This is a genomic window from Sporosarcina sp. FSL K6-2383, assembly GCF_038618305.1.
In the GTDB taxonomy this organism is placed as follows: Bacteria; Bacillota; Bacilli; order Bacillales_A; family Planococcaceae; genus Sporosarcina.
Genome location: NZ_CP152017.1, coordinates 115,344 through 227,658, shown reverse-complemented (window position 1 = coordinate 227,658; position 112,315 = coordinate 115,344). Strand labels below are relative to the sequence as shown.

The following is a 112,315-nucleotide window of genomic DNA, read 5'->3' as shown; positions in this document are numbered from 1 at the left end:
GCATGGCAGGAGCTGCGTAAGCTGAAGGAAAAACGGTTGGCGGATGCTCGTGATCGCCTCATCGAGAGAATGGCAGAATACAAGGCACATACAGGATGGCGTGTCATTATCGTTTTTGACGCGCATCTTGTCCCTGGTGTGGAAAAAAAGAAGCGGCATCACGATGTAGAGGTTGTGTTCACGAGGAAAAAGGAGACTGCTGACGAGAGGATCGAAAAGCTGGTTTCTGAATTAGGTGGGCGGCGTATACAAATTCATGTAGCGACATCCGATTTAACGGAGCAGTGGGTTATTTTTGCGCAAGGAGCACTTCGTAAATCATCCAGAGAATTAGAAATTGAAATGGATGAAATCGATAAAATAATTACGGGGAAAGTGAAGGAATTCCAAGAGCAAAGGCCTATTTCGAAGATCCCTTTAACAGATGAAGTTGCAGAAATATTTGAAAAGTGGCGACGAGGAAAACAGTGAACGGTTGACGCAAAAAAAAACTATACGGTATACTTGTAGAATAATAGTGATAGCGAACCGGGGTGATCCAGTTGGTGGAGAGAACATACGTTGAAGGTGGCATATCGGATTTCACAGGGTTATCAGACGGAGAAATCATTGCAATCATCCACGAGGGGAACACGGATGCACTCGATTTTCTTATTACAAAGTACCAATCATTTGTTAGATTGAAAGCGCGCTCATATTTTCTGATTGGTGGAGACCGGGAAGATATCATTCAGGAAGGTATGATTGGTCTATACAAAGCGATTCGGGATTTTAAAGAGGATCGATTAAGTTCATTCAAGGCGTTTGCGGAACTGTGCATCACGCGGCAAATCATTACAGCTATTAAAACAGCGACGAGGCAAAAGCATATTCCGCTCAATACATCGGTATCATTAGACAAGCCGGTATTTGACGAGGAATCAGACCGTACCTTGTTAGATGTGATTGCAGGACCGATTTTGGATGACCCTGAAGGGCTTATGATTCACAAGGAAGACTTTATTCAAATGGAAGAAGAGATGAATAAAGTATTGAGTGGCCTTGAGAAGCAGGTGCTAGCCCTTTATTTGGATGGGCAATCTTATCAGGAGATTTCGGAAGAGCTAAACAGGCAAGTGAAGTCTGTTGATAATGCGCTTCAGCGGATTAAACGTAAGCTTGAGCGCTATATGCAAGTCGATGCAGTGCGTTAGGACGGATTCACATCGTATTGACACCATTAAAATTAGATGGTACTCTTTAGCAAGACTATGAGTCGTATAGGGTGAGGAAATGTCTAAAAAAGTTATTTTAAGTTGCGATATATGCGGATCTCGAAATTATTCCGTGCCGACACAGAGCAATAAGTCTACAGAACGACTGTCGCTCAAGAAGTTTTGCAGTCATTGCAATGAACATACAATGCATAAGCAAACGGCATGAAGTAAGCAGGTTTGCCAGCAGCATCATATTTGTATTCGGGGGTTTACGGTAAAATGAGCAAGTTAATCGGTTTTTTAAAAGACGTCGTCTCGGAAATGAGAAAAGTCAGCTGGCCGAAACGTAAAGAATTGACACGCTATACAATCGTTGTACTTTCAACAGTTGTTTTTATGGCAGTGTACTTTGGACTCATCGACCTTGGCATTTCGCGAGTAATGGAATGGTATCTTGCGTTATAAGAGGCGTAATTGATTAAAGCAGCATGAATAACATTTTGAAAAATATCCCGTCTGACAGTATGAACGGGTTTTTTCAATTGTCTAAACATAAGGGTCTAAACAGATGATTTACGCTTGAGGGAAAAAGGTTGTGGGTCATACATTTGTTGTCGTGGGACATAGCGAATGTAGACTACAAACCTTAATTATGTGCGAAAAGGAGGGACGGACGAACAGTCCTAGTTATTATGGATATGGAGAAAAATTGGTATGTAGTTCATACGTATTCCGGTTATGAAAATAAGGTGAAAGCCAATCTGGAAAAACGTGTAGAAACGATGGGTATGCAAGATAAAATTTTCCGCGTCGTCATTCCTGAAGAGGAAGAAACAGATTTCAAAGACGGCAAGAAAAGGGTAATGATGAAAAAAACATTCCCGGGTTACGTTTTGGTAGAGATTATCATGACGGATGATTCGTGGTATGTTGTGCGCAACACGCCTGGTGTTACGGGCTTTATCGGTTCGTCAGGTGGTGGGGCTAAGCCGACGCCGTTACTTCCAGAAGAGGTCACGTTCATCCTTAAACAGATGGGTGTGAAAGAAGGTAAGATAGAAGTCGATTATGTCATTGGTGAAATGGTGCAAGTGCTTGAAGGGCCATTCGCGCACTTCCAAGGTAAAGTGGAAGAGATTGACGGAGATAAAGGGAAAGTTAAGGTGACTGTCGATATGTTCGGCAGAGAAACTAAAATGGAATTGGACTTTGAACAAGTTGAAAAACTATAATCAAAAGTCGCTTGCGTATACCGTGTAATTATGGTATCATTTCAAAGGTCAGACTATGACTAAGTAATCTGAACGGATTAACCAAAATCTACCGACGTAAGTTGGCAGGCACATATTGAGTGGGAGGGGCAACCCTATTACCACATTACGGACTTAAGGAGGTATGTCTCGTGGCTAAAAAAGTTATTAAAGTTGTTAAATTACAAATTCCTGCTGGAAAAGCGAACCCGGCTCCCCCAGTTGGACCGGCGTTAGGTCAAGCAGGTGTGAACATCATGGGATTCTGTAAAGAATTCAACGCGCGTACAGCTGATCAAGCAGGTCTAATTATTCCTGTTGTGATTTCTGTATTCGAAGACCGTTCATTCACTTTCATTACAAAAACTCCACCGGCAGCAGTATTGCTGAAGGTTGCAGCTAATCTTCAAAAAGGTTCAGGCGAGCCGAACAAAAAGAAAGTTGCTACTGTAAAACGTGATAAAGTTCGCGAAATTGCAGAAACAAAGATGCAGGATTTAAACGCAGCATCAGTTGAAGCAGCGATGGCAATGGTTGAAGGTACTGCACGCAGCATGGGTATCACGATCGAAGACTGATCTTGATCACATGATGTGATGTTTTTTGTAGTGGGGTTGCTTGTTCTCAAGAACACGCAACCCTTATTCGTGGGAGGTTTAATCCGTTAAAACCACAATCGAGGAGGAAATTTTAAATGGCTAAAAGAGGTAAGAAATTCACAGAAGCTGCAAAGCTCGTAGAACAATTAAAAGCTTATGACGTGAACGAGGCGATTGAACTTGCGAAAAAAACAAGTACAGTTAACTTTGACGCGACAATAGAGGTTGCATTCCGTCTTGGAATTGACACTCGTAAGAACGACCAGCAAATCCGTGGGGCAGTAGTGCTTCCGAATGGTACTGGTAAAACTCAACGTGTTCTTGTTTTCGCAAAAGGCGAAAAACTTAAAGAGGCTGAAGCTGCTGGTGCAGACTACGCTGGAGACGCAGAGTATATTGCTAAAATCCAACAAGGTTGGTTTGATTTTGACGTAATCGTTGCAACTCCTGACATGATGGGTGAAGTAGGTAAAATTGGTCGTGTTCTTGGACCAAAAGGACTTATGCCGAACCCGAAAACAGGTACAGTAACATTTGATGTTACAAAAGCTATCGAAGAAATCAAGGCGGGTAAAGTTGAATACCGTGCAGACAAAGCTGGAATTATCCACGCGCCAATCGGTAAAGTTTCATTTGACAATGAGAAGCTTGTTGAAAACTTCGTAACTGTCTTTGAAACAGTTCAAAAAGCAAAACCTGCATCAGCAAAAGGCACATACATGAAGTCTGTTAACGTGACTTCTACAATGGGACCTGCTGTTAAAATTGATCCTTCAAGTGTAGTTATTAAAAACTAATATTGACAAACAGATAGTCCTCTGGTAAGATGACTTTTGTTGTGAATATAACCATTTGTACCGTAGACAGTAGGTGCGGCTTGCCGCTTAAAAATCCTGCCGAGGACAAGGCGCTCTTTTATTTAAAAGATGACGACTTTTCTGCCCTCGTGTCTACATCATGTAGGCACGAGGGCTTTTTCATATCGGTATAAGTGACCCCAAATTTTTAGGAGGTGTCCAGATGAGCAAGATACTAGAAGCTAAACAAGCAGTGGTTAGTGAGATTTCTGATAAGTTGAAAGCGGCAGCGTCAGTTGTTGTAGTTGACTATCGTGGTCTTGATGTTAGCCAAGTTACAGAACTTCGTAAACAACTTCGTGAAGCAGGTATTGACTTTAAAGTTTACAAAAACTCAATGTCACGCCGTGCAGCTGAAGCTGTTGGACTTGAAGGGTTGAACGAAAGCCTTACAGGACCGAACGCAATTGCATTCTCAAACGAAGACGTTGTTGCTCCTGCAAAAATCCTTAACGATTTTGCAAAGAAAAACGACAAGCTAGAAATCAAAGCTGGTGTCATTGAAGGTGTGGTTGCATCAGAAGCAGACGTTAAAGCGTTGGCGGAACTTCCATCACGCGAAGGTCTACTTTCTATGCTTCTCAGCGTACTCCAAGCTCCAATGCGCAACTTTGCGCTTGCAACGAAAGCAGTTGCAGACCAAAAAGAAGAACAAGGCGCTTAATCAAGCAGCCTGAAAAACAACTTGCGAGCTAAAGCTTGACAAGAAAAAACTTGCGGGTCCGACCCGACAAAAAACAACTATTAGGAGGAACATATAATGACTAACGCACAAATCCTTGAAGCAATCAAAGAAATGACAGTTCTTGAACTAAACGACCTTGTAAAAGCAATCGAAGAAGAGTTCGGCGTAACAGCTGCAGCTCCAGTTGCAATGGCTGGTGGAGCTGGCGGTGGAGACTCTGCTGCTGAACAAACTGAATTCGACGTAATTCTTACATCTGCTGGAGACCAAAAAATCAAAGTTATCAAAGCTGTTCGCGAAATCACTGGCCTAGGCTTGAAAGAAGCGAAAGAAGTAGTTGATAATGCACCAAAAGCAATCAAAGAAGGCGCTTCTAAAGAAGAAGCAGAAGAAATGAAAGCTAAACTTGAAGAAGTTGGCGCAGCAATCGAACTTAAATAATCTTCTGAATAAATGAAGGGAAGCTCGTCGAATACGGACGGGCTTTTCTTCGTTTTTTTATCTGTGGCTAAGGTGAGATTGACTATCCGAGGGGAGGACTAACATGTCTGAACATTATTACTCGAGAGATCCAAAGGTGAAAAGTGATCCGAAAGAGTGGTCTGCGGTATTACGTGGAAAAACACTGAGATTCAAGACGGACGCTGGAGTATTTAGTAAAGGTGAAGTGGATTTTGGTTCGCGGCTCCTTGCTGAGGCTTTTGTTTTGCCGGAATCGGAAGGGGCTATTTTAGACGTTGGTTGTGGCTATGGCCCAATCGGTTTGTCGGTTGCCGCATCTTTTCCGGAACGGAGCATTCATATGGTTGATGTGAATGAACGAGCGCTCTCTCTTGCTGCGCATAATGCAGGGCAAAATGCCGTTGAGAATGTGGAAATTTATCCAAGCGATGCGTTGTCTGGAGTTACAACAAATGGATTTGCTGCAATTTTGACGAATCCGCCAATCCGTGCAGGAAAAGAGACGGTATTCAATTTTTATGAGGGTGCATTTTTGAAGCTTGTGGCTGGTGGAGAGCTATGGGTAGTTATCCAGAAGAAGCAAGGGGCGCCTTCGACGATTAGCCGTTTGGAAGAGCTTTTTGGTAACGACGTCGAGACGGTTGTGAAAAAACGGGGTTATTATATATTAAGAGTTGTAAAGTCTTGACTTGAGAGTATTGATATGATAATGTTGTAAAATGCATAAATTATTATAATGCGTTCGTATGCCCATTTTGTATGAGTGATGGAAAAGATAGGCATACTAGCGATGTATAAAAGATTGTCAAACCGAAAATGAGCTCTTACCGGAACTCGTTTTCTTTTTGTTTTTTTCGATATCATACACTATTTTTGTGGTTTCGCAAAGGACTAATATTGTTTTATGAGGGGTGAAAGAGTTGACAGGTCATTTAGTTCAGTATGGTCAACACCGTCAGCGTAGAAGTTTCGCACGGATCAGCGAAGTGCTGGATCTGCCGAATCTGATTGAAATCCAGACGGCATCTTATGAGTGGTTCATGGAAGAGGGACTACGAGAAATGTTCCGCGATATTTCCCCGATTCAAGATTTTACGGGAAATCTTTCGTTGGAATTTATTGATTATCAGTTGGGTGATCCTAAATATCCCGTTGATGAATCAAAAGAGCGTGACGTTACATTTGCAGCGCCGTTGCGTGTGAAAGTCCGCTTGCATAACAAAGAAACAGAAGAAGTAAAAGAGCAAGACGTCTTTATGGGCGATTTTCCGCTTATGACGGAAAATGGAACCTTTGTTATTAACGGTGCGGAGAGGGTAATTGTATCTCAGCTTGTCCGCTCACCAAGCGTTTATTACAGTGATAAAACAGATAAGAATGGTAAACGTGGCTTTGGTGCAACTGTTATTCCAAATCGTGGTGCTTGGTTGGAATATGAAACAGATGCAAAAGATGTCGTCCATGTCCGCATTGACCGTACCCGCAAGTTGCCAATTACAGTACTTCTTCGTGCACTTGGATTCTCATCCGATCAGGAAATCATTGAGCTAATCGGTGATAACGAGTACTTGCGCAACACGCTTGAAAAGGACAATACGGAAACATCTGAAAAAGCATTACTTGAAATTTATGAACGTCTCCGTCCAGGAGAACCACCAACACTTGATAGTGCAAAAAACCTTTTGTTCTCTCGTTTCTTCGATGCAAAAAGGTATGACCTGGCAAATGTTGGACGTTATAAAATGAATAAGAAATTGCATGCGCAAAACCGTTTGTTCAATCAAACTGTTGCGGAAACGCTAGTTGATCCTGAAACAGGTGAAATTTTACTGGAAAAGGACCAGCTTATAGATCGTCGTGCGTTAGATCGCCTTCTTCCGCATTTAGAAAAAGGGATCGGTTTTGAAGAAATTACGCACGCGAGTGGAGTGCTGGATGAAAAGATTACTATCCAGTCAATTAAAATATATTCTCCGAAAAGTGAAGAGAAACAAGTTATTAACGTTATTTCCAATGCTTATGTAGATGAGTCTATCAAGCATGTGACACCTGCGGACATCGTTGCATCTATCAGTTATTTCTTTAACCTTCTTCACGGTGTCGGCAATACGGATGATATCGATCACCTTGGTAATCGCCGTCTTCGCTCGGTTGGAGAGCTTCTACAAAATCAGTTCCGTATCGGGTTATCTCGAATGGAGCGTGTCGTAAAAGAGCGTATGTCCATTAATGACACACAATCAATCGTCCCGCAACAACTGATTAATATTCGTCCGGTTATTGCCTCAATAAAAGAGTTTTTCGGTAGTTCTCAGCTTTCTCAGTTCATGGATCAGACGAATCCGCTTGCGGAACTGACTCATAAACGTAGGCTATCTGCGCTTGGGCCCGGTGGATTAACACGTGAACGTGCCGGAATGGAAGTACGTGACGTTCACTACTCTCATTATGGTCGTATGTGTCCGATTGAAACACCAGAGGGACCGAACATCGGACTGATTAACTCGTTGTCAACATTTGCGAAAGTGAATAAGTTTGGCTTCATTGAAACACCGTACCGAAAAGTAGATCCTACAACGGGGCGTGTAACCGCTCAAATTGATTATCTGACTGCTGATGTGGAAGATAACTACGTTGTAGCACAAGCAAATGCAATTCTTGCAGAGGACGGTTCTTTCGTCAATGAAGGAGTCGTAGGTCGTTTCCAAGGGGACAACACGGTATTCAAGCGTGAACAGATTGACTATATGGACGTTTCTCCTAAGCAGGTTGTTTCTGCAGCAACGGCGTGTATCCCATTCTTAGAGAATGATGACTCTAACCGTGCGCTTATGGGGGCGAACATGCAACGTCAAGCAGTTCCTTTGCTCAATCCTGAAGCTCCTTTTGTTGGAACGGGTATGGAGCACGTGTCTGCACGTGACTCAGGCGCTGCGGTTCTTGCGAAATACGACGGAATTGTAGAACATGTTGAAGCGAAAGAAATTCGTGTTCGCCGCATTGAAACAGTGGATGGCAAAGAAGTGAAGGGTGATCTTACGATTTATCGTTTGGAGAACTTCATCCGCTCAAACCAAGGAACATGTTATAACCAGCGTCCAATTACAAGTGTAGGAGATCGTGTTAAGCCGCTTGATATTTTGGCAGACGGTCCTTCTATGGAGCAAGGGGAACTGGCTCTTGGCCGTAACGTTCTCACTGCGTTCATGACTTGGGACGGTTTCAACTATGAAGATGCTATCATTATGAGTGAGCGTCTTGTGAAGGATGACGTATTCACTTCGGTTCATATTGAAGAATACGAATCTGAAGCACGAGATACAAAACTTGGACCTGAAGAAATTACGCGTGATATTCCAAACGTTGGTGAAGATGCACTTCGCAATCTTGATGACCGTGGAATCATTCGTGTAGGTGCTGAAGTTCGTGATGGCGACATTCTTGTTGGTAAAGTGACTCCGAAGGGTGTTACAGAGCTGACGGCTGAAGAAAGACTGCTACATGCAATCTTTGGTGAAAAAGCGCGTGAAGTTCGCGATACATCTCTGCGCGTACCACATGGTGCTGGTGGGATTGTTCTTGACGTGAAAGTGTTTAATCGTGAAGACGGTGACGAATTGCCGCCGGGTGTTAACCAACTAGTTCGTGCTTATATCGTCCAGAAACGTAAAATTTCTGTTGGGGATAAAATGGCCGGACGTCACGGAAACAAAGGGGTAATTTCTCGTATCTTGCCTGAATCGGATATGCCTTACTTACCGGATGGCACACCGATTGATGTCATGCTTAACCCGCTGGGTGTACCATCACGTATGAACATCGGACAAGTTTTGGAAATGCACCTTGGTATGGCTTCCCGCAGCCTTGGTATTCACATGGCTTCTCCTGTATTTGATGGAGCCAATGAAGAAGATGTGTGGGAAACGATGGAAGAGGCTGGAATGGACCGTGACGGAAAAACAATCCTGTATGATGGTCGTTCTGGTGAAGCCTTCGACAACCGTGTATCTGTTGGTGTCATGTACTTGATTAAACTGGCGCATATGGTTGACGATAAGCTTCATGCCCGTTCAACAGGACCATACTCACTTGTTACGCAACAACCGCTGGGTGGTAAAGCTCAGTTTGGTGGCCAGCGTTTCGGGGAGATGGAAGTGTGGGCACTCGAGGCATATGGTGCAGCTTATACGCTTCAAGAAATTCTAACTGTGAAATCCGATGACGTCGTAGGACGCGTGAAAACGTATGAAGCGATTGTCAAAGGTGAAAGCGTTCCTCAACCAGGTGTTCCAGAATCGTTCAAGGTTCTTATTAAGGAACTTCAAAGCCTTGGGTTGGACGTGAAGATGTTGTCACTCGATTTAGAAGAAATTGAGTTACGCGATCTTGATGACGATGATGATATGCAACCAACAGACGCTTTGAATCTAATAAAAGAGGATCAGCCTGTCTGATTTGCCTAGTGATGATATAACTGATTGTTAAGGGGGATAATGTTTCCCCCTTAAGTATGTTTGATTAAAAGTGTGCGCTTGCTCGGAAAAGCCAAAAGCAGCGATAAGACTAAAGGGAGGTAGGCTCCTTGATAGATGTAAACAATTTTGAGTATATGAAAATCGGCCTAGCTTCACCAGATAAGATTCGTTCATGGTCCTATGGAGAAGTAAAAAAGCCAGAAACAATCAACTACCGTACGTTAAAACCTGAAAAAGATGGTCTATTTTGTGAACGTATTTTCGGACCTACAAAAGATTGGGAATGTCATTGCGGGAAGTATAAACGTGTACGCTACAAAGGCGTCGTTTGTGACCGTTGTGGAGTAGAAGTAACTCGTCAAAAAGTACGCCGTGAACGTATGGGGCATATTGAACTTGCAGCTCCTGTTACACATATTTGGTATTTCAAAGGGATTCCAAGCCGTATGGGACTTATCCTTGATATGACACCACGTGCTTTGGAAGAAATCATCTACTTCGCATCTTATGTTGTTGTAGACCCGGCAGATACACCACTTGAAAGAAAGCAATTGCTTTCTGAACGGGAATATCGTATTTACCGTGAAAAGTATGGCACTAAATTCCAAGCACTTATGGGTGCAGAAGCGATTGAGCGTCTGTTAATGGCGATTGATCTCGATAAAGAAATGGAATTCTTGAAAGAAGAATTGAAAACTGTTCAAGGGCAACGCCGTACGCGTGCGATCAGACGACTTGAAGTTGTTGAATCGTTCCGTAACTCAGGTAACAAACCTGAATGGATGGTCCTTGAAGTACTGCCGGTTATTCCGCCAGAACTACGCCCGATGGTACAACTTGATGGCGGACGTTTTGCTACTTCTGACTTGAATGATCTATACCGTAGGGTTATTAACCGGAACAACAGATTGAAACGTTTACTTGACCTTGGAGCTCCAGGGATTATCGTTCAAAACGAGAAGCGGATGCTGCAAGAAGCAGTCGATGCGCTCGTGGATAATGGTCGTCGTGGTCGTCCAGTTACAGGACCAGGTAACCGTCCGTTAAAATCACTATCTCATATGTTGAAAGGTAAGCAAGGGCGATTCCGTCAAAACTTACTTGGAAAACGTGTTGACTATTCTGGTCGTTCCGTTATCGTTGTTGGACCTAACTTGAAAATGTATCAGTGTGGTCTGCCGAAAGAAATGGCGATTGAATTATTTAAACCGTTTGTGATGAAAGAACTTGTTGAACGAGGACTTGCACACAACATTAAGAGTGCTAAACGTAAAATCGAACGCCTTCATTCGGAAGTATGGGACGTTCTTGAAGATGTCATTAAAGAGCATCCGGTCCTTCTGAACCGGGCACCAACACTTCACCGTCTTGGTATTCAAGCGTTTGAGCCGATTCTTGTAGAAGGGCGTGCAATCACACTGCATCCACTCGTCTGTACAGCTTATAACGCTGACTTCGATGGTGACCAGATGGCTGTTCACGTTCCTTTATCAGCAGAAGCACAAGCAGAAGCACGTTTACTCATGCTAGCTGCACAAAACATTTTGAACCCGAAAGACGGTAAACCAGTCGTTACGCCATCCCAGGATATGGTTTTAGGAAACTACTACCTGACATTGGAGCGTAAAGGTGCAACCGGTGAAGGAACTGTATTCCATAATGCGGACGAAGCACTTATCGCTTATCATAATGGTCACGTGCATCTTCACTCACGGATCGCTATTCAAGCAGGTTCGTTGAATAACCCGACATTTACGGAAGAACAAAATAGCCAATTGTTATTAACGACGGTTGGGAAAGTAATTTTTAACGAAATTTTACCGGAATCGTTCCCGTATATTAACGAACCAACTGATTCCAACTTGGAAGTTGAAACGCCTGCTCATTATTTCGTTCCAGGAACTGTAGATGTGAAAAAACATTTCGCGGAAATGGAACTTGTGGAGCCGTTCAAGAAGAAAATCCTTGGGAATATCATCGCGGAAATTTTCAAACGTTTCCACATTACAGAAACGTCAAGAATGCTTGACCGCATGAAAAACCTAGGATTCAAATATTCAACGCGTGCAGGAATCACAATCGGTATCTCGGATATCGTTGTTTTACCTAACAAAGGCGATATTTTGCAAGAGGCGCAAGATAAAGTTGATAAAGTGATGCAACAGTTCCGCCGTGGTTTGATTACAGAAGAAGAGCGATATGATCGCGTTATTTCTTACTGGAGTCATGCGAAGGATGTCATCCAAGCGAAACTGATGGATTCTCTTGATCACTCGAACCCGATTTACATGATGAGTGACTCAGGGGCACGGGGTAACGCATCTAACTTCACGCAGCTTGCGGGTATGCGTGGTCTGATGGCCAACCCGGCTGGTCGTATCATTGAACTTCCAATCAAATCTTCATTCCGTGAAGGACTGACAGTACTTGAGTACTTCATCTCTACACACGGTGCGCGTAAAGGACTTGCGGATACAGCCCTTAAAACAGCTGACTCAGGTTACTTAACACGCCGACTCGTCGACGTTGCGCAGGATGTTATCGTTCGTGAAGATGACTGTGGAACAGACCGTGGTCTGGAAATCAGTGCATTGATGGAAGGTACGGAATTGATTGAAGGTCTGGATGAGCGTATTGAAGGTCGTCACACGAAGAAGACAATTTATCATCCTGAAACTGGCAAGTTAATTCTTGAAAGAGACGGACTTATTACGGCGGATGCTGCGCGCAACATTCTTGATGCGGGTATTGAAACTGTGACAATTCGTTCAGCATTTACATGTAATACGAAGCATGGTGTTTGTAAGAAATGTTACGGCATTAACTTGGCTACTGGCGAAACGGTTGAGGTTGGTGAAGCGGTTGGTATTATCGCTGCACAATCTATCGGTGAGCCAGGTACACAGCTTACAATGCGTACATTCCATACAGGTGGAGTTGCAGGGGATGACATTACACAAGGTCTTCCTCGTATCCAAGAGATCTTCGAATCGCGGAATCCGAAAGGGCAAGCGGTTATCTCAGAAATCAAAGGTAGCATCATTGAAATTGATGAAATCCGCGAAGGTCAGAAGGAAATTACTATTCAAGGTGAAGTGGAAACGCGTAAGTATCTTGCGCCGTACAATGCTCGCCTGAAAGTTCAAGTTGGCGATACGATTGACCGAGGCGATGTTATTACAGAAGGTTCTATCGATCCGAAGGAACTGATTGTTGTAAAAGATGTAGCCACTGTTCAAAATTACCTCTTGAAAGAAGTTCAAAAAGTATACCGTATGCAAGGTGTTGAAATCGGTGATAAACACGTAGAAGTAATGGTTCGCCAAATGCTTCGTAAAGTGCGCATCATCGAAGCAGGAGACACGGATCTATTGCCGGGCTCATTGTTAGACATCCATCAATTTGCAGATGCGAATGCAGTCGTGCTGAAAGCTGGAAAAGTTCCAGCGACATGTCGTCCTGTCATTCTCGGTATTACAAAAGCGTCACTTGAAACAGAATCCTTCTTGTCTGCAGCGTCATTCCAAGAAACAACTCGTGTCTTGACAGATGCAGCAATCAAAGGGAAAACTGACGAACTACTTGGTTTGAAGGAAAACGTTATTATCGGGAAACTTGTACCAGCTGGAACGGGAATGCAACGTTACCGTCACATCGTTATGGAGCAAGGTGGAGAGAAAACTTCAGCTAAGAAGGTTACAGCTGAATAATTCGATACTAAAACGGGGGATTTAAATCCCCCCGTTTTATCCTTTATGTGTTGACAATTTTCTTTGCAGGTGATAATATACAAAAGGTTGATAGTTGAATGTCTGTACTTTGGAGGATATGGAAATGTCTTATGAAAAAGTCGAGCGGGCAAAGAAGACAATCATCGGTACAAAGCAGACAGTGAAAGCGATCCGTGCAGGGGTAGTGACTGCCGTCATTATCGCGCAAGATGCTGAAGAACGGGTTGTTGCTCCTGTAAAGGAGGAAGCCGCGCTTCATGGCGTCCAAGTGACATATGTTGATTCGAAAGAAAGACTCGGAAATGCATGTGGAATTCAAGTCGGTGCAGCCGTGGTTGCGATTACTGGATAATGGTTTTTGTGTGAAGAAGCACAAAGACTTTGTTTTTACCCCAAAAATGAACCACCTGGATGTGTGGTCTTACAAAACAAGTACGAAGGGAGGAAAATCCGATGCCTACAATTAACCAATTGGTCCGCAAACCACGTAAACCAAACGTGACAGGATCTAAAGCACCAGCACTCGGGAAAAGCTATAACAGCTTCAAAAAGTCAATGACGAACGTGAACTCACCACAAAAACGAGGTGTTTGTACACGTGTTGGTACAATGACACCGAAGAAGCCGAACTCGGCTCTTCGTAAATATGCACGTGTTCGTTTGACGAACCAAATGGAAGTCAATGCGTACATTCCTGGTGAAGGTCATAACCTACAAGAGCACAGTGTCGTACTTATTCGCGGCGGACGCGTAAAAGACTTACCGGGTGTTCGTTACCATGTTGTTCGTGGAGCGCTTGATACTGCTGGAGTTACTGGCCGTATGCAAAGCCGTTCTATGTACGGTGCTAAAAAACCTAAAGTTAAAAAAAGCTAATTTAAACAAAAATTATGATTGATAGTTATTTAAGCGGAAAAAGCTTAAAAACTTTGAAAGGAGGAAAACAACATGCCTCGTAAAGGTCCTGTTGCAAAACGTGACGTACTTCCGGATCCGATTTATAATTCGAAACTCGTCTCACGTCTTATCAATAAAATGATGGTTGACGGTAAAAAAGGTACATCTCAAAAAATCCTCTATGGTGCGTTCGAGCTTGTGAAAGAACGTTCTGGCAAGGATCCACTTGAAGTATTTGAAGCGGCACTTACTAACGTAATGCCAGTTCTTGAAGTAAAAGCACGCCGTGTAGGTGGAGCCAACTATCAAGTTCCAGTTGAAGTACGTCCTGATCGCCGTACTACACTTGGACTTCGTTACCTTGTTAACTACTCACGCACACGCGGAGAAAAAACAATGGAAGAACGTCTTGCGAATGAAATCCTTGACGCTTCTAACAATACAGGTGCATCCGTGAAACGTCGCGAAGAAATGCACAAAATGGCAGAAGCGAATAAAGCATTCGCTCACTATCGCTGGTAAGACTCGGCAATTCAATCAAATACGCTTTGGCGTATTTGTTTTTGCCGGAGGCATGAACTTTATTCCACGAATAAAGTTCATACTCTAATCCGAGACGGAAGGAGATCAACAACATGGCTAGAAAATTCTCCTTAGAGAATACACGTAATATTGGTATCATGGCTCACATCGATGCTGGTAAAACAACGACGACTGAGCGTATCCTTTATTACACTGGTAAAATCCACAAAATTGGAGAAACGCACGAAGGTGCATCTCAAATGGACTGGATGGAACAGGAGCAAGAACGTGGTATCACAATCACTTCTGCTGCAACAACAGCAGAATGGAAAGATCACCGCGTAAACATCATTGACACACCAGGTCACGTAGACTTCACGGTTGAAGTTGAACGTTCACTTCGTGTTCTTGATGGAGCAGTAACGGTACTTGACGCTCAATCAGGCGTTGAACCACAAACAGAAACTGTTTGGCGTCAAGCAACAAACTATGGCGTGCCGCGTCTAGTTTTCGTTAACAAAATGGACAAAATGGGTGCAGATTTCCTTTACTCAGTAGGTACACTAGTTGAACGTCTTGGTGCAAATGCGCATCCAATTCAATTACCAATTGGCGCAGAAGATTCGTTCTCTGCAATTATTGACCTAGTTGAAATGAATGCTGTTTACTACGGCGATGACACTGGTCTAAATGCTGAAGTAAAAGAAATTCCAGAAGAACATCGTGCGCAAGCAGAAGAATACCGTGAAAAGCTAATTGAAGCGGTTGCTGAATTCGATGAAGATCTTATGAACAAATTCTTGGATGAAGAAGAAATTACAAAGGAAGAAATCAAAGCTGCAATTCGTAAAGCAACGCTTGCAGTTGAATTCTACCCTGTCGTATGTGGAACTGCATTCAAAAACAAAGGTGTCCAACTCGTCCTTGACGCAGTAATCGACTACCTCCCATCACCACTTGATATCGCTGCTATGAAAGGGACGAATCCTGAGACTGATGAAGAAGTAGAACGTCACTCAAGCGACGAAGAGCCGTTCTCGGCACTTGCTTTTAAAGTAATGACAGACCCTTATGTTGGTAAACTTACATTCTTCCGTGTGTATTCTGGTGTTCTTCAATCAGGATCATACGTGCAAAACTCTTCAAAAGGTAAGCGTGAGCGCGTAGGACGTATTCTACAAATGCATGCTAACTCCCGTGAAGAAATTGCTGAAGTACACGCAGGGGAAATTGCTGCTGCAGTCGGACTGAAAGATACAGGAACTGGCGACACACTATGTGACGACAAAGCACTTGTAATCTTAGAGTCAATGGACTTTCCAGAACCAGTAATTTCACTTTCTGTTGAGCCGAAAACAAAAGCCGACCAAGATAAAATGGGTATGGCACTTGCTAAGCTTCAAGAGGAAGACCCGACATTCCGCGCACACACAGACCAAGAAACTGGAGAAGTAATCATCGCTGGTATGGGTGAATTGCATCTTGACGTACTTGTAGACCGTATGCGTCGTGAATTTAATGTTGAAGCGAACGTTGGAGCACCGCAAGTATCTTACCGTGAAACATTCCGTGCAGCTGCGGAAGTTGAAGGTAAATTCGTGCGTCAATCCGGTGGACGCGGACAGTTTGGTCACGTTTGGATCGAATTCTCTCCTAACGAAGAAGGAAAAGGATTCGAATTCATCAATAACGTTGTCGGAGGATCTGTTCCACGTGAATATATTCCGGCGGTTGAAGCAGGTATCCGTGATTCACTTGATAATGGTGTAATTGCTGGTTATCCTTTAATCGACATTAAAGCTCGTCTATTCGACGGTTCTTACCATGACGTTGACTCCAACGAAATGGCGTTCAAAATTGCTGCATCTATGGCATTGAAAAACGCTGTATCGAAAGTTAACCCAGTTCTACTTGAACCAATGATGAAAGTAGAAGTTCAAATTCCTGAAGAATACATGGGCGATATCATGGGTGACGTAACATCACGCCGTGGTCGTGTAGAAGGAATGGAAGCTCGTGGTAACTCACAAGTAGTTCGCGCGATGGTTCCACTTGCTAACATGTTTGGTTATGCAACATCTCTTCGTTCTAACACACAAGGACGCGGAAACTTCTCAATGGTATTCGATCACTACGAAGAAGTGCCGAAATCAATTGCTGAAGAAATCATCAAGAAAAACAAGGGCGAATAATTATAATTTGAACTTGTTTCTATAGTGAATAACTTGTAAGATATGGGTAGGTGGAGGGCCCTCCAACACCTGTAGCTTCAAACCAAAAAACCAAAAACTTTGATATCTTAAGGAGGAATTCCCAAATGGGTAAAGAAAAATTCGATCGTTCCAAAACACATGCTAACGTTGGAACAATTGGTCACGTTGACCATGGTAAAACAACTCTAACTGCAGCAATTGCAACAGTTCTTTCAAAAAAATTAGGTGGAACAGCACGTTCATACGCTGATGTTGATAACGCACCTGAAGAAAAAGAGCGTGGTATTACTATTAACACGTCTCACATCGAATATGAAACTGCAACTCGTCACTATGCACACGTTGACTGCCCAGGTCACGCCGACTATGTTAAAAACATGATCACTGGTGCTGCTCAAATGGACGGCGGAATCCTAGTTGTTTCTGCAGCTGATGGCCCAATGCCACAAACACGTGAGCACATCCTTCTTTCACGTCAAGTTGGTGTTCCTTACCTAGTAGTATTTATGAACAAATGTGATATGGTTGATGACGAAGAGCTTCTTGAGCTTGTTGAAATGGAAATTCGTGATCTTCTTTCTGAATATGACTTCCCTGGCGATGACATTCCTGTCATTAAAGGTTCTGCTCTTAAAGCACTTGAAGGCGACGAAGCATATGAAGATAAAATCATGGAACTTATGACTGCTGTTGACGAGTATATCCCAACACCACCACGTGATACTGAAAAACCATTCATGATGCCTGTTGAGGATGTATTCTCAATCACAGGACGTGGAACTGTTGCTACTGGACGCGTTGAGCGTGGAGTAGTTAAAGTTGGAGACGTTATTGACATCATCGGTATCGTTGAAGAAGCAAAATCTACAACTGTTACAGGTGTAGAGATGTTCCGTAAACTTCTTGACTATGCAGAAGCTGGTGACAACATCGGTGCACTACTTCGTGGTGTAGCTCGTGATGATATCCAACGCGGACAAGTACTTGCTAAACCAGGTACAATCGTGCCACACACAAAATTTACATCTGAAGTTTATGTTCTTTCAAAAGAAGAGGGTGGACGTCATACTCCATTCTTCTCAAACTACCGTCCACAGTTCTACTTCCGTACAACTGACGTGACTGGCGTTATCGCTCTTCCAGAAGGCGTAGAAATGGTTATGCCTGGAGATAACATTGAAATGACAATCGAACTAATTGCTCCAATCGCTCTTGAAGAAGGTACGAAGTTCTCTATCCGCGAGGGTGGACGTACTGTAGGCGCTGGCGTTGTAGCTTCAATCCTTAAATAATTTTGTGCTATAAAATCCCGCCCTCTGTGGTGGGATTTTTTTTTGCTACTACTCGGTATGGATTTTGGATTCGCGGGCGTGGGGTTGTTCTGCTTATTCTTAATAGCTAACTAATAACTATGATGCTTGGTTAAATGTTACGACTATTAACATACAAGTTGCATTTTAAGTGAAATAGAATTATAATAGTAAAGTTGAGAAAAGAACTTCCACAAAAGACTTGCGGAATTCTTTTTTTACGTGTATAATCTTTAATGTTGGTCTTTGACTGCGATGAAGCGAGAGGTTGCCGACACACCCGGCCGCTTTGCCATGGCATGTGTGTGGGAAATTTTCGTGGAGAATGTCTATAACAAAATAGGCGAAAAGGAGGGAAAATAATGGCAAAACAAAAGATTCGTATTCGTTTGAAAGCGTATGATCACAGGATTTTGGATCAATCGGCTGAGAAAATTGTAGAAACAGCAAAACGTTCGGGTGCAAGTGTATCGGGTCCGATTCCACTTCCAACTGAAAGATCTGTTTACACGATTCTTCGTGCGGTGCATAAATACAAAGATTCGCGCGAGCAGTTCGAAATGCGTACACACAAACGTCTTATCGATATCGTTAACCCAACACCACAAACTGTTGATGCGTTAATGAAACTCGACTTACCGTCGGGCGTAGACATTGAAATCAAACTTTAATTGCTACTAAATAAAAATTAAACTAATTCAGGAGGTGTGACAAATGACCAAAGGAATCTTAGGAAGAAAAGTCGGTATGACGCAAGTATTTGCTGAAAACGGCGATCTCATCCCGGTAACAGTGATTGAAGCTGGACAAAACGTTGTTCTTCAAAAGAAGACAAAAGAAACGGACGGCTACGAATCAATCCAAATCGGTTTTGAAGATAAACGAGAAAAGCTAGCTAACAAGCCTGAAAAAGGCCATGTTGCTAAAGCTACTACGGCACCTAAGCGCTTCATTCGCGAATTCCGCGAATTAGACGTGAACGGGTACGAAGTTGGTCAGGAAGTCAAAGTTGATACTTTCGCTGAAGGCGATATTGTCGATATTACAGGAACAACAAAAGGTAAAGGGTTCCAAGGTGTTGTAAAACGCCACGGTTATTCACAAGGACCAATGAGCCACGGATCACGTTTTCACCGCGCACCAGGTTCTATCGGATCTGTTGACGCTCAACGTGTATTCAAAGGGAAAAAACTGCCAGGACGTATGGGTGGTAAAACAGTAACGATTCAAAATCTTGAAATTATACGAGTAGATCTAGAACGTAACTTGCTACTTGTAAAAGGTAACGTTCCAGGATCACGCAAATCACTTCTACAAGTGCGTAGCGCAATCAAAGGGAACTGACCACTAAAGGAAGGAGGAAATAGGAATGCCTAAAGTATCCGTACTAAACCAGACAGGATCTTCTGTCGGCGATATCGAACTAAACGATGCGATTTTTGGAATCGAGCCGAACGAAGCTGTCTTATTTGAAGCATTGGTCCAACAGCGTGCGTCATTGCGCCAAGGTAACCATAAAGTAAAAACACGCGCGGAAGTCGCTGGTGGTGGACGTAAACCATGGCGCCAAAAAGGAACAGGTCGTGCTCGTCAAGGGTCAATCCGTTCACCGCAATGGCGTGGAGGCGGTATCGTCTTTGGTCCAAATCCAAGAAGCTATAGCTACAAACTACCGAAAAAAGTTCGTAGACTAGCTCTTCTTTCAGCACTTTCAACGAAAGTACGTGAAGAAGATATGATCGTTCTTGATGGACTTACATTCGATGCACCAAAAACAAAAGAATTCGTCCAAGTATTAGCAGCTCTTTCAATCGACAAAAAAGCGTTGATCGTGACTGCAGATTTAGATGAAACAGTAGCATTATCTGCACGTAACATCCCTGGAATCAGTGTTGTTACTGCATCTGGTATCAACGTTCTTGACCTTATCGGCCATAACAAACTTGTTATGACGAAAGCAGCAGTTCAAAAAGTAGAGGAGGTGCTTGGTTAATGGAAGCACGTGATATTCTAAAACGTCCGGTCATTACCGAGCGTTCTTCTGAACAAATGGAATTCAAAAAATATACTTTCGAAGTTGACACGCGCGCTAACAAAACACATGTGAAGCAAGCTGTTGAAGAAATCTTCGGAGTAAAAGTCGAAAAAGTTAACGTGCAGAACTACAAAGGTAAGTTCAAGCGTATGGGTAAACATGCTGGATATACAAACAAACGCCGTAAAGCGATTGTTACACTATCTGCTGACTCTAAAGACATCGAACTTTTTGAAATCTAATTCAAACCTAGATAGCTAATTATACAAAGGAGGGAACACCAATGGCGATTAAGAAATACAAACCTACCTCCAACGGACGTCGTAACATGACTTCTTCTGACTTTGCTGAAATTACTACAGACAAACCAGAAAAATCATTGCTTGCACCGCTTAAACGGAAAGGCGGCCGTAACAATACAGGTAGGACTACTGTTCGTCACCAAGGTGGAGGCCATAAGCGCCAATACCGTGTCATCGATTTCCAACGCCGGAAAGATGGCATACCAGGACGCGTTGCTACGATCGAATACGATCCAAACCGTTCTGCGAACATCGCTTTAATCAATTATGTAGACGGGGAGAAACGTTATATCCTCGCACCAAAAGGATTGGAAGTTGGCATGACAATCATGTCAGGTCCAGATGCGGATATTAAAGTAGGTAACACACTTCCACTTGAAAATATCCCAATGGGTTCAACTATCCATAACATCGAATTGAAACCAGGTAAAGGTGGTCAACTTGTACGTTCAGCAGGTACATCTGCTCAACTACTAGGCCGCGAAGATAAATACGTTATCGTACGTCTTCAATCTGGCGAAGTTCGCATGATCCTTGCAACATGCCGCGCGACAATTGGTCACGTTGGTAATGAGCAACACGAACTTATTAATATCGGTAAAGCAGGTCGTTCACGTTGGTTAGGCAAACGCCCAGCAGTTCGTGGATCTGTAATGAACCCTAACGATCACCCACACGGTGGTGGTGAAGGACGTACTGGTATTGGTATGAAATCACCAGTTACTCCTTGGGGTAAACCAACACTCGGTTATAAAACTCGTAAGAAAAACAACAAAACCGACAAATTTATTGTTCGTCGCCGTAAAAAATAATGTGAGCGCACTGCGGTTCAATGATTGGACCGTAGTACAAACACAGAGGGAGGTTCCGACATGGGCCGCAGCTTGAAAAAAGGACCTTTTGTAGATGATCACCTTATTAAAAAGGTAGATGCACAAAAGGATTCCCAGAAAAAACAGGTTATTAAAACTTGGTCACGCCGTTCAACTATCTTCCCGTCATTCATTGGATTGACGATTGCTGTATACGACGGACGTAAACACGTACCTGTCTATGTGACTGAAGATATGGTAGGTCATAAACTAGGTGAATTCGCACCTACGCGCACGTACAAAGGTCATGGCGCTGACGATAAGAAAACAAGACGTTAATTGAGAGGAGGTTAATCTGATGCAACAAGCAAAAGCTATTGCCCGCACAGTCCGTATTGCTCCTCGTAAAGTCCGTTTAGTCGTTGATCTTATCCGGGGCAAAAAAATCGGTGAAGCTGTCGCGATTCTACGCCTGACGCCGAAAGCGGCATCTCCGGTTGTAGAAAAAGTATTAAATTCAGCGATTGCAAATGCTGAACATAACTACGAAATGGATGTCGAAAACCTAATCATCAGCGAAGTATTCGTAGATGAAGGTCCGACAATGAAACGTTTCCGTCCACGTGCACAGGGACGTGCGAGTGCAATCAATAAACGCACAAGCCACATCACTGTAGTGGTATCAGAAAAAAAGGAGGGATAATTCGTGGGTCAAAAAGTACATCCTAACGGTTTACGGGTTGGTATCATCCGTGATTGGGAGTCAAAATGGTATGCTGAAAAAGACTATGCGACTCTACTACACGAAGATTTAAAAATCCGTGCTTACATTGAAAAACGTCTTGTAGAAGCTTCTGTTTCTAAAGTAGAAATCGAACGTGCTGCAAAACGAGTTAACGTTACTATTCACACTGCGAAGCCAGGTATGGTAATCGGTAAAGGTGGTTCCGAGGTAGAAGTACTTCGTAAACAACTTAACGATATCTCAGGCAAGCGTGTTCACATTAACATTATCGAAATCAAGCGTGCAGACCTTGATGCGAAACTAGTCGCAGAATCAATTGCACGTCAACTAGAAAGCCGCGTATCATTCCGTCGTGCACAGAAACAAGCGATCCAACGTACAATTCGCTCTGGCGCTAAAGGAATTAAAACACAAGTATCTGGACGTCTTGGCGGTGCAGACATCGCTCGTGCGGAACATTACAGTGAAGGTACTGTCCCTCTCCATACACTACGTGCAGACATTGATTATGCACACGCAGAAGCAGACACAACTTATGGTAAGCTTGGCGTTAAAGTATGGATTTACCGTGGAGAAGTCCTTCCAGTGAAGAAGAAGAACTCTGAGGAAGGAGGCAACTAATATGTTAATGCCTAAACGCACTAAATACCGTCGTGTATTCCGTGGTAAAATGCGCGGAAAAACAAAAGGCGGAGCATCAGTACAGTTCGGTGAATTCGGTATCCAAGCTATGGAATCTGCATGGATTACAAACCGTCAAATTGAAGCTGCACGTATCTCAATGACACGTTATATGAAACGTGGCGGTAAAGTATGGATCAACATCTTCCCGCATAAATCATATACGAAAAAGCCTCTTGAAGTCCGGATGGGTTCCGGTAAAGGTGCTGTAGAAGGCTGGGTAGCAGTTGTTAAACCTGGCAGAGTTATGTTTGAAATCGCAGGTGTGTCAGAAGAAGTTGCACGTGAAGCACTTCGCCTCGCATCTCACAAGCTTCCTATTAAATGTAAGTTTGTAAAACGTGAAGAAATTGGTGGTGAATCTAATGAAAGCTAATGAAATCCGTGACTTAACAACTGCAGAGATTGAGCAAAAAGTGAAATCACTGAAAGAAGAGCTTTTCAACCTTCGCTTCCAGTTAGCGACAGGTCAATTAGAAAACACTGCACGCATCCGGGAAGTACGTAAATCGATTGCGCGCATGAAAACTGTAATACGTCAAAGAGAAATCAGTGCAAATAACTGATGAAGGAGGTTGCAGCCATGACTGAGCGTAACCAGCGCAAAGTGTATACAGGCCGTGTAGTATCCGACAAAATGGATAAAACAGTTACTGTAATGATCGAAACACAAAAGAAGCACGCTTTATACGGTAAACGTGTAAAGTATTCTAAGAAATTCAAGGCCCATGATGAATTGAATGAAGCGAAAATCGGTGATGTTGTTCGTATTATGGAGACTCGTCCATTATCAGCAACAAAACGTTTCCGTGTTCTTGAAATCGTCGAAAAAGCGGTCATCATCTAATAACGTTCGGAGATATAAATCCGGGAGGAGGTAGCCTCAATGATTCAACAGGAAAGTCGCATGAAAGTCGCTGATAACTCAGGCGCTCGTGAAGTACTTACAATTAAAGTTTTAGGCGGTTCAGGCCGTAAAGTAGCAAACATCGGTGATGTAGTCGTGGTTACGGTTAAAAAAGCAACACCAGGTGGCGTTGTTAAAAAAGGTGAAGTTGTAAAAGCTGTTATCGTTCGTACGAAAAGCGGGGTACGTCGTAAAGATGGTTCATACATTACGTTTGATGAAAACGCATGTGTTATCATCCGCGATGATAAGAGCCCACGTGGAACACGTATTTTCGGACCAGTTGCTCGCGAACTACGCGACAGTAACTTCATGAAAATCATTTCACTAGCTCCAGAAGTTCTTTAATTCACATGACAGTGCCAATCAAGGAGGTGCGACAGAATGCATGTTAAAAAAGGCGATAAAGTTATGGTGATCACAGGTAAAGACAAAGGTAAAACAGGTGTGATCCTAGTTGCTTATCCTAAAAAGGATCGCGTACTTGTGGAAGGTATCAATATTGTTAAGAAACATACGAAACCTAACCAAGAAAATCCTCAAGGTGGAATCATTAGCCTAGAGGCAGCGATTCACGTATCAAACGTCATGGTGATCGATCCTAAGACAGGCGAACCAACTCGCGTAGGATACAAGATTGAAAATGGCAAAAAAGTTCGTGTTGCTAAAAAATCCGGTGAAAACCTGGATAAATAAGTAACGGATGAAAGGAGGTCCAACAGATGAGCCGTCTAAAAGACAAGTTTAAAAGCGAAGTCACACCTGCTCTTATGAGCAAGTTTGAATATACGTCAGTTATGCAAGTACCAAAAGTCGACAAAATCGTCATCAACATGGGTGTTGGTGATGCTGTTCAAAACACGAAAGCACTTGATGCAGCAGTTGAAGATCTAACGATCATTGCTGGTCAAAAACCGGTCATCACAAAAGCGAAGAAATCAATCGCGGGATTCCGTCTCCGTGAAGGAATGCCTATCGGAACTAAAGTTACACTACGCGGTGAGCGTATGTATGAGTTCCTTGATAAGCTAATCTCGGTTTCGTTACCTCGTGTACGTGACTTCCGTGGTGTTTCCAAGAAAGCATTCGATGGTCGCGGAAACTATACGCTTGGTGTTAAAGAGCAACTTATTTTCCCTGAGATCGACTACGATAAAGTTTCTAAAATACGCGGTATGGATATCGTCATCGTTACAACTGCAAACTCCGATGAAGAAGCACGTGAGTTATTAACGCAGTTCGGCATGCCGTTCCAAAAGTAAATAAGAGGGAGGCGTAAACGTGGCTAAAAAATCAATGATCGCTAAACAACAACGTACACCTAAGCACCCAGTGCAGGCATACACACGCTGTGAGCGTTGTGGTCGTCCGCATTCTGTATATCGTAAATTCAAGCTTTGCCGTATTTGTTTCCGCGAACTAGCGTACAAAGGACAAATTCCAGGCGTTAAAAAAGCCAGCTGGTAAACCCGGCAATTTGGGAAGGAGGTAAATGGAATGACAATGAGTGATCCGATCGCAGATATGCTTACACGCATCCGTAACGCGAACATGGTTCGTCACGAGAAGCTTGAAGTACCTGCTTCAAATATGAAAAAAGAAATTGCAGAAATCTTGAAACGCGAAGGTTTCGTCCGCGAAGTTGAATTCGTAGAGGATAGCAAACAAGGTATCATCCGCATTTTCCTTAAATATGGTCAAAACAACGAGCGTGTTATCACAGGTCTTAAACGTATTTCAAAACCTGGTCTTCGTGTTTACGCAAAAACAAATGAAGTACCTAAAGTTTTGAATGGTCTTGGCATCGCCCTCGTTTCAACATCACACGGTGTCCTTACTGATAAGGAAGCACGTGCTAAACAAGTAGGCGGAGAAGTAGTCGCTTACGTATGGTAATTTGTAACAAATGAATGGAGGTGCAATTGAATGTCCCGTATTGGCAAAAAGCCGATTGAGGTACCTGCAGACGTAACTGTAACCATCGCTGATGGTAACTTCGTTACTGTTAAAGGACCTAAAGGCGAACTTACAAACACATTTAACTCTGATATTAAAATCGAGCAAGAAGCTAACGTGATCACTTTGGTCCGTCCTTCTGAATCTAAGGAACACCGTTCTATTCATGGAACGACACGTTCATTACTCGATAATATGGTGACAGGTGTTTCAAAAGGTTTTGAAAAAACTCTTGAACTTGTAGGGGTAGGTTACCGTGCATCACTTCAAGGTACAAAACTTGTATTGAACGTAGGTTACTCACATCCGGTTGAGTTCACACCGGAAGCAGGAATCGAAGTTGAAGTTCCTGCAAACACGAAAATTATTGTACGCGGTATTAACAAAGAACGCGTTGGTGCTCTTGCATCGAACATCCGACAAGTACGCCCACCAGAGCCGTATAAAGGCAAAGGGATTCGTTATGAAGGCGAAATCGTACGTCGTAAAGAAGGTAAAACAGGTAAATAATGCCGCTTAAGGCATCCCGGAAGGAGTGACCACGATGATCACGAAACAAGATAAAAACGTTACTCGTAAAAAGCGTCATGTACGTGTACGTACGAAAATTAGCGGAACTGCAGCTCGTCCACGTCTAAACGTCTTCCGTTCAAACAAGCATATCTATGCTCAATTGATTGATGATGTAAATGCCGTAACGATTGCAAGTGCTTCTACAATGGACAAAGACTTCGGTTCTGACTCCAAAGCAGACACTGCAGCAGCAGCTAAAGTCGGCGAGTTGATCGCGAAAAAAGCTGTTGAAAAGGACGTCAAGGCGGTAGTTTTCGACCGTGGCGGTTACCTATTTCACGGCCGTGTGAAAGCTCTTGCGGACGCAGCACGTGAAAACGGTCTGGAATTTTAATTAAGAAGGAGGGACACATTTCATGCGTCGTAATGATCAGAAACAAAGTGAATTCGAAGAACGCGTAGTTACGATTAACCGCGTAGCGAAAGTTGTAAAAGGTGGACGTCGTTTCCGTTTTACTGCTCTCGTCGTTGTCGGAGATAAAAATGGCCGTGTAGGTTTCGGTACTGGTAAAGCACAAGAAGTTCCGGATGCAATCCGTAAAGCTATCGAAGATGCGAAGAAGAATTTGATCGTTGTACCAATGGTCAAAGGAACGACTCCACACCAAGTACTTGGACATTTTGGTGCAGGGAAAATTCTTATCAAACCTGCAGCACCTGGTACTGGAGTAATCGCTGGTGGACCTGTCCGTGCGGTACTTGAACTTGCAGGTATCACGGATATTCTTTCCAAATCCCTAGGTTCAAGCACGCCAATCAATATGGTTCGTGCAACAATCGAAGGATTGACGAATTTGAAACGCGCTGAAGATGTAGCTAAATTGCGCGGCAAATCCGTAGAAGAACTGTTAGGTTAAGGGGGGAAACACAATGGCGAACAAACTTGAAATCACCCTTACAAAAAGCGTAATTGGTTCAAAGCCAGCACAACGTAAAACTGTTGAAGCGCTTGGACTACGTAAATTGAACCAAATGGTAGAACACCAAGATAATGTTGCAATTCGCGGCATGATCAACAGAGTGGACCACCTAGTTACTGTCAAGGAACAATAATTCCGATTTTTTGAATAAGGAGGTGCCAATGAAATGAAATTACACGATATGAAACCAGCTGATGGTGCTCGTAAAAAACGTAAACGTGTTGGACGTGGTACAGGTTCTGGTCATGGTAAGACTTCTGGTAGAGGTCATGATGGTCAAAACTCACGTTCAGGTGGTGGCGTGCGTTTAGGATTCGAGGGTGGACAGATTCCACTTTTCCAACGTCTTCCTAAACGAGGATTTACGAACATTAACCGTAAGGAATATGCAATCGTAAACCTTGATACACTTAATCGTTTCGATGCTGGAACAGAAGTAACTCCTGAGTTACTGCTCGAATCAGGCATCGTGAGCAAAGCCAAATCAGGAATTAAGATTCTTGGAAACGGAACTCTTGATAAAAAGATCACTGTCAAAGCTCACAAATTCTCTGCTTCTGCTGTAGAAGCGATCGAGAAAGCGGGCGGGCAAACCGAGGTGGTTTAATGTTTCAGACAATCTCCAACTTTATGCGCGTTAGAGATATACGGTCTAAAATCTTTTACACATTGCTTGTGCTTATCGTTTATCGACTAGGGACATTCATCCCAGTTCCAAACGTTGACGCAACTGCATTACAACAATCTGATAATAATTTGATTGGGTTAATGAATGTATTTGGCGGGGGAGCTCTTGCTAACTTCTCTATCTTAACGATGGGGATTATGCCATACATTACAGCATCCATTATTGTACAATTATTGCAGATGGATGTTGTGCCGAAATTTTCTGAATGGGCGAAACAAGGGGACGTTGGAAGACGTAAACTTGCTCAGTTCACAAGATATTTCACAATAGTCCTAGCATTTATTCAAGCGATTGCTATGTCATTTGGTTTCAACCGGATGTACGACGGTACGCTGATAACTAGCGAAGGCGTTTCGACATATGTGGTCATTGCGATCGTATTGACGGCAGGAACTGCATTTCTTCTATGGCTCGGTGAACAAATTACGGCAAAAGGTGTTGGGAATGGTATTTCCATCATTATCTTTGCTGGTATTGTCGCAGCGATTCCGAATGCAGTCAACCAACTTTACGCAACTCAGATCCAAGATGCAGGCGACGCGCTATTCATTAGAATCGCGATGATGGCTCTGTTACTCCTAGTGGTCATTGCAATAACTGTTGGGATTATCTATGTGCAAGAAGCACTGCGGAAAATTCCAATCCAATATGCGAAACGTGTCACTGGCCGCGGTCCATCGACTGCAAGTCAACAGACACATTTACCATTGAAACTTAATGCTGCGGGAGTTATCCCGGTAATCTTTGCGGCAGCATTTTTCATGACGCCACAATCATTAGCTGCTTTCTTTGGAACAAATAGTGTGACGACAACAATTACGACTGTATTCGATTATACGAAACCGGTTGGTATGATCTTCTACATCGCATTGATCGTTGCGTTCACGTACTTCTATGCGTTTATCCAAGTGAATCCAGAAAATATTGCGGATAATCTAAAAAAACAGGGTGCATATATCCCGGGCATTCGTCCAGGGCAAAACACTCAAAGTTACTTAACGAAAACTTTGTATCGACTGACATTCGTTGGAGCAATTTTCCTTTCGGTCGTGTCTGTCATGCCGATTTTCTTTATCAATTTCGCAAACCTTCCACAGGCTGCGCAAATTGGAGGAACAAGTCTAATCATCGTCGTCGGGGTTGCCCTTGAAACGATGAAGCAGCTTGAATCACAACTTGTGAAAAGGCATTACAAAGGTTTCATGAAATAAGGGTTACAAGTTTATTTGTAGCTCGGATGTGAAAATGGGAGGAAGACGTATGAATATCGTATTAATGGGTCTGCCAGGTGCTGGTAAAGGCACACAGGCAGACGGAATTGTCGAAAAGTACGAAACCCCTCATATTTCTACAGGCGATATGTTCCGTGCTGCCATTCAAGAAGGTACGGAACTTGGAGTCAAGGCAAAATCGTTCATGGATCAAGGCGCTCTTGTTCCTGATGAAGTAACAATAGGCATTGTGCGTGAACGATTAAGCAAATCCGATTGTGATAATGGTTTTCTTCTCGATGGATTCCCACGTACAGTTCCACAAGCAGAAGCGCTTGATGATTTACTGGCTGACATGGGACGAAAAATTGATCATGTACTCAATATCCAAGTCGAGAAGGAAGAACTTATCGCACGGCTAACTGGCCGTCGTATTTGTAAAGTTTGTGGCTCATCTTATCATATCCAATTCAACCCACCGAAGGTTGAAGGGAAATGTAATAAAGATGGAGGCGAGCTTTATCAGCGTGCGGATGACAATCCCGAAACTGTAACAAACCGTCTGGAAGTAAATATGAACCAAACGGCACCACTATTGGCGTATTATGATGCCAAAGGTGTGTTGGCAAACATTGATGGTCAACAGGACATCGGTGACGTTTTTAAAGATCTGGACGCTCTTCTTCAAAAAAGTGCCCAGTAAGCTTTTTCAACCGTAGATATTATTGGTCATTTTTGGGTATAGTAGTAATACGGTGTGGAAGAAGTAATTCAACGAGCTGCAAAAGCATTTGATGCCCGGTATAGGAACTAGTCGGAGTTCTGCGGGCGTAAGTTCTCAATCCTCATAAATGCATTTAGCTACGAAAGTAGGTATAATCATTTAGGGTAAGAACTGTATAACGCAACTGGGAACTCATCCACGGCAATCTGGACAGTCGTGTCCATTCCGGCGCGATTTTCCACAACAAGAGGTCGGGGACTGACTTAAGGGAAACGAAATGTGACAGAAGTCTTTCGAACATCACTCATGCAATCCAGACATATGTTGAAGGAAGCTTTAAAGGCGACTGATGCCGCTTGATGGTGAGAACCTTTATTGGATATAGAAGGGAGACAGGATTGATGGCGAAAGACGATGTAATTGAAGTTGAAGGAACCGTAGTCGAAACGTTGCCAAACGCGATGTTCAAAGTAGAGCTGGAAAACGGCCATACGATTCTTGCGCATGTATCAGGCAAAATCCGTATGCACTTTATCCGCATCCTGCCTGGCGACAAAGTGACAATGGAACTTTCGCCTTATGATTTAACACGTGGTCGTATCACATACCGTTTTAAATAAACTTTTGCACTCCGGAATATTGAAGGAGGTTGGGTAAGATGAAAGTAAGACCATCTGTAAAACCGATCTGTGAAAAATGTAAAATTATTCGCAGACGTGGCCGAGTAATGGTAATCTGTGAAAATCCGAAACATAAACAAAGACAAGGTTAATTCAGAAGGAGGTGCACAATCTATATGGCACGTATTGCTGGTGTAGACGTTCCGCGCGATAAGCGCGTTGTAATTTCATTGACTTACATTTTCGGAATCGGAAAAACAACTGCTCAAAAAGTATTGGCGGCAGCTGGAGTATCTGAAGAAGCACGCGTTCGCGATCTTACTGATGCTGAGCTTGACAAAATCCGTGAGGAAATTGACGGCTTAAAAGTTGAAGGGGACCTTCGTCGTGAAACTTCTCTTAACATCAAACGTTTGATGGAAATTGGTAGCTTCCGTGGTATCCGTCACCGTCGTGGATTACCTGTTCGTGGACAAAACACGAAAAATAACGCACGTACTCGTAAAGGTCCAAAGCGGACAGTTGCGAACAAGAAAAAATAATAGGTAAAGGAGGTATCTTCTTAACATGGCACGTAAACAACAAACTCGTAAACGTCGCGTGAAAAAGAATATTGAATCAGGTATTGCACATATCCGTTCGACGTTTAACAATACAATCGTTACAATTACTGACATGCAAGGGAACGCATTATCTTGGTCAAGTGCTGGTGCACTAGGTTTTAGAGGTTCTCGTAAATCAACTCCGTTTGCTGCGCAGATGGCTGCTGAAACAGCTGCAAAAACATCTATGGAGCACGGCTTGAAAACATTGGAAGTTACTGTTAAAGGTCCAGGTGCTGGGCGTGAAGCAGCAATTCGTTCACTACAAGCAGCAGGTCTTGAAGTTACTGCAATCAGAGACGTTACACCGGTTCCGCACAACGGATGCCGTCCGCCAAAACGCCGTCGTGTATAATGGCTTGTACTCCATTTGATTGAGAAACACAATTATTGTCAAAAATGAATTGTGCGATTGCAAATTGCCGTCTGTGAAACTCGATTTCAATATGGAACGGCCTATACATTCGACGTTTAAAGGAGGGTAAATAAATGATCGAGATTGAGAAACCGAAGATTGAAACAGTTATGATCAGTGATAATTCCAAGTTTGGTAAGTTTATCATCGAACCACTTGAGCGTGGATATGGAAATACGTTAGGGAATTCCCTGCGCCGGATCCTATTAAGCTCATTGCCTGGAGCCGCTGTTACATCTATCCAAATCGATGGTGTACTTCATGAATTCGCTACAATTGAAGGTGTCGTCGAAGACGTCGCAACAATTATTTTGAATGTGAAGAAACTAGCTCTTAAAGTCTATTCAGACGAAGAGAAAGTGATTGAAATAGATGTGAAAGGTGAAGGTACGATAACGGCTGCTGACATTACACATGATAGTGACGTAGAAGTATTGAATCCTGAACTACCTATCGCAACACTTGGTAAAAACGGACACTTGCGCATGCGTATGTATGCTGTACGTGGTCGAGGTTATGCACCTTCTGATCAAAACAAACGTGAGGATCTTGCGATTGGTGTTATTCCGATTGACTCTATTTACACTCCAGTTTCACGTGTGAACTTCCAAGTAGAAAACACTCGTGTTGGTCAAATGACGAACTTCGATAAGTTGACATTGGATGTTTGGACAGATGGAAGCATCGGTCCGAAAGAAGCTGTTGCGCTTGGAGCAAAAATTCTTACTGAGCACTTAAATATATTTGTCGGCATGACTGACGAAGCACAAACTGCTGAAATCATGGTGGAAAAAGAGGAAGATCAAAAAGAGAAAGTACTTGAGATGACGATTGAGGAACTCGACCTTTCTGTTAGATCTTACAACTGCCTGAAACGCGCAGGCATCAATACAGTTCTTGAACTTGCTAGCAAGTCTGAAGACGAAATGATGAAAGTGCGAAATCTTGGCCGTAAATCACTTGAAGAAGTGAAAGCGAAATTGGATGAGCTTAACCTAGAGTTACGCTTAGAAGATTGAGTCAATTTATAGATTGAGGAGGGAAACTTCTAATGGGATACAGAAAACTTGGACGTACAAGTTCACAACGTAAAGCGATGCTTCGCGACCTAGCGACAGACCTTATCGTACATGAGCGTATTCAAACAACTGAAGCACGCGCGAAAGAATTGCGTTCTGTAGTTGAAAAAATGATTACACTTGGAAAACGTGGAGACTTGCACGCACGTCGTCAAGTTGCACAATTCATCCGTCGTGAACTGGTTTCAGTAACGGACGAAGAAGGCAAGGAGACAGAAATCTTTGCCATCCAAAAACTTTTTGATAATGTGGCTCCACGCTACGCTGAGCGTCAAGGTGGATACACACGTATTATGAAAATGGGACCTCGCCGTGGCGATGGTGCACCTGTTGTAGTAATCGAACTCGTTTAATTTGATTTTGATTTAAAAGAGGGTATGGCTGTGCGTAAGCCAGGCATACCCTTTTTCAATACACTGTAAGGATTTATACGACAACTTTAAAAGCTGAGTGTTATGATCAGCGGGGGATTTCTCCGTCTGGTCTAGCTCTACGCACCTCATCCGCGGTACCGGATTGAGCACCTGGTATCAGTCATAGATATGAGCGCATTTCTTCGGATGAGGTGCGCGCTTTTTTTATTTTCAGTCAGCGGGGAGAATGCCCGCTGACTGAAAATAAAGCCTCCGGCGGATGTCACAGATTTTGAAAGGAGTTAATCGAGCTCTTGCTCGATTCAAAATCTGGACGCAATCAAGCCGAGGCGAGATTGGTTTTAAAATCAGTAGGTAGATCTAGGTGCTGTTACTCGGTGTCTATGGTTTTTTAGGGGATTCCTTGGCAGTTATTGCAAGGAATCCTTCGTAATATACATAAAAGTACATACAGCCGGAGGTGTTAGGTGATGAAGGAGATTCTGTCGATCGACCATGTGAGCTTTTCTTATCCAACTGAGGATGAGGAAGTGAAGAAGGCCATTGATGACGTGTCATTCACGGTGCAGGATGGTGAATGGATTGCGATTGTCGGTCATAATGGTTCTGGCAAGTCGACGCTTGCGAAATTGATGATTGGGCTGTTATTCCCAGATGAAGGGAATGTCAATGTATTTGTCGAAAAGCTGACGGAAGAGAATATCTGGGAAATTCGATCTCAAATGGGGATTGTTTTTCAAAATCCAGATAATCAGTTTGTTGGTTCAACAGTACAGGATGATGTGGCATTTGCATTGGAGAATAATGGAGTCCCTTTTGAAGAAATGACAATACGGGTCCATGACTCACTTGCGCAGGTGAAGATGAGCGATTTTCTCAATCATGAGCCGCACCATTTATCTGGCGGACAAAAACAACGCGTGGCGATTGCGGGTGCACTGGCGCTTGAACCACGTCTATTAATCATGGACGAGGCAACTTCTATGCTAGACCCCCAGGGACGTGACGAAGTCATTCGAATCGTTGAGGAGTTAAAACGCAAGACAGGATTGACCGTTATTTCAATTACGCATGACTTGGAAGAGGCGTTACTGGCAGATCGTATTATCGTTATGAATAAAGGAAAAGTATTAACAGTTGGTACACCTGAGCAAATTTTTGCTCGTGGGGATGAACTAGAAGCGATTGGATTGGATTTACCGTTTGCGTTAAAGGTATCTAATTTACTTCGACAGTTTGGATTAGAGCTTGATGGTGAACATATGACAGAAGAAGAGTTGGTGAATGAATTATGGACATCTCACTTCAGCAAGTAGGCTATTTATATGGAAAAGATACGCCATTTGAGAAGAGGGCATTGCAAGGTGTGGACGCCACAATCCGTTCCGGCTCTTATTCGGCAATCATTGGGCATACGGGTTCTGGAAAATCGACGTTGTTGATGCATTTGAACGGTTTATTGAAACCATCAGAAGGGGTTGTCCAAATTGGTGAGACAACTATTTCTGCGGGTACGAAGGCTAAGGGTTTGAAGGATGTCCGTAGACATGTAGGGATTGTCTTTCAATTTCCTGAGCATCAGCTGTTCGAAGAAACGGTTGAAAAAGATATTATGTTTGGACCAATGAATTTTGGTGTGCCTGAGGAAGAAGCGAGGAAGCGGGCGCATGAATTGATTGCGCTCCTTGGGTTACCGCCAGAGGTTGCGCAGAAGTCACCATTCGATCTATCCGGCGGGCAAATGCGACGGGTTGCCATTGCAGGTGTGTTAGCGTTTAGACCATCTGTATTGGTGTTGGACGAGCCGACAGCTGGACTTGATCCAAGAGGACGACAAGAAATTATGGAGCTGTTCCATCGTCTACATGTCGAAGAACAGCTAACGATGATTCTTGTAACGCATAGCATGGGGGATGCTGCACGTTATGCGGATAATATTATTGTCATGCATGATGGGAGCTCTGTGTTATCGGGAACACCTCAAGAAGTGTTCGGAGATGAAGAGAAACTAAAATCTTTCAGATTGGGCTTGCCGCGTTCTGTAAAGTTTCAGCGTGATATAGAGAAGATGATAGGCCGCTCCTTACCAACATTAGCCCTAACGGAAGAACAGCTTGCCGAGGCCATTGTCCAAGCGACGAAGGAAGAGGGTGACCAGAAATGCTAGAAAAGATGATTTTCGGTCGCTTTATACCTGGGACATCGTTTGTGCATAAGCTGGATCCACGCTCGAAGCTCTCATTTGTTTTTTTATTCATCATTACGGTGTTTTTAGCAAATAATGCATTGACTTATGGACTATTACTTGGATTTACGTTACTTGTTATTTTCAGTTCACGTATCCGTTTATACTTTTTGATGAATGGCTTAAAGCCGATCTTATTCCTAATTATTTTTACGTTTTTGATGCATATCTTTTTCACAAAAGAGGGAGCATTGTTAGTGGATTGGGGGTTCGTTAAAATTTATGAGGAAGGATTAAGACAAGCTATTTTCATCTCGATTCGTTTCCTTGTACTTGTTTTAATGACGTCAGTGCTGACGTTGACGACATCACCTATTTCCATTACAGATGGACTAGAGGATTTACTTGGTCCCTTTAAACGTTTTAAATTGCCTGTTCATGAGTTAGCGCTGATGATGTCGATTTCCTTACGATTCATCCCAACGTTGATGGATGAGACAGATAAGATTTTGAAAGCGCAGTTGGCAAGGGGCTCGGATATTAGCACAGGGTCTATTAAGCAGCGTATTCGTGCGGTCATTCCACTTCTCGTCCCTTTATTCGTCAGCGCCTTTAAGCGTGCTGAGGATCTTGCAGTTGCGATGGAGGTTCGTGGCTATCGCGGGGGCGAGGGAAGAACGCGCTATCGGCAGTTGAAGTGGCATTGGCGCGATACGCTGGTTATGGTATTGTTTGCTATTCTTGTCGTAGTTCTTGTACTGGCAAGAGGGTAGGAGGTAGTTGCATATGACACGTGTGAAAGCAGTTGTTTCCTATGATGGAACAAACTTTGCAGGATATCAGTCCCAACCAGGTATGCGAACCGTGCAATCGGAAATTGATAAGGCGTTGGTGAAGATTCACAAAACGGTGCCTGTGCATTCGGTAGCAAGTGGACGAACGGATGCTGGTGTTCATGCTAATGGACAGGTCATTCATTTTGACACATCGCTTGGGCTTCCTCTCGATCGCTGGCAACGTGCATTGAATGTTTTATTACCTACGGATATAAGAATTATTGGCGTAGAATATGTCGATGAGAATTTTCATGCGCGTTATTCAGCAAAGGGTAAGACGTACAGCTATAGATGGTCTTATAGTGAAGTGCATAGCCCTTTCGATCGTAATTTTTCGGTTCATCTTGGCGATTTACGGCCCGATGTGGCACGTATGCAGGAGGCGGCACTTCATTTAATTGGTAAGCATGATTTTACAAGTTATTGCTCATCGAAAACTGCAACGTCCAATAAAGTACGTACAGTCAGGAAGCTGACCCTCGAAAAACAAGGGGAGTATCTGATCATGACGATTGAGGGCGATGGATTCTTGTACAATATGGTCCGTACGATTGCGGGAATGCTTTTGGCAGTCGGTAGAGGGTGGCATAGCCCGGATGACGTCAAGCGTATTTTGGAATTACGCGATCGTAATGAAGCGAGTAAAACCGCGCCGGCTCACGGTTTGTACTTAGAAAGTGTAACCTACGAGGACTGAGACAACTTTTCCTAGTGTTTTTAAGAAAGGTGCTTGACTTATTGATGGATTCGGTATAAGATGGGTAATGGTATTTCAATAACCCCACAAAAAAGCCCCGGAAGGTTAATTGTGTTTAGGGATAGAGAAAACGGAACAATTGAATTGATATTCATTTAGGAGGATAAAAACATGCGTACAACATTCATGGCTAAAGGTCACGAAGTAGAGCGTAAATGGCTCGTTGTCGACGCTGAAGGACAGACGCTTGGTCGTCTTGCTTCAGAAGTAGCATCACTTTTGCGCGGCAAGCATAAACCTACGTTCACACCACACGTTGACACAGGTGATCACGTAATCATCATCAATGCTGAGAAAATCGAACTTACAGGTAACAAATTGAAAGACAAATTGTATCACCGTCACTCAGGTTACACTGGTAGCCTTAAATCACGTACAGCGCTAGAAATGCGCACGAACTACCCAACAAAAATGCTTGAATTGGCTATCAAAGGAATGCTTCCAAAAGGTCCTCTAGGTCGTCAAACATTCAAGAAATTGAACGTATACGCTGGACCGGAACATCCACACGCAGCACAAAAACCGGAAGCATATGAGCTAATCGGATAATTTAGAGGAGGAAACACCTTTGGCACAAGTACAATATCTCGGCACTGGCCGTCGTAAAAGTTCAGTAGCTCGTGTTCGTTTGGTTCCTGGAGATGGTAAGATTATCATCAACAACCGCGACGCAGAAGACTACGTCCCATTTGAAACACTTCGTGAAATCATTAAGCAACCACTAGTAGCAACAGAAACTCTTGGAAGCTATGATATCCTTGTAAACGTCAACGGTGGCGGATACACAGGTCAAGCAGGTGCAATTCGCCACGGCGTTGCACGTGCACTTCTAAACGTAGATCCTGATTTCCGTCCAACGCTGAAATCAGCAGGACTACTTACGCGTGATGCAAGAATGAAAGAGCGTAAAAAACCAGGTCTTAAAGGCGCACGTCGTGCACCACAGTTCTCAAAACGTTAATCTTTCAAATCAAAGCCCTTTTCCATTCGTGGAGGAGGGCTTTTTATTGTTTAGGAAAACATAAAATTTCCATACTGTGGATGAGTCGGAACCTTCACATTTAAACTCAAAGGGATTTCCCTGGGGTAGTCGAGTTTTCGAGCAAGGTAGTTCAGTTCGTCATAAAGGTAGCCGAGTTTGCGAAAAGAGTAGTCCAGTTTCCCCGAGGTAGTTGAGTTTACGTGAAAGGTAGTTCAGTTTGTCATATAGGTGGTCGAGTTTTCGGAAAAGGTAGTTCAGTTTCCCTGTGAAGATTGAAAAACGCCTAAATTTTTTCGTGCTGGAGGAATTCATATTGGGGGAAATAGACGGAGGAAAATGGAAATTATGAATAAGAGCGGTTATACTCTACTTTAAGATTCTAACGAGATGAAAAGGGGTAATGATGTGTTCAAACGATATGATGTTTTTGTGAGCTGCTATGGTAGTGAAGAAGAGGACCTGATTCATTGGTTTACTTTTGACGCTGATAATGGTGAGTTAAGTAAGCTGGGCTCTACTGGGGGAATTAAAAACCCATCATTTGTCACGCTGAATGATTCCCTCAATCGGCTGTATGCAGTAAGTGAAGTGGGAAAAGGGGAAACGGTCAGTTATGAAGTGGACTTTTCCGATACGAGTCTGACTGAAATAAACCGACAATCCGTTCATGGAAGTAGTCCTTGTTACAATGAGGTGAAAGATAGGAAATTTTTGTTTACTGCAAATTATGGGCAAGGAAATGTGGTTGTTCAGCCGTTAAACGAATCAGGTGCTATTGAGGTTGTGTCCGATATCCAGGACTACACAGAGGCGGCGTCTTCGCTTGGAGTTGATTCGCATCCGCATACAATTAGAAATATACCGGGCACAAATCGGTATATTGTGACTGATTTGGGGATGAATCGTTTGATCGTCTATGAATTTGACGAAGCTCAAGCGAAGTTGGTTTTTGTGGAGGAAGTGTTGACGGGGGATCAAACAGGCCCGCGTCATGTAGCTTTCCACCCAACTTTACTAAGATTGTATGTGATCAATGAGCTGGATTCCTCTATACTGGTCTACTCATACAATGAGGATGGAGGAGGTTTGAAGCAGATTCAAAAAGTAAAAACCATTCCTGATGATTTTGAAGGGACAAATTCTTGTGCGGATATTCATATCGCGTCGTCGGGTTTATTTCTCTACGCATCCAACCGTGGACATCATTCTATCGCTTCGTTTGCTGTTTCTTCGGATGGGACGCTACAAGTATTAGACCACATCTTCTCTGGGGGAGAGTGGCCTCGAAGTTTTGCGCTTGTGCCGGATGGGAAGTTTCTATTAGTTGCAAATGAGCGCACGCATCAGATCGATGTCATGACTATTCATGAGGATGGCTTGGTGACTGATACTGGGAAGTCCTACTCTGTAAATCGGCCTGTTTGCGTGAAGGTTATTGAGAGAAAAAAGTAAAAAGGCTCTCCTATTTTTAAAATGTAGAAATTTACAAGTTGATTCGCTCTCTAAGCCCTTTCCGTTTCATATGGAGAAGGGCTTTTGTTTATCTTGACGGCTAATAGGGATTTCCCTATTACTTGGATAATACCTTGACCCATAGAATATCCTTAAATATAATTAGTTATGTCGAGTAGTAACTAATTATATCTAATGATAAATAGGTGGGTTTTGATTGAAAAAAAGAGCATGGCTTTTTGTAATTAGTTGTTTGTTACTTTTCTCTGCAGGTTGTTCTGCTGAGAGGGCGGATATGTCGGCTGAACCGGTTGAAATTATGGTGTCAGCCGCTGCTAGTTTAACGGATGCTTTGACGGACATGAAAACTAGCTTTGAACAGCAACATGAAAATATTAGAGTCACTTTTAACTTTGGCAGTTCAGGAAAGCTGGTGCAGCAAATTGAGCAAGGTGCGCCGTCAGATGTGTTCTTATCCGCAAGTTCAAAGGATATGAATACATTGGATGAAGGGGAGCTGTTAGTAGAAGGAACACGTACTGATTTTACGGCGAATGAACTGGTCTTAATCACAAATAAGGATGAGTCTTTGACTGTGGAATCGTTTGAAGATATTGATCCGTCGGCAATTACGCATTTTGCCATTGGGGAGCCTGAAAGTGTGCCGGTTGGGCGTTATACAAAAGAAGTGTTGGAGAATATTGGCTTATGGGAGCCGTTGCAGGATAAGATGGTGTTAGGCTCGGATGTGCGCCAAGTGTTGACGCATGTGGAAATGGGCAATGCGGATTTAGGTGTGGTTTATTCTAGTGATGCGAAAATGTCGGACAAGGTGAAAGTGTTGGCGACTGCTAATGTGGAATGGCATGAGCCGATTGTCTATCCTGGTGCGGTTGTTTCGGAAACTAAACATCCTGAAGAAGCTAAAGCGTTTTTGGCGTTTTTAACAGGTGATGAAGGAAAAGAAATTTTGAAGAAATATGGTTTCCAGTAAGTAGGGGGAATACTTGTGACTGTGACTGACTACACACCATTGATGTTATCGTTAAAAATAGCGGGGATCTCGACTGTTATTGTGTTCATAACGGGTGTGTTTTTTGCTCATTTATTTTCGAGAAAACAATTTTTTGGTAAAAGTATTATTGAATCATTATTTCTATTGCCATTGGTGCTACCGCCGACTGTTGTTGGTTTTGGGCTGCTCATTCTGTTTGGTAAAAAAGGATGGATCGGTAGTTGGCTGTTAGAGTGGTTTGATGTTCAGATTGTATTTACGTGGATTGGTGCGGTGATTGCGTCGATTGTCGTTTCTTTTCCGTTGATGTATCAAAGTGCGAGTGCGGCATTTGATAGTTTAGATAGTCGAATGGAAAATGCCGCTCGGACGATGGGGGCTTCAGAGTGGAAGGTATTTCGAACGATCACCTTTCCGCTTGCCTGGCCGGGGTTGTTGGCGGGATTGGTATTGTCGTTTGCGCGTGGACTTGGTGAGTTTGGTGCGACATTAATGTTAGCTGGCTATATTCCGGGCAAGACGGATACGATTCCGATGGCCATCTACTTTGCAGTAGAATCGGGGCAAACGGAAAAGGCAGCTTTTTGGGTCGTTATTATCGTAGCACTCGGTTTCAGTACGATTATGTGGTTGAATTGGTGGAGCAGGCGTAATATGCAGCGGTATAAAAATGGACATACATAAGTGGGTGTTTGGATGTTAGACGTGCAAATAAAAAAAGCATTGGCACATTTTTCAGTGGATGTTCACTTGAAAATAGAGGATGAAATTGTTGTGTTAGTCGGGCCTTCGGGGTCGGGGAAAACGACGATTTTGAATGTGATTGCCGGACTTGATCAGCCAGATGAGGGCTTAGTGACGTTGAATGGGGAAGTGTATTTTCAAGGGAAAGGTCAATCATTGCCGCCGCAGAAAAGAAATGTTGGGTACTTATTCCAAGACTATGCGCTGTTTCCACATATGACGGTAGAAAAGAATATTAACTATGGTGTGAAAGATAAAATTGCGCTGTCGCGCAGTGATCAATTGCTTAGTGTGTTAGGGATTGGGCATTTAATCAAAAAATATCCCCACCAGATTTCAGGTGGAGAAAAGCAACGAGTCGCGTTGGCGCGTGCCTTGGTGACGGAGCCTTCTGTTTTATTATTAGATGAGCCGTTGTCTGCCTTGGATCGTGAAACGCGTATTGAGTGTCAAGACGAACTACTGAGACTCCATTACATGTGGAAAATTCCATTTATTATTGTGACGCATGATATGGATGAGGCTGAAAAGTTAGGTGATCGTATTCTGTTCCTTGAACAAGGGGTCATTAAGGAGTCTCGTACATAATTTCCCCTGTTCGTGATAGGTCATAGCCTCCAATTGCCTCGAGTTCATTTTGGAAGGATTCAGATTGCACAATACTTTGTAATTGCTCGATGAACTCGGCGTTTTTCGGCGTCTTCATGATAACCAAGTCATAATGCTCTTGAATAATGGGGATAAAGTCGACGTCGACGAGGCGGGCGGCTTTTTCAATACCTACGCCTACATCGGCTTGACCACTAACTACCTTACTTGCGACTCCAATATGGCTCGATTCCTCTGTGTCATAGCCTTTGACCGTATGGGGTGTGATACCTGATAGTCGTAACTGCTCATCAATTAATACCCTAGCGCCCGACCCTTTTTCTCGATTTATCATTGTAATGCCGGGTGTTAGAAAGTCGGTCCATGTTTGAATGTTTTTCGGGTTTCCTTTCGCGACATAAAAGCCTTCCCAGCGCGATAGAAGATGGAGAACGATATAGGAATGCCCAACTAAAATTCTGCGAATATAAGGAAGATTATAGCTATCCGTATCCCCATCAAATAAGTGTGTGCTCACAACATCTGCTTTCCCTTGATACATGTCAACCAAGCTATTCAAGCTGCCTGTATAGGAACGGAGAGGGCGGATGGTTGTTGAGCTTTTTTCAATATAGTTGGCTAGAATATCCAAGCTAATATCTTGCCCGCTAATGATGATTTGCCTAAGTGAAGTGGATGCCGATTCAGGGCTTTTGGTCATTGACGGCGATGGTTTCATAACAACATGTCCACTTTTTGCTTGTTCTTTATATGTATGGAGGTCCTGGGCATCAACGCGTATTTGTCGTCCGACACGGTAGGAAGGCAACACCCCTTTTTTGATCAAATCATAAACGGTCAATTTTGATACTTTTAAAATATGGGCAATTTCTTCAGTTGTATAGGAAATAGATTCGGTCATGCTCGTGTTCGCCTCCTTGAAAGAGTCTTATCTCGTTAGTATAGCAAAGCGTGTAGGTATCGCCTAATCGGGTTTCGTTTTGTCGTAGAAAAGGGGCGTCTATGGTAAAGTGGGGGATAAGAAAAAGTTTGGAGGCGTTAGATAATGAAAGAAATGACGACGACTGAGTTACAACAATTACTAGAGCAGGGGCAGGAACTGAATTTAGTGGATGTGCGCGAGCTAGATGAAGTGGCACAAGGGATGATTCCGGGTGCAATTCATATTCCTTTAGGGGAAGTAGTAGAGCGTCTGGACGAGTTGGACAAAGCGAAGCCATATATTCTGATTTGCCGTTCTGGTGGGCGCAGTGGGCGTGCTTCTGAATTTCTGGATGCGGAAGGCTATGATGTTACAAATATGGTCGGCGGCATGCTGGCGTGGGAAGGCGCCACTGAATAATAGACAATTTCAAGGACCTTTCGGGGTTCTTTTTTTGATTCGAAAATAGGACATATCTTTCAAGGACGCTGCGTATAGTGAAGGAAAAAGGCGGTGTCCCTATGAAGCGATGGTTTATCATTGGTTTACTTTTTGTCTGTTCGTTAGGAGTCGTCCTCTATGGTGTAAAGGCATCAGATCGAAGCTTTTTCATGCCGGAGGATTTGGGTGGTGTAAAGATTGTTGTGGACCCAGGTCATGGAGGATTGGATGGCGGGGCTTCAGCAGGCGATGTAGTGGAGCGTGATATTACGTTGAGTATTGCGCACGAGCTGAAAAAACGACTTGAAAAGAAGGGTGCAACAGTGGTTATGACTCGGCTGAAAGGCGGCGACGCATTGGCTGAACATGCCCCAGAGGAAAAGTTTAATTCGACGCGTGAGCGGAAGGTGGCTGATTTAAAACTTAGGGAAAACATCGCAATTGATGAAAATCCTGATATGTTTATCAGTGTGCATGTCAATTCAATTCCGCAGGAAAAATGGCGAGGGTCACAAGTTTTTTATCATCCTGAAGGAAATCCAGGTGGTGAACAGCTTGCGAAATCGATACAGGAATCTTTCCGTGGGAATTTAAAAAATACGGAACGTGAAGCGATGGCAATTGAGAGAGTTTATTTGTTGAAAAAAGTACCAATGCCGTCTGTACTTGTGGAAACAGGTTTTTTATCCAACCCAGAGGAACGGGGCTTATTGGTAGATCCGGCCTATCAAAAAAAAGTTGCTGACGCTATTTTACAGGGGATTATTGAATTTCATCAGGTGGAAGAAAAATGAGCATTTACTCACTTTGTCAATAAGTTGTTATGGTATACTTGGAGGTGAATGAATAAACCTCCAAGGAGTGTCGACATTGATTAATGAGCAAACGGTACGTGAATTGTTAGGTCAGTTGAAGGATCCGTTTTTACATAAAACGCTTGAGGAGACACAGGGAATTACTGAAGTGTCCATCAAGCCAGAAAAGAATCACGTAAGTGTCAAGGTGGCAATTGCGAAAGTAAATACAGCTGAACAAATGCCGTTGCAGATGAAGGTTGTTGAGTTATTGAAGGGTGCTGGAGCAGGTTCTGTCGGTATCCGTTTTGAGGAATTACCGAGAGAAACGTTGGAGCAATTCCGTGGGACTGCAACGGAAGCAGAAGCTCAGGATTTTTTATCTCCGCTGAGTAGTGTCGATTTTATATCCATTGCGTCCGGTAAAGGCGGCGTTGGGAAATCGACGGTGTCAGTTAACCTAGCGGTGGCACTTGCGCGTCTTGGTAAAAAAGTTGGACTCATCGATGCAGATATTTATGGCTTCAGTGTGCCGGATATGATGGGTGTAACGGATTTACCAGTCGTTCGTGGTGACCGGATTATACCTGTTGAACGTCTAGGCGTTAAAGTGATTTCAATGGGCTTTTTCGTCGAAGATAACGCGCCAGTTGTTTGGCGTGGCCCGATGCTTGGAAAAGCACTCGACCAGTTTTTCCGTGACGTGGAATGGGGAGATTTAGACTATCTTCTACTTGACCTCCCGCCAGGAACAGGGGACGTTGCACTTGATATCCATCAAATGATTCCGATGTCTAAGGAGATTGTCGTGACGACTCCACATCCAACAGCTGCGTTTGTAGCGGCACGTGCAGGGGCGATGGCACTTCAAACGGATCATGAATTACTGGGTGTTATTGAAAATATGTCTTGGTTCGAATCAAAAACGTCTGGTGAACGCGAATTCGTCTTCGGTCAAGGTGGCGGTGTGAAACTGGCTGAAGAACTCCGTACTGAGCTACTGGGTCAGATTCCGCTCGGACAACCGGATTGGAATGATGAGGATTTTGCTCCGTCAGTTTATGCAGGAGATCATCCAATTGGACAGATTTACACAGGTATTGCAGAAAATATTGTTAATAAAACAACAAAATCATAAGCTGGTGAAGCGGAGTGGGCTATTTGCCTCCTCCGCCTCCACCACTACTCCCGCTTCCACCTGACGAAGATTCTTGACCTTTTGAGTCTCCTCCTCCCCCATTACCTTCCGCTGGTTTGACCTCGCCTGCTTTTAAAATAAGTTCCTGCCATTTTGTTTGTAAAAGTGGACTATTGATTGTTTCTCCAACAACCTTTTCCAAATGCTTTTTCATATTTCCAGACTGCATAACCGTTTCCAATTGTTTTTGCATATCAGGTTGTCCAAAAAATTCTTCCATTTCTTTTTGGAAGGAAGAATCATCCATCAGTAACTTCATAATTTCTTGTTGCTGTTCCTTCATGCTTTTTGCAATGGTTTCCGTGAACTTAGGATCTTCAAATGTCTTTTTCCAAAACTCTTCTCCTTTCTTTGATAATAATGTGTCTTCGATAGATTTTTTCACCTCAGGTTGATTCAAAATAAGAAGCTCTTTGAATTCGGGGTCTGCAAGCATTTGTTTAATGGCTTTTTTGCCATCCTCCGTTTGCAACGTGTCCGTCATCATCTTTTTTAATTCGTCGTATGTGGGACCGGATTGTTGTACCCCGCATCCGGTTAAAAGAAAAACGAGTAACAGTAAATGAAAACACTTTTTTTTCATGGAAAACCTATTCCCTTCCACAAGCATTTTCATTTATTGTTCACAATATGACGTGGAATATGCATGAAGCGTGTAAGTAAATAGATTTTTTGTCGAAACGTTGTTACACTATTGAGAGCACTAAACAAACGGAGGATTATTGTCGTGACTATACGAAATTGGGTAAAATTCTTTTTTAATGCATTAATGATCGGTGGAATTGTGACAGCAGTCATGGGACTAATTGTCCGATGGGAATTCTTTTCGCAATATTTAACTGATGGTGAGTACTGGCAATTCACTGGCGCTCTGCTGTGGATGGTGTTTCTTGGGTTTACAATGAGTGTTGTTGCTCAAATGGGCTTCTTTGCTTATTTAACAATTCACCAATTCGGTGTCAATATGTTTAAAACGTTGACGCTTTGGAATTGGGTTCAGTTATTGATCATAGCAGTCGTTTTGTTTGACCTCATATTTTTCCGCTTCCGTTTAACTTCTGATGATACGGGACGGACGTTTTTGTATATTGGTTTGCTGATATCGCTAGTAGGTGTGTCAGCTATTACAGCTTATTTCAAGGCGAAATGGACAAAAAAACATACGCTTATTTCAGCGTTGTTTTTCATGATTGTTGTGACGACGCTTGAATGGCTGCCGGCATTGATGGTGCGCTCGGGCAATATCGATACGTGGGTGACAATTTTACTATTCCCGTTACTGGCGGTGAATGCTTATCAGTTGTTGCTGTTGCCGAAGTATAATAGGCAGTCAGATGAAGATAAGATCAAGCTGGAGGAACGTAGAAAAGCACGGAAAACAGCTAAAGCGAACTAAAAATCTGTGACATTCTCCGGAGGATTTGTCTGCTGAATGCAGATAAACAGCGCAGTTGCCAATATGGCGACTGCGCTGTTTGTTAGTTCGGTATTTTCTTCGTTTTCACTGTTGTTTTGAATAACATATCCTCGATAGTTGTAAATGTCCGACCTTTATACACTTTTTTTAGTTCAGTCAGTACGATATGATCGCCGCGATGATGGGGAATGGAAATGATTTCTCCTTCTACAATGGGTGGAGAATCGCCGCCATGCCAAACGATGGAAGAGCCAAGTGCATTTATTTCTGCTTCCCAGAGTTGTGTGTGGAGGGACTGAGGAAATACTTCATCCACAGTGCGGAACCAAAGTGGTCTCACCTCGAAAAGAGTTTCAAATTGCTCAAGCTGCTGAGGGAATAGCGATGTGTTTTGCTCGTAAGCATTGCCCTGATTGCCAAGAAGTCCAACAGGGATATTTTTTTCATGGATGAGTCGAATAGTTTCTGGGAATCGTTTAGCCCAATCTATATCGACAAATAACAGTGGATACGGCTTATCTAATTGTTGAATCCATTGTTCCACTTCAACATCGCCGAATGAAATATTGACGGTCAATACGGATCCGCTTGTCCCTCGAGTAATAACGGCAGGCTCGTCTGTCAGGCGGAAAACGCTTGTCAATGATGCCTGCTCAGGCAACGGGGGGAGAAGTAAGGATAGTCCAAGGCAAGCGACGAAAACCATAAAAAATTTGTTACGCATATGTTGTCCCCCTTGTGCACAATCTATTGTAAGTTATGAAACAGATTTGACTAATATGCAAAAGATGTGATACTATGTAAAAGTTGCTGTCGCGAATAAACTTTTTTAAGAAAAACCTTGAAAAAGAATTTATTCTTGCTATAATGAAATTTGTCATGAAGGACATGCACGCAAAAGTAGTTATTATTCCGCAGTAGCTCAGTGGTAGAGCAATCGGCTGTTAACCGATCGGTCGTAGGTTCGAGTCCTACCTGCGGAGCCATATTGCTTCCATAGCTCAGTAGGTAGAGTGCTTCCATGGTAAGGAAGAGGTCACCGGTTCGAATCCGGTTGGAAGCTCCAGAGCGACTTTTTGTTTCGCTTACATATCTCCTTTAAAATTGGGAGAAGCAAGTAGCGTACTTAAGTACGTGACTGACAGAGCGAGTGAAGTTGACGCAGTAATGCGCCGCTTATCGCAATTTTTAACAGAGGCCCCTTGGTCAAGCGGTTAAGACACCGCCCTTTCACGGCGGTAACACGGGTTCGAATCCCGTAGGGGTCACCATTTTTTTAAAAATAGTATTAATGCTTATCTACTCTTCCGTTAAAATTGGGAGAAGCAAGCAAGGCAAGGAAACAATCGAGAAAGCGAAGGAGCGTACATAAGTACGTGACTGAGCGCACGAGTGAAGTTGACGCAGAATTGCGCAGCTTATCACAATTTTAACTTGGTGGGGTAGCGAAGTGGCTAAACGCGGCGGACTGTAAATCCGCTCCCTCCGGGTTCGGCGGTTCGAATCCGTCCCCCACCACCATTTATTTTAAATGTAATTGAAAACTTATGCCAATCCCGTTAAAATTGGGAGGAGCAAGCAGAACAAGGAAGCAATTGAGTTTTTAAGGAACTTCGACAAAGGTCGCGACATCCTGTCGCAAAGTCGAAGTCAGCACATCCTGTGCAAGCGAGCGTACTCAAGTACGTGACTGACTGAACGATTGAAGCTGACGCAGTAATGCGAAGCTTATCGCAATTTTAATCTTGGGGTATAGCCAAGCGGTAAGGCAACGGACTTTGACTCCGTCATTCGTTGGTTCGAATCCAGCTACCCCAGCCATTTTCTGTTTTTAGTTTTACCTTACCTAACCATGTTTATTACAATAAGTACGACTGAACCCTTTTCATATCTGAATTGGGTTTTTTATTTTATCAAAAAATAGCTGAAAGACGAATAAATATTCAGATACTTGTCGAGTTGAGTCAAAGCCTCTTATAGACTTACAATAGAGTTATTGTAATGGGGAGGTAGTTTGATATGAAGCAGCTAGACATTTCGATTATTGGAGTTCCACTTGATTTTGGACAAAGTCGTCGCGGGGTAGATATGGGGCCGAGTGCCATTCGTTATGCAGGTGCCGTCGGGAGAATCGAAGCGATTGGTCATCAGGTAACGGATGAAGGGGATATCCCAGTTGGAGCTTCTGAGCATAAAGAACATATCGAATCAACGCTTAAAAATTTAGATGAAGTGATTCAAGCGAATACAGCACTTGCGGTGAAAGTGGCTGCTGTTGTCGAAGCGGGCAAATTCCCTCTCGTGCTAGGTGGGGATCATAGCATAGCGATTGGAACGCTGGCAGGTCTTTCAGATAAATACAGTAATCTAGGAGTCATTTGGTACGATGCGCATGCTGATTTGAATACGGCAGAAACATCGCCATCAGGGAATATTCATGGTATGCCGCTGGCTGCAAGTATCGGTTTAGGACATGAGGATCTTGTGAATTTATACAGCAAGAAGCAAAAAGTGAAGCCAGAGAATGTAATTATTATCGGCGCCCGCTCTGTGGATCCGGGTGAACGAGAATTGATTAAAGAGCAAGGCATTAAAGTATATACCATGCATGAAATTGACCGTGATGGTATGACAGCTGTGATGAAGGACGCAATTGCTTATTTACGTTCACGTAATGTAGATGGCGTGCACTTGTCACTCGATCTGGATGGACTCGACCCACTATATACGCCGGGCGTTGGAACGCCAGTACCGGGCGGTATTAGCTATAGAGAAAGTCATCTGGCGATGGAAATGTTAGAGGACTCTGGACTGGTTACTTCAGCTGAATTTGTGGAAGTAAATCCGATTTTAGATGAAAAAAATAAAACAGCAGATGTTGCAGTTGGTTTAATGGGTTCATTATTTGGAGAAAAGTTACTGTAATTATAGAAGTGTCGGGGAGAAATTTATTTCTTCTCGGCATTTTTAATTTTCTTTTGCTTATTAAAAAATTCTAGGAATAGAGAGGCAAATCTCTATCATCTCTGTTAAAATAAAACTAATTCGAGTGAAGTTCCTGCTGCAAATGATTCTAGGCTTAGAAGCTATTATGCCGCAGTATAATTAATTTTTTTAAAAAATGAAACCTGTCGACACCTTCATACGTATAGAAGAGACAGCCGCATAGAGCGGAGGATGAATGCACATTGGATGATTTGGTCAATAGACGAGTGAATGAAGTCCTGAAGGGGCGCCAGGATGCTTTTGAGGAAATTGTGACCCTATTTCAGCATCGCTTATATCAAGTGTGTTATAGGATGCTTGGCAACGTGCAGGAGGCGGAGGATATCGCTCAAGAAGCGTTTGTTCGTGCCTACACAAATATCCATACTTACGATCAAAACCGGAAATTTTCAACGTGGCTGTTTCGGATTGCGACCAATTTATGCATCGATCGAATCCGTAAAAAGAAACCGGATTATTATCTTGATGCAGAAGTGCCAGGTACAGAAGGTTTGAATATGTACTCACGAATTGCCGCACCCGATGAATTGCCGGAAGAGCAAGTCGAAAAGATGGAAATGCAGGAACGGATTCATTATGAAATCGGTCGACTACCTGATAAATACCGTTCAGTCATTATTTTAAGGTATATCGAGGAGTTACCCTTGCAGGAAATTAGTGATATTTTGAAATTGCCATTAGGAACTGTCAAAACCCGTGTCCATCGAGGCCGGGAAGCACTGCGCAAGCAGATGAGCAATATGTAGGAGGGAAAAGTATGAATACGTGTCCGGAACACATCGTTCATTATATGCACGCGTATTTAGACGGTGATATAAGCCGCGATGAAGAACGGGAGTTGAAACAGCATCTGGATAGCTGTGGGCAATGTAAGGAAATGATGAATGGGCTAACGGAGTCTATTGCTTTTATAGGGAGTGCTGTCCAAATACAAGCACCGGCTAACTTTGTGAATGGAGTCATGGCTCGTCTTCCGAAGGAGAAGTCTCAAGCAGGCTTTCAACGCTTACTGCGCAGGCATCCGTTTTTGGCGGCTGCTGCTATGTTCGTTATTCTTATGAGTGCATCACTTTTTTCAAGCTATGGCAACGACCAGCAATTTTCAGTGACGAAGCAACCGAATTTAATTGTCGAAGGGCAAACGGTGCTGGTGCCGGAAGGTGAAACGGTGAAAGGGAATATTGTTGTGAAAAACGGCGAATTGCGTATTGAAGGTCAGGTAGAAGGCAATGTTACAGTCATTCACGGCTCTAAATATATGGCGTCAACAGCGGTAGTGACGGGAACAAGCGAGGAAATCGATAAAGTATTTGATTGGCTGTGGTATCAGATGAAGACAACCTTCAAGAATGTTTTCTCAGCTCCGACAAAAGAAGAGCCGGTGACTGAGTGAATAAGGCGACTGGTGTGGACCGCTACAGCGGACGCTCAGTCGCTTTTGCTTTTATCTGGATTTTTTCAAGGAAGCACAGTCTAGCGTCAGTATGATATACTGTAGGCAAATGAAATTGTGTAAGAAGGTAGGCGAAGCACATGCCCAAGTGGGGAGAACTAATCGATTTAAGTCCAGTAGCAGCACTTGTTAATATTGTGGATGTGCTTCTTGTCTGGTTTGTTTTTTATCAGCTTATTAAAGTTATTAAGGGAACCAAAGCGGTCCAATTGCTAAAAGGAATATTCGTTATTATTCTCGTCAGTGTTTTAACTGATGTCTTCGGCCTTGATACCATTGGTTTTTTGATGGGAGAAGTACTCCAATGGGGATTTTTAGCCATTATTATTATCTTCCAGCCTGAGTTAAGACGGGCGCTTGAGCAGCTAGGGAGAGGGCGTATATTCGCTCGTACGAATGTACAGGAGAATGAGGAAAGAGAACGTTTAATGACCGCACTGACAAAGTCTGTGAGTTATATGGCGAAACGCCGAATTGGGGCACTGATTTCCATTGAAAAAGAAACAGGACTTAGTGAATATATCGAGACAGGTATCCCATTACATGCAGATATAACGTCTGAGCTGTTGATTAATATATTTATCCCGAATACACCGCTTCATGATGGAGCAGTCATTCTCCAGAAAAAACAAATTGCCGCAGCGGGTTGTTATTTGCCGTTATCGGAGAGTTCATTTATTTCAAAAGAGCTTGGGACGCGTCATCGTGCGGCAATTGGGCTGAGTGAAGTTACGGATGCAATCACGGTAATTGTGTCGGAAGAAACAGGAGCTGTTAGTATTACAGCAGCTGGTGATTTGGATAGAAACTTGAGCATGGAGGAATTTGAAACACGCTTACGTAAGGTGTGGTTTGGTTCAGAGCCTGAACAGGTTGAGCACTCCATCTGGAAGTGGGGGAAGAAAAATGGATAAATTAATGGATAGCCCATGGTTTCTTCGACTCACAGCCTTATTTCTTGCCATCGCTCTGTTCGTGTCTGTCAGGGTGACAGAAGAAGATAATACGGTCGGCGATGCACAGGATATTATCCGTGATGTTGCAGTGGATGTCTTTTATGACAATGAGAATTTAGTGGTAACGGGTGTGCCTGAAAAAGTGGATATGACAATAGATGGGCCGAAAAATATAGTTCAATCGACAAAGATGTTGAAAGATTTCACCTTGAAAGTAGATTTACAGGATTTACCGTTGGGGCGGCATACTGTTGAGATTATACCTGAAAATATCTCCGATAAACTGCGGGTGCGCATAGATCCAGTGACAATTGAGGTTGTCATTGAAGAAAAAATTACAGAAACCTTTAAAGTAGACCCTGAGCTCAATGAGCGTCTACTCGCCGAAGATTTTATTGTTACGAAGATGGATGTAATGCCAAGAACGATAGAAGTAACAGGTGCAAAGAGTGTCATTGAATCGATTAACTTTGTGAAAGCATCTGTGACAGGTGAAAAGGGCATTAATAAGTCATTTGAACATCAGGCGAGAGTCCGTGTACTGGATAAAGACTTGACGAAATTGAACGTGACGATTGTTCCGGAGCAGGTGACGGTCAAAGTTGAAATTGAGGAATATAATAAAGAAGTTCCGGTTGTATTAAAAACGCGTGGTGTACCGAGTGTGGGTGTAACAATCGATGGTATTACGTCTGAGGAAAAAACAATTCGCTTATTTGGTTCACGTAAAGTGTTGGAGAAAATAACGGAATTTGTCGTTGACGTGGATGTTTCCGAAGTTGTGGGGCAGGGCACCTTAGATGTGGAATTAAAGAAACCAAAAGGCGTTTCACAATTATCTTTGGATAAAATTAAAGTGAATATAGACGCCTCCACGTTGGACTTCAATGAGGAAGCGTCCAACCCGAACCTGCCGGTTGATAACGAGCAAGTTGCTACAAAAGAATTTTCAAACATACCTATTTCGGTGAAAGGGCTTGATGAAAAATTCAAAGGCTCATTTGTGAAACCGACGGATGGTCTGACTGTATTGACTGTAACGGCAGAAAAAAATGTAATTGATGCATTGGTACAATCTGATTTCAACGTATACATTGATGCGTCGGAGACGATAGATGAGGGAGAGAAAGTTTTAGTTGTTTCAGTAGAAGGCCCATCCAATGTAAAATGGAAGCTTTCAAATGATGAAGTAACGATGCATATTGAACTTGCCTGAGGATTCGACTGAATGTACAGGAATTGAAAGGGAGAATGGAAATGACAAAGTATTTCGGGACTGATGGTGTCCGTGGAGTCGCCAATAAAGAATTGACACCAGAGCTCGCATTTAAACTGGGTAGAATGGGTGGCCATGTATTAACGAAAGAAGTGCAAGGGAAATCACAAGTGCTTGTCGGAAGAGATACGCGTATCTCAGGTCAGATGCTTGAAAGTGCCTTGATTGCAGGGCTTTTGTCGACAGGGGTCGAAGTGATGACGCTTGGCGTAATTAGTACACCTGGTGTTGCTTACTTAACAAGAGTTATGAATGCACAGGCTGGCGTGATGATTTCAGCTTCGCATAACCCAGTTGAAGATAACGGCATTAAGTTTTTTGGTGCTGACGGATACAAGCTAACGGATGAGCAGGAAGAGGAAATTGAGCTACTGCTAAATGCGGGGGAAGACACTTTGCCTCGTCCGGTGGGAGCGAGCATTGGATCCATTACAGAATACTTTGAAGGTGGCCATAAATATATTCAATACCTTAAACAGACGGTCGATGAGGAGTTCACGGGTATCCATGTCGCACTCGATTGCGCGCATGGTGCAACATCCCCGCTCGCAACACATCTATTTGCGGATTTGGATGCGGATTTGTCGACGATGGGTGCTTCTCCAAATGGCTTGAATATTAACGATGGCGTTGGTTCAACTCACCCTGAGGAATTAGCGAAATTAGTCCTTGAAAAAGGTGCTCATATTGGTTTGGCATTTGATGGAGACGGTGATCGTTTGATCGCAGTTGATGAAAATGGACAAATCGTAGATGGAGACCAAATTATGTACATTATTGCTCGTCATCTTCAATCGGAAGGCCGATTGAAATCGAATACAGTTGTTTCAACAATCATGAGTAACTTGGGCTTTTACAAAGCGCTTGAAGAGCATGATATAGAAAGTATAGCAACAGCTGTTGGTGATCGTTATGTTGTAGAAGAAATGAGAAAAGGGAATTATAATCTTGGTGGTGAACAGTCAGGCCATATTGTTTTCCTGGATTATAATACAACGGGTGATGGACTACTGACAGGTTTGCAACTCGTTAATATTATGAAACGAACAGGACGAAAGCTATCTGATCTTGCTGGGGAAATGACAATTTATCCACAGAGACTTGTGAATATTCGTGTGACTGATAAAAATGCGGTAACAGATAATGAGCGAGTGGCGAAAGTTATTGAAGAAGTTGAGCAGGAAATGGCTGGCGACGGTCGCGTGCTTGTTCGTCCTTCAGGCACGGAGCCGCTTGTCCGGGTTATGGTGGAGGCTTCAACGGAAGAGGATTGCGAACGACTCGTTGAACAGATTGCCGAAGTTGTTCGTCAAGAAATGGGAATGGAATAATAGACTGGAGATGCCGTGATTGTTGGCATCTTCTTTTTTATTTCCATATAAAAAGGCCATTTGCATGGCAGTGAGTGAAGAAATACACTACCATGCAAATGACCTATTGAACTCAATATCTTTTCTGGAATTTATTTCGTATAACGATAGCTGACGAATTTAGAATGAGCAAAGCGACTAACAGAACGATAATCGTTGCTGCTGCTAGATTGGCGTATTCTGCAACGAGTGAGGAATCGAGTGTCCAATAATAGATTTGCATCGGCAGTACGGTGAATTTATCGAAAATGCCTCCCGGAAAAGGCATCAATAATGCTGGAATTCCGATAACGACTAATGGTGCTGTTTCCCCAATGGCACGTGATAAAGATAGAATGGCACCCGTTAGGATACCAGGTAGTGCAACGGGTAAGATTGTTGTTTTAATCGTTTGCCATTTGGTAGCGCCCATTCCATAAGAGGCTTCGCTTAAATGGTTGGGTACTGACCGGATGGCTTCTTGGCTAGCAACAATGACAATCGGCAAAATAAGCAATGCCATCGTTAAGCCGCCTGCTAAAATAATATTACCGAACTGCATGGCTCTGACAAAAACGGTTAAACCCAAAATACCGTAAACGATAGAAGGAACGCCTGCTAGGTTAGCAATATTCGTTTGAATAAGACCTTGTAGTTTGCCTTTTTTAGCATATAGTTCTAGATAAAGTGCTGTCCCAACGCCTAAAAACAGAGTGACAGGAACAACGACAAACATTAACCAGGCGGTACCGAGAATCGCACCCATAATACCGGCTCGTTCAGGGCGAGTAGATAGCTTACCTGTTAGGAAATCCATATTGATCCATCCGATACCTTGGGAGACAACACGATAGATCAGGACAGCTAGGATAATAAGTCCAAACAGTGTGGACAGCAGAAAGATGAATTTAGCAAAGCTATTCAGTAGCAATCTGAAATTAACTCTCCGTGTAACGCTACCTTGATTCACTTGCTCCATATTAATATTCCTCCCTAAATTTACGTGAAACGGCTCTTGCAATGATATTCATCACGAGTGTGAAGACGAATAATGTCATGGCAACTGCATAAAGGCTATAGTAAACAGTCGATCCAGTGGCAGCATCTCCACCGGTTACTTCGACGATATAAGCGGTCATCGTCTGCATAGACTGTGTAATGTCGAATGTAAAGTTTTTCGTGCTACCACTTGCAATAGTCACAATCATCGTTTCACCAATCGCTCGCGAAATGCCGAGTACGAAGGAGGCGATGATGCCTGATAGGGCAGCGGGGATGACGACTTTTCTTGTCACTTCTAGTTTAGTTGAACCTAAACCGAGTGCACCATCACGCATAGCTTGTGGTACAGAGCTCATAGCATCCTCTGATAAGGAAGCAATCATCGGAATGATCATGACGCCCATAACAATACCTGGACTTAAAATATTTGTGGCCTGTAGATTTGGAATTACTTCGCGTAATAAGGGTGTGACGAATGTGAAGGCGAAAAAGCCATAGACAATCGTTGGAACCCCTGCAAGAACTTCTAATAATGGTTTAACAACTTTTCGTACACGTTCTGACGCGTATTCACTTAAATAGATAGCTGTCATGAGTCCGATAGGGACAGCGACAAGCATGGCAATGAGTGACGAAGTGACCGTTCCCAGGATGAGAGGGAGCACGCCGAATTCAGGTGTTTGACTCAGTGGTTTGAGTACAGTTCCCGTGAAAAAGTCAATAAACGGTACGCGTCTGAAAAACTCAATCGTCTCAGATAGTAATGTATAGATAATCCCAATTGTCGTTAAAATGGACACAGAAGCGATCAAGAACAGAAGGGTAGGAATCGCTTTTTCAAATAGTTCTTTGATGTTTCTTGATTGCCTTTTTTGTTCAATCAATTCCCGGATATTGGGCTCTTTATTGGTTGTGGACATTGTGCCAAGCACTCCTTCTACCATGTATAGGTAATAAGAAGATGAGCCGTAACTTCATCAGCAGAAGTTCTTTGCTGGTGTAAGTTACGGCCACTGGTGGAATTAGCACCCATCATCTTATGTTGTATTATTTCAAGCCGTTTAAGAAATCTACATTGGCTTTTGCTTCTGCATCAGGAATCGGTGCGAAGCCCGTTTCTCCTGCAAATGTATTGACATTGTTCATTGCATAGATTGCGAAGTCTAGTACTTGTGCTTTGTCTTTTGCATTATCCACATTCAAGTAAGTAAAGACAGGGCGTGTAAAGTCGGCATAGTCGCCATCCTCTGAAATAGTATCAAGTGATGGTTCAACTGGACCACTTCCGAAGTCTACATGTACTGCGCCTAGCTTATCTTGGTTGTTGACGTAGTAACCGAAACCGAAGAATGCAATACCATTTTTGTCTTCAGATACTAAGTTGACAAGTGTTGAATAATCTTGTTGGAGATTGACTGTGCTTACTAGGTCTTGCTTATCAAGAATACTTTCATAGAAGAACTCATACGTTCCGTGGTTTTCGTTTGGTCCCATTGCTTTGATGTCTTCAGCAGGCCAGTCTGGATTGATGTCAGACCATTGTACGATTCCGCTATCTGCTTTAAAAATGCTGACGAGTTGTTCAGGTGTCATTTCTGTAGCCCAGTCATTGTCTTTGTTAATGACGAACGTTAAGCCATCCAATGCTACTTTTAACTCTTTTACTTCGATACCAAGGCTGTCAGCTTCAGCTTGTTCTTCTTCTTTGATATTACGAGAAGCATCGTTAAAGTCTGTGCCGTTTTCAACTAAAAACTTTTTGAATCCAGCGCTTGTTCCCGCGCGGCTTACTTCGACAGAAACTGCTTCTTGTTCATTGATCATATATTCTTCAGCGATTCTAGCCATTAACGGGTAAACTGTTCCAGAGCCGTCAATTGTTACACTACCTTCTAAATCGGCTGATTGACTGTCTTCGACTTTGCTTTCTGTTGCTGGTGTTGTTGAATCAGTATTATCTTTGTTATCTGTTCCTGAATCCGCCCCGCCACATGCTGCTGTGATAACTGCGAGTGCAGCCACTACTAGGAATAAAAGATACTTTTTAAATGACATTTGAATTGTCCTCCCAAAACGGATTTTTTGTTGAAAGATTTGCTCTTTCAATTGTTAGTATAAGGGCTGAATGTAAAGTGAGTATGATGAAAGTGTAAATGATTTGTAAATGTTAAGTTTGATGAATTAAAAAAGACATCCTGGGATGAGGATATCTTTTACATTGTAAGTTAACTTGAATATACCGTTGAAATTCGCTTGGCGCTGGGGGATGCCTCCCACCATAAGCCAAGCAGCTTCGCCGCTAGTCTTATGGTTTCGGCGACCCCCGTAAGGCGCCTGCGCTGGATTGTGGTTAACACGTTCATAAGTCTAGGTAATATAGATAGTATAATTAACCGAAACGACCGTTGATGTAGTCGTTTGTTAATGGGTCTGTTGGATTGTTGAAGATGGTGGCAGTGCGATCGCATTCGACGATTTCGCCGTTCAGGAAAAAGGCGGTGCGATCTGAAATTCGAGCAGCTTGCTGCATGTTATGTGTGACGATAGCGATAGTGACATCGTTTTTGATACTGTCGATCAGCTCTTCTACTTTATGTGTAGAAACGGGATCGAGTGCCGATGTCGGCTCGTCCATTAGAATGACTTCTGGATCAACAGCGAGGCAGCGGGCGATGCATAGACGCTGTTGCTGGCCACCGGAAAGTCCGTAGGCGCTTTTGTGCAGGCGGTCTTTTACTTCGTCCCATAGTGCGGCTTTGCGTAAGCTGTCTTCGACAACCATGTCGAGCATGGCTTTATTGCGGATGCCGTGAATTTTTGGACCGAATGCAACATTTTCATAAATGGATTTCGGGAATGGATTTGGCTTTTGAAACACCATACCTACTTTCGAACGTAACAATTCAACGGGCATTGCTTTCCCGAGGATATTATTACCTTGGAAAGTTAAGTTACCGGAAATCGTTACCTCAGGTACTAGCTCGACCATGCGGTTTAATGTTTTTAAATACGTAGATTTACCACAGCCGGAAGGTCCGATGATTGCTGTCACTTCTTTTTCGTTAATAGACAGATCAATATTTTTGAGAGCGTGAGTCGTTCCATACCACAGGTTCAATCCATTTGTTTCGTAGACGGGTTTATTCCAATTTGTGTTTTTCATAACTTGTAATTGTACATCCTTTTTACGCTCTACTTGTAAGGTCATGATGAGTATCCTCCTCATTAATGTTGGAGCTCTATTTTATCGTTAGTAAAGTCGATATCATTCTTGCTTTATTTATCATAACGAAGGAATGTTGAGAGAGTATGAAGGGGATGTTAAGAGTTTGTAAATGACGAATGGACCTCATTTCAATGAGGTCCATTCGATTTTATTCAAAAATATAATGTAATGCTTTCACGGCTTGGTCGACGGTTTCGACGGTGGCGTGCGCTTTGCGCGATAGTTCTTTCAGTGCGTGGTGATGTGCTTCGTTACGAATAAGGATGAGTGGTTTGTCGAATGCAGCGGCGGCGCTGGCATCCATTGCTGTATTCCATTGTTTATATTGTTCGCCGAAAAGGGCAATAACGATATCGGCTTTCTTCATTAAAATCTCTGTGCGTAAATTATTGAAGTTGGACGCCGCGGCATCTTTGAAAATAGGGCTAGGTTGCTTCCCTAAAATTTCTTCTCCGATGTTGTCGGAACGATCATGGTCTTCCATCGGACCAACGAAGTCGATAGGCAAGTTCAGTGCCGCTACTTTCAGTTTTACTTCTTCTCGCCATGAACTGTGAATTTCTCCTGCTAGGTAAACGGTTAATCGCATATGTCAATCCCTCCTATTAGGAATCATTGTAACACTTTGAATCTATCGATGAAATAAAATAAAACACTCATGATATTGAAATTAGCGAACTCCTGGAATACTCAAACTTTTATGAAGATATTTTGACCTACTACTATGCTACTAAATGTAGATAGGCTATACTTGATTTAATAATGAAAAAATGTTTGCGCTTACATAGGGGGGATATGTATGAGGTTTACAGTGGGGAAAAAATTATGGGGTGGATTTTTATCGGTGCTAGTACTGCTAGTTATTGTCGGTGGAATGGGCTATTGGTCACTGTTAAAGATGAATGACGAATATCGTTTTTTAATTGATGATCGAGTGGAAAAGATACAGCTACTTCAAGAGCTTTTAGCAACTCAGCTTAAAACTGAAAATGATGTGCGAGGCTTTCTTCTATTTAATAATGTCTCCTATTTAACGAATCGGAGCGATTTGAGTGATTTGTTTAATGCCCAGTGGGAGCAATTAAACGGTATGAGTAATGATGACTCTGCGCAATTGTTACTCGATGGGATAATGGGTGGACGTCAAAGCTATACGGAAGCAGCTGATAAGACGATAAGCGAGTTTAATAAAGCGATTAAAGACATGGAGGCGGCTGTCAGCATTGCATCTATTGCTGCCACTCATGATAAGGCGATTGAACAGAAAATTAGGGAGTTAATTGAACTGCAGGAAGAGGAGATGAGACAGACAGAACTAAGTCTGGAAAGTTTATTGAATTGGACCCGACTAGTCATCATTGGAATGATTGTTGTTGCTGCTATTCTGAGCATTGTAGTAGCGCAACTCATTAGTCGAAGCATCGCACGACCGGTTGGGAAGATGACAGGTGCTCTGGCGGAAATTGCGACTGGAAATCTTGCCGTCGAACCACTTTCAATTCGTAACAGGGATGAAATTGGAGAAATGGCAACAGCCTTTAACGAGATGACGGGGGATTTACGTGGAATTATTACGCTTGCACGGGAATCGGCGGCAGAACTTTCGCTTCAAGCGGAAGGGCTTTCTGCAAGCTCTGAGCAAAGCCTTGCAGCATCCGAAGTAGTTTCTGAAATAGCAGAGCGTAACTTAACAGGAAGTAGTTCGCAAGTGGATATTGTCCAGGAAACATCCAATGCCGTGAATGAGATGATTGTGGGCATTGATCGTATTAATGATGATAACGAAGCAATGCTTCATTCATCTGAAGACGTGACGAAGCTCGTTGGGGAAGGAGCTTCGTTAATGCAGGATGTCACAGAACAAATGACTGTGATTAGTTCAGCGATAAGACAATCAGAAGGAATCATAAGTGGGATGGCTACTCGTTCGGAAGAAATTCGGAAAGTCACATCACTCATTACGGATATTGCAGAACAAACAAACTTATTGGCGCTTAACGCGGCAATTGAAGCGGCGCGTGCAGGTGAACATGGAAAAGGTTTTGCGGTTGTTGCGGAAGAAGTAAGAAATTTGGCAGAACAGTCGAAGCGTTCGGCAGCCGAAATTGGGAATATGATTGATTCGATAATTGGCAATGTCGGGCAGGCTGTTTCGAGTACTGAGGAAGGTAATCGTAGTGTCGAAGAAGGACTTGTTGTGACGGAACGTACACGTGAAGTATTCAGCCGAATTGAACATGCGGCAGGAGACGTTGGTGAGAAAATTACAGCGGTTTCCGCGGCAATTGTGCAAATTCGTATGATGACAGAGGAAGTAGTAGGCGGAACTTCAAAAGTAAATGGGCTTGCTATACAATTGGCTGAGGAAGCACAGTCTACAAGTGCGGCAACGGAAGAACAACTTGCTGCAAATGAGGAGATTTCATCGAGCTCACAAATGCTTGCGAATCTTGCAGAAAAACTCCGAAGTGATATGAGTAGATTTACAGTCTGAAAACAGCTCTCGACAGCTCGAAGGTGCAACATATAGATAGAAACAGGGGGAAGTGTGATGAAGACACTTTGGCATAACGGCAAGTTCTATACGATGCAAAAGGAAGGCGATCGCGTAGAGGCGTTGCTGACGGAAGATGGTAAGATAAGTGCAATAGGGACGTATGAAGAGTTGCGAGGACAAGCTGATGAAGTGATCGATTTGAAGGGAGCCGTGTTATATCCAGGGTTCGTCGATAGTCATATGCATATGATTGGGCATGGTGATAAGCTGCTTAGTTTGGATTTATCGCAAGCGACGTCTGCAGAACAGATGATGGACATGTTGCTTGGTGCGCATGAAGGGCTGGGAGCAGACGAATGGTTTGTAGGGGAAGGTTGGAATGAAAACAACTTTCCCGATAAAAAGATACTCACCCGTCAGGAATTAGATAAAGTGACGGAATCACCAATGATTTTGAAACGGACATGCCGCCATGCGATGCTGGTCAATTCGCGTGCACTAGAACTGGCCGGTATTACAAAGGAAACGCCAGACCCCGTAGATGGTGTCATTATGAGGGATGCTGACGGTGAGCCAACGGGTTATTTAAAGGAAGGCGCGATGGCGTTGGTCGCAGACTTGTTACCAGAACCGACTGCGCAATCATTGACAAAGGCGTTGCAGAAATCGGTCGATGATTTGCTGTCACTTGGTTTGACGGGTGCCGTCACGGAAGACATGGGCTATTATGGTGACTATCGCAATCCGATGCAGGCGTTTAGAAACGTCATTGGTCCGCACAATAAATTCCGTGCTCATTTGCTACGAAGGTCGACAGTTTTTGAGCAAATGATGGAAGACGGTGTGGCGTATGATGAACCTTGGATTGAGCCTGGCGCGATGAAGTTTTTCATCGACGGGGCACTTGGTGGGAGAACGGCATTGTTAAGTGCGCCGTATATGGATGCACCCGAACTGTCGGGCATGACAGTCGTGACGGATGAAGAAATTGATGCGCTTGTGGCGATGGCTCGAAAATTTGGTGAAGCGATTGCTGTCCATATTATCGGGGATGCTGCTGTGGAAAAGGCGTTAGATGCTATTGAAAAGTATCCTGTACCTGAAGGAAAATACGATCGCTTAATTCATGTCAATGTGCTGCGTGAGGACCTAGTGGAGCGGATGGCAAAGTTATCGGTTATTCTCGATATTCAGCCGGTGTTTGTGTCTTCTGATTTCCCATGGGTGATGGATCGTTTGGGCGAGGACCGTCTTGATTGGGCGTATGCTTGGAAAAAGCTACTCGATCGTGGGTTTATTTGTGGCGGTGGGTCGGATGCGCCAATTGAAGAAGTCGATCCATTGCTTGGTATTTACGCGGCTGTAGCTCGTCGAAAACCGGGTGAAACGCACGAAGGCTATTTGCCTGATGAAAAGCTGAGCCGCTTTGAAGCGGTTGGCTTGTTCACGACGGGAAGTGCCGGAACGATTGGGAAAGCAGATGTACGAGGCAAGCTAGCTGTAGGGTTTGACGCTGATTTCACTGTGCTGGATCGGGATTTATTCGTGATAGATGTGGAAGAGATTGCGCATGTGAATGTGGTGATGACGGTTGTTGCGGGTGAAGTGATGTATCGAGGTGGTGACGATTAAGGACTGGATAGAGCAGGAAACAGGTGCTGCAGTCCAGTCTATGAAACGACTGCCGGGCAGTACATCCTCTGTCCTTTATGAAGTAGTAACGGCAACATCCACAATCGTGTTACGCCAGTTCGACAATAAGGAGTGGCTTATGGAAGAACCTGATCTCGTTCGGCATGAGGCGGCGAGTCTCCAAAAAGCTTCGGCGAGTGGACTTCTGGCACCATCGATCATTGCGTTTGACGAAACAGGTGAGACCAGCGGATTGCCGTCTATCCTCATGACGAAAGTCGAAGGCCGGGTTGAACTTTTGCCAAGGGATTTCACGAAGTGGACTGATGGATTGGCGAAAATACTAGCAATGATTCATCGTGTAGAAGCGGATGATTTTTTGTGGGAATATGCCTCTTATACGCATCCAGATGTAGTCCAACTCCCTGATTGGACAAAACAACCAGCTGTGTGGCAGGAAGTATTTGAACGATTACATGGGGAGGCACCAGCATTCTGTGAGACATTCATTCACCGTGATTTTCATCCTGCGAATGTATTGTGGTTAGATGATGGAGTGAGTGGCGTCGTCGATTGGCCAAATGCATGTCGAGGGCCGGTAGGAATTGACGTGGGGCATTGTCGAGTGAATTTGGCATTGCTACATGGCGTGGAGATCGCGGATTTATTTTTGGCGGCTTATGAAAAGCATGCCGGTTCTTCATTTACTTATGATTCGTATTGGGATATTGTGTCGGCATTTGATTTTCTCGACGGACCGCCAACTGTTTATAGTGGTTGGGCGGCGTTTGGTGTGACGGGGTTGACGGATGCGATGATGGAAGAGCGGATGGATGCGTTTGTGGAGAGTTTAGTTTGAAAAGGGAGTATTTAGACAATAAAAAAGATCCGAGCAGGATCTTTTTTTATGCCGATTAAGCTAATTTTCTAGCTTTCCACTTCTGGTAAAAAACCGCTACCGAAGTCATGATGGCGGGTATTGTAATGGCTAAGGAAAAAACAAATACCCCAATCAAGAATTTTTGCATGCTACCAGAAGTGAATTGTGCAAGTAGCCCAAGGATAACAGTAATTGCAAGGCAGACGGGCATTACTGAAAATACAGGCTTACCTAGACGTGTGACTTTATCAATGGAAGATTCGCGATCGCTATAAATCGGCGATGTACCTGGTTGTGCTTTGAAGATGTGTATCCCATTGTCTGAACATACATGCTCCCAACCACTAAGTGCAAATAGCTCAAAGTACTCGGATTCTTCGCCAGAGCCAAGGCTTCGATAATCAATGCTATAGATGATATCCTTTGGCTCGCCCTGTTCTAGTCCATAGCCCATGAATTTCCATCGTTTTAGATGCCACCCTTGTAATGATTTTTTACGTAGCTTTTGCATATCTTTAGCTTCCTCAAAAGCAAGTCCACTCGACATCATATACTTTGTTTTTCCCATTATTGATTCCCCCTCTGTAAGCCTATTTCTGCTAGTTGAATCATCCCTTTTCGCCGTTCCATATCTTCTGCTAACACAGTCCGTCCTAATTCCGTTAACGCATACACTTTTCGACGTGAGTCCGAATCATCATGTAAAACAATCAGCCCTTGATCCAACAACTTTTTAATGATGGTATAAAGTGAAGCAGGTCCAATGACAAATGCCCCCTTTGTTGCTTCCTCAATTAACCCCATCACCGCATAGCCATGACGTGGTTCAGTCAATGCGGCCATAATGTAAAACATCGAATCCGTAAGTTGCTTTAAAGCTTTCAATTGAACACCTCCTTTGTATCACTTAGTGATATATCTAAAAATACTATATCACTAAGTGATATATTTAAGCAACATCTTTATGAAAATACTTGAACAGCCATGAAAGTATAGCTGCCAATCCCTATTATGGTAAGCTAGAGCTAACGTGTGTAAAGAGAACTGATGGGTGGATATCGAAAAGCCGAACAAATTTCTCATACAAAACATGCTTCAAACAAGAAAGGAAGACTAATAAATGAACGGACAAAATCGTGCAGATGTAAAACCAGGCTTAAAAGTGGCGGTTATTTTAAAGAAAGACCAACGAACGGGTGTGAAAACAGAAGGTGTCGTTAAGGATTTGTTGACCAACTCAAGCTTTCACCCACATGGCATTAAAGTGCGCCTCGAAGACGGACAAGTCGGCCGGGTTTGTGACATATTGTAATGAAAAAAGATCCGGGAAGGATCTTTTTTTGTGTTCTGTTTGATAGGGGCCCACCATCGTAAAAAATCATTCAGGGGCTTCGACTACATAGTCGGGTTTTGTCTCTTCTTTTTCCTGCGCATTCACTAATTGACTTGTTTTATGACCGGCATACGTGAATCCTGCAAATAGTAAGACTGAAAATGCAAAACCAAGTGCTTTTCTAACGATTATTAAATGCATAAATGCATCAGCTCCGTGGTTCATAATTAGCCATACCATAATGGAGTTCATCATCAATCCTCGAACAACGAAAATGGCTGTAACGAACTGAAACCACTTCACATTTCCTTTCATGAAATATAACTTTTTACTATTTTCTTTTGGATACCCTTGTAAATACATGAACTCGACTGCTAGGTATATGGCTAATGGCTTTTGAATGATCATTGAAACTATAAAGATGGCTGTAAATGCGTAACTCAACCAAACAGAATTCCACAGCATTTGAATGGCCGACCCTGCAAGTAAGTCGAGAATTGAGCTAAGCGTGAGTGAAACAATAATGAAAACACCAACCATATTAAACTGTCGATCTTTTAAAAAACGATAAATCGTATAGACAATCGCCGGTAGCGTTGATACTAACATGGCATAATAATCGCCTATTGTATCTCTACCGTATGTCCAAATCATATAGGGGAGTCCGATGTATACGACTAGCTCAAGTAAAATAAAGTGTGTTTTTATATTATTATTCTTTTTCATAGTTTATTTTATAATAATATGCGAATGCTCTTTCGATGAAATTTACAATATCTGAGTCGAATTGGTACATTCCGATATTTCCTTTCGTTTCTTTTTGTTTATCCCATACTTTCTGGGCTAGTGTAGTATTCCCTTGAAAAATCGTTTTGGTTAAGCTAAGCCATCGTTCAGCCAATGCTTGTGCTTCTGGACTAGTAATATCGATATCAATGTTTTGTCTAATATCGTGTATTAACGCAGTGTAGCCCTTCATTGTTTCCGTGTCGTCTCCAATTCTCGGGAGTTGTTTTAAGGATTGAACTTCATCTTTTGAAAAATGATTAGTCCAAATTTTTTCATATACCTCCATAGGGGTGGGAGAGGAGTTCATTTGGAAACGTTTAAATACATCCTTCCAATTGGTGAGTTCCTCAAATTCACTCACCTGAAGTAGAAATCGAATAGAGCTTGTACGTTGCTCAATACGTTCTTTCTCCAGTTCTAACATTTTTAATTGCATGGCAAGTGCTTCTTTATGGCTCAAGTGCTGATGTTCTAACATCTGTCGTATAGAAGTTAAACTGAACCCCATTTCTTTTAGTGCTTTAATATAATGTAGTTTAATGACATCTACTTCTTCGTAATAACGATGCCCGCCATCACTCAGATGTGAAGGAGTCAACAATTCTATTTCATCATAATAACGAAGCGTCCTCACTGTTGAATGGCTCAACTTAGCTAACTCACCTATTGAATACAAGCGCACCCCTCCATTCCTTATTTTTATTATAAAACCTAACGTTACGTTAGAATCAAGTGCGAATTAGAATAATTAAAAAATTCGAGGGTAATAACGGGTAACAATGTCATGCAATAAATAGAAATGCATAGGCCTCACTTATGATTCAATTCAGATTTGGATGTACCATCAATAAACTTAAAATAAGGAAAGACAATCCCTACCACCGACACAATACTAATAATTGATCCAATCAAAGCATATAAGGGCCTAATCCCCCATACCTCGCTCACAATGCCACTAACAACAATTCCGATAGGCATCGCGGCGCGAATAATAACCAACCGAACCGACATCACTTTTCCCATCAAATGATTCGGAACTACCTGCTGGCAAATTGTGATGTTGTGAATGCTAAAGAAAGCCATCATAATTCCAGCAATCATTTCCACAACAATCGCTAGCGCAATCGTTTGAATAACCCCCAGCGCAATATAAGTAAATCCGCCAGTTACTAAAGCACCGAGCATTAACATTCTTCGACTGTGGAATTTCACTTTCCCAACCAACATTGACCCCATCACGTAGCCTAACGGGAAGCCGGCCATAAATAAGCCGTAATCCTTGTAATCCCCTTTCAAAATATCCGTGATATAAGGCAAGTTGATCACCATCGTAACCCCGACACCAAATTGCACGAACGCAAGGAAAATCCCGAGCCAGACAATCGTCCGCTCTTGAAAAAAATAGCGAATGCCTTCTGTGAACTGTTCCAACCATGTTGTCCGTATCACGATAGAAGTCCTTTGCTCCTTCACTGATAACAGCAGAAATCCGCTTACCGTTAGCAATATAAAAACAAGCAACAGCGTCAAATTCGTTCCGACATATTCAATTACAATCCCACCAGTTACCGGTGCGAGAAACATCATCAGTCTGGTTGTCCCATCCAAATAAGCATTGGCCGTCGGTAATTGTTCCTTTGAGACAATTGTCGGTGTAATGGCCTGACTTGCCGGAACATAGAGCGGAGTAACAAGCCCAATAATGATTTGCACAACATAAATATGCCAGACGTCCAACCCACCGAATATCAGGGCTCCAAGTGGCACAAGAAAAACCAAAGCCCTTGTCCACTGAGAGAAAATCATAATCCATTTGCGGCTCCATTTATCAATAAAGGGGCCACTGACCAACTGCAACAAAATGGAGGGAATGAAGTACAGCAACCACATACTACCTAAGGCTAGCTTCGATCCCGTCAGCTCATACACAATAATTGAGTTGCAAAACGTTCCAAAGGAGCCGCCTAATTCAGAGATGGCACTACCCGCCCAAAGGGAAACAAATCCACGGTTCTTTAAGATAGAATTATTCATAAACCGCTCCTTCTAGGCATTATTGGTGTAAATATAGCTCTAACTCTTTGGATAATCCCGCCAGTGATTGTTCTTTCAAATAATAGTTAGAAGATCGATTGCCAACTAAAGAAGCGGCTCGTAAAATCTTTAAATGGTGATGCACAGTCGATTTTCCTAATTCTAATTGCTGGGTAATTTCTTTTAGCGAGTAGTCACGCTCAGATAAAAGCTTAATCATGCGAAGCCTCACCTCATCACCCAATGCCTTATGTTTTTGAATGAATAAGTAGTTAGGCAAATACTTATCATCAGGGAAAATACTCGTGTTAGGAATCGGATAATAGAAAACTTTCGTACCTTTAATATCTGAAACAATCGTCCAAGGTCGATACGTCAGTTGGGGAATCAACAAAACTCGGTGGACACTTGGCTCAGGGGCGTATTCTGACCCACCAGTAGCCCACGCCACAAACTCTTCTGGAGAAAGTTTTTCTTTCATACTATTTTTTTCATCGAAATCCCTTTTCAAAATGGTTAGCAAATGATCCGCGTCAGCATGAATAACTGTTTCAATCCATAACGACATGACAGCGAGTAAATGCATTTTTAAATCAACGACATTCACCTGACAGATAAACTCAATATAAGCAGGAAGAAATGGATTGTCCTTTGCAGCTTGTTTCATTGAATCGACAGACTCTCGATTACCGTTTGCCGCAAGCACCCTACATTGTTGGAGAGCTGTTCCAAAGTATGGGAGACAACGATATTTAAGTTCTTCGTCACTCAGGTTATGGATATACTCATTGAATTTATCCAAGTCATTCGAGTTGCTCTCAAAAGCATGTAAAAGCTGCAGCAAACTTTTCCATGTATTGTTTTGTTCTACATAATCAAGTTCGTTTTTTAACGTAGTGGGCATTTCAAGTCTAAGCTTTTCAAATTCATGATTCTTCTCTAATGTGTCTACTAAAGGTGTATTCGTGATAGCGGCGATGCCTAGCGCACTTTCCCATAATAAAGAATACTCAAGTTCAACTTGGTAGGACTCTCTTTTTCTAGCTGTAATGTTTAATAAGTTCACATTCTGTCACCTCTTCTTTTTGAATAGTATAACTACTTAGGGTTGAATATTCAATTTGTATCGAATATTTAATTCGTAAAAAATGATATATGTAGGAAGGTTGTCTATTTTGAAACACTGAAATCCATTCTTCCACACTAAGAATGGATTTTTTGTGGTAAAGTTTTCTTATATCTGAATGGTTCGGAAATGGGGGTAGTGATGTGGAGAAAGATGTGTTTCGAAAGACGGGTGACGTTGTGTTGTTCATCTTCATTATGAGTCTTTTGTTGCCGATTTTGCTTATAGCTATGTTATATGTTTGGTTTGGCGGGCTGCCATTTTTACTGCCACTTGTGCTAGTGCTGTATGTGTCGTTAGGTGTTTTGCTAGCCATGGCTATGTTTGAGAAAAATAAGTATAAAAAGGTCATTTACCGTATCATCACGGCTGGTGTAGTCTTGTCACTGATTCCTGCGATTCCAGGAATATATGATAAAACAAGACCTGTCGTTCGGGATGGTTATGTGGATACGTCTAGTTACGCACCTTTTCATGAGCATTCACAGGTTGTGACGCTTACGGAGCCTTCAACATTGAAAATTACAGATAATCTACCTATTTTAGACGGTGCAACGGCACTTTACCCAATTTATTCGGCTTTCGCACAGGCTGTCTATCCTGAAAAGGAATACTACCAACACGACAGTGAAGTGATGTCGAATCGTACGGGGGAAGCTTATAATAATCTGATTAACGGTAGAGTTGATATCATTTTCGCGGCAGCTCCATCTGATCAGCAGCTGGCGACGGCGAAGCGATTAGGCAATGAATTGAAATTGACGCCGATTGGCAAGGAAGCGTTTGTGTTTTTCGTCAATGAAAAAAATCCAGTGAAGAGCTTAACTGAGGATGAAATCAAAGAGATTTACGCGGGAGATATTACGAATTGGAAGGAAGTCGGCGGCAAGAATAAGGACATTCGTGCCTTCCAAAGACCGCAGGACAGCGGTAGCCAGACAGCTCTCCAGCATTTTATGGGTGACAGGCCAATCATGGACCCGCCTGTCGAGGACATTGCGTCTCTTATGGGCACAATCATCGACCAAGTATCCGACTATAAAAACTATAACAATGCGATGGGCTATACATTTAGATACTATTCAACGGAAATGACGAATAATAATAGCATTCGTTTACTAGCCGTAAATGGTGTAGAGCCAACGAAGGACACCGTTCGATCTGGCGAGTATCCGATTACGAACGAGTTGTATGCGGTGACTGCTGGTAGTGATAATCCGCATGTTGATGCATTCATCGATTGGATATTGTCGGAGCAAGGGCAGGAAATTGTGGAGAAGACGGGGTATGTTTCGATTAAATGATTGAGTTCTATGTAGATAAGTTCAAGGCGGTCATAAACGTAACCATGGCGGTCATAACTGCATCGATGGCGAGCATAACACGCCCCGTGCCGGTCATAACAGGGTGCCGGTACACAATTAGAAGCAATTAGGGAATAGGAGTGGATGGAATGAGTAGAAATAGTATGCCGTTATTTGAAATCACGCATCCCATTATCCAAGCACCGATGGCAGGTGTGACGACACCGGAGTTTGTGGTGGCATCTGCGGAAGCGGGCATATTGGGCTCGATTGGGGCGGGCTATTTGTCGGCGGAGGAGACGCGGCAGTTTATTCGCAAAGTAAAGGAAAGAACTGATAAGCCATTTGCGGTGAATTTGTTTGTGTTGGATCAGGTTGAAATGCAGCAGCTTTATTTACGAGAAGCTTATGAGGCGTTGCAGCCGATTGGCAAACAGCTAGGTATGCCGTTTTGGGAGGCGCCGTTGTCGAAATCCCAGTTTGACAAGCAAGTGCAAGTCGTAGTGGAGGAAGGCATGAGAGTCTGTTCATTCACATTCGGATTGCCGGATGCCGAAACTATACGACTGTTAAAGGACAACGATGTCTATCTTATCGGGACGGCGACGACGGTAGAAGAGGCAAAACTAGCGGAACAGGCGGGCATGGATGCGGTTGTCGTACAGGGCAGTGAAGCTGGCGGACACCGAGGCTCCTTTACTGGGGAATTCACATTGATTCCGTTGGATGAATTGCTAAAAGAAGTCGTCGCAGCCGTTCAAATTCCAATCATTGCCGCGGGCGGCATTGCGAATAAAGAACAGCTAGCAAGCGCACTATCTGCAGGTGCGCAAGTAGTCCAAATTGGAACCGCACTACTTGCAGCAGATGAAAGTGGCGCGCATCCTGTCTATAAGAAAGCTATTTTGAGTGCAAGTGAAGGATGCACGGTTGTAACGAAAGCTTTTTCAGGCAAACCAGCACGTGGCATTCGCAATCAGTTTATATATGAGATGAAAGACGCGGTCATTGCACCATATCCATACCAAAACGACTTGACCAAGGAAATCCGAAAAGCGGCGGCACAGCATGAGAAACAGGAATACATGTCGCTGTGGGCAGGCGAAAGTGTACATTTGACTACGGGCGGAAAGCTGAAAGATATTATTGAAAGCTTACGCCATTCCCTCACCTGATTTGATACACTAGATAGATGATATTTATAAGGACGGCGATGGGGAAAATGCGGAAATATATTGGCGAAATAGGACTTATTATTACAGCAATCATCTGGGGAAGTGGATTTGTTGCGAGTGCGGTGTCGTTAGAACACTACACGCCCTATCAGATTTTAGCAGGAAGATTTTTAATTGGCTTCGTAATCCTATGTGCTTTATTTTATAAAAAACTTAAATATATTAAGAAAAGCACGATTGTGAATGGAGCGATCTTAGGGCTTGTTTTGTATGTTGCTTTTATTCTTCAAACAGTAGGATTACAATACACGACTCCTTCTAAAAATGCATTTTTAACAGCGGTCAATGTTGTCATTGTCCCTTTCATCGGCTTTTTATTGTACAAGCGGAAAATTGATTTATTTGAATTGAGCGGGGCAGTGATTGCTTTGATTGGAGTAGCGGTGCTATCGCTTCAACTATCTGCAGGAGTGAACATTGGTGATTTGCTGACGCTAGGCTGTGCGATTGGATTTGCATTTCATATTTTTTACACAGCTAAATTTGTTAAAAACGAGGATGCGGTTTTGCTAACAATCGTTCAAATGGCGGTAGCGGCGATGATTAGCTGGATGGTTGTTATCTTTAAAGGGGAAACATCGTTTTCAATGGAATCGGAAGGGCTACTGCCACTTCTTTACTTGGGGATTTTCTCGACAACGGTTGCTTACTTATTGCAAACCGTAGCCCAGAAATTTATTACAGAAACAAAAGCAGCTATCATTCTATCGACGGAAGCCTTCTGGGGCATGGCTTTTTCGGTTGTGATTTTGAGTGAAGTGATGACGATGAAAATGGTCATTGGCGCGGTGCTGATTCTTGTGGCGATTATCATATCGGAAACAAAGTTTGGTTTTTTGAAGCGGAAGAGAATAGAACAGGTAAGTTGATTGAAATTAAAGTTCAAACTTCGTGAATATGGTGTTTATGCCTGGGGGTAATAAACTGGTTTATTGGCCCCCATCTCACTTTGAATTTCAAGTTAGCTGGACATAACTAACTATCGAGTTGAGCCTGAAAACTCAATCTGTTTACTATTTAATTTCTCTACCCATTCACTGTCATTCCAAATGCTGGGGTTATCAATCGTTATATTTTCTCCACGCACCATGAAATCATACGTACCTTTTCCACCTGTATACCAATCAGCAATGACTAACTTGCCGTTTACATTCTGTACAAGAAATTCAGTGGCTTCACCATAACCACCTGTAAATTTTTTAATGTGCGCAGGTAAGTGTAAATAGAGATAACCTCCATCCGCGTCATCAGTATATTCCACATCCCAAGTGTCAATCTCAATATTTTTCACCTTACTATTTAAATTTCCTTTCAGATCATATTGGGATTGAATTTTCTTTTGTGTATACTGCTTAAGGTGATTATTAGCGATAAATGTATCTAATTCAATATCCGAGCCGTTCCAGACCGCTTTATAATAGGCAGTCAGTGCGTCCACGCACAGTTCATAAGCCGTTTCAGAATCTTGAATAGAAAGTTCTCCGGCATCATTAGCTACATATTTGGGAGGATCTTGTACTACATTCGGTTCCGTACCAGACGTAATTTCTGTGTTTACAGTACGATCCGCGCTGCTATCTTCCAAGACTGCAGGTGCATTGATACTAGTATCCTTTACACAGGCACTCAGAGTAAATAAGACTACGAACAAATAAGCAAATTTCACTGTATTCCCTCCAATTCAAGTACGAATTGCTATTTTGAAACTACGACTACGGTTAAGCATATTTCAACACGAATTATCGCCTATTTTTCCGCTTTCTTATATAATATACTTGAAAGTACCATATTAACATTTATTCCCCCCTCGAATTGATAGAATATTACCATTAAAATGTAACATTGTATAACTAAAACCGTCTACTCTATACGGAGGGATTTGTATGAATAGATGGTTATTAGTAGTGGTAGCGCTTGTAGGACTGAGTTTGCCGGGATGTTCAAAAGATAAATTATCAGAGGAAGAGCCACCACGAGCCTTTATTGAGATTGGCAATGAAACGTATGACACACTATTAGGTACTTATTGTTGGGGAAATACCTGTGTCGACAAGGTTGGTCCTATTGAAATGTTAGAAGGTAAGGAGTCTATTCGTGTAAAGCCTGGTGAAATTATCTCTTTAATGATGAATGATGGACCGCAACCGAGCGACTTCTCTATTGTGCAGATAAGCGAAGGTGGAGAACAGATTAGCATAGTGCAAGACAATCAGTTCGTCGCACCCGTTGAAAAAGGGGTTTATTATTATTACTACGCGACCAGATGGATGGACGAACAGGAAGAGAATGTTTCGCACGGAGATGCTTATTACGTTTTTGCACTGGAAGTTGGGCAGAGATGAAAAAAATGGGGGATAGAATGAATAAAATATACCTAATCGTTATGTTGGTTTCATTATTATTACTAACGACTGGTTGCATAGCCAACGTGCAGGGGCAAAAAATAACTATTCAAAAACAGGTAGAGTCAGAAAATAATTATGAAGATTTTAAAGAAGTGACAAATAGAAAACAAGTTAATAAAGCTAAGGAAATCGTGGAAAATGCTGATTGGGAAATTGCCAAAGTAAAGATGGATCGCTATGCTGACTATCAATTTCAGTTTCCCTTGAAGAACAGCAGTCAAGACAAAATAGCATCTTATTTACTATGGGTTATGCCAAGTGGCGACAACGTGGAGATCGTTGCGGATAGTAATAAGTATGTAAAGTTAACAGAGCAAGATTCGGCAACTTTATATGAGATATTAACGGGAGAAGTATTGAGCCAGCGGTAATAGCTACTTTTGTCAGGAGGGATTATATGATTTCTATCGATAAAGTAAACTGTGTACGCTTTTCAATATGTGTGATAGTTCTATTGCTCGTATTAACAGGCTGTGATAAAGGATACAAAGGAAATCCAACGCCAAAAGATTTTCTTGGAAATGCGGGGGCAGATATATTTGTTCTCGATAACATCGTTCATTCCAATGCACAGGATGTAGATTGGATTCAAGGATTAGACTATACACTAGTTGAACAAATTGCAGAAATCACAAAGCAATCGAGCATATCGTGGAATTTTAAAAGTGGTACCGCCAACAAGTTATCTGTTGGAACAAAAATCTATAGTACGGATACGGGATTCCTCATTGCCATTGTAGAAGGTGTAGAAATTCCCTATCTAGCAATGTATGAAGGATAGTTAAACCTAAAGGAGGACATCATGAACATTCACTACGAGTTAACGGAAGAGGATTATATCAATTTCAATTTGTACCATATCAAGCATTCGAAAATAGGCAAGCGGTCTTTGTTGTTACAAAGGATTGCATCGCCATTCATCTTCATCATCGGGGCTTATTTTTATTCAGTGATTGGCAATCTACCTTTTTTACCGCTGTTTATCACTTTTTTCATCATCAGTGCACTATGGGTTATTTATTATCCGAAATATTTTTATGGACTCATTGCCCGCAATGCTAAAAAAATGATTAAAGAGGGAAAGAATGATGATTTATTGGGCAATCATCAGCTACAAATGTCGGATGACGGATTGGTAGATACGACTGCCAATAAAGAAACAAAAATGACATGGTCGGCCATAACGAGCGTTAAAGAAGACGATGGTTATTTCTTTTTCTACAATAGTTCAGTGAGTGCCTATATTCTTCCGAAAAGAGAGCTAGATCATGTGGATGAAGTGAGGCAGTATATTCAATCGAAAGTGCAATGAGCGAATAAAGACGAAAGTTATCAAAAAGGTACCAGTCCTAGAAACAGTTTAAAAACTGCTTCAGGATTTGGTACCTTTTAATTATGGATACATAAATAAAATTAAGCATGAGCAACCATTCAGTTGCTTATGTTTGACGCGCAACCGCGGAGTTGCTTATAATCAATATATGAATGAGGATAAAGACGCAATCTTTAAAGCACTCAGCGATTCGACACGGCGACTTATAGTAGACGAATTATCCGAACGCAACGAGCTGACGTTGTATGAACTGACGGTACGTCTTATTATGAAGCATGATCTTTCTATTTCACGACAGGCAATCGCAAAACATCTTGCTGTATTGGAAGATGCAGGGCTCGTACAATCAAAACGAAAGGGGAAATATCGAGTTCTTACATTCAACAATGAGCCACTTAAAAATTTGTTGAAAGGATGGATTGACTAACTTTTTAAAAAAAACATCTGATGAATGTATGGATTTTTCTACTCGTAACCAGATTGTTAGCAAAGGTCCATAACTCGCAACTATTAAAGGAGGAAAAAATAATATGAAAATCATTGTTACTAGTTTATTCGTACAAGATCAAGACAAGGCATTGGAATTTTATTCGGAAAAGCTGGGGTTTGTAAAAAAGCATGACGTTCCTATGGGGGAATTCAGATGGATTACGCTTGTTTCTCCTGATAATCAAGAAGGTACCGAGCTTTTGCTAGAACCGAATAACCATCCTGCTGCCAAAGAGTATCAAAAGAAGATATTTGCCGATGGTATTCCAGCAACAATGTTTGGTGTTGCAGATATTCGTAAAGAGTACGAGCGATTATTGGAAAATGGCGTGAAGTTTACGATGGAGCCGACCAAAATGGGTGATGTCACAATAGCTGTTTTCGATGATACATGCGGCAATCTTATTCAGATTGCACAGATGTAATTTCATGTTAACCTCGTCCTAAATTTTAGGACGGGGTTATACGTGTTTGAGGTATAAAATTAAATAATATTGTTCTTAATGTGAAACCAATTATATATTTCTATTATTCGCACTATGGGTATTATTAAAGTATTCTTAAGAGAGAGTGCTAGATTAATCTAGTGAGCAAACAGCATCTCGTTCATGAAGAGCACAGAAAGGGGAATGTATTTTGTTAGGTGCAATTGAAGCAGGTGGAACGAAGTTCGTTTGTGCTGTGGGGGATATGGATTTTAATATAGTTGAGCAAATTGAAATTCCGACAACAACCCCGTCAGAGACAATGAAAAAAGTGCAGGCGTTTTTTCAGCAATTTGAGGTTCAAGCAGTAGGCGTAGGGTCATTTGGTCCGGCGGATATTAATCCAAACTCCACAAATTACGGCTGTATCACCACGACGCCTAAGGTAGCATGGCAGCATTTTAATATTTTATCCTCATTAAAAGAGTACATGGATGTTCCGATGGTGTTTGATACAGATGTGAATATGGCGGCGATGGGGGAGGCGAAGTTTGGGGCTGCTCAGGGCGTCGATAGCTGTATTTACATGACGATTGGTACAGGAATTGGCGTGGGAGCGGTGAATTACGGCAAGATGCTACAAGGGATCAGTCATCCGGAGATGGGACATATCACGGTTAGAAGGCATCCCGATGATCAATTTGAAGGTGTGTGTCCATTCCACGGGGATTGTTTGGAGGGGCTGGCTGCAGGACCGGCGATTGAAAAAAGATGGAACGAGAAAGCCGTGTTGCTAGAAAATCGTCCTGAAGTGTGGGAAATCGAAGGCTATTATATTGCGCATGCATTAATGACGTATATTTTAACGCTATCACCTGAAAGAATTATTCTTGGCGGTGGGGTGATGAAGCAAAGACAGATGTTACCTGTGATTTACAAACATTTGCAGGCGATGAATAATCATTACTTGGCCTTCACGCAGTTAGAGGATCAGATTGCTGAATATATTGTGACACCTGGGATTGAAGGGCTTTCTGCGATTAAAGGTGCATTTTATTTGGCGAAGGCTGAGTTGTAAGTAATCTTGGGGTGAAAATCAGTAAAGAGAAAGCTATTTTGCAGAGTCACTCGTAAACCTATGCTACGAAAAACTGACCTGCCCTTTTATTTGAAAAGGACGGGTTCTTTTACGTTCCATCTTGAAAAGCAGGACACCTGATGAGAATTGCGGGTGACCCCAATTACCCGACTTTGGGGAGAAACAATCTTCGATAAAAGAAAATTCGGAACCTAATTGCAGGAGAAAACGTCTAAAGCACAGGACTTATTCAGGAGTGGGTTGCGAATGAAGACTTTTTTGAGGGTGAACATCCTCAGTGCTCTCTATGCGTTTGTGTTATTCATATCCATTGAGCTGCAAGTTAATGTTTATAGAATTTATCGGGTAACGGGATGGGAAGGGAATATGGTTACCGGTATGATTGCTGCTATCCATATTGTCGGATTTATCGTCACGCTTTTTCTGTTCTATTTCCTAATTCGAAAATGGTTTGAAGGTAGAAATGCGGGCTATTGGTCAGTGATTCTTTGGTTTCCATATGTCGTCCTGTTTGTTTTCGTCTTTAGTGGGCTTTTTCCTATGACAAATGGCGGTGATCGACCTGCACCCGTCAGTGGGCTAGTAATTATCGGACAGCTGATTACTTATCCTTTTTATTTATTAGCAATGACTTGGGCTGGCTCTGCTGAGGATTTTGCTGTTGAGGACATAAAATCTGGAGAGTAGGGTGATTACGATGAAGGTTACTCACTTAGAAGCCTGTATAAATCCATATGACAAATAAAAATCAGCCGAAGAAAATAATAATTTCTCTGACTGATTTTTTGATTGCACGAAATAGCCAGCTTGGCAGATGACGATGGGCGAACACAAGAATCCCGTAACTGTGAGTCCAAGATTTAAAAGAGCTTTGAGTGTTAACCGTTGAACTTTAAACAGTAAAGAACTTTAATGCGTAAGTTTTACAGCTTTGAGATGTAAGCCTTGAGCTTTTATCGTCAATAACTACATTAGTTTGTAAGTTGGGTGTTGGCTTTACTTGTTGACCCAAAGAAACACCAACAAAAGAAGGGTCTTGTGGATATCGTTTTCGGCTACTCATGCAAGTTGCAAGTCAATTAGACGGTAATCTTCGTCAGTGCATTTGATTCGGAAAGAACGGCATCTACTTCTGCTTTGAAGCTAGAAACTTTTTCTTCCAGCTCTTCAATTCGTGTATTGATTTTGAGTGGGTCAATTAAGATATATTCATTGCGTTCCATAAATGCCTTTGTATGCAGCTCGACTTCTTCTTTTTTCGCATGTTCCTTGCTGCCTAAAATCGCTGTTAAATATTCCTCCAAACGTTTTGGTAGGGAATCATTTTCTTTGGTCAGTTTGTTGATGGCCATTCTACGGGCTTCAATCATGGAAGCTAATAAGTTTTCTTCGTTTTCAATGGATATTTTACGCTCGATGGCTTTGGCAACAGTCATCGTTTCACCAGCTACTGTTACTTCTGTTATCGCGTTTGATTGCACGATCGCATCTTTAATGTGAATACGTCGTTCGATGAGCGAAACGGCTTTATCGAAACCAGATTGAATGGTTTTTTCATAGTCTTCGATGGATAAGCCTTTGATTTTTTGAGTGGATTGGCGGTCTGTTGCGACATAATCAGCCTCTTTAATGGCTTTAGCAATTCGCTCGTTTAAGGTTTTTAATTCGGATAAAGCACGATGGATTGACATGGTTTGTGTGGTAGTCATTTTATCTTCCTCCATAATAGCTTTGATGATACGAGTGTACCATATCCAGCCAATGGAGGTAAGGAATTGTAAAGTCGTTGGTAACTTTCCAAACTCGCAGATAAAGTCTTAGAAGTCACCGTTACATCTACAAAACCGCTTGTAATGCTCTCTAGACCGTTAACTGAAAATAAAGATATGTATCCCTCCTCATTTGCAGTATAATTTAAGCCATATGCTTTTGGAAAACGAGGTGGGGTTCTGTTGTTGGATTTGCTGGTTATAATGCTAGAGAGGGTTGGCATGATTGTGGCAGTTGCCTTCATCCTGACCCGTTTGCAGTTTTTTAAAAACCTAGTGCACCGTGATAAATTGAATCGTAGGCAGGAGATTACAGCGATTCTATTTTTTGGATTTTTTGGTATTGTGGGAACGTATTTTGGGGTCGCACTCAATACGAATACACTGCATTTTAATAGTGTCGCCACGGCCTTGACTTCAGATGAGGCGATTGCGAATTCGCGTGTCATTGGGGTAGTTGTTGCAGGCTTGTTAGGCGGTTATCGTCTAGGAATTGGTGCGGGGTTGATTGCGGGTATTCATCGTATGACGTTGGGTGGATTTACAGCTATCTCTTGTGGGCTTTCGACAATCATTGCAGGAGTGGTTGCAGGCATTTTTTATAGAAAAGGGAAAGCACTTAAACCGCTGACTGTGTTTGGTATCGGGGCACTTGCGGAAGCGATGCAAATGTCAATGATTCTGTTGATTTCCAAGCCGTTTGAGCAAGCACTTACGCTTGTTGAGGTCATAGGGATACCGATGATTTTAGCAAATGGAGTAGGAACTGCGCTATTCCTATTGATTGTTCATAATGTGATTAGTGAACAGGAGAAAGTGACGGCATTGCAGGCGCAGAAAACATTGCGCATTGCGAATCAAACAATCGGTTATTTGCGGACAGGCATGAATACGGACACGGCACAGGCTGTCTGCAATATTCTATTCCGAGAACTACAGCCAAGTGCTGTTGCCATAACCAATCAAACGGATATTCTTGCGCATGTCGGGATTGCTAGTGACCACCATAAGCCTGGCAGCTCGATTCGAACGGATGAAACTAGGGATGTCATTCATCATGGCGAGTTGGTTGTCGTCAATGATGGTACGATTCACTGCGATTATCCGGGCTGCCGATTAGGCGCGGCGGTTATTGCACCTCTTATCCGGCGTGGCGAAACAATTGGCACGCTGAAACTGTACTATCCATCTGAAAAAGTTATTACAGATGTTAGTATCGAATTAATTGCGGGACTGAGCTCGCTATTAAGTAATCAACTAGAAATTGCTGAAACGGATCGTGCTTATCAGTTAGCAAAAGAGGCTGAAATCAAAGCGTTACAAGCACAAATCAGTCCTCATTTTTTATTTAATTCCATGAATATTATTGTGTCGTTGATTCGCACGGATCCTGATCAGGCACGGAAGCTGTTGACGTCGTTATCCTACTTTTTGCGGCAAAATGTCACGGGGACAACTGCATCTCAAATAACACTTGCACAAGAATTATCACATGTCAAAGCGTATTTAGAAATTATAGAGGCAAGATTTGTGGACCGTCTAACTATTGTGTACGATGTGGATGATCATTTACTAGATGAAAGAATCCCTCCATTCACCTTGCAGCCTATCGTTGAAAATGCAATTCATCATGGCATTAGGGATATGGAGAGAAATAGCATTATCCAAATGACGGTACGTGACCTGGGTAGGGAGATTGAAATTCGAGTGAAGGACAACGGCAAAGGGATGGTCCCTGAGCGACTAGCTATTTTGGGTACAAGGCAGTTGGAATCCGAAACAGGAACAGGAGTAGGATTATTCAATATTAATCGTCGCTTACAAATGACGTTTGGTGACCAAGCTGGATTAGTGATCACAAGCAAAGAACATGAAGGAACGGCTATTTCATTTCGAATTCCTAAATTGGAGGTAGGTGTTTAATGGGAGCGATCCGTACTTTGATCGTAGATGACGAACGATATGCACGTGAAGAATTGACATATTTACTTGGTAAGTTTTCAGATGTTCAAGTGGTTGGAGAAGCTGAAAGCGGGGAATCGGCCATTTTAAAAGCATTGCAGCTCCAGCCCGATGTTGTTTTTCTAGATGTTGAGATGCCGAAGATGAATGGCATCGAAGTAGCGAAAACCTTGATGGAGTTAAAAAAAGTACCACTTATCATTTTTGCGACAGCTTATCCCCAATTCGCGGCAGAGGCTTTTCGCATTAATGCCATCGATTATCTATTAAAACCGTATGATGAGGAGCAGTTGAAGCAAACGATTGAGAGAATTGTAAAGACGCTACATCCGGTGCTTCCAGTCGACAATACAGAGAAGCTGGGGAAATTAGCAGTAGAAACGGGCGGTGATATTGATTATATTTTGCCGCAGGATATTTTGTATATTTATCGAGATGACAAGGTGACGAAAATCATTACGCAAACCGGTGACTATGATGTGAGAACAACGTTGAAAGAGCTTGAAAGTCGCTTAGAGCCATTTTCATTTTTCCGTATTCATAAAGGCTATCTCGTTAACTTGAAATATGTCAGCCGATTAACGCCGTGGTTTAACGGAGCCTATCAACTGGAGTTAGAAGGTTTAGATGAAAAGCTTTCTGTTAGTAGAAATTATGTCAAAGATTTACGGCAACGCTTGGAATTGTAATGACCTGTTGTCCCTCTTTACTTGCATGATAAACGCTTAAAATTGCATGTTACACTGAAAAACACCTATTTTAGAAAATTTGCCATACACTAAATACATAGGATGGTAAGAAAGCTAGACAAATAGGGGAAATAGGGGTGTTCACATGATTACATTTTTTAGCGCAATTGTACTATTAGTTGTTGCATACTTTACGTATGGGAAATTCATTGAAAAGATATTCGATCCTACGGATGCTCGAAAAACGCCTGCGTATGCCAATGCAGATGGTGTCGACTATGTGCCGATGGGTAAACAAAAGAATGCACTCATTCAGCTGTTAAATATAGCTGGGACAGGTCCAATCTTTGGTCCAATTATGGGGGCGCTATTCGGACCAGTCGCTTTCATATGGATTGTTTTCGGAGCAATTTTTGCAGGTGCTGTGCATGATTATTTAACAGGCATGATTTCCATTCGTAACAAGGGTGCACATATTCCAGAGCTTGCTGGAAAGTTTCTGGGTAATGTTTCCAAGCATATTGTAAACGTTTTCGCGTTATTACTTCTTTTATTAGTTGGAACTGTATTTGTGACGACACCGGCTTCTTTATTGGCGATATTAATGAATGGTAAAGTAGCATTATGGATTTTGATTACAGTTATTTTTGCTTATTATTTCTTATCTACAATTCTTCCGATCGATAAAATTATCGGTAGATTGTATCCATATTTCGGTGCTGTACTATTGATTGGTACTGTTGGGGTTGGAGTGGCTTTACTGGTGTCGGATTACACGATTCCAGAATTGACATTGGCGAACTTACACCCAGACAATGTACCAGTTTTCCCGATTCTTTTCTTTACAATTACATGTGGCGCACTATCAGGTTTCCATGCCACACAATCACCGATTATTTCTAGAACAACTCAAAAAGAATCACAAGGTCGCTATGTATTCTACGGCATGATGATTACGGAAGCAGTCATTGCGATGATTTGGGCTGCTGCAGCAATGAGTATGCTAGATGGTCAAACATTGAGTGAGTTCATCCAAACAGGTACACCTTCTTCAGTTGTTAACGAAGTGTCGATGACATTATTAGGCGCTGTTGGTGGAACAATCGCGGTATTGGGAGCTGTCGTGTTGCCGATTACATCGGGTGATACAGCATTCCGTGCGGCACGTTCAATCATTGCAGATTACTTGAAGATTGATCAGAAAAAAGTGGCGAAACGTTTAATGATTGCTGTACCATTGTTTGCTTTATCAGCTTTGCTAACACAAATCGACTTCAACCTGCTATGGAGATACTTCTCTTGGGCAAACCAAGCGACGGCGGCAATTGCTTTGTGGATTGCAACGATGTATCTATTCATTAAAGGTAAGAATTACTTTGTGTCGTTAGTACCGGCACTGTTTATCACCTACATGGTCTTTGTGTATATCTTAAACGCCAAGATAGGATTTAGCCTAGACTTGCAGCTATCCTTCTACGTAGGCATCGTCTTGACGGTTATTTTGACAGTCATGTTCTTTATTAAAGCGAAAAACAATAAGGCGAATAAGATTGAAACAGATGTTGTGGTAGACGACGTAGACGTGAATGAGAGTAAGCTAGCTTAACTAACATGTAAAGCTTGTTGGGAGACCAAATCGGTTCCCCAACAAGCTTTTTTGTTATTATTATTGCCTGTAATTAATGCCGAAAATACAATTATTGTAGGTCCATTCTATGATGGCTTCATCGTTATTTGTTTTTCTCTTCAACAGGTATACATCTGTAAGTTAAAAAAGGTGAGACGCTACTTTATTACGAGTAGTGTCTCACCTTTTCTCTTATACTTTAAATTGGCTTAATACGATATTGAGTTCTTCAGATAGTACTTTCAGTGTTGCTGAACTTGCGGTGATTTCCTCCATAGAGGCGAGTTGCTGTTCAGCTGCGGCGGCTACTTGATGCGTTTGTTCGTATGAGATTTCTGCACTGTTCGCTATTTCTTCTGATGTTGCTGTAATTTCCTCTGAGCTCGCCGACATTTGTTCGGCAACAGATGACAGTTCGATAGCCTCTTTCACAATTAGCTCGATGGAAGTGATGATTTGTTGGAATGCCGACTCCACTTCTCCCATCCGCTGGATGCCATCGTTGACACCGTTTTCATTTTTAGACATCGAATCGGCTGCTCTTATCGTATCCGCTTGAATGGAACTAACGAGCTTCTGGATATCTGCAGCAGAACCATTTGTTTCGTCTGCCAATTTTCGAACTTCATCAGCAACAACAGCAAACCCTGCTCCGGCTGCACCAGCTCGTGCTGCTTCAATGGCTGCATTCAAAGCCAATAGATTTGTCTGTTCTGAAATAGAAGTGATGACAGAGACGATATTTTGAATTTTATTAGCTTCGGTTTCCAATTGCTCGATAACTAATTTTGTTTCGTTCGTTCCTAGATGTATCGTGTCCATCTGTTGTACAGCATTTTGTACAACTTTTTGTCCGCTATTCGCCTGTTCAATCATTTTATGTGTCGTGTCAGATACAGTTGTGGCAGTAAAGGCAACAGTTTGGACTCTTTCAGACATATCTCCCATTGCTTTTGCACTCTCTTCAGCGCTTTGCATCTGGACTTCGGCAGATTGAGCTACCTTTTCAATGGCGGCTGTTACTTCATTCGCTGCAAGAGTGGCTTCATTCGTGACAACATCTACTGCGCTGGCAGACTGCTCAACCAGTTGTGCACTATCCTGAACCTTGCTTATTAAGTTTCTCATGCTGTCGCTGATCGAAGTGAAGATATTGGCAAGATCGCCTAGCTCATCCCTTCGTTTTAAAAACCGCCCTGAAATTGTTTGTGTAAAGTCGCCCTGTTGTAAAACTTGTCCAAATCCAACAGTGGTACGTAGCACTTTTGTAATATTTCTTGTGACGATAAAGATAATAATTGCAAGGATGGTGACGATGACGATAATGCTAATGATAATCTGTGTTGTAACCGCTTTTGCTTCTTTCGTTACTTCATCAAGGGGTGCAACTAAAAGGGCACTCCATGGTGTTTGGATTCCTTCAACACTAATTGGTGAAAATAAGCGATAAACATCCTTGTTTAAAATATCGGATAACCCGGAAATTTGTATTTGCTGTCCTTGAAGGACCGCATTTCTAACTATTTCACCTTCCTCACTTTCACTCATAGCGGTATGGTCAAAGTAATTGCGTCCAATCAAATCATTTTGTTGATGCGAAATGACAATCCCGGTATTAGACATCAGGCTTGCGAAACCGCTTTCATAAAAGGAAAATTGATTGACCAATTCATTCAATGTTTTTAACTCCATATCCACGCCAATTACGCCAACTGCTTTTCCGTTCACTTTAATAGGGAAGGCAATAGAAGTGATGTAAATCGTATTTTTATTTAGTTCGACAATAACAGGCTCAAAGAGTGCATTCTCGCCTGTCTCTAATACTTTTTTAAGATTTGTATGTAAGTCACCAAGCCGATCATAGCCTTTCATCGGAAGGACGATGAACTTTCCATCTTCGTCTTTTGACCATATCGGGACAAAACGCCCCGTAGTATCATGCCCTTCTGTGCCGACATAGTCTGCATCTTTCCCGTCAAAGGCATCCGGCTCCCAAACCATCCATGAGCTAACCGCATTGGGGTTCGACATCAGTAATTGCCGCAGCATCGTATTGGCATCATCCCGTGCAGGGACTGAACGACTATCCAATAATCCACCTAATGATTGGGACAATGTTTGAAGTGCTACTGTCGTTTTTTCTAACTCAAGCCCTAACTCCTCGGCGAGTAGTTTCCCCTGTGTTTCCAAGCTTTCCTCGGCGACTTGTATAGCCGTGGAATGGACTGTCAGAGAAATATATGTACCCAGACCCGCAAAGAAAAGAATTGTGGGTACTAAAATAAATAACAACATTTTTGTTTCTAGTTTCTTCATGCCACCTCTTCCTTTCCGCTAGTATATTTAGACTATTATCAATTATCGGTGCGTTGGTTCTATTTGTCTAGGGTATAATCATAGATAGTGCAATTATTGCTTAAAAAAGTAAAAAATGTGTTCAAGTGAGTATGTGGGTTATTGCAGTTGTGCATTCATCAGGCAGGTTTGGGAGGCTATGAGATTGAGGTTTGATGTTTTCCGAAGTCTCTTTTTTATTCCCGTTTGAGAATTGACTCGTACCTAACGGGTAGGTTTATAGTTATTAAAAAGGAGGGGTGCATGGTGTTGTCCATTGGAAAAACGGCTCGCCTTGTCGGTCTGACAGTGAAAGCCATGAAACATTGTGAAGAGATCGGGCTTATAAAACCTACTTTCGTTAATCGAGAAACGGGCTACCGGTTTTATTCGCAAATGGAGCAACAACAATTAGTTCGAATCAAAACATTGAGGCGATTTGGGGTACCACTCTCTGCTATTCTTGCAGAAGGAGACGAACAAATGGAGTCGTTGTTATTGAAAAGGAGACAGCAAATCGAACGTGAAGTGGATGATTTGCACCAAACGGCGGAAGACATTGAAAGCTATTTAAACAAGGAGGAGTCTTATATGGAAACACGAATTGTTGAAATGGAAGAAATGACGATAAAGGGGTATGGATTGGTCGGACCTGTTTCAGAAATTCCTGCTGAATGGGAGAAATTGAATAAGGAAATTGCTAATAATGGCGTCGTTGTGGAAGAGTCCTTTGGTGTTTGTTTGAAGATGGAGGGGGAGGTCATCCACTATATAGCGGGCGTCAAATTGGAACTTGCTGAAGGTTTCCCGAATACGCAAGAGGTTGTCATTCCAGCAGGGAAATTCATCGTTGCAACAGTCGAAGGAGGTATCCCGGGAATCCCTGCTACGTACGAGGCCATTATTAAGATGGAAGATATTCAACTACGGGAGTGCTATGATTTTGAACGTTATGTCTATCCAGCGGGAGTGACTGAGGATGCCATTGAAATTTGGATGCCGATTGAGTGACTGTAGAACAAAGTAGCGGTATGCAGTAAAATCATGATTGTTAAAGAAGAGATTTCGGGTCAGCCCGAGAATCTCTTCTTTAGATAGTTGACAATGAGTAGCCGAAGCAATCACGATGTATGAAAGGGATGGTGGTGTTGGGGAATGAAAGAAATTTATAGGAAGACGTCGAAGGTTAGTTTTATAGGTGGTATTGGCGCTACAATCTTTGGAGTCATCTTTTATTTATTTAGATATGAGGGGTTTTCCAAAAATGGTGATACGTTGTTTGAAGCTGGATTGTTTGCATTAGCCTTGATTGGTGCCGGGTTTTATTTCAAAAATGCTCATGAAAAACTGAGCAATGAAACAATGAGTGCAAGCCTATTGGACTTGGAAGATCTCCATGAATTGATTTTCCAGCGAGTACCTGGCCTTTTACCGAGAATGTACAATGTCGATGCGAATGGCAATCCGTTATTTATAATAGAGCCAGCTAAAGGGCGGCTATCTAGGTGGCTTACGGTTTTTAATTTGCTGGAGAAGGGCTTTATCATCCCGGTACACTACGACATATTGGATATGACAGGGCGAAAGATGGCATCATTTACAATGCATGATGATGTGAAGCGTTATGAATTGTCGCTGTGGAAGCCGGACAGTACGCTAATGAGCACCTACGTTCAATATCTATCGAAATCGGCTCTGAAAAATCGTGGCATTTTGTATCATTCGGATGGGGCGGTTTGGAGAGAACTTGAAGCTAAAAACATGGCTGGTGATATCGATGTGAAGGATGAAGAAGGAAGAATGACGGCATCGTATCGCTTTGGCATTTTCCCTTATGTAATGAACCCGGCGTTTGTCAGCACAGCACATCATGAGCATGTGCGATTTGGGCCGCATATTTCGTCCGATGAAAAGCTTGCGTACATAATGATTTTCTTTTTGTGGTTAAAAGGTTGAACAAATTTAACTTGATTCAGCAGAAGTCCCCACTTCTATAAGCGGCAGGATGAATGCCAGAAAAGCATTTCAATCAGAGGGAGTTCTGATTCAAGTTAAGCCTCCGGCGGATGTTAGGGATTTTGAAGGGAGTAAATTGTGCTATGCACAATTCAAAATCCCAACGCAATTACGCCGAGGTGCAATTGATTTTTCTATGTTGACTCTCACGTTACGTCATACTTTATAGTTATTTTTGAAGGGAGGTCCTGAGCCATGAAAGTAAAAGAAGTCTCGCAGTTAACCGGTGTCAGTGTGCGCACACTCCATCATTATGATGACATCGGATTGTTAACGCCAGATGACGTGACGGAAGCAGGATATCGACTGTATTCCGACGATAATTTGGCAACATTACAGCAAATATTATTCTTTCGTGAACTCGGCTTCTCTTTGAAAAAAATGAAGGAGTTGCTCGATAGTCCCGCATTCAATCGTCAGGAGGCTTTTGAAATGCAACGACAAATGCTCGTGGACAAACGCAAGCAGCTCGACAGTATGATAAAGACAATTGACAAAACAATTCAACAAGGAAAAGGGGAATATACCATGACAAACGAAGAGAAATTTAAAGGATTCGATTTCAGCAAGAATCCATACGAACAAGAAGCAAGAGAGCGTTGGGGCGACAAGGCGGTCGATGCATCGAATAAGAAGGCTGCACAATTCGGACCAGAGTTAGGCGAGGAAATGAATCGCATTTACTTTAAGCTGGCGGAGCTTAGACATTTGGATCCAGCTTCTGATGAAGCGCAGGCAGGTATTGGTGAGTGGTTTACGTTTTTGAATAAGATGGGCAGTTATTCGCTAGCGGGATTTGCAGGCTTAGGGCAGATGTATGTGGATGATGAAAGGTTTACGAAGAATATTGATAAGTTTGGAGAAGGGCTGGCAGTGTTTATGAGGGATGCTATGGGGATTTATGCGGAGCAAGGGAAGTAAAAAGAATATTATTTTGAGTGCACTCACGGGTGCTAGGCCACTGTTACCATTCGCTTCTTTCAAGGAGCGCATTCTAAGTTCGCCGCGTCCTGCGGCGACGAATGTATGACCAACATCCCGTTGGCCTGATGGTAACAGTGCCTGATTCCCGCCTGTTTAAAAAATGACGCTATAATTAATTCTGAGCATTACTTAAGAATAAAACTGCCATGTTATAAGTAAAAAGATTAATATAACAATAGTAATGATCGACAGAAGATAAATAGCCTTCTGGAATCTCATTAAAGTTGCCTTTTTCCAATTAACTAAAATGAAAATAATAAAAACGACACTTGCAATAGTTAAAACATAATTAGCAACTATATGTGGGAATACTTCAAAATAGCCTCGATCACTCTTACTCAACATCCTAGTTGCTAATAAAATAATATTTACGATAAATGCTGTACCAACTATATTTAATAGGTAAACCCATTTTTTTATTTTAATAGAAGGTTTTTTTCTTCTTCGATTCAAAATACTGATTACGATTAAAACGAACGGGGAAGCAATAAAGTGTACTAAACAATAAATGAATAATATTGCACTTATTGTTAACCAAGATATACTTTTATCTAAAGGGAGATAATCTGAAATCGATGTAGAAATTTGTTTAACTTTACCGTCCTCTATAGAAAAATAAAGAACATTTGTAAGAATAAACATAGGACTACCATTTGTCATTTTATAAACATTTGGATATGTTTGGACGTAATTAGCTTTCATACCTGCCAAACTTACTTCAATTTCATTCGCATTTAGTGATTTCACTGTAAGTGGTAGTAAATAGTAATACAAATTTAAGAAGCCACTTTTCATTCTGCGAGAAGTAAGATACTTTCCTTCTGTTATTTGTGAGTTTGGTAAGTCCGCCAATTTTACTTCATCTATCTTTTTTTCTCCAACCAATTCCTTCGTCAGTCCATAGGAAATATCAACCTCTGAAGCTTGATTCGTTAATATGATTATTGCAAAGTTTTCTTCAGGGACGATATGAAAATTACTTGAAAAGGAAACTGTATTTCCACCATGTGTTAATCCTTTAAACTTTCCATCATACTCCCAAAAACCATGTGCGATACCAGGGACATTTTCATTAGCAGCATAACTTTGCGACAGCATTGTAATTAGCGTATTTGCATCCTCAAACAAAACGTTTTCATTATCGGATTGCGGCATAAGAGCCATTGCAAACTTAGCTAAATCTTGAGCTGTTCCATTTATTCCACCGCTAGGATACATGGACATATAGAACGGTGTCGATAGTTTGAAATTACCTTCTTCAATAAGCTCATATCCATTTACTTTGTTTTTGGTTATCTGCTCATTTCTCCCTAAAGACAAATATGCAGTTGAATCTAGAATACCTAATTTTTGAAATATATGTTCATCAACATATTCATTAAAGTCTTGTTCTGTAATTAATTGAACAATATATGCAGCTAGGGAAGTTGAATAATTAGAATAAGCAACGACTTTACTCGGTTGATATATTTGGTTTGGCTCAGCAATTTTCAACCCTTCTTCTAAAGAGTTTACAAAGTGTTCGTTAGCATATCCTACATCAAAAATATTATCCTCAAATCCAGCAGTGTGATTCATTAAATCCAACATAGTGATAGGAGCATCATATGTTAGTTTTGTTAAAAATCCTTGCGGTAAATAGCTGTTTATATCTTCAGCTAAATCGATTTTTCCTTGTTCGACTAATTGCATGACCGACACCCAGACAAATAATTTACTAATTGAACCCCATTCAAAAACAGCGGTATTGGCATTTATTTTAATTTGGTTTTCAATATCTCCATAACCGTATCCTTTTGATAAAACAACTTTATTATCTTTCAAAATAACAATACTCGCACCCGCAGTTGTTTCACCAATATATTCATTTACATAGTCGTCCACAAAACTTTCAATATCGGATAATGAAATTCCAGAAGGTGTTGTAAGTTCATTAGCATAAATTGTTTCGGTAAAAAACAAAGATAAAGCTAGTATCAATAAAATGACAAAATTTTTATTCATGCGGCACTCCCTTATAATAAGTATATATTAGCAGCCTTAAAGATAATTGAATCTATTTGCAAAATGATTTCCGTTGAAGAACATCATTTCGCAATCTTTAATTTATTTTAGCATAGATTCCTTTTATTGAAATTAATTTTCCAAATATGTATCCGATTTCCTCATTTCCCTCTATATAAAGAATAAAAGGGGAATGACCACTATGACAACTTACTTAAAAGACTATGCACACTTCACAAACAAAGACGAAATGGACGAGGCGGCGCGACGTCATGTCATTGCAAACTGGAACGAGATGAATGATACGGATCGAGCTGTACTAGATCTAATCCGTCGTTACTCTGTAAAATACGGTGCTGCTCACTTAAAGCACGACACGATGGCAGAGGTAATTGGCAAGTCCAACGTAACCATTCGGCGCGCGATTCGTAAGTTGGAAAGTCTTGATATTATCGAACGCATTCACTATATTCGACCAGTTATGAACGGGCTTGGCGCTAACATTTACACTATTTTACCCTTCAATGACCAGTCGACTTTGACCACTCCGCCAACAGTGGACGAGCCTAGTGACAGTGAGACTGAGGACGTTGTTCCCAAATCTGAAGCATTTTCTTCTAAATCTAAAAACATAAAAAGCCTTACTCTTACAGATACGTATCCTGCGGAGCCGACTCTTCCACCTACAACGTTGTTTGGAAGAATGAAAGAACTATTGTCAACAACGATTGGTGACAATAGTTCTTTAGCCCGTCAATTGTTTGGCATTTATCGCGCACTGTCATTACGTATGTTGAAATTTAGCATTCATGAGCACCAAGGAGAATTATTTGAACAGTTGGCGATGCAAGCCCTTCATATTTCTATTCAAGCTACAAAGCGCAAAGAGATTCGAAATATTCCTGGTTATTTTGATGGGTCTACCGTAAATTGATCGATAAGGCGTTGTTTGATGATATTTTTATGGAGTTTGATATGCCGGTAGAAGGAATTTTATATTAAGATATTGCGGGGTGAACACTTGTTCTGTATACTGATATTAAGGGGGGAACGGATGTGCTTAATCAGTTAATCAAGTCAATGGACCATGGTGTGCTACTGGATATGTTTTATATTGATAAGAATGGGGCAGTGAGCAAGAGACGGATAAAGGTAATCCAAGTTGGCGAAGTTTCCTTTCGGGCGTATTGCCATCTGCGAAAATCTAATCGAACATTTAACATCGACAATGTTTTGGCAATCGTTCCCGTCATCAGAAAAGAACGTGATGTAGTATGATGGATCAACATGGGTGATAATTTATTGAAAAGAAAGGTGCAGAATCAAGTGAATTCCGCACCTTCCCACTTTCATTCCCCCAGAAACCCAATATGCTTCTTCTCCTCCAACGGGTTCTCCCGCTTCAACGACACCAACAAAAAATTCAACTGTGACACATGCTGTAGTAGCTCAACGGGTGCATTGTTATTCGTGAGGAAGCCTTTAAATATAATTAGTCTTGTACCAATATAGCCAATCCCCGTAATGTTGACAGTCATAGTTTGCCCAAAGGATGTTAGCATGAGTCCAACTTCTTGGTCATGATTCAGGTTACGATTATAGGCGTTGACGGCTGCGACGACTTGGTTGGCGATCGTTGCGGCGTCGTTATCAGATGTAGGTGCGAGCTGTGGAATTTCTGGCAAATTACTTGTCATCGTAATCACTTCCCTCTATATAAGATAGACACAAGTTTTTAGGGCTGTTAGTATGTAGATACCCTGAAAGTTCCGGATTGAAAACATTTTGAGTGTACGGTGAATACTTTGCCGAATAGATCTTAGCGAAGGCGCCTAACAGAGGTAGTTGAAGTCATAAGACTGGTGGTGAAGCTGCTTGGCTTTTGGCGGGAAGCATCCCCTAGCGTTGTTGGGAGGACTCCTTATTTCAATGTTTTAATGTAGTGAATAACACTTTTGCTTTTAATTATTTTCAAAAACATGAAACTCTTAGCTGGTAAAAGACGTATAATTAAGTAGAGAGATAACAGATGTCATAAATTATTCGAAATATCCAAGTGAACTAGGTCTCGGGGCTTAGATAGTTTCCATCTATAGCCGGTTTAGTTTGCCGTTTTAAAAGTGCATAATAGGTGTAACAGATTGTGGGGGTTGATTGTCGTGGGGAAAACGATATATATTGTCCTAACGGATACAGGGACATTGCTGTCGAAGGCTATTGGGCTGTATACGAGGAAGGATTTGAATCACGCTTCAATCGCTTTTGATGAGCAATTGAATGAGGTGTATAGCTTCGGGCGGAAGCAGCGGCATAATCCTTTTGTCGGTGGTTTTGTCAGGGAGGATGTATCAACGGGGATATTCCAGGACGCGGATTGTATGATTTTTAGCTGTGAGGTTAGTGAAGAGGAATATCATAAAATGCGCAGAATGGTTCGTCAGATTGAACGTCGTAAAGAGCAGTATAAGTATAATTTTATCGGGCTGTTTGCGGTTGCTTTAAATATCGGTATTCAGCGTGAACATGCATTTTTCTGTTCACAGTTTGTCGCAACGGTTGTCAATGAAGGCGGCGTGCGGATGTTTGCGATCCAGCCGAATATGGTACAGCCTCATCATTTTACGAAGGTCCCTTTTTTAATACAGGAATTTGAAGGCGATTTACGGACTTATTTATCTCAAATTAGAGGGCAGCAGGAACGTCAGCCCGTTCGCATTAGTATGTGGAAAAGTTTAGCGTTTCGCTTACTGGCCTAATCATTCATAATTTACTAGAAAGCAACTTCTCCTATTTGGAAAAGGTTGCTTTTTTTATCGTCATTATTCTCAGTTTATTCTACTAGTATGGTATGATTTTTAAAAGAAATGGAAAAGAAAGGGGGAATGGTTTTGGATGAAGAGCTAAAGGATGTTATCAAGAGAGTGGCTGATTTGGAGCAGGAGGTAGCGTCGCTAAAGCGTCAACTGGCTGATCAAGAAGTCGTTCCAGAAAGAGCTTCAACGATGCGCGTTGCAACACCGGTGAAGCATATAGAGAAGGCGGCTACTCCAAAGCAGGAAGTACCCGTTCGAGTACCACCGACTGTACGGAAGGAATTTAATCTGGAGAAAGCATTGGGTACTTGGTTGCCGAGAGTCTTCATGTTCATCCTGCTATTGGGTGTGCTGTGGGGCTTGAAGGTAGGGATGGATCATGGCGTGATTACGAATCCGGTGCGCGTGGTGCTTGGTTATGCGGGGACCTTCCTGCTGTATTACTTAGGCATGCGCTATGTTCGTGGTGGGAAAAAAGGATTTGGTTTGACGTTATTAGGTGGCTTTATAGGCCTTGGGATGTTGACGACCTTTGCGGCACACCATTTGTATGGCTATTTAAGCTTTACAGTCGCGTTTTTACTAGGTGTCGTCTATATTGTCGCGGGATTGTTGTTATCGCGGAAAATGAAGTCAGAGACGCTGACACTGTTTTCGGGAATTGCGGGATTTTTACTTCCATTTTTATTGGAAGGAGAAGGGGCTACTGCGATTCAGTTTTGTGCGTATATCTTGCTGTTATTTCTATCATTGTTTTACGTGTCGCTTAGTCAACGGCATAAGTTTTCCTTTTATGTGACGTTTGTGTTGTTCCATTTGACGTTGTTCTTTTACGCAATTTTGGATGGTGGCTACGATGCAGAGGGGATATTGGTTACGACGGTACTCATCCAACATGGTGTGATTTTGTTCTTTTATGTAAAAGGAAAGATTTCAAGGAGTGTTTTTACAGAAGGACTGTTGTACTCGAATTTTGTGTTTACAATTGCTTGGATTAAATTGCTCGATCATACGGCGGAGGTAGCGGTTTATGGTCTATTGGCGTTGGCCTACTGCGGGCTTGCACTATATACGTTATGGAGGAAGGATCATGCACTACGCGGGGTGTTATCGGCGGTGGCTGTATTTGCGCTAAGTGTTTTAGTATTGTCCTTCGATTTAGAGGACAGCCGGGTTGTGCTGATGTTGCTGCTGTTGAATGGTACGCTTGGCATTTGGGTCGGTGTACGCTATGAGACGCTGCGGACGATTGTGACAGGCTCCATCGTCTATTTGTTTGCCTTACCCGCAGTACTTATCATTGTGCAAATTGAACAATTGTGGTCGTTAGAACACGCAGTATGGTTGGTATTGTTAGCTTCCATGGGCTGGTTGTTTTACACGCTATATCGCTGGACGCCAAAGTGGCTAGTAGGAAAAACACAACGCATTGATGGCAGTTTGATTGTCGGGCAAGTGCTCGTTTTACTATACCTTAGTCAACTGACCATGCTGTGGCTGTCGAGTGTCTCTCTGGCATTTGAAACGGCTATGCACGTTCAAAGATTTGTCGTGTTAGTGGTACTTTGTGCAATGTACACGTTGCATAAATGGCGTAAAGGGCTTTATGTGGCACATAGTACAGTGATTTTATTTTTAATCCTTAGCGTATCCGTAATGCTATCGGGTCTAGGGGTATCTTATGCTTATGGCGAGTTTTTGTTTAATTTTTTTGTACAGTTTGCTTATGTGGCGCTGCTGACTATGTTGATAGGAGCGATTATGAAGGATCGCTTTTACGTACCAGCGAAAAAGTTAAAGTTGGACATCTCGGGGCTAGCGGTAGTGATGCAAATCATTTATTTCATCTTTTTGAATAAATGGTATTTCGCCTTTGTTAATATGTATGCCTGGGAAACGGAATATGTGTTGTTTGTGCACACATTCCTGCTGTTTACCTTTGCTTTCCTGTCCATTAGTATTGGCGGCAAGTGGCAGTGGAAGATTGTTAAATTCATAGGGGCAGGACTTCTTATCGCTTGTGTGTTAAAGCTCTTCATCATCGACTTGGCTAGTATTTCGATTCTAGTTCGGGCCATTTTGTTTACGATTGTTGGGGTAGTTGGATTAATCTATTCACGGACGTTGTTGAAGGAAGAGAAGTAATTTCAATAAGAATGAAAGGAATAGGAGGTATGAAGAATGAAAATCCATAGAATAGATCATGTAGGTATTATCGTAAAAGATCTTCCTGCTGCTAAAGCCTTTTTTCTCGACCTTGGACTAGAAGTGCTAGGGGAGGCGGAAGTGAAGGGAGAGTGGGTAGAACGAATAATTGGGCTTACTGACGTTAGGCAGACGGTTGTCATGTTAGGGATGCCGGATGGTCAGGCAACTTTGGAGCTGGTCAAATTCCATTCGCCGTCGGATGAAAAAGCTATTCAGCAGTCTTTTGCAAATACGTTGGGTATCCGACATATTGCATTTGCAGTTGAAGATATTGAAGCCATTGTTGCCAAATTGAAAAGTAAAGGTGCGGAACTTTTTGGCGAGATACAAAATTACGAAAATGCTTATAAGTTATGCTATGTTCGTGGGCCAGAAGGGATTATTTTAGAGCTGGCGGAGAAAATTGATTAAAGAGTGAATGGGATATTGTTGAAGGGAGAGAAGTAGTGGGGAAGATTCCACTGCTTTTTTTATTTGAAATAAAGGAACGATATAACTTACATTGTGTCGGATATATTCGACATCAGGAGATGATTACTTGTATAATTTGGTTAATGGGAGGTTTACCATGACGAAAAATTTGCGAATCAAGGCTGCGCGGGCGGCGAAGGATCTATCACAAAAAGATGTTGCCGAGGCGATTGGTATTACGAGGCAGACGATGAATGCGATTGAGAATGGTGAATACAATCCCTCGTTGAAATTATGTATTGCGGTGTGTAAAGTGCTGGATAAAACATTGGATGAGTTATTTTGGGAGGGATGAGCATGCAGCAGGAGCGTTATGATGAGTTTCAAGTGGCGAAAAGGCATCGGTATGGTCACCATGCTTTCTTTTTGACGATAGTACTTATTTTTGTGAATGGTTTAATAAAAATGAATTATATCTGGGCAGAACCATTGATAGAAATGCTAGTATTGATGTCTATTCCATCGACGTATATGGTGGTGATGACGATTTTGAATGGCGCGTATATGAGTAGAAAAGACAAGAACACCTACTTATATATCCCGATGTTTGGCTTCGTTTCACTGTTTAGTTTGTTTGTCATTGGGCAAGCGATTTGGAGTGATGTGTTTGCGCCTATAAAGGACGGTAGGTTGGATAATAGTGCAAGTATATTGTTTATAGCAGCTAATTCTATCTCCATGACCATTGCGATGATTGTTCGGAGAAGAAAGGATTCCCGGATGATACGTGAGGAAGCATGAAAATCTTAGCCAATTTCGCAATTCCAGTAGAAACATGCGATAATAAGAAAAAAGATGAAGTAGGCTGATGAAATGACAAAAACAATCGATTTACAAGTGAATGCAAAAAATATAGCAGATTTGAAAAAAGGCTATCCGTTAATTTTAAAGGAAGCGATTATTAATACACATGCTTTGACAGAGGAAGGCGCGATTGTTCGTTTGGTGGACAGAGACCGTCGTTTTGTGGCGAAAGGCTATTATGGCAATCAAAACAAAGGAATTGGCTGGGTGTTAACACAAAAAGAAGAGGAAGCAATCGACTTCGATTTCTTCGAATCAAAAATTGCAAAGGCACTTGAACGACGAGAAGCGCTTTTTGCAGATCCAGACACGACGGCATTTCGCGTGTTTAACGGAGAAGGCGATGGCGTTGGTGGATTGTCGATTGATTTCTTCGACGGTTATTATATGGTGAGCTGGTATAGCCAGGGAATTTATTCACTGAAGCATCATGTTTATAGTGTGCTGGATAAAATTGTTGAGTATAAAGGGATCTATGAGAAAAAACGCTTTGATACGAAGGGCGAATATATCGAGCAGGATGATTTTGTCCGTGGTGAGCAAGGTGATTTCCCGATTATCGTCAAGGAAAATGGCATGAATTTCGCGGTTAATTTGAATGATGGCGCGATGACGGGTATTTTCTTGGATCAGCGTGATATGCGTCAGGCGATTCGCGATAAGTATGCACAGGACAAAAATGTACTGAATACATTTTCATATACGGGAGCGTTTTCTGTTGCGGCAGCACTTGGCGGGGCGATGAAGACGACGAGTGTCGATTTAGCGAAGCGTAGTTTGGCGAAGACGATTGAGCAGTTCAGCGTCAACGGTATTGACTATGAGCAGCAGGATATCAAAGTGATGGATGTCTTTGAATATTTCCGTTACGCGAAGCGCAAGGAATTAAAGTTCGACCTGGTGATTTTGGACCCACCGAGCTTTGCGCGTACGAAGAAGTATTCGTTCAGCACGGCAAAGGATTATCCAGCATTGCTGAAAGATGCCATTGCGATTACGGAGAAAAATGGTGTCATTGTGGCATCGACGAATAATGCGAGCTTTGGGATGAAGAAGTTCAAGACATTCATTGAAGAGGCATTCAAGGATGCGGGGTCCTCGTTCAAGATTCTTGAAGAATCCTCATTGCCGAGGGATTTCCGCACAAATCGTGACTTCCCGGAATTTAATTATTTAAAAGTCGTTGTTATTCAGAAGTTGAAATAAGAAATTGGAGCCGTACCTGGGAGGACTAGGTGCGGCTTTTGTTTTGGGATGCTTCTTACTACCGTATAGCAGGCGAATACTACCGGATAGGGTGTGTTTACTACCGCATAGCAGTCCAAATCACGATTTTAATGAAGGAAAAGTGAACTTCATAGGGAATTATAGAAGATGGGGGTGAGTGTGTGACGGAAGCAATTTTACATGGCATCATTTTGGCATTTGGACTCATTGTGCCGTTGGGCGCACAAAATGTCTTTGTTTTTAATCAGGGAGCGTTGCAGCCGACATTTGTACGAGCGTTACCTGTTGTGGTGACGGCGGGGATTTGTGATGCCATTTTAATTGTGGCCGCAGTGTCGGGTGTGTCGCTACTAGTGCTGACATTTGCTTGGTTGGAAAATATCATTTTTAGTATCGGCATTTTATTTTTAGTATATATCGGCTTTGTGTTATGGAAAAGTGATGCGAGGGCGATGAAGGTGGATGGACAGCAGTTTTCGGCGAAGAAGCAGATTATTTTTGCTGCGTCTGTTTCTTTATTGAATCCCCATGCTATTCTCGATACGATTGGCGTCATTGGATCGAGTTCGCTAAATTATTCGGGAGACGTCAGAGTGGCATTCACGCTGACGACCATCATCGTTTCGTGGCTATGGTTTCTTGGATTAGCGATTGCCGGCAGATATTTCGGGAAATTGGATTCCAGTGGCAAGCTAATGGCGTTGTTGAATAAAGGCTCTGCGTTGGTTGTTTGGGGAATTGCCGTCTATTTGGCGATTCGATTGGTGGGGAATCTGGGTTGATTCCCCACCAATCGAATCAAGTTAAAGCTCCTGAAGTTCCGCGTTCAATTTCTTCATCTGATTTCTGAAATAAAGATAAAAAGCAGTCCAGAAAATAGAGTAGACGACAATGAATAATCCTAGTGTCAGCAAAAAGCTTTTCAGAGTAAATGGAATCCAGCCAATGCCGAATGCTAGGATAAAATACAGCACAACGACTGTTATAAAATGAAGCCCGGTCTGTTGAGAGAGTCGCAAATTGGTATTTTCAAAATAGAGTGGGCTTACTGTGAAAAACCATCCGCTGAAAATAGAACCGAGTGAGTTTTTCAAGAATAATTGTCCGTCTAACACGTCCTGCTCGCCAAAATAAACGACGGAATTCGTTAAGATGACGGCGATAAATGCCCCAAAGAAAATGCCAATCATACTTCTGAATAAAAAGGTCTTCATTCGCCCCTCCTCCTATTCATTTTCAATGATTCTTTAATGGTATTGACGTATGTGCGAGAAACGTATTCCTTTGCCCCCGACTTAAAATAGACGCAGAGTGTTCCGTTGAAGGACGCTTCAAAACTACTCATTTCATGGAGATTGGCGATGACGGATTTAGAGAGTCGGACGAATTTATTGGCAGGGAGGATTTCCTCCAGTTCGTATAATTTTTCTTTTAATTTAAAAGAACCGTCGGCCGTGACGGCGACAACTCCGTCTTTATCAGTATGGAAATAGTGGATGTCACCAGGCTTTAGGATATGCTGCATATCGCTGTCTTTTCCGACAAGGAACTCCGTTTCCCTTCCTTTTATAAAATCAAGAACCTCCTGAACGGAATGATCTAATTCGGGTGATTCGATTGTCACTTTTGTTTCTTTATAATCACTATCGATGTTCAATGACACTTTCATGGCAAGACCCCCTTAGATAATAGTATACAACTAATCTACGAATGTCTTGGGGGTAGTCTGTCAACTTCTTCTTTTGTTTGTAAAACGGATGATAATGAATGCGGCTAGAACTAAACCGGCAATGTAACCGGTGGAGATGAGTGTACTGTTGTCAAACGTCAGTTGCCCATTCCAAACCGCTATGAAGAGATTGTTCATGTGATAGAGGGGGTTCACGTCAGCAATAATTTGTACGAATTTCGGCATCATAGCAATTGGCATCGCGAAGCCTCCCGTAAACATAACGACTTGGAAAATGACGATGGAAAAGACAAGTGCTGCGTTCATGCTTTTGAATAAAGAATAGATTGCCGAAGAAATGACAAGCAATACAGCATTCAGGATGATGAAAAATCCGTAAGCACTTAGAAAACGTACTGGCTGGAACGCTAGATCATAAGCGATCATCCCGATGGCGTAAACGAGGAAAAATCCGATGCTTGTAATGATGATGGATTTCAAAATAGCTGATAGTAGCAGCATTTTCTTTGGTACAGGTGATAGGTTGATGCGTTTTTCGACACCGGTTGTACGATTCATCACTTGATCGAAACCGAAAGCGAAAAAGATGACACCGAACGTGATGAGCAAGATGAATGACGGCGTGTACGTTTCTGCATAGCTTAAATTTCCGGCGTATGTCTGATTGCCGAACAATTGCCCCATGAAAAGATACGTGACTGGCGGAACGATAATCGTGAAGACTAAGTAGAATAATTCCCTTGAGAACATAAGTAGGTCGTATTTCAATTGTGTCGCTAACATAATTTTCTCCCCCTTAAATGGATACCTTTGTCAGATAGAATTCATTAATTGATTTGTAACCCGATGCCAAAATGCCTTCTGTCGTGTCGTAGATTTCATTGATGCCGTTATTGATGAGCATCACTTTGTCGCAGTACATTTCGATTTCATCCATATTATGTGTCGTTAATATGACCGTGCCGCCTGTGCGTTTGTTGTAATCGGTAATGTATGACCAAAGGATGTTACGCATATGAGGATCTAAACCGGTCGTTGGTTCATCCAAAATCAATAGCTTTGGTTGTGATAAAAAGGCAATCGCTAGACTGACAATTTGCTTCCATCCACCAGAAAGCTTATCGAAATACTTTTTACGATGTGGCGTCAATTTGAAGTCCTCGATAATTGTGTTGATGTCGAGTGGTGATTTGTAATAGGCTTTGAATAATTTAAGCAACTCGACTACCTTTAGCGTTTTGTAGAACTGAGTTGGTTGCAGGACGACGGAAATTTGTTGTCGGATTTGTTCTAGTTGATTCATCGAGAGTGCTTTAATTTCTTTATCAAACAGGGCGACGTTTCCTGTATCGTATTGTTTAATCGTCATAAGGATTTCAAGAAATGTCGATTTGCCTACCCCGTTTTTTCCAATAACCCCAATAATCTCGCCTTGTTGTGCTTGAAAGTCCAGCCCTCTCAGAACATGATTGTTACCATATTTTTTTTGTAGGTTGTTGACGTTGATGATATTCATTGCAATCCCTCCGCTTAAGTTCTTTGTAACCAAAGTGTATGTGGTTTTGAATGACCTGTCGTTGTGATTTCGGTGACTCGCGTTTATTAGAAGGTAACTTACAGAAAATGATGGATGAAATACATTTGGTTTTTGAATGGCTTTAAAGGGAAATATGGTTAATTAAGAGAATAGGTAGTAGGGGGTGTCAGGAATGAATTCATTGCAACCGAAAAAGCGGAGTAAGTTACGCATATTTCTCGGGAAGAAAGCGTATCGCTTAAAGCGCTATTCAGAATGGTACATAGATGGCAAGAAGTATGCGACAAAGCGAGTGGAGGATCAGTTGCGTCATGTTGTGTTTCAACATCGAACGCCTTTGCTTCGCGAGTTGAAAGATGTAGATATGGAATTGCAAAGGAATAAAATCATCAATTTAAAGATTGCGGTGAAACGGTTGAATGGCATCGTGCTACAACCTGGTGAAACCTTTTCTTATTGGCGTTTGATAGGCAATACGACGAAACGGAAGGGCTATGTCGAGGGCATGATTTTGCATTATGGCAAGGTAACGACGGGCGTTGGTGGGGGATTGTGCCAGCTGTCGAACCTGATTTACTGGATGACGATTCACACGCCTTTGACGGTAACGGAACGTTATCGCCACAGTTATGATGTATTCCCAGATTCGAAGCGTAACCAGCCATTTGGCAGTGGTGCGACATGTGCCTATAATTATTTAGATTTACAAATAAAGAACGAAACGACTGAGCCTTATCAGCTCGTTGTGTATGTGACGAATACTTCGCTTGTTGGTGAATGGCGTACCACTAAGGCGGCAAATCGAACGTATAAAGTGTATGAAAAGGATCATAGTTTTACGTTGGAATTATGGGGAGGCTATGTGCGCCATAATTCGATTTATAGAGAAGTGTATAACATGAATGGTGAAATGATTGATGATGAATTTATTACAGAAAATCATGCGATTACGATGTATGAACCATTTTTGAGTTATGGGGAGTGACTACCATTATAAAAGTTGAGAAATTATATGTGCGCATATTGAAAGAAGACGATAAATATCTTCTGGCCAAATGGCTTTCTGATCCTGAAATTCTTCAGTATTACGAAGGCAGGGACAACTCGTTTGATGTGAGGAAAGTGGAAGAGAAGTTTTTCGAAGAAGAGGACGATGCTACTCGGTGTCTGGTTGAATTTGATGGTGAGCCAATTGGCTATATTCAGTTTTATGAAGTGGATGAAGGAGAAAGAATTACATATGGCTTTGCAGACGTGATGGAATCGATTTATGGCATGGATCAGTTCATCGGAGAATCAGCCTATTGGGATAAAGGAGTAGGAACGCAGCTTGTTCGCTCGATGGTGGCGTATTTAATGGATGAAAAAGGTGCGGATTGTGTTGTGATGGATCCGCAAACGTGGAATGAACGTGCGATTCGCTGTTATGAGAAGTGTGGGTTTGAGAAAGTGAAGTTGTTGCCGGCGAATGAGTGGCATGAGGGTGAATATCGGGATTGTTGGTTGATGGAGTATCGAAAAAGAGTTGGTGGTGAGGTGTGAAAAATCGAGGTTCTTCTATGAGTAAGGAAAATCATTGTATGACGTATTCGTTTGCCAGCAGACATCCACTTGGCAAACGAATACGTCGATATTGTGTGTGGTGCTTAATAATCTAACTGACGTAAATAAAGAAGTAGCTCGTCATCGTTTAGTTTTTTGATTCTGTACTTCCGAATTTGATTTTCGATTTTCCTGTAATCAGCATCTTTGTTGCTAAAAAAGGTAGCGACATGTAGGATTATCTCAGCTAAAACAGCTACCATTCCAGCAGAACCTAACCCCGTGCCCATCGTTTCAATTTCGAGAAGTTGCCCTTCGGCGAATGGAACGATTTCTTTTTTATATTCGCCTTTGATGACAATATGGGTTTCTTTATTTTTAAAGGCTAACAATAAATCTTCTATATTGAATACTTCAAAGTAGGCATTTTCTTTTTCTAGGCCTAATAGTTCTTCTAAAACGGTTCCTTCACTTTTCCCAACTGTTTTTGCAATGGCTTGGATAGTTTTCACGGAATAGCCCGTTACCTCTTTTTTGTTGACATTTGAAAGCATTTGCTGGCTCAGCCCGGTTTCCTTAAATACATCGTAGCGTTTTTTTTCGTTTTTTTGCAAATAGACATCTAACAGTCCCATTTCAAATTCCTCCTTTTTAATAAAATTTAGTTTACTGAAATTAAATTTACTAAAATATACTTTACTAAACTATATTATAGTATATGTATGGGGAGTTGTAAAGTTATACTCAGAATTATCTTTTAACTCGGTTAGTGAACCTATGGAGAAATAAAGGAGTAACCATTCTGGTGCTACCTGTTGGTTGGTGGAGTATCGAAAGAAAGTAGGTGAATAGGTGTGAGAAATCGAGCTTCTTCCGTTATTATCGAAAACAACAAAGTTGCATTGATTAAAAGGGTTAGAGCTGGACAAGAATATTATGTTTTTCCTGGTGGTGGAATTGAACAGGATGAAAGTCCAGAACAAGCTGCGATAAGAGAAACGTTCGAAGAATTAGGTGTTCATGTTGCGATTAAAGGTAGCCTTGGAATTGTTAATTATAATGGGTTACAGTCCTTTTTTATTGCCGAAGTTGTTGGTGGTGTATTCGGAACGGGAGAAGGTGAAGAGTTTAAGGGTGAATGTAAGAATAGGGGTACTTATGAACCGATGTGGGTCGAATTGGAACAATTATCATCATTGGACGTTCATCCGATAGAGATTGCAGAAAAAGTATCATCTTTATATAGAGATTGAAATAGCAAGAGGGGGAGCGTATGAATGAAACAAGATTGCAGCCGCTAGAAGCTGCAAGTAGATTTATTGCAGCAAAGTTTCCGAATTGCCAAGCTGCATTGCTAGCTGGAAGTGTGGTTAGGGGTGAACAGACAGCTACATCCGATTTGGACATCGTTGTTTTTGATGACAAAGTCGAGTCGGCGTATCGTGAATCATTTATTGACTATGATTGGCCGATTGAAGTGTTTGTGCATAACCTCTCCTCGTATAAAGACTTTTTCAAGCTGGACTGTGAGAGGGCTCGTCCTTCATTGCCACGGATGGTTTCGGAAGGGCTTGTCATCAGTGACTCGGGAGTTGTTCGTACGATAAAGGATGAGGCAGATGAACTGTTGAAACAAGGTCCTGCTATGTGGTCAGAGAAAACGATTGAAACGAAGCGGTATATGCTGACGGATGCGCTTGATGATTTAATTGGTTCAACGAATCGGGCCGAAGAGCTGTTCATTACGAATACATTGGCAAATGCCATCCATGAATTCGTTTTGCGGACAAACGACCAGTGGGTTGGGGAGTCGAAATGGGTTGTGCGGGCTTTGAATGACTATGATGAGGACTTTGCGGGGAGATTCGTGCAAGCGTTTGATATGTTTTATAGAACGGGTGCTAAGGGTGAAATAATCAACCTGGCTGATGAAGTACTGCAACCCTATGGTGGTCGGTTATTTGAGGGATATTCGATGGGGAAAGGTGATCGCATATGACAACTACATACGTTGATTGGGGAGGGCATAAGTTGATGCTGACATGGAAGAGCAATCTTATGCCGAGTCGAGAATTAATCACAAGTGTGCATGGATTTTGTTTTTATCATGGGGAGTTAGTGATGGTCAATTTGAATGATCGTGGTTGGGATTTTCCGGGCGGTCATATCGAAGTTGGAGAAACAGCTGAAGTCTGTTTTAGGCGTGAGGCGATGGAGGAAGGATATGTGGAGGGGGATTGTCAGCTACTTGGCTCAATGGAAGTGAACCATAGTGAGAATCCGTTATGGAGTGGCTCCAGTCCTTACCCGAAAGTGGGTTATCAAGTATTTTACCGGATGGATATTACGCAATTACATCCATTTGAAGCTAAGTTTGAGTCATCGGGACGAGTTTTTATTCAACCTGAAGAGGCTGCGGATTATCATAAAGGCTGGCACGCCGTGTTGGATGAAATTATGCAGGAGGCGAGGGCGAGGGAATGTTCATCAGAAAATTGAAAGAGCACGAGACGCCGCCTTTCAATCTTTTATTGCTTGCTGATCCATCGCAGGAATTGGTAGAGGAGTATTTGGCGATTGGGGAATGTCATGTAGCTGAAATTGAGGGTGAAATCGTCGGTGTTTATGTGCTGGTGAAGTTGGATGCGGAAACGATGGAGATTATGAATGTTGCGGTGGATGATCGGATGCATGACCGAGGGATTGGCAAGAAGTTAATTGGCGATGCGATTCAAACTGCGCGGGAGCTAGGTTATCGATCACTGGAAGTAGGAACGGGTAATTCGAGTATAGGTCAGCTCGCGCTTTATCAGAAATGTGGGTTTCGTGTGGAAGGTGTTATAAAGGATTTCTTCATTGATAACTACAAGGAAGCGATTTTTGAAAATGGTATTCAATGTAGGGATATGATTCGACTTGCGAGAGGTCTTTGATTATGAATCACGGAACTTTTGGTAATGGGCTATTTCGATTAATTAAGAAATAAAAGGAGAAAACAGCGAAGGATTGCGTATCTTGAATAGTGGTAGCTATTAACGAAGTTACTTTCAACTGTTCTCCCGTTATTTCCAAAAGAAGAATAATTTATAGTGGGAGTGACACCGATTTGAATGTGCGAGAAATAGAAATTTCAGATGCAGAAAAGCTTTCTGATTTAATTCAATAAGTAGAGGCAAGTTCTGATTATATGCTTTGGGGAGCTGGGGAAAGGGTAGTTACACATGAGCGTCAAAAGATGATGATAGAGCGTATGAAAAGGAGTGGAAATTCAACTATACTTGTAGCTGACAACGAAAGTGATGAGTTAGTAGGATACTTATTTGCTATCGGTGGTGATGCGAAAAGAAACAAGCACTCGGCTTATATTGTTGTTGGTATTTCCAAGGATTATCGGGGGCAAGGTGTCGGGTCGAAATTATTTCAAGCTTTGGAACAATGGGCTATTCATCACGGGATCCATCGCTTGGAATTAACAGTTGTTACCCGAAATGAAGCGGGTCTGTCTTTATATAAAAAAATGGGCTTTGAAATCGAAGGAACGAAAAGGAACTCGTTGTATATTGCTGATGAATTTGTTGACGAATACTATATGTCGAAGTTAATAAGCCCTAAAGTACTTTAAATAATCGCGCTAGATAATGGAGGTGTAGTTACTAGCATGGGCAATATTCATATAAGAGCTATTGATGATACCAATGAGTGGATAGTTAGAAAGATAAAATTGAAACCAGGACAAGAAAAATATATTGAATCGGTAGATGAGTGTATAAAAGAAGCGAGTACATACCATCAATGGCGCCCAGTGGCACTATATGATGAAGAGGATATGATTGGATTTGCAATGTACGGTTCTTTCGGACCAAATAAAGATACTTGGATTGATCGAATTATGATAGATGAAAAATATCAAGGCCAGGGCTTAGGGAGAAAAGCAATGCGAAAACTGATTGAGATCGTTTCCGAAGAATATGGGGTGAAAGTGATCTATTTAAGCATCATTGAAGAGAATGAAGTGGCTTTTAAATTATACAAAAGTATTGGATTTGAGTTTATGAATGAAAGGGATCCAAATGGGGAGCTTATATTTCAGTATGTAATGAACTAGAGTTGGTGATAGAATGTTCCAATTGTTTTCGGTCATGGAAAAAATCTATGAAGCGACTGTGTACACCTTTGGAGAAATTCACCTACCTCATTCCGCAATACCATTTTGTCACAAATACGTCGGATGACAAACGTTAACTTTCTTAGTAATCTGATAGTAATGGGTTGTGAAGTTTTTGTGAGGAGGATGGCGGGATGAAACGGATTTTTATCGTTCTTTTAATAGTCGGTATGATGGTTGGCTGCTCGAATGTGTATAGCGAAGAAGAGGGCTATCGAATGGCGGTTATCAATCACGGTTTCCCTGTTCCGAAAAATGCTAGTGAGATTCGACCTGAAATTTGTACAACGGAAATTGCGAAATCGGCGAAATATAAGTTGAAGGATGTTGGTGGCGAGCAGGGCGAACCACCGGCGCATTATTTGGCAGAGATTGAGGACTGGGGCTGGACAGAGTTGGTAGATCAGCGCGTCGGCAATGTTCATTATTATAAAAAAGAAGGCAAAATCATGTCGCTTGTTTTTCAAAAGCATATTTTTGATGTGTTTGAAATGAGCGATGAGGTGAAGATGTAGGAGACTCCTTTTTATAAAGAATAGGGAGGGGAAGAAGCTGAAGAAGTATTTTATCGTGGCTTTTCTTGCGCTTGGTTTGATACTTTGTGCTGTGATTTGGTGGGAAAAACCGCTCTATAGCAACGATGAGGTATCTATCATTGAAGTCATTCAGTCTATTGAAGGCTATGAGGATAAAACGGCGACGATTGACATTTTAGATATAACAGACGTAAAGGAACATCGGATCGTCAGTCTTCTCTATAATCAAAGCCCGGCTCATGCTGGTTTTACCCGAAATGATAAGGGAAATTATCGATGGTCCTATTTTGAAATAAGAAAGGATGAATCCCTTTCACAATTCGGGGTCCATATGCTCGATCAGGATGATATACCTCCAACAATGCTCTACATAGCGAATGAAAATAATAAAGTTGCCAAAATACAAATGACTGTCAATGATGAAGTTATGGAGGTTGACATACGTCCAAATGCGAGAGATGTTGTGTGGGTAGAATTACCGGAGAATCGGGAGAAGAGTTATCAATTTTACTATGCTTATTTCGATGAAGAAGGGAATCAAATCGAACAGTTTGAATAATGGAGTATGAATAAAAAGGAGAATCCATCTACACGGATTCTCCTTTTTCATATGATTAATCGCCCAAATCGACGTTATGATACACCTGTTGAACATCTTCTAAATCGTCTAGTGCGTCAATCATTTTTTCGAATTTCGCTTGTGCATCGGAATCGAGTTCTACGAAATTATGTGCCAGCATTGTTAGTTCGGCGACAGTGAATTCTGTAATGCCCGCATTTTTGAATGCTTGTTGGACGATATGGAACTGGTCCGGTTCAGCATAAACGATGACAGTTTCTTCTTCTTCTTCGAGAATATCGCGAACTTCAACGTCTGCGTCCATGAGTAATTCGAGTACATCATCTGCTGATTTTCCTTCAATCCCGATCACGGCAGTGGCGTCGAACATATAGGAAACGGATCCACTGACACCCATATTGCCATTATTTTTGCCGAATGCAGCGCGTACTTCTGATGCAGTGCGGTTGACGTTATTTGTTAATGTATCAACGATGACCATTGAGCCGTTTGGACCAAAGCCTTCATAGCGCAGCTCGTCGAAGTTTTCTTCAGCGCCGCCTTTTGCCTTTTCGATGGCACGGTCGATGATCGCTTTTGGTACACTATATGTTTTTGCGCGTTCAACAACCACTTTAAGCGCTTGGTTTAGTTCTGGGTCAGGCTCGCCTTGCTTAGCCACTACATAAATTTCACGGCCAAATTTTGCGTAAATACGGCTTGTATCCGCATCTCTTGACGCCTTTTTCTCTTTAATATTATTCCATTTACGACCCATTGAATTTCACTCTCTTTCGATTGAGCATAGATTTACTAGTATTATTATACAACAATTGTATGCGTTGAGACGAGTGTGAAATGCAAAAAAATAGGCTAGTGGAAGAATTTTATTTGCTGATGATGGTTGGACACTTTCAAAGTTTTGTTGGAAAGTTGAGCTAAATGGAGCGGCACTTCATTCCTACCGTTATCACTAAAAATCACGCCAACAACAACGCATCCAAATCCAAAATCACAATCTCCCGCTGGCCACTTTGCTTAATCCAGCCAGCACTTTCAAAATCAGCGAGCTTTCGACTCACTGTCTCGGGCGTCGTGCCAAGATGGGAGGCGAGGTCTTTTCGACTCATTGGCAAGGTGATGTCACTGCGTTTTTGTTCCTCGACTAGATCAGCGAGGTAAATCGCGACGCGCGTTTCGGTAGACTCCATGGCAATACTAGCTGCTTGTTTTTCTGTTTTCGATAATCGTGTCGAAAATTCAGTAAGTACCTTCAATGCAATCGCTGGGTATTTCAATAAAAATTGCTGGAAATCATCCCGCCCCATGACACACAACTCTACAGGTTCGAGTGCTTCAGCATAGGCGTCGTGGACCGACTCACTAAATAGTGAAAGCTCACCTGTAAAATCACCAGGCTCTAAAATACGAACAAGCTGCTCTTTGCCATTGTCGGACAGTCTGTAAATTTTCACACGACCTTTATGGACGATGTACAAGCCATCTGATTTTTCGCCTGCACGGTAGATTGTATGGCCTCGCCCGTGCGAAATTGCATGCGTCTCCTTGACAATTTCTCGCATTTCGACGGCATCCAAATGATTGAAAATCGGCACGATAGAGATGCATAATTTTTGCATCTCAACTGTACCTTCTGTCTGGTGATTACACGTATTCATATCTGTCACTACCCACACCCCTCACTCTGTTAGTAATGCCGCTTCAGCTACCTTTACTTCTTTCTTTCTTTTAGTATACCGAATTAAGCGGACAGCGTTGAGGATAACGATTAGTACACTCAATTCATGGATAAGCATACCGGATGCCAAGAAAACTTTTCCGAGTAGGACACCTGCTAGCAATAAGACAACCGTGCCGACTGCGAAAAGTGTATTTTGCTTCATATTGCGGACAGTTGCTTTGGCAAGTGAATAGGCATGGGAGAATTGATCCAATCGGTCTGCCATTAACACAACATCGGCTGTTTCCATGGAGATATCTGTACCACCTTCACCCATTGCGAGCCCGATATCTGCTGTTGCGATGGCAGGTGCGTCATTGATGCCGTCTCCGGCCATTGCCACTTTGTGACCCGCATCTTTCAATTTCTGAATTATGGCCACTTTGTCTTCAGGGAGTAGCTCCGCATGCACTTCATCAAGACCAAGCTGTGCACCAACAAGTTCTGCGGTGTGCCGATTGTCTCCTGTAAGCATAATGATTTTTTTCACGCCACTGGCACGTAATTGCTGGAGTGCTTGTTCAGCTTCGGGGCGAATTCTATCAGCGATGGAGAAAATACCTGCTACTTTCCCGTCTATACTCGCAAAGATAGCTGTATTACCAGCCTTTTCACGCTGTACTGCATAGGATTCGACAGATTCTTCAATAGAAATTCCTTCGGAGGCCATCAATTTGCGATTCCCGATGGCAAGTAATTTCCCGTCAATGCGGGCGCGTATGCCATTCCCTTTAATGACTTCAGCATCTTGGGGCTCATTGATGAATGAAAGGTTGCGCCTCTTCGCTTCCTTGACAATCGTTTGCCCGAGATGATGTTCGGATATCATTTCAGCCTCTGCAACAAGTCGCAATAACTCATCTGCATCCCCTGCGAATGAATGGATATCTGTCACTTCAGGACGTCCGCGTGTCAGAGTTCCTGTTTTATCAAAAACAACAGTGTCGATTTTTGCGAGCTTCTCCATAATGTCGCCGCCTTTAATGAGAACACCGTTACGCGCACCATTTCCGATGCCAGCGACGATGGACACAGGTGCAGAAATAACGAGTGCGCCTGGACAAGCGATCACAAGGAATGTCAGTGTCATTTCGATATTACGTGAGAAGATATAGACGAGTACAGATAACACTACAATAGTAGGTGTGTAAATATTGGCGAAGCGATCCAGAAATTTCTCTGTTTTCGATTGTGATTCCTGTGCTTCTTCGACTAATTCGATAATGCGCGCAAATGTTGTATCGTCTCCGACACGATCTGCGATGACTTCAATAAAGCCATTGTCGACAATTGTTCCGCTGAAAACACGATCCTCAATTGTTTTAGAAGCTGGGACGGATTCCCCGGTAATGGCTGCTTCGCTCAACGTCGCAGCACCAGATACGATATGACCGTCAACTGCAACTTTTTCGCCAGAGCGAATAATAATGCGGTCACCAAGTACAACATCGTCAATATCAATCGTCATCGTTTCACCGTCACGGATGACCGTCGCTTCAAGGGGTGCCATGTCAACTAATGCCTTTAAAGAAGAACGTGTTTTTTCCAATGTTCGCGCTTCAAGAAAAGCACCAAATAAGAATAGGAATGTGACGGCTGCGGATTCAACATATTCTCCGATGAATAGCGCACCAATGACTGCAATCGTGACAAGTAGTTCAATGCTAAACGCTTTCATCCGAAGAGCTTTAAATGCTTTTATCATGATTGGGGTTCCGGCAATGACAGTGGCAATAATAAGCACCGCCTGCCTCCAATCATGGAGGCCAGAGATGTGTAGCCCGATTGCAGCCGCAAGCAGTAAGCCTGAAATGGCGGTAATCTGGGATGTTCGTTTGGCGTTCATGTAAATCACTCCCCTTTTAGGAAACTTTTTGTGACAGCACGGGATAGCCAAGTTTAACGATGATACTTTGCAATTCATCCGCTTGAATAACGCTGTCATCGAACTGTGCACGAACTTTTCCAGAGTGGAATAAAACTTTTGCTCCCCCCACGCCGTTAACTTTGTTTAATGCACTTTCAATTTTCTTAATACAAGATGGGCAACTCAGTGGCTCTAAACCGAATACGACTTTTTTCATTTTTCTCATCCTCCAGTAGTTGTATTGTTTTCCTTCTGTCTATAGAATAAGCCGTTTCGGAAGATAAAACCTTGACGTGTATCAAGAACGAAAAAGTTGTTGAAAAAATTTATGATAGGATAAAAAACAATGTAGTATACTATAGATAGGCGTTTAAACTTTCATACAGAAAGGAACTAGACACATGGAACTTATTTATAAAGGCAAGACGAAAGATGTATATAAAGCGGAGGGCAACAATGTTCTCCTTAAATTCAAAGATGATGTAACGGGTGAGGATGGCGTTTTTGACCCGGGTGCAAACACAGTTGGCTTAACGATTGAAGGTGCAGGGCAATCGGGACTTCGGATGACAAAATTTTTCTTTGAGAAGATGGCGGAAAAAAATATTCCAACGCATTATGTTGCAGCTGATCTTGATGAAGTAACGATGACGGTGAAGTCAGCGAAGATGTTTGGTAAAGGGCTTGAAGTCATTTGTCGGTATCGTGCTGTTGGGAGTTTCCTACGT

General features: G+C 42.3%; 135 protein-coding genes, 5 tRNA genes and 1 other annotated feature (2 of these 141 only partly in view). Of the genes, 112 read left to right on the top strand and 28 right to left on the bottom strand.

The window, feature by feature from the left end; genetic code table 11:
* The 56 genes from MKZ10_RS01320 to MKZ10_RS01045 form a co-directional block, all read left to right on the top strand.
* Positions 1-471: the 3' portion of an NYN domain-containing protein gene (locus MKZ10_RS01320; protein ID WP_342507170.1), read on the top strand. 45 nt of this gene lie to the left of the window's left edge; 471 of the gene's 516 nt are visible here — the last part of the coding sequence; its start codon lies beyond the left edge, outside the window; its stop codon occupies positions 469-471.
* A gap of 74 nt (positions 472-545) precedes the next feature.
* Complete coding sequence (gene sigH / locus MKZ10_RS01315; RefSeq protein WP_342507168.1) at positions 546-1,193, top strand: RNA polymerase sporulation sigma factor SigH; 648 nt, start codon at positions 546-548, stop codon at positions 1,191-1,193.
* A gap of 79 nt (positions 1,194-1,272) precedes the next feature.
* Positions 1,273-1,422, top strand: a complete 150-nt coding sequence (gene rpmG / locus MKZ10_RS01310) for a 50S ribosomal protein L33 (RefSeq protein WP_342507167.1) — start codon at positions 1,273-1,275, stop codon at positions 1,420-1,422.
* A gap of 53 nt (positions 1,423-1,475) precedes the next feature.
* Positions 1,476-1,661 carry a preprotein translocase subunit SecE gene (secE, locus tag MKZ10_RS01305; RefSeq protein ID WP_342507165.1) on the top strand — a complete coding sequence of 62 codons (186 nt, stop codon included), beginning with the start codon at positions 1,476-1,478 and terminating at the stop codon, positions 1,659-1,661.
* Positions 1,662-1,894: 233 nt separating this feature from the next.
* A complete protein-coding gene (gene nusG / locus MKZ10_RS01300; protein ID WP_340739938.1) occupies positions 1,895-2,428 on the top strand; it encodes a transcription termination/antitermination protein NusG in 534 nt (177 codons plus the stop codon).
* Positions 2,429-2,598: 170 nt separating this feature from the next.
* Complete coding sequence (rplK, locus tag MKZ10_RS01295) at positions 2,599-3,024, top strand: 50S ribosomal protein L11 (protein WP_203247863.1); 426 nt, start codon at positions 2,599-2,601, stop codon at positions 3,022-3,024.
* A gap of 116 nt (positions 3,025-3,140) precedes the next feature.
* On the top strand, positions 3,141-3,842 hold the full coding sequence (gene rplA / locus MKZ10_RS01290; RefSeq protein WP_342507163.1) for a 50S ribosomal protein L1: 702 nt from the start codon (positions 3,141-3,143) through the stop codon (positions 3,840-3,842).
* Positions 3,843-3,884: 42 nt separating this feature from the next.
* Positions 3,885-4,032, top strand: a sequence feature (ribosomal protein L10 leader region).
* A 33-nt stretch (positions 4,033-4,065) separates the two neighbouring features.
* On the top strand, positions 4,066-4,566 hold the full coding sequence (gene rplJ, locus MKZ10_RS01285) for a 50S ribosomal protein L10 (protein WP_342507161.1): 501 nt from the start codon (positions 4,066-4,068) through the stop codon (positions 4,564-4,566).
* A 96-nt stretch (positions 4,567-4,662) separates the two neighbouring features.
* Entirely contained in the window at positions 4,663-5,028 is a 366-nt protein-coding gene (gene rplL, locus MKZ10_RS01280) for a 50S ribosomal protein L7/L12 (protein ID WP_342507160.1), read from the top strand.
* 103 nt (positions 5,029-5,131) lie between these two features.
* Complete coding sequence (locus MKZ10_RS01275) at positions 5,132-5,737, top strand: class I SAM-dependent methyltransferase (protein WP_342507157.1); 606 nt, start codon at positions 5,132-5,134, stop codon at positions 5,735-5,737.
* Between the two features lie 223 nt (positions 5,738-5,960).
* Positions 5,961-9,503 (top strand): DNA-directed RNA polymerase subunit beta, encoded by a 3,543-nt coding sequence (gene rpoB / locus MKZ10_RS01270; protein ID WP_342507155.1) that lies wholly within the window; start codon positions 5,961-5,963, stop codon positions 9,501-9,503.
* A 128-nt stretch (positions 9,504-9,631) separates the two neighbouring features.
* Positions 9,632-13,234, top strand: a complete 3,603-nt coding sequence (gene rpoC / locus MKZ10_RS01265; RefSeq protein ID WP_342507153.1) for a DNA-directed RNA polymerase subunit beta' — start codon at positions 9,632-9,634, stop codon at positions 13,232-13,234.
* A gap of 124 nt (positions 13,235-13,358) precedes the next feature.
* Positions 13,359-13,607 carry a ribosomal L7Ae/L30e/S12e/Gadd45 family protein gene (locus MKZ10_RS01260; protein WP_203247869.1) on the top strand — a complete coding sequence of 83 codons (249 nt, stop codon included), beginning with the start codon at positions 13,359-13,361 and terminating at the stop codon, positions 13,605-13,607.
* A 101-nt stretch (positions 13,608-13,708) separates the two neighbouring features.
* Positions 13,709-14,131, top strand: a complete 423-nt coding sequence (rpsL, locus tag MKZ10_RS01255) for a 30S ribosomal protein S12 (RefSeq protein WP_203247870.1) — start codon at positions 13,709-13,711, stop codon at positions 14,129-14,131.
* A gap of 72 nt (positions 14,132-14,203) precedes the next feature.
* Complete coding sequence (rpsG, locus tag MKZ10_RS01250) at positions 14,204-14,674, top strand: 30S ribosomal protein S7 (protein WP_342507149.1); 471 nt, start codon at positions 14,204-14,206, stop codon at positions 14,672-14,674.
* 113 nt (positions 14,675-14,787) lie between these two features.
* Positions 14,788-16,866 carry an elongation factor G gene (fusA, locus tag MKZ10_RS01245; protein ID WP_342507147.1) on the top strand — a complete coding sequence of 693 codons (2,079 nt, stop codon included), beginning with the start codon at positions 14,788-14,790 and terminating at the stop codon, positions 16,864-16,866.
* Positions 16,867-16,991: 125 nt separating this feature from the next.
* Positions 16,992-18,179, top strand: coding sequence for an elongation factor Tu (tuf, locus tag MKZ10_RS01240; RefSeq protein ID WP_342507144.1), 1,188 nt, complete (start codon positions 16,992-16,994; stop codon positions 18,177-18,179).
* A gap of 380 nt (positions 18,180-18,559) precedes the next feature.
* Positions 18,560-18,868 carry a 30S ribosomal protein S10 gene (gene rpsJ, locus MKZ10_RS01235; RefSeq protein ID WP_042478628.1) on the top strand — a complete coding sequence of 103 codons (309 nt, stop codon included), beginning with the start codon at positions 18,560-18,562 and terminating at the stop codon, positions 18,866-18,868.
* 43 nt (positions 18,869-18,911) lie between these two features.
* Positions 18,912-19,541: a 50S ribosomal protein L3 gene (rplC, locus tag MKZ10_RS01230; protein ID WP_342507128.1), complete on the top strand. Its 630-nt coding sequence runs from the start codon at positions 18,912-18,914 to the stop codon at positions 19,539-19,541.
* A gap of 25 nt (positions 19,542-19,566) precedes the next feature.
* A complete protein-coding gene (rplD, locus tag MKZ10_RS01225) occupies positions 19,567-20,190 on the top strand; it encodes a 50S ribosomal protein L4 (protein WP_342507125.1) in 624 nt (207 codons plus the stop codon).
* Positions 20,190-20,474 (top strand): 50S ribosomal protein L23, encoded by a 285-nt coding sequence (gene rplW, locus MKZ10_RS01220; RefSeq protein WP_340736139.1) that lies wholly within the window; start codon positions 20,190-20,192, stop codon positions 20,472-20,474. Before rplD ends, rplW begins: the two co-directional genes overlap by 1 nt.
* Positions 20,475-20,515: 41 nt before the next feature.
* A complete protein-coding gene (gene rplB, locus MKZ10_RS01215; protein WP_342507123.1) occupies positions 20,516-21,346 on the top strand; it encodes a 50S ribosomal protein L2 in 831 nt (276 codons plus the stop codon).
* Positions 21,347-21,406: 60 nt separating this feature from the next.
* The gene (gene rpsS, locus MKZ10_RS01210) at positions 21,407-21,685 is read left to right on the top strand and encodes a 30S ribosomal protein S19 (RefSeq protein WP_342507121.1); all 279 of its coding nucleotides are present in this window, start codon (positions 21,407-21,409) and stop codon (positions 21,683-21,685) included.
* A 19-nt stretch (positions 21,686-21,704) separates the two neighbouring features.
* Positions 21,705-22,049: a 50S ribosomal protein L22 gene (gene rplV, locus MKZ10_RS01205; protein ID WP_340736141.1), complete on the top strand. Its 345-nt coding sequence runs from the start codon at positions 21,705-21,707 to the stop codon at positions 22,047-22,049.
* Between the two features lie 3 nt (positions 22,050-22,052).
* A complete protein-coding gene (gene rpsC, locus MKZ10_RS01200) occupies positions 22,053-22,712 on the top strand; it encodes a 30S ribosomal protein S3 (protein WP_203247879.1) in 660 nt (219 codons plus the stop codon).
* A 1-nt stretch (position 22,713) separates the two neighbouring features.
* Positions 22,714-23,148: a 50S ribosomal protein L16 gene (rplP, locus tag MKZ10_RS01195; protein ID WP_342507117.1), complete on the top strand. Its 435-nt coding sequence runs from the start codon at positions 22,714-22,716 to the stop codon at positions 23,146-23,148.
* A complete protein-coding gene (rpmC, locus tag MKZ10_RS01190) occupies positions 23,138-23,338 on the top strand; it encodes a 50S ribosomal protein L29 (RefSeq protein WP_025783856.1) in 201 nt (66 codons plus the stop codon). The genes rplP and rpmC overlap by 11 nt, the downstream gene beginning before the upstream one ends.
* Before the next feature lie 17 nt (positions 23,339-23,355).
* The gene (rpsQ, locus tag MKZ10_RS01185) at positions 23,356-23,619 is read left to right on the top strand and encodes a 30S ribosomal protein S17 (protein ID WP_322555724.1); all 264 of its coding nucleotides are present in this window, start codon (positions 23,356-23,358) and stop codon (positions 23,617-23,619) included.
* A 39-nt stretch (positions 23,620-23,658) separates the two neighbouring features.
* Complete coding sequence (gene rplN / locus MKZ10_RS01180) at positions 23,659-24,027, top strand: 50S ribosomal protein L14 (RefSeq protein WP_067204773.1); 369 nt, start codon at positions 23,659-23,661, stop codon at positions 24,025-24,027.
* A 36-nt stretch (positions 24,028-24,063) separates the two neighbouring features.
* A complete protein-coding gene (rplX, locus tag MKZ10_RS01175) occupies positions 24,064-24,375 on the top strand; it encodes a 50S ribosomal protein L24 (RefSeq protein ID WP_203247882.1) in 312 nt (103 codons plus the stop codon).
* A gap of 26 nt (positions 24,376-24,401) precedes the next feature.
* The gene (rplE, locus tag MKZ10_RS01170) at positions 24,402-24,941 is read left to right on the top strand and encodes a 50S ribosomal protein L5 (RefSeq protein ID WP_340736145.1); all 540 of its coding nucleotides are present in this window, start codon (positions 24,402-24,404) and stop codon (positions 24,939-24,941) included.
* A 19-nt stretch (positions 24,942-24,960) separates the two neighbouring features.
* Positions 24,961-25,146 carry a type Z 30S ribosomal protein S14 gene (locus MKZ10_RS01165; protein ID WP_203247884.1) on the top strand — a complete coding sequence of 62 codons (186 nt, stop codon included), beginning with the start codon at positions 24,961-24,963 and terminating at the stop codon, positions 25,144-25,146.
* Positions 25,147-25,176: 30 nt separating this feature from the next.
* Entirely contained in the window at positions 25,177-25,575 is a 399-nt protein-coding gene (gene rpsH / locus MKZ10_RS01160) for a 30S ribosomal protein S8 (protein ID WP_203247885.1), read from the top strand.
* A 30-nt stretch (positions 25,576-25,605) separates the two neighbouring features.
* Positions 25,606-26,145: a 50S ribosomal protein L6 gene (gene rplF, locus MKZ10_RS01155; RefSeq protein WP_342507075.1), complete on the top strand. Its 540-nt coding sequence runs from the start codon at positions 25,606-25,608 to the stop codon at positions 26,143-26,145.
* Positions 26,146-26,179: 34 nt separating this feature from the next.
* Entirely contained in the window at positions 26,180-26,542 is a 363-nt protein-coding gene (rplR, locus tag MKZ10_RS01150; RefSeq protein ID WP_203247887.1) for a 50S ribosomal protein L18, read from the top strand.
* Positions 26,543-26,564: 22 nt separating this feature from the next.
* Complete coding sequence (gene rpsE / locus MKZ10_RS01145; protein WP_203247888.1) at positions 26,565-27,065, top strand: 30S ribosomal protein S5; 501 nt, start codon at positions 26,565-26,567, stop codon at positions 27,063-27,065.
* A 13-nt stretch (positions 27,066-27,078) separates the two neighbouring features.
* Entirely contained in the window at positions 27,079-27,261 is a 183-nt protein-coding gene (gene rpmD, locus MKZ10_RS01140) for a 50S ribosomal protein L30 (RefSeq protein WP_342507071.1), read from the top strand.
* Positions 27,262-27,294: 33 nt separating this feature from the next.
* A complete protein-coding gene (rplO, locus tag MKZ10_RS01135; RefSeq protein ID WP_342507070.1) occupies positions 27,295-27,735 on the top strand; it encodes a 50S ribosomal protein L15 in 441 nt (146 codons plus the stop codon).
* A complete protein-coding gene (gene secY / locus MKZ10_RS01130) occupies positions 27,735-29,027 on the top strand; it encodes a preprotein translocase subunit SecY (RefSeq protein ID WP_342507068.1) in 1,293 nt (430 codons plus the stop codon). The genes rplO and secY overlap by 1 nt, the downstream gene beginning before the upstream one ends.
* Before the next feature lie 49 nt (positions 29,028-29,076).
* Complete coding sequence (locus MKZ10_RS01125; RefSeq protein ID WP_342507065.1) at positions 29,077-29,730, top strand: adenylate kinase; 654 nt, start codon at positions 29,077-29,079, stop codon at positions 29,728-29,730.
* A gap of 422 nt (positions 29,731-30,152) precedes the next feature.
* On the top strand, positions 30,153-30,371 hold the full coding sequence (gene infA, locus MKZ10_RS01120; protein ID WP_060203457.1) for a translation initiation factor IF-1: 219 nt from the start codon (positions 30,153-30,155) through the stop codon (positions 30,369-30,371).
* A gap of 38 nt (positions 30,372-30,409) precedes the next feature.
* Entirely contained in the window at positions 30,410-30,523 is a 114-nt protein-coding gene (rpmJ, locus tag MKZ10_RS01115) for a 50S ribosomal protein L36 (protein WP_084212378.1), read from the top strand.
* Between the two features lie 24 nt (positions 30,524-30,547).
* A complete protein-coding gene (rpsM, locus tag MKZ10_RS01110) occupies positions 30,548-30,913 on the top strand; it encodes a 30S ribosomal protein S13 (protein WP_192596926.1) in 366 nt (121 codons plus the stop codon).
* A 25-nt stretch (positions 30,914-30,938) separates the two neighbouring features.
* Complete coding sequence (rpsK, locus tag MKZ10_RS01105; protein WP_203247893.1) at positions 30,939-31,328, top strand: 30S ribosomal protein S11; 390 nt, start codon at positions 30,939-30,941, stop codon at positions 31,326-31,328.
* A 134-nt stretch (positions 31,329-31,462) separates the two neighbouring features.
* A complete protein-coding gene (locus MKZ10_RS01100; protein ID WP_342507050.1) occupies positions 31,463-32,407 on the top strand; it encodes a DNA-directed RNA polymerase subunit alpha in 945 nt (314 codons plus the stop codon).
* Between the two features lie 32 nt (positions 32,408-32,439).
* Positions 32,440-32,820 carry a 50S ribosomal protein L17 gene (gene rplQ, locus MKZ10_RS01095; protein WP_203247895.1) on the top strand — a complete coding sequence of 127 codons (381 nt, stop codon included), beginning with the start codon at positions 32,440-32,442 and terminating at the stop codon, positions 32,818-32,820.
* Positions 32,821-33,311: 491 nt separating this feature from the next.
* Positions 33,312-34,157: an energy-coupling factor ABC transporter ATP-binding protein gene (locus MKZ10_RS01090; RefSeq protein WP_342510308.1), complete on the top strand. Its 846-nt coding sequence runs from the start codon at positions 33,312-33,314 to the stop codon at positions 34,155-34,157.
* On the top strand, positions 34,133-35,008 hold the full coding sequence (locus MKZ10_RS01085; RefSeq protein WP_342507045.1) for an energy-coupling factor ABC transporter ATP-binding protein: 876 nt from the start codon (positions 34,133-34,135) through the stop codon (positions 35,006-35,008). Before MKZ10_RS01090 ends, MKZ10_RS01085 begins: the two co-directional genes overlap by 25 nt.
* Entirely contained in the window at positions 35,002-35,799 is a 798-nt protein-coding gene (locus MKZ10_RS01080; protein WP_342507043.1) for an energy-coupling factor transporter transmembrane component T, read from the top strand. The genes MKZ10_RS01085 and MKZ10_RS01080 overlap by 7 nt, the downstream gene beginning before the upstream one ends.
* Before the next feature lie 13 nt (positions 35,800-35,812).
* Complete coding sequence (truA, locus tag MKZ10_RS01075) at positions 35,813-36,559, top strand: tRNA pseudouridine(38-40) synthase TruA (RefSeq protein ID WP_342507042.1); 747 nt, start codon at positions 35,813-35,815, stop codon at positions 36,557-36,559.
* Between the two features lie 171 nt (positions 36,560-36,730).
* Positions 36,731-37,168: a 50S ribosomal protein L13 gene (rplM, locus tag MKZ10_RS01070; protein ID WP_342507040.1), complete on the top strand. Its 438-nt coding sequence runs from the start codon at positions 36,731-36,733 to the stop codon at positions 37,166-37,168.
* A gap of 19 nt (positions 37,169-37,187) precedes the next feature.
* The gene (rpsI, locus tag MKZ10_RS01065; RefSeq protein ID WP_342507038.1) at positions 37,188-37,580 is read left to right on the top strand and encodes a 30S ribosomal protein S9; all 393 of its coding nucleotides are present in this window, start codon (positions 37,188-37,190) and stop codon (positions 37,578-37,580) included.
* 426 nt (positions 37,581-38,006) lie between these two features.
* The gene (locus tag MKZ10_RS01060; protein ID WP_342507037.1) at positions 38,007-39,053 is read left to right on the top strand and encodes a lactonase family protein; all 1,047 of its coding nucleotides are present in this window, start codon (positions 38,007-38,009) and stop codon (positions 39,051-39,053) included.
* A 253-nt stretch (positions 39,054-39,306) separates the two neighbouring features.
* Positions 39,307-40,047: a molybdate ABC transporter substrate-binding protein gene (gene modA / locus MKZ10_RS01055; RefSeq protein ID WP_342510306.1), complete on the top strand. Its 741-nt coding sequence runs from the start codon at positions 39,307-39,309 to the stop codon at positions 40,045-40,047.
* A 42-nt stretch (positions 40,048-40,089) separates the two neighbouring features.
* Positions 40,090-40,752 carry a molybdate ABC transporter permease subunit gene (modB, locus tag MKZ10_RS01050; protein ID WP_342510304.1) on the top strand — a complete coding sequence of 221 codons (663 nt, stop codon included), beginning with the start codon at positions 40,090-40,092 and terminating at the stop codon, positions 40,750-40,752.
* 12 nt (positions 40,753-40,764) lie between these two features.
* On the top strand, positions 40,765-41,400 hold the full coding sequence (locus tag MKZ10_RS01045) for an ABC transporter ATP-binding protein (RefSeq protein WP_342507035.1): 636 nt from the start codon (positions 40,765-40,767) through the stop codon (positions 41,398-41,400).
* Here MKZ10_RS01045 and MKZ10_RS01040 read toward each other — a convergent pair.
* A complete protein-coding gene (locus MKZ10_RS01040; protein ID WP_342507034.1) occupies positions 41,381-42,322 on the bottom strand; it encodes a helix-turn-helix transcriptional regulator in 942 nt (313 codons plus the stop codon). The genes MKZ10_RS01045 and MKZ10_RS01040 overlap by 20 nt on opposite strands.
* A 144-nt stretch (positions 42,323-42,466) precedes the next feature.
* Between MKZ10_RS01040 and MKZ10_RS01035 the strand changes: the two genes are divergently transcribed.
* The 3 genes from MKZ10_RS01035 (at position 42,467) to MKZ10_RS01025 (ending at position 44,716) form a co-directional block, all read left to right on the top strand.
* On the top strand, positions 42,467-42,763 hold the full coding sequence (locus MKZ10_RS01035; RefSeq protein WP_342507032.1) for a rhodanese-like domain-containing protein: 297 nt from the start codon (positions 42,467-42,469) through the stop codon (positions 42,761-42,763).
* Between the two features lie 101 nt (positions 42,764-42,864).
* Positions 42,865-43,578 (top strand): N-acetylmuramoyl-L-alanine amidase, encoded by a 714-nt coding sequence (locus tag MKZ10_RS01030; protein ID WP_342507030.1) that lies wholly within the window; start codon positions 42,865-42,867, stop codon positions 43,576-43,578.
* 76 nt (positions 43,579-43,654) lie between these two features.
* Positions 43,655-44,716 carry an Mrp/NBP35 family ATP-binding protein gene (locus tag MKZ10_RS01025; RefSeq protein ID WP_342507028.1) on the top strand — a complete coding sequence of 354 codons (1,062 nt, stop codon included), beginning with the start codon at positions 43,655-43,657 and terminating at the stop codon, positions 44,714-44,716.
* Between the two features lie 19 nt (positions 44,717-44,735).
* Here the strand turns inward: MKZ10_RS01025 and gerD are convergent, their stop codons facing one another.
* Positions 44,736-45,359, bottom strand: coding sequence for a spore germination lipoprotein GerD (gene gerD / locus MKZ10_RS01020; RefSeq protein ID WP_342507026.1), 624 nt, complete (start codon positions 45,357-45,359; stop codon positions 44,736-44,738).
* Between the two features lie 144 nt (positions 45,360-45,503).
* On the opposite strand from gerD, the gene MKZ10_RS01015 reads away from it, so the two are divergent.
* Positions 45,504-46,172: a KinB-signaling pathway activation protein gene (locus tag MKZ10_RS01015; RefSeq protein WP_342507024.1), complete on the top strand. Its 669-nt coding sequence runs from the start codon at positions 45,504-45,506 to the stop codon at positions 46,170-46,172.
* A gap of 82 nt (positions 46,173-46,254) precedes the next feature.
* Here the strand turns inward: MKZ10_RS01015 and MKZ10_RS01010 are convergent, their stop codons facing one another.
* Entirely contained in the window at positions 46,255-46,917 is a 663-nt protein-coding gene (locus tag MKZ10_RS01010; RefSeq protein ID WP_342507022.1) for a hypothetical protein, read from the bottom strand.
* A 187-nt stretch (positions 46,918-47,104) separates the two neighbouring features.
* On the opposite strand from MKZ10_RS01010, the gene MKZ10_RS01005 reads away from it, so the two are divergent.
* The 11 genes from MKZ10_RS01005 (at position 47,105) to glmM (ending at position 54,215) form a co-directional block, all read left to right on the top strand.
* Positions 47,105-47,179, top strand: a tRNA-Asn gene (locus MKZ10_RS01005).
* 4 nt (positions 47,180-47,183) lie between these two features.
* A tRNA-Thr gene (locus MKZ10_RS01000) sits at positions 47,184-47,259 on the top strand.
* Positions 47,260-47,389: 130 nt separating this feature from the next.
* A tRNA-Glu gene (locus tag MKZ10_RS00995) sits at positions 47,390-47,464 on the top strand.
* 165 nt (positions 47,465-47,629) lie between these two features.
* Positions 47,630-47,714: transfer RNA gene (locus MKZ10_RS00990), tRNA-Tyr, on the top strand.
* A 225-nt stretch (positions 47,715-47,939) separates the two neighbouring features.
* Positions 47,940-48,014 (top strand) — tRNA-Gln (locus MKZ10_RS00985).
* A gap of 198 nt (positions 48,015-48,212) precedes the next feature.
* Entirely contained in the window at positions 48,213-49,118 is a 906-nt protein-coding gene (gene rocF / locus MKZ10_RS00980; RefSeq protein ID WP_342507020.1) for an arginase, read from the top strand.
* Positions 49,119-49,381: 263 nt separating this feature from the next.
* Complete coding sequence (sigW, locus tag MKZ10_RS00975) at positions 49,382-49,945, top strand: RNA polymerase sigma factor SigW (protein ID WP_342507018.1); 564 nt, start codon at positions 49,382-49,384, stop codon at positions 49,943-49,945.
* A gap of 11 nt (positions 49,946-49,956) precedes the next feature.
* Positions 49,957-50,592: an anti-sigma factor gene (locus MKZ10_RS00970; protein ID WP_342507016.1), complete on the top strand. Its 636-nt coding sequence runs from the start codon at positions 49,957-49,959 to the stop codon at positions 50,590-50,592.
* Positions 50,593-50,732: 140 nt separating this feature from the next.
* A complete protein-coding gene (cdaA, locus tag MKZ10_RS00965) occupies positions 50,733-51,566 on the top strand; it encodes a diadenylate cyclase CdaA (protein WP_342507015.1) in 834 nt (277 codons plus the stop codon).
* Entirely contained in the window at positions 51,559-52,824 is a 1,266-nt protein-coding gene (locus MKZ10_RS00960) for a CdaR family protein (protein WP_342507013.1), read from the top strand. The genes cdaA and MKZ10_RS00960 overlap by 8 nt, the downstream gene beginning before the upstream one ends.
* 41 nt (positions 52,825-52,865) lie before the next feature.
* Positions 52,866-54,215 (top strand): phosphoglucosamine mutase, encoded by a 1,350-nt coding sequence (gene glmM / locus MKZ10_RS00955; protein WP_342507011.1) that lies wholly within the window; start codon positions 52,866-52,868, stop codon positions 54,213-54,215.
* 112 nt (positions 54,216-54,327) lie between these two features.
* Here the strand turns inward: glmM and pstA are convergent, their stop codons facing one another.
* The 5 genes from pstA to MKZ10_RS00930 all read right to left on the bottom strand — a co-directional run bounded on the left by pstA (position 54,328) and on the right by MKZ10_RS00930 (position 59,050).
* Positions 54,328-55,212, bottom strand: coding sequence for a phosphate ABC transporter permease PstA (gene pstA / locus MKZ10_RS00950; protein ID WP_342507010.1), 885 nt, complete (start codon positions 55,210-55,212; stop codon positions 54,328-54,330).
* A 1-nt stretch (position 55,213) separates the two neighbouring features.
* Positions 55,214-56,155 (bottom strand): phosphate ABC transporter permease subunit PstC, encoded by a 942-nt coding sequence (pstC, locus tag MKZ10_RS00945; protein WP_342507008.1) that lies wholly within the window; start codon positions 56,153-56,155, stop codon positions 55,214-55,216.
* Between the two features lie 127 nt (positions 56,156-56,282).
* Entirely contained in the window at positions 56,283-57,290 is a 1,008-nt protein-coding gene (locus tag MKZ10_RS00940; protein ID WP_342507006.1) for a PstS family phosphate ABC transporter substrate-binding protein, read from the bottom strand.
* Between the two features lie 334 nt (positions 57,291-57,624).
* Entirely contained in the window at positions 57,625-58,443 is an 819-nt protein-coding gene (gene pstB / locus MKZ10_RS00935) for a phosphate ABC transporter ATP-binding protein PstB (RefSeq protein WP_342507004.1), read from the bottom strand.
* Positions 58,444-58,609: 166 nt separating this feature from the next.
* Complete coding sequence (locus tag MKZ10_RS00930; protein WP_342507003.1) at positions 58,610-59,050, bottom strand: YtoQ family protein; 441 nt, start codon at positions 59,048-59,050, stop codon at positions 58,610-58,612.
* 210 nt (positions 59,051-59,260) lie between these two features.
* Between MKZ10_RS00930 and MKZ10_RS00925 the strand changes: the two genes are divergently transcribed.
* From MKZ10_RS00925 to MKZ10_RS00915, 3 genes are read left to right on the top strand one after another with little or no spacing between them, the layout of a single operon-like run.
* Entirely contained in the window at positions 59,261-60,955 is a 1,695-nt protein-coding gene (locus MKZ10_RS00925; protein ID WP_342507001.1) for a methyl-accepting chemotaxis protein, read from the top strand.
* 57 nt (positions 60,956-61,012) lie between these two features.
* Positions 61,013-62,590, top strand: a complete 1,578-nt coding sequence (locus MKZ10_RS00920; RefSeq protein WP_342506999.1) for an amidohydrolase — start codon at positions 61,013-61,015, stop codon at positions 62,588-62,590.
* The gene (locus MKZ10_RS00915) at positions 62,577-63,449 is read left to right on the top strand and encodes an aminoglycoside phosphotransferase family protein (protein WP_342506998.1); all 873 of its coding nucleotides are present in this window, start codon (positions 62,577-62,579) and stop codon (positions 63,447-63,449) included. The genes MKZ10_RS00920 and MKZ10_RS00915 overlap by 14 nt, the downstream gene beginning before the upstream one ends.
* A 55-nt stretch (positions 63,450-63,504) precedes the next feature.
* On the opposite strand, the gene MKZ10_RS00910 is transcribed toward MKZ10_RS00915, so the two are convergent.
* A complete protein-coding gene (locus MKZ10_RS00910; RefSeq protein WP_342506995.1) occupies positions 63,505-64,038 on the bottom strand; it encodes a DUF2812 domain-containing protein in 534 nt (177 codons plus the stop codon).
* Positions 64,038-64,355, bottom strand: a complete 318-nt coding sequence (locus tag MKZ10_RS00905; RefSeq protein ID WP_342506993.1) for a PadR family transcriptional regulator — start codon at positions 64,353-64,355, stop codon at positions 64,038-64,040. The genes MKZ10_RS00910 and MKZ10_RS00905 overlap by 1 nt, the downstream gene beginning before the upstream one ends.
* A 235-nt stretch (positions 64,356-64,590) precedes the next feature.
* Here MKZ10_RS00905 and MKZ10_RS00900 point away from each other — a divergent pair, with 235 nt between their 5' ends.
* Positions 64,591-64,782: a YwbE family protein gene (locus tag MKZ10_RS00900; RefSeq protein WP_203247923.1), complete on the top strand. Its 192-nt coding sequence runs from the start codon at positions 64,591-64,593 to the stop codon at positions 64,780-64,782.
* Positions 64,783-64,848: 66 nt separating this feature from the next.
* Here MKZ10_RS00900 and MKZ10_RS00895 read toward each other — a convergent pair whose 3' ends face one another.
* From MKZ10_RS00895 to MKZ10_RS00880, 4 genes are all read right to left on the bottom strand, one after another.
* Complete coding sequence (locus MKZ10_RS00895; RefSeq protein ID WP_342506990.1) at positions 64,849-65,529, bottom strand: VC0807 family protein; 681 nt, start codon at positions 65,527-65,529, stop codon at positions 64,849-64,851.
* Positions 65,516-66,268, bottom strand: coding sequence for a MerR family transcriptional regulator (locus tag MKZ10_RS00890; RefSeq protein ID WP_342506988.1), 753 nt, complete (start codon positions 66,266-66,268; stop codon positions 65,516-65,518). The genes MKZ10_RS00895 and MKZ10_RS00890 overlap by 14 nt, the downstream gene beginning before the upstream one ends.
* 134 nt (positions 66,269-66,402) lie before the next feature.
* Positions 66,403-67,626, bottom strand: a complete 1,224-nt coding sequence (locus MKZ10_RS00885) for an MFS transporter (RefSeq protein WP_342506986.1) — start codon at positions 67,624-67,626, stop codon at positions 66,403-66,405.
* A 19-nt stretch (positions 67,627-67,645) separates the two neighbouring features.
* Positions 67,646-68,692: a winged helix-turn-helix domain-containing protein gene (locus tag MKZ10_RS00880; RefSeq protein WP_342506984.1), complete on the bottom strand. Its 1,047-nt coding sequence runs from the start codon at positions 68,690-68,692 to the stop codon at positions 67,646-67,648.
* Positions 68,693-68,895: 203 nt separating this feature from the next.
* Between MKZ10_RS00880 and MKZ10_RS00875 the strand changes: the two genes are divergently transcribed.
* The 3 genes from MKZ10_RS00875 to MKZ10_RS00865 all read left to right on the top strand — a co-directional run bounded on the left by MKZ10_RS00875 (position 68,896) and on the right by MKZ10_RS00865 (position 72,160).
* Positions 68,896-70,056 (top strand): PstS family phosphate ABC transporter substrate-binding protein, encoded by a 1,161-nt coding sequence (locus tag MKZ10_RS00875; RefSeq protein WP_342506982.1) that lies wholly within the window; start codon positions 68,896-68,898, stop codon positions 70,054-70,056.
* A gap of 149 nt (positions 70,057-70,205) precedes the next feature.
* Positions 70,206-71,231, top strand: a complete 1,026-nt coding sequence (locus MKZ10_RS00870; RefSeq protein WP_342506980.1) for a nitronate monooxygenase — start codon at positions 70,206-70,208, stop codon at positions 71,229-71,231.
* 47 nt (positions 71,232-71,278) lie between these two features.
* The gene (locus MKZ10_RS00865) at positions 71,279-72,160 is read left to right on the top strand and encodes a DMT family transporter (protein ID WP_342506978.1); all 882 of its coding nucleotides are present in this window, start codon (positions 71,279-71,281) and stop codon (positions 72,158-72,160) included.
* 110 nt (positions 72,161-72,270) lie between these two features.
* Here the strand turns inward: MKZ10_RS00865 and MKZ10_RS00860 are convergent, their stop codons facing one another.
* A complete protein-coding gene (locus tag MKZ10_RS00860) occupies positions 72,271-72,957 on the bottom strand; it encodes a hypothetical protein (RefSeq protein ID WP_342506976.1) in 687 nt (228 codons plus the stop codon).
* 217 nt (positions 72,958-73,174) lie between these two features.
* Here MKZ10_RS00860 and MKZ10_RS00855 point away from each other — a divergent pair, with 217 nt between their 5' ends.
* The 8 genes from MKZ10_RS00855 (at position 73,175) to MKZ10_RS00820 (ending at position 77,729) form a co-directional block, all read left to right on the top strand.
* Positions 73,175-73,633 carry a hypothetical protein gene (locus MKZ10_RS00855; RefSeq protein ID WP_342506975.1) on the top strand — a complete coding sequence of 153 codons (459 nt, stop codon included), beginning with the start codon at positions 73,175-73,177 and terminating at the stop codon, positions 73,631-73,633.
* The gene (locus MKZ10_RS00850) at positions 73,630-74,067 is read left to right on the top strand and encodes a hypothetical protein (RefSeq protein WP_342506974.1); all 438 of its coding nucleotides are present in this window, start codon (positions 73,630-73,632) and stop codon (positions 74,065-74,067) included. Before MKZ10_RS00855 ends, MKZ10_RS00850 begins: the two co-directional genes overlap by 4 nt.
* 26 nt (positions 74,068-74,093) lie before the next feature.
* Positions 74,094-74,477: a hypothetical protein gene (locus tag MKZ10_RS00845; protein ID WP_342506972.1), complete on the top strand. Its 384-nt coding sequence runs from the start codon at positions 74,094-74,096 to the stop codon at positions 74,475-74,477.
* Between the two features lie 21 nt (positions 74,478-74,498).
* A complete protein-coding gene (locus tag MKZ10_RS00840) occupies positions 74,499-75,008 on the top strand; it encodes a YcxB family protein (protein ID WP_342506970.1) in 510 nt (169 codons plus the stop codon).
* Between the two features lie 169 nt (positions 75,009-75,177).
* A complete protein-coding gene (locus MKZ10_RS00835) occupies positions 75,178-75,456 on the top strand; it encodes a metalloregulator ArsR/SmtB family transcription factor (protein ID WP_342510302.1) in 279 nt (92 codons plus the stop codon).
* A 103-nt stretch (positions 75,457-75,559) separates the two neighbouring features.
* On the top strand, positions 75,560-75,943 hold the full coding sequence (locus MKZ10_RS00830) for a VOC family protein (RefSeq protein WP_342506968.1): 384 nt from the start codon (positions 75,560-75,562) through the stop codon (positions 75,941-75,943).
* 211 nt (positions 75,944-76,154) lie between these two features.
* The gene (locus MKZ10_RS00825; RefSeq protein WP_342506967.1) at positions 76,155-77,021 is read left to right on the top strand and encodes an ROK family protein; all 867 of its coding nucleotides are present in this window, start codon (positions 76,155-76,157) and stop codon (positions 77,019-77,021) included.
* A gap of 267 nt (positions 77,022-77,288) precedes the next feature.
* Positions 77,289-77,729 (top strand): hypothetical protein, encoded by a 441-nt coding sequence (locus MKZ10_RS00820; protein WP_342506965.1) that lies wholly within the window; start codon positions 77,289-77,291, stop codon positions 77,727-77,729.
* 392 nt (positions 77,730-78,121) lie between these two features.
* Here the strand turns inward: MKZ10_RS00820 and MKZ10_RS00815 are convergent, their stop codons facing one another.
* Positions 78,122-78,751 carry a hypothetical protein gene (locus MKZ10_RS00815; protein WP_342506963.1) on the bottom strand — a complete coding sequence of 210 codons (630 nt, stop codon included), beginning with the start codon at positions 78,749-78,751 and terminating at the stop codon, positions 78,122-78,124.
* Between the two features lie 243 nt (positions 78,752-78,994).
* Here MKZ10_RS00815 and MKZ10_RS00810 point away from each other — a divergent pair, with 243 nt between their 5' ends.
* The 3 genes from MKZ10_RS00810 to MKZ10_RS00800 all read left to right on the top strand — a co-directional run bounded on the left by MKZ10_RS00810 (position 78,995) and on the right by MKZ10_RS00800 (position 83,068).
* Positions 78,995-80,734, top strand: a complete 1,740-nt coding sequence (locus MKZ10_RS00810; protein ID WP_342506961.1) for a sensor histidine kinase — start codon at positions 78,995-78,997, stop codon at positions 80,732-80,734.
* The gene (locus MKZ10_RS00805; protein ID WP_342506959.1) at positions 80,734-81,462 is read left to right on the top strand and encodes a LytTR family DNA-binding domain-containing protein; all 729 of its coding nucleotides are present in this window, start codon (positions 80,734-80,736) and stop codon (positions 81,460-81,462) included. Before MKZ10_RS00810 ends, MKZ10_RS00805 begins: the two co-directional genes overlap by 1 nt.
* 145 nt (positions 81,463-81,607) lie before the next feature.
* Positions 81,608-83,068 carry a carbon starvation CstA family protein gene (locus MKZ10_RS00800; RefSeq protein WP_342506957.1) on the top strand — a complete coding sequence of 487 codons (1,461 nt, stop codon included), beginning with the start codon at positions 81,608-81,610 and terminating at the stop codon, positions 83,066-83,068.
* A gap of 213 nt (positions 83,069-83,281) precedes the next feature.
* On the opposite strand, the gene MKZ10_RS00795 is transcribed toward MKZ10_RS00800, so the two are convergent.
* Entirely contained in the window at positions 83,282-85,405 is a 2,124-nt protein-coding gene (locus MKZ10_RS00795) for a methyl-accepting chemotaxis protein (RefSeq protein WP_342506955.1), read from the bottom strand.
* 282 nt (positions 85,406-85,687) lie between these two features.
* Between MKZ10_RS00795 and MKZ10_RS00790 the strand changes: the two genes are divergently transcribed.
* The 3 genes from MKZ10_RS00790 (at position 85,688) to MKZ10_RS00780 (ending at position 88,360) form a co-directional block, all read left to right on the top strand.
* A complete protein-coding gene (locus MKZ10_RS00790; protein WP_342506953.1) occupies positions 85,688-86,434 on the top strand; it encodes a GyrI-like domain-containing protein in 747 nt (248 codons plus the stop codon).
* A 144-nt stretch (positions 86,435-86,578) separates the two neighbouring features.
* Positions 86,579-87,379, top strand: coding sequence for a hypothetical protein (locus MKZ10_RS00785; RefSeq protein WP_342506951.1), 801 nt, complete (start codon positions 86,579-86,581; stop codon positions 87,377-87,379).
* Between the two features lie 255 nt (positions 87,380-87,634).
* Positions 87,635-88,360 carry a MerR family transcriptional regulator gene (locus MKZ10_RS00780; RefSeq protein ID WP_342506949.1) on the top strand — a complete coding sequence of 242 codons (726 nt, stop codon included), beginning with the start codon at positions 87,635-87,637 and terminating at the stop codon, positions 88,358-88,360.
* Positions 88,361-88,552: 192 nt separating this feature from the next.
* Here MKZ10_RS00780 and MKZ10_RS00775 read toward each other — a convergent pair whose 3' ends face one another.
* Positions 88,553-90,427 carry a serine hydrolase gene (locus MKZ10_RS00775; RefSeq protein ID WP_342506947.1) on the bottom strand — a complete coding sequence of 625 codons (1,875 nt, stop codon included), beginning with the start codon at positions 90,425-90,427 and terminating at the stop codon, positions 88,553-88,555.
* Positions 90,428-90,629: 202 nt separating this feature from the next.
* Between MKZ10_RS00775 and MKZ10_RS00770 the strand changes: the two genes are divergently transcribed.
* Positions 90,630-91,361 carry a helix-turn-helix domain-containing protein gene (locus MKZ10_RS00770; RefSeq protein WP_342506945.1) on the top strand — a complete coding sequence of 244 codons (732 nt, stop codon included), beginning with the start codon at positions 90,630-90,632 and terminating at the stop codon, positions 91,359-91,361.
* Between the two features lie 122 nt (positions 91,362-91,483).
* Positions 91,484-91,705 carry a transcriptional regulator gene (locus MKZ10_RS00765; protein WP_342506944.1) on the top strand — a complete coding sequence of 74 codons (222 nt, stop codon included), beginning with the start codon at positions 91,484-91,486 and terminating at the stop codon, positions 91,703-91,705.
* A 71-nt stretch (positions 91,706-91,776) separates the two neighbouring features.
* Here the strand turns inward: MKZ10_RS00765 and MKZ10_RS00760 are convergent, their stop codons facing one another.
* Positions 91,777-92,124 (bottom strand): DUF6173 family protein, encoded by a 348-nt coding sequence (locus MKZ10_RS00760; protein ID WP_342506942.1) that lies wholly within the window; start codon positions 92,122-92,124, stop codon positions 91,777-91,779.
* Between the two features lie 462 nt (positions 92,125-92,586).
* Here MKZ10_RS00760 and MKZ10_RS00755 point away from each other — a divergent pair, with 462 nt between their 5' ends.
* The 7 genes from MKZ10_RS00755 (at position 92,587) to MKZ10_RS00725 (ending at position 98,732) form a co-directional block, all read left to right on the top strand.
* Positions 92,587-93,183, top strand: a complete 597-nt coding sequence (locus tag MKZ10_RS00755) for a hypothetical protein (RefSeq protein ID WP_342506940.1) — start codon at positions 92,587-92,589, stop codon at positions 93,181-93,183.
* Between the two features lie 132 nt (positions 93,184-93,315).
* Entirely contained in the window at positions 93,316-95,385 is a 2,070-nt protein-coding gene (locus tag MKZ10_RS00750) for a DUF2339 domain-containing protein (protein ID WP_342506938.1), read from the top strand.
* 36 nt (positions 95,386-95,421) lie between these two features.
* Positions 95,422-95,859: a VOC family protein gene (locus MKZ10_RS00745; protein WP_342506936.1), complete on the top strand. Its 438-nt coding sequence runs from the start codon at positions 95,422-95,424 to the stop codon at positions 95,857-95,859.
* Positions 95,860-96,016: 157 nt separating this feature from the next.
* Positions 96,017-96,214: a helix-turn-helix transcriptional regulator gene (locus MKZ10_RS00740; RefSeq protein WP_342506934.1), complete on the top strand. Its 198-nt coding sequence runs from the start codon at positions 96,017-96,019 to the stop codon at positions 96,212-96,214.
* A 2-nt stretch (positions 96,215-96,216) separates the two neighbouring features.
* Positions 96,217-96,660, top strand: a complete 444-nt coding sequence (locus MKZ10_RS00735) for a hypothetical protein (protein WP_342506932.1) — start codon at positions 96,217-96,219, stop codon at positions 96,658-96,660.
* 72 nt (positions 96,661-96,732) lie between these two features.
* Positions 96,733-97,929, top strand: a complete 1,197-nt coding sequence (locus tag MKZ10_RS00730) for a class I SAM-dependent rRNA methyltransferase (protein ID WP_342506930.1) — start codon at positions 96,733-96,735, stop codon at positions 97,927-97,929.
* A gap of 182 nt (positions 97,930-98,111) precedes the next feature.
* Positions 98,112-98,732 carry a LysE/ArgO family amino acid transporter gene (locus MKZ10_RS00725; RefSeq protein WP_342506928.1) on the top strand — a complete coding sequence of 207 codons (621 nt, stop codon included), beginning with the start codon at positions 98,112-98,114 and terminating at the stop codon, positions 98,730-98,732.
* A 21-nt stretch (positions 98,733-98,753) separates the two neighbouring features.
* On the opposite strand, the gene MKZ10_RS00720 is transcribed toward MKZ10_RS00725, so the two are convergent.
* The 4 genes from MKZ10_RS00720 to MKZ10_RS00705 are packed head-to-tail and all read right to left on the bottom strand — an operon-like array spanning position 98,754 to position 101,156.
* Positions 98,754-99,164 carry a DUF3021 domain-containing protein gene (locus MKZ10_RS00720; protein WP_342506926.1) on the bottom strand — a complete coding sequence of 137 codons (411 nt, stop codon included), beginning with the start codon at positions 99,162-99,164 and terminating at the stop codon, positions 98,754-98,756.
* Positions 99,161-99,619: a LytTR family DNA-binding domain-containing protein gene (locus tag MKZ10_RS00715; RefSeq protein WP_342506924.1), complete on the bottom strand. Its 459-nt coding sequence runs from the start codon at positions 99,617-99,619 to the stop codon at positions 99,161-99,163. Before MKZ10_RS00715 ends, MKZ10_RS00720 begins: the two co-directional genes overlap by 4 nt.
* Positions 99,620-99,679: 60 nt before the next feature.
* Positions 99,680-100,423, bottom strand: coding sequence for an ABC transporter permease (locus tag MKZ10_RS00710; protein WP_342506922.1), 744 nt, complete (start codon positions 100,421-100,423; stop codon positions 99,680-99,682).
* A 13-nt stretch (positions 100,424-100,436) separates the two neighbouring features.
* The gene (locus tag MKZ10_RS00705) at positions 100,437-101,156 is read right to left on the bottom strand and encodes an ABC transporter ATP-binding protein (RefSeq protein ID WP_342506920.1); all 720 of its coding nucleotides are present in this window, start codon (positions 101,154-101,156) and stop codon (positions 100,437-100,439) included.
* A gap of 193 nt (positions 101,157-101,349) precedes the next feature.
* On the opposite strand from MKZ10_RS00705, the gene MKZ10_RS00700 reads away from it, so the two are divergent.
* Together MKZ10_RS00700 and MKZ10_RS00695 are read left to right on the top strand one after the other, a co-directional pair.
* Positions 101,350-102,162, top strand: a complete 813-nt coding sequence (locus MKZ10_RS00700; RefSeq protein WP_342506918.1) for a VanW family protein — start codon at positions 101,350-101,352, stop codon at positions 102,160-102,162.
* The gene (locus MKZ10_RS00695; RefSeq protein WP_342506916.1) at positions 102,159-102,719 is read left to right on the top strand and encodes a GNAT family N-acetyltransferase; all 561 of its coding nucleotides are present in this window, start codon (positions 102,159-102,161) and stop codon (positions 102,717-102,719) included. The genes MKZ10_RS00700 and MKZ10_RS00695 overlap by 4 nt, the downstream gene beginning before the upstream one ends.
* A 104-nt stretch (positions 102,720-102,823) precedes the next feature.
* Here the strand turns inward: MKZ10_RS00695 and MKZ10_RS00690 are convergent, their stop codons facing one another.
* On the bottom strand, positions 102,824-103,354 hold the full coding sequence (locus tag MKZ10_RS00690; RefSeq protein WP_342506914.1) for a helix-turn-helix domain-containing protein: 531 nt from the start codon (positions 103,352-103,354) through the stop codon (positions 102,824-102,826).
* 219 nt (positions 103,355-103,573) lie between these two features.
* Between MKZ10_RS00690 and MKZ10_RS00685 the strand changes: the two genes are divergently transcribed.
* The 8 genes from MKZ10_RS00685 to MKZ10_RS00650 all read left to right on the top strand — a co-directional run bounded on the left by MKZ10_RS00685 (position 103,574) and on the right by MKZ10_RS00650 (position 107,979).
* The gene (locus MKZ10_RS00685) at positions 103,574-103,972 is read left to right on the top strand and encodes an NUDIX domain-containing protein (RefSeq protein WP_342506912.1); all 399 of its coding nucleotides are present in this window, start codon (positions 103,574-103,576) and stop codon (positions 103,970-103,972) included.
* 20 nt (positions 103,973-103,992) lie between these two features.
* Positions 103,993-104,718 (top strand): nucleotidyltransferase domain-containing protein, encoded by a 726-nt coding sequence (locus MKZ10_RS00680; protein WP_342506909.1) that lies wholly within the window; start codon positions 103,993-103,995, stop codon positions 104,716-104,718.
* Positions 104,715-105,218 carry an NUDIX domain-containing protein gene (locus MKZ10_RS00675; RefSeq protein ID WP_342506907.1) on the top strand — a complete coding sequence of 168 codons (504 nt, stop codon included), beginning with the start codon at positions 104,715-104,717 and terminating at the stop codon, positions 105,216-105,218. Before MKZ10_RS00680 ends, MKZ10_RS00675 begins: the two co-directional genes overlap by 4 nt.
* Complete coding sequence (locus tag MKZ10_RS00670; RefSeq protein ID WP_342506905.1) at positions 105,200-105,652, top strand: GNAT family N-acetyltransferase; 453 nt, start codon at positions 105,200-105,202, stop codon at positions 105,650-105,652. The genes MKZ10_RS00675 and MKZ10_RS00670 overlap by 19 nt, the downstream gene beginning before the upstream one ends.
* A gap of 254 nt (positions 105,653-105,906) precedes the next feature.
* Positions 105,907-106,341: a GNAT family N-acetyltransferase gene (locus MKZ10_RS00665; protein WP_342506903.1), complete on the top strand. Its 435-nt coding sequence runs from the start codon at positions 105,907-105,909 to the stop codon at positions 106,339-106,341.
* Between the two features lie 36 nt (positions 106,342-106,377).
* Positions 106,378-106,824, top strand: a complete 447-nt coding sequence (locus tag MKZ10_RS00660) for a GNAT family N-acetyltransferase (RefSeq protein WP_342506902.1) — start codon at positions 106,378-106,380, stop codon at positions 106,822-106,824.
* Positions 106,825-107,018: 194 nt separating this feature from the next.
* The gene (locus MKZ10_RS00655; RefSeq protein ID WP_342506900.1) at positions 107,019-107,399 is read left to right on the top strand and encodes a hypothetical protein; all 381 of its coding nucleotides are present in this window, start codon (positions 107,019-107,021) and stop codon (positions 107,397-107,399) included.
* A 55-nt stretch (positions 107,400-107,454) separates the two neighbouring features.
* The gene (locus tag MKZ10_RS00650; RefSeq protein ID WP_342506898.1) at positions 107,455-107,979 is read left to right on the top strand and encodes a hypothetical protein; all 525 of its coding nucleotides are present in this window, start codon (positions 107,455-107,457) and stop codon (positions 107,977-107,979) included.
* A gap of 55 nt (positions 107,980-108,034) precedes the next feature.
* On the opposite strand, the gene MKZ10_RS00645 is transcribed toward MKZ10_RS00650, so the two are convergent.
* The 4 genes from MKZ10_RS00645 to MKZ10_RS00630 all read right to left on the bottom strand — a co-directional run bounded on the left by MKZ10_RS00645 (position 108,035) and on the right by MKZ10_RS00630 (position 111,804).
* The gene (locus MKZ10_RS00645) at positions 108,035-108,757 is read right to left on the bottom strand and encodes a YebC/PmpR family DNA-binding transcriptional regulator (protein ID WP_342506896.1); all 723 of its coding nucleotides are present in this window, start codon (positions 108,755-108,757) and stop codon (positions 108,035-108,037) included.
* A 202-nt stretch (positions 108,758-108,959) separates the two neighbouring features.
* Complete coding sequence (locus MKZ10_RS00640) at positions 108,960-109,658, bottom strand: Crp/Fnr family transcriptional regulator (protein ID WP_342510300.1); 699 nt, start codon at positions 109,656-109,658, stop codon at positions 108,960-108,962.
* 21 nt (positions 109,659-109,679) lie between these two features.
* Complete coding sequence (locus MKZ10_RS00635; protein WP_342506894.1) at positions 109,680-111,566, bottom strand: cation-translocating P-type ATPase; 1,887 nt, start codon at positions 111,564-111,566, stop codon at positions 109,680-109,682.
* Between the two features lie 16 nt (positions 111,567-111,582).
* The gene (locus MKZ10_RS00630; protein ID WP_342506892.1) at positions 111,583-111,804 is read right to left on the bottom strand and encodes a heavy-metal-associated domain-containing protein; all 222 of its coding nucleotides are present in this window, start codon (positions 111,802-111,804) and stop codon (positions 111,583-111,585) included.
* Positions 111,805-111,988: 184 nt separating this feature from the next.
* Between MKZ10_RS00630 and MKZ10_RS00625 the strand changes: the two genes are divergently transcribed.
* A protein-coding gene (locus MKZ10_RS00625; RefSeq protein WP_342506890.1) for a phosphoribosylaminoimidazolesuccinocarboxamide synthase crosses the window boundary here: on the top strand, positions 111,989-112,315 show its 5' end (the start). It continues 357 nt past the right edge of the window; only the first 327 of its 684 coding nucleotides appear in the window; its start codon is at positions 111,989-111,991; its stop codon lies beyond the right edge, outside the window.

Coding starts and splice junctions, on each gene's coding strand:
- MKZ10_RS00635 (WP_342506894.1), bottom strand. CDS start 111,566: ATGAACGCCAAACGAACATCCCAGATTACCGCCATTTCAGGCTTACTG.
- MKZ10_RS00900 (WP_203247923.1), top strand. CDS start 64,591: ATGAACGGACAAAATCGTGCAGATGTAAAACCAGGCTTAAAAGTGGCG.
- MKZ10_RS00925 (WP_342507001.1), top strand. CDS start 59,261: ATGAGGTTTACAGTGGGGAAAAAATTATGGGGTGGATTTTTATCGGTG.
- MKZ10_RS01045 (WP_342507035.1), top strand. CDS start 40,765: ATGTTAGACGTGCAAATAAAAAAAGCATTGGCACATTTTTCAGTGGAT.
- MKZ10_RS00675 (WP_342506907.1), top strand. CDS start 104,715: ATGACAACTACATACGTTGATTGGGGAGGGCATAAGTTGATGCTGACA.
- rplP (WP_342507117.1), top strand. CDS start 22,714: ATGTTAATGCCTAAACGCACTAAATACCGTCGTGTATTCCGTGGTAAA.
- MKZ10_RS00865 (WP_342506978.1), top strand. CDS start 71,279: ATGCGGAAATATATTGGCGAAATAGGACTTATTATTACAGCAATCATC.
- rplC (WP_342507128.1), top strand. CDS start 18,912: ATGACCAAAGGAATCTTAGGAAGAAAAGTCGGTATGACGCAAGTATTT.
- MKZ10_RS01030 (WP_342507030.1), top strand. CDS start 42,865: ATGAAGCGATGGTTTATCATTGGTTTACTTTTTGTCTGTTCGTTAGGA.
- rplJ (WP_342507161.1), top strand. CDS start 4,066: ATGAGCAAGATACTAGAAGCTAAACAAGCAGTGGTTAGTGAGATTTCT.
- MKZ10_RS00730 (WP_342506930.1), top strand. CDS start 96,733: ATGACAAAAACAATCGATTTACAAGTGAATGCAAAAAATATAGCAGAT.
- MKZ10_RS01080 (WP_342507043.1), top strand. CDS start 35,002: ATGCTAGAAAAGATGATTTTCGGTCGCTTTATACCTGGGACATCGTTT.
- MKZ10_RS00770 (WP_342506945.1), top strand. CDS start 90,630: ATGACAACTTACTTAAAAGACTATGCACACTTCACAAACAAAGACGAA.
- MKZ10_RS00785 (WP_342506951.1), top strand. CDS start 86,579: ATGAAAGAAATTTATAGGAAGACGTCGAAGGTTAGTTTTATAGGTGGT.
- rpsK (WP_203247893.1), top strand. CDS start 30,939: ATGGCACGTAAACAACAAACTCGTAAACGTCGCGTGAAAAAGAATATT.
- MKZ10_RS00930 (WP_342507003.1), bottom strand. CDS start 59,050: ATGCGATTAACCGTTTACCTAGCAGGAGAAATTCACAGTTCATGGCGA.
- MKZ10_RS01085 (WP_342507045.1), top strand. CDS start 34,133: ATGGACATCTCACTTCAGCAAGTAGGCTATTTATATGGAAAAGATACG.
- MKZ10_RS00940 (WP_342507006.1), bottom strand. CDS start 57,290: ATGTCATTTAAAAAGTATCTTTTATTCCTAGTAGTGGCTGCACTCGCA.
- MKZ10_RS00670 (WP_342506905.1), top strand. CDS start 105,200: ATGTTCATCAGAAAATTGAAAGAGCACGAGACGCCGCCTTTCAATCTT.
- MKZ10_RS00805 (WP_342506959.1), top strand. CDS start 80,734: ATGGGAGCGATCCGTACTTTGATCGTAGATGACGAACGATATGCACGT.
- MKZ10_RS00655 (WP_342506900.1), top strand. CDS start 107,019: ATGAAACGGATTTTTATCGTTCTTTTAATAGTCGGTATGATGGTTGGC.
- rpsS (WP_342507121.1), top strand. CDS start 21,407: ATGGGCCGCAGCTTGAAAAAAGGACCTTTTGTAGATGATCACCTTATT.
- rplE (WP_340736145.1), top strand. CDS start 24,402: ATGAGCCGTCTAAAAGACAAGTTTAAAAGCGAAGTCACACCTGCTCTT.
- infA (WP_060203457.1), top strand. CDS start 30,153: ATGGCGAAAGACGATGTAATTGAAGTTGAAGGAACCGTAGTCGAAACG.
- MKZ10_RS01100 (WP_342507050.1), top strand. CDS start 31,463: ATGATCGAGATTGAGAAACCGAAGATTGAAACAGTTATGATCAGTGAT.
- MKZ10_RS00895 (WP_342506990.1), bottom strand. CDS start 65,529: ATGAAAAAGAATAATAATATAAAAACACACTTTATTTTACTTGAGCTA.
- MKZ10_RS00775 (WP_342506947.1), bottom strand. CDS start 90,427: ATGAATAAAAATTTTGTCATTTTATTGATACTAGCTTTATCTTTGTTT.
- MKZ10_RS00850 (WP_342506974.1), top strand. CDS start 73,630: ATGAAAAAAATGGGGGATAGAATGAATAAAATATACCTAATCGTTATG.
- MKZ10_RS01275 (WP_342507157.1), top strand. CDS start 5,132: ATGTCTGAACATTATTACTCGAGAGATCCAAAGGTGAAAAGTGATCCG.
- MKZ10_RS00920 (WP_342506999.1), top strand. CDS start 61,013: ATGAAGACACTTTGGCATAACGGCAAGTTCTATACGATGCAAAAGGAA.
- MKZ10_RS00680 (WP_342506909.1), top strand. CDS start 103,993: ATGAATGAAACAAGATTGCAGCCGCTAGAAGCTGCAAGTAGATTTATT.
- nusG (WP_340739938.1), top strand. CDS start 1,895: ATGGAGAAAAATTGGTATGTAGTTCATACGTATTCCGGTTATGAAAAT.
- MKZ10_RS00640 (WP_342510300.1), bottom strand. CDS start 109,658: ATGAATACGTGTAATCACCAGACAGAAGGTACAGTTGAGATGCAAAAA.
- MKZ10_RS00845 (WP_342506972.1), top strand. CDS start 74,094: ATGATTTCTATCGATAAAGTAAACTGTGTACGCTTTTCAATATGTGTG.
- truA (WP_342507042.1), top strand. CDS start 35,813: ATGACACGTGTGAAAGCAGTTGTTTCCTATGATGGAACAAACTTTGCA.
- MKZ10_RS00715 (WP_342506924.1), bottom strand. CDS start 99,619: ATGAAAGTGTCATTGAACATCGATAGTGATTATAAAGAAACAAAAGTG.
- MKZ10_RS00720 (WP_342506926.1), bottom strand. CDS start 99,164: ATGAAGACCTTTTTATTCAGAAGTATGATTGGCATTTTCTTTGGGGCA.
- rpsM (WP_192596926.1), top strand. CDS start 30,548: ATGGCACGTATTGCTGGTGTAGACGTTCCGCGCGATAAGCGCGTTGTA.
- MKZ10_RS00665 (WP_342506903.1), top strand. CDS start 105,907: ATGCTTTGGGGAGCTGGGGAAAGGGTAGTTACACATGAGCGTCAAAAG.
- rpsL (WP_203247870.1), top strand. CDS start 13,709: ATGCCTACAATTAACCAATTGGTCCGCAAACCACGTAAACCAAACGTG.
- MKZ10_RS00815 (WP_342506963.1), bottom strand. CDS start 78,751: ATGACTACCACACAAACCATGTCAATCCATCGTGCTTTATCCGAATTA.
- MKZ10_RS00790 (WP_342506953.1), top strand. CDS start 85,688: ATGGTGTTGTCCATTGGAAAAACGGCTCGCCTTGTCGGTCTGACAGTG.
- rplM (WP_342507040.1), top strand. CDS start 36,731: ATGCGTACAACATTCATGGCTAAAGGTCACGAAGTAGAGCGTAAATGG.
- MKZ10_RS00840 (WP_342506970.1), top strand. CDS start 74,499: ATGAACATTCACTACGAGTTAACGGAAGAGGATTATATCAATTTCAAT.
- MKZ10_RS00855 (WP_342506975.1), top strand. CDS start 73,175: ATGAATAGATGGTTATTAGTAGTGGTAGCGCTTGTAGGACTGAGTTTG.
- rpmJ (WP_084212378.1), top strand. CDS start 30,410: ATGAAAGTAAGACCATCTGTAAAACCGATCTGTGAAAAATGTAAAATT.
- secY (WP_342507068.1), top strand. CDS start 27,735: ATGTTTCAGACAATCTCCAACTTTATGCGCGTTAGAGATATACGGTCT.
- rplF (WP_342507075.1), top strand. CDS start 25,606: ATGTCCCGTATTGGCAAAAAGCCGATTGAGGTACCTGCAGACGTAACT.
- MKZ10_RS00870 (WP_342506980.1), top strand. CDS start 70,206: ATGAGTAGAAATAGTATGCCGTTATTTGAAATCACGCATCCCATTATC.
- rplR (WP_203247887.1), top strand. CDS start 26,180: ATGATCACGAAACAAGATAAAAACGTTACTCGTAAAAAGCGTCATGTA.
- pstC (WP_342507008.1), bottom strand. CDS start 56,155: ATGTCCACAACCAATAAAGAGCCCAATATCCGGGAATTGATTGAACAA.
- pstB (WP_342507004.1), bottom strand. CDS start 58,443: ATGACCTTACAAGTAGAGCGTAAAAAGGATGTACAATTACAAGTTATG.
- MKZ10_RS00835 (WP_342510302.1), top strand. CDS start 75,178: ATGAATGAGGATAAAGACGCAATCTTTAAAGCACTCAGCGATTCGACA.
- MKZ10_RS00820 (WP_342506965.1), top strand. CDS start 77,289: ATGAAGACTTTTTTGAGGGTGAACATCCTCAGTGCTCTCTATGCGTTT.
- rplW (WP_340736139.1), top strand. CDS start 20,190: ATGGAAGCACGTGATATTCTAAAACGTCCGGTCATTACCGAGCGTTCT.
- pstA (WP_342507010.1), bottom strand. CDS start 55,212: ATGGAGCAAGTGAATCAAGGTAGCGTTACACGGAGAGTTAATTTCAGA.
- MKZ10_RS00705 (WP_342506920.1), bottom strand. CDS start 101,156: ATGAATATCATCAACGTCAACAACCTACAAAAAAAATATGGTAACAAT.
- rplD (WP_342507125.1), top strand. CDS start 19,567: ATGCCTAAAGTATCCGTACTAAACCAGACAGGATCTTCTGTCGGCGAT.
- MKZ10_RS01010 (WP_342507022.1), bottom strand. CDS start 46,917: ATGCGTAACAAATTTTTTATGGTTTTCGTCGCTTGCCTTGGACTATCC.
- rpmG (WP_342507167.1), top strand. CDS start 1,273: ATGTCTAAAAAAGTTATTTTAAGTTGCGATATATGCGGATCTCGAAAT.
- rplO (WP_342507070.1), top strand. CDS start 27,295: ATGAAATTACACGATATGAAACCAGCTGATGGTGCTCGTAAAAAACGT.
- rpmC (WP_025783856.1), top strand. CDS start 23,138: ATGAAAGCTAATGAAATCCGTGACTTAACAACTGCAGAGATTGAGCAA.
- rplL (WP_342507160.1), top strand. CDS start 4,663: ATGACTAACGCACAAATCCTTGAAGCAATCAAAGAAATGACAGTTCTT.
- secE (WP_342507165.1), top strand. CDS start 1,476: ATGAGCAAGTTAATCGGTTTTTTAAAAGACGTCGTCTCGGAAATGAGA.
- rpsE (WP_203247888.1), top strand. CDS start 26,565: ATGCGTCGTAATGATCAGAAACAAAGTGAATTCGAAGAACGCGTAGTT.
- MKZ10_RS00690 (WP_342506914.1), bottom strand. CDS start 103,354: ATGGGACTGTTAGATGTCTATTTGCAAAAAAACGAAAAAAAACGCTAC.
- MKZ10_RS00645 (WP_342506896.1), bottom strand. CDS start 108,757: ATGGGTCGTAAATGGAATAATATTAAAGAGAAAAAGGCGTCAAGAGAT.
- MKZ10_RS00830 (WP_342506968.1), top strand. CDS start 75,560: ATGAAAATCATTGTTACTAGTTTATTCGTACAAGATCAAGACAAGGCA.
- rpsG (WP_342507149.1), top strand. CDS start 14,204: ATGCCTCGTAAAGGTCCTGTTGCAAAACGTGACGTACTTCCGGATCCG.
- rplV (WP_340736141.1), top strand. CDS start 21,705: ATGCAACAAGCAAAAGCTATTGCCCGCACAGTCCGTATTGCTCCTCGT.
- rplX (WP_203247882.1), top strand. CDS start 24,064: ATGCATGTTAAAAAAGGCGATAAAGTTATGGTGATCACAGGTAAAGAC.
- MKZ10_RS00710 (WP_342506922.1), bottom strand. CDS start 100,423: ATGTTAGCGACACAATTGAAATACGACCTACTTATGTTCTCAAGGGAA.
- rpmD (WP_342507071.1), top strand. CDS start 27,079: ATGGCGAACAAACTTGAAATCACCCTTACAAAAAGCGTAATTGGTTCA.
- rplQ (WP_203247895.1), top strand. CDS start 32,440: ATGGGATACAGAAAACTTGGACGTACAAGTTCACAACGTAAAGCGATG.
- MKZ10_RS00780 (WP_342506949.1), top strand. CDS start 87,635: ATGAAAGTAAAAGAAGTCTCGCAGTTAACCGGTGTCAGTGTGCGCACA.
- rpsQ (WP_322555724.1), top strand. CDS start 23,356: ATGACTGAGCGTAACCAGCGCAAAGTGTATACAGGCCGTGTAGTATCC.
- MKZ10_RS00885 (WP_342506986.1), bottom strand. CDS start 67,626: ATGAATAATTCTATCTTAAAGAACCGTGGATTTGTTTCCCTTTGGGCG.
- MKZ10_RS01035 (WP_342507032.1), top strand. CDS start 42,467: ATGAAAGAAATGACGACGACTGAGTTACAACAATTACTAGAGCAGGGG.
- MKZ10_RS01090 (WP_342510308.1), top strand. CDS start 33,312: ATGAAGGAGATTCTGTCGATCGACCATGTGAGCTTTTCTTATCCAACT.
- modB (WP_342510304.1), top strand. CDS start 40,090: ATGTTATCGTTAAAAATAGCGGGGATCTCGACTGTTATTGTGTTCATA.
- MKZ10_RS00700 (WP_342506918.1), top strand. CDS start 101,350: ATGAATTCATTGCAACCGAAAAAGCGGAGTAAGTTACGCATATTTCTC.
- MKZ10_RS01260 (WP_203247869.1), top strand. CDS start 13,359: ATGTCTTATGAAAAAGTCGAGCGGGCAAAGAAGACAATCATCGGTACA.
- MKZ10_RS00630 (WP_342506892.1), bottom strand. CDS start 111,804: ATGAAAAAAGTCGTATTCGGTTTAGAGCCACTGAGTTGCCCATCTTGT.
- MKZ10_RS00760 (WP_342506942.1), bottom strand. CDS start 92,124: ATGACAAGTAATTTGCCAGAAATTCCACAGCTCGCACCTACATCTGAT.
- fusA (WP_342507147.1), top strand. CDS start 14,788: ATGGCTAGAAAATTCTCCTTAGAGAATACACGTAATATTGGTATCATG.
- glmM (WP_342507011.1), top strand. CDS start 52,866: ATGACAAAGTATTTCGGGACTGATGGTGTCCGTGGAGTCGCCAATAAA.
- MKZ10_RS00795 (WP_342506955.1), bottom strand. CDS start 85,405: ATGAAGAAACTAGAAACAAAAATGTTGTTATTTATTTTAGTACCCACA.
- MKZ10_RS00745 (WP_342506936.1), top strand. CDS start 95,422: ATGAAAATCCATAGAATAGATCATGTAGGTATTATCGTAAAAGATCTT.
- MKZ10_RS01040 (WP_342507034.1), bottom strand. CDS start 42,322: ATGACCGAATCTATTTCCTATACAACTGAAGAAATTGCCCATATTTTA.
- MKZ10_RS00660 (WP_342506902.1), top strand. CDS start 106,378: ATGGGCAATATTCATATAAGAGCTATTGATGATACCAATGAGTGGATA.
- rplA (WP_342507163.1), top strand. CDS start 3,141: ATGGCTAAAAGAGGTAAGAAATTCACAGAAGCTGCAAAGCTCGTAGAA.
- MKZ10_RS00970 (WP_342507016.1), top strand. CDS start 49,957: ATGAATACGTGTCCGGAACACATCGTTCATTATATGCACGCGTATTTA.
- MKZ10_RS01125 (WP_342507065.1), top strand. CDS start 29,077: ATGAATATCGTATTAATGGGTCTGCCAGGTGCTGGTAAAGGCACACAG.
- rpsJ (WP_042478628.1), top strand. CDS start 18,560: ATGGCAAAACAAAAGATTCGTATTCGTTTGAAAGCGTATGATCACAGG.
- MKZ10_RS00960 (WP_342507013.1), top strand. CDS start 51,559: ATGGATAAATTAATGGATAGCCCATGGTTTCTTCGACTCACAGCCTTA.
- gerD (WP_342507026.1), bottom strand. CDS start 45,359: ATGAAAAAAAAGTGTTTTCATTTACTGTTACTCGTTTTTCTTTTAACC.
- rplB (WP_342507123.1), top strand. CDS start 20,516: ATGGCGATTAAGAAATACAAACCTACCTCCAACGGACGTCGTAACATG.
- MKZ10_RS00740 (WP_342506934.1), top strand. CDS start 96,017: ATGACGAAAAATTTGCGAATCAAGGCTGCGCGGGCGGCGAAGGATCTA.
- rocF (WP_342507020.1), top strand. CDS start 48,213: ATGAAGCAGCTAGACATTTCGATTATTGGAGTTCCACTTGATTTTGGA.
- MKZ10_RS00735 (WP_342506932.1), top strand. CDS start 96,217: ATGCAGCAGGAGCGTTATGATGAGTTTCAAGTGGCGAAAAGGCATCGG.
- MKZ10_RS00910 (WP_342506995.1), bottom strand. CDS start 64,038: ATGGGAAAAACAAAGTATATGATGTCGAGTGGACTTGCTTTTGAGGAA.
- MKZ10_RS00800 (WP_342506957.1), top strand. CDS start 81,608: ATGATTACATTTTTTAGCGCAATTGTACTATTAGTTGTTGCATACTTT.
- tuf (WP_342507144.1), top strand. CDS start 16,992: ATGGGTAAAGAAAAATTCGATCGTTCCAAAACACATGCTAACGTTGGA.
- rpsH (WP_203247885.1), top strand. CDS start 25,177: ATGACAATGAGTGATCCGATCGCAGATATGCTTACACGCATCCGTAAC.
- cdaA (WP_342507015.1), top strand. CDS start 50,733: ATGCCCAAGTGGGGAGAACTAATCGATTTAAGTCCAGTAGCAGCACTT.
- rplN (WP_067204773.1), top strand. CDS start 23,659: ATGATTCAACAGGAAAGTCGCATGAAAGTCGCTGATAACTCAGGCGCT.